This window comes from Streptomyces sp. NPDC007875 (genome assembly GCF_042868035.1).
GTDB lineage: Bacteria > Actinomycetota > Actinomycetes > Streptomycetales > Streptomycetaceae > Streptomyces > Streptomyces antimycoticus.
This window is the reverse complement of the sequence record NZ_JBIADZ010000001.1, coordinates 285,622-391,784: the sequence shown is the minus strand read 5'-3', so window position 1 is coordinate 391,784 and position 106,163 is coordinate 285,622. Positions and strand designations below refer to the sequence as shown.

Below are 106,163 nucleotides of genomic sequence, written 5' to 3'. Positions count from 1 at the left end.
TCGCGTGCCGGTGGGGTTGGGTTGCCCGGGCTGCGTCCCGGCCTTGTGCGGGGGCTCCGCCCCCGGGCCCTCGCTGGTCAACGGCCGGAGGGGCTGGGTTTCCTCGCGTGCCGGTGGGGTTGGGTTGCCCGGGCTGCGTCCCGGCCTTGTGCGGGGGCTCCGCCCCCGGGCCCTCGCTGGTCAACGGCCGGAGGGGCTGGATTTCCTCACGTGCCGGAGGGGTTGGATTTTCCCACGTGCCGGAGGGGTTGGATTTTCCCACGTGCCGGAGAGGTTGGATTGTCCAGGCGCCGGAGGAGCTGGGTTGTCTCAGGCGCCGGAGGGGCTGGGGCCCCGCCCCGGGGGCCGTAGCCCCCCCCGGGAGTTGGGGCTTTGGGGCTCCGGCTCGGGTGTGGCGCGCGGTTGTTCAGGTGCGGGTGGGGCGGCGTTCACTTGCTGTGGGGCGGGGTCGGAACTCGGGTCGTCTGCCCCAGACATGCGCGTGCCCCGCGCCGCTCGTGGCGGCGCGGGGCATCGTACGCTCCGTTGGGACCGAGGGTCACCGGGACTGCTGGGCCGGGACGCCGCGGGTGGCCGCCTCGTCCTCGCCCGGAGCACCGGCCGCGGCCACGGCCGCACCGGTCAGCGTGGCCAGCATCTCGCGGACGTTGGTCAGCTGGGCGTTGATGCTGTCGCGGCGGTTGGTGAGGGCCGCGAGCTCGCGCTCGGATTCGCTGCGGATCCGGTCGGCCTTGGCGTTGGCGTCGGCCACGATGTCCTCGGCCTGGCGCTGCGCGGTCTCCACCGTCTGGCGGGCGCGGCGCTCGGCGTCGGTGCGCAGCTTCTCGGCCTCGAGGCGCAGCTGCTCGGCGCGGTGCTCGATCTCCGCGAGCCGCTTCTCGGCCTTGGCCTGACGCGAGGCCAGGTCGCGCTCGGACTGCTCGCGGCGCTTGGCGAGGTTGGTCTCGAAGTCGGCGGCGGCCTGCGCGGCCTTGGCGCGGGTCTCCTCGAAGAGGGAGTCCGCCTCCTCGCGCTTGGACTGGGCGTCCTTCTGCGCCTCCTGGCGCAGCGTGGTCGCCTCGCCCTTCGCCTTCTCGACGATCCGCGCGCCCTCGTCCTCGGCCTTCGCCTTGCGCTCGGCGGCGAACGACTCGGCGTCGTTGCGGACCTGCTGGGCGGCCGACTCGGCCAGCTCACGGTGCTGTTCGGCGGCGCGCCGAGCCTCCTCGCGCAGATCCTTCGCCTCTTCCTCGGCGAGACGGAGGATCTTCTCGACCCGGGCGCCGAGCCCCGCGTAGGACGGCTCCGAATCGTTGATCTGGGCCTGAGCGTTCTGCGTCTCGAGGTGCAGCTCCTCGATGCGCTTTTCCAGAGAGGTGATACGGGCCAGTGCACTGTCACGGTCGGCGACGAGCTTGGAAATGCGGTCGTCCACCTGACCGCGGTCGTACCCACGCCGCACGAGCTCGAAGCCGAAGGGGGAGGAAGTGTCGCTCATGGGGTTCCTGTCGAAAGAGACCGGTGAGGTGATAGAGGGAATCCTAGGGGTCCGAGCGGCGTGTCATCGAGTCAACGTCTGTTTGATCTGCAGAATGTCCAGCCTTTTGAGTGGCAGTAAGACGGAGACCTCGTCACTCGTCGGGATGATACGGACATGCCGTGATGGACGCAGACTGACGCGAGAGTTACGCGAAATTGACGCGGACGGGCACAGCCGACCCTCGTCCCCCGCATACGGTTACCCCTCCGACCGCTTTCCACTCCTCGTCGCACCCGCGCCCGCCGCTGTCTTGACTCCGTTGTTCTCCTTGCCGCCCGCGCCACCCGACGCGGGGGTCTCGAAGGATTCCAACGCCTCTAGCACGTCCTGGACACGGGAGATCTCCGCGTTGATGTCCTCGCGGCGTCGCTTGAGCAACTCGAGCTCGCGCTTGCCCTCGTCCACGATCTGCTGCGCCTCGTCCGTGGCCTGGTTCCGGAGCCGCTCCGCCTCCCGCTCGGCCTCGGTCTTCTTCTGCTCGGCCTCCTTGAGCAGACCCTCGGCCTTCTTCACCGCCGCGATCCGCACCCGGCTCGCTTCGCTCTCCGCCTCCGCGACCAGCGACTTGGCCTTCTCCTCTGCCTTCATCAGCTGCGCGGTGGCCGCCGCGACCAGCTTGTCGACCCGCTCGCCGGTGGCCTTCATCTGCTCCGCGGACTCCCGGCGGGCCCGCTCGTGCAACTCCTCGACCTCGGCCTCGGTACGGGTGCGCAACTCCTCGGCGCGCTCCCGGATGGCCGTGGCGTCGCCCCGGGCCTCGCCGAGCATGGTGTCGGAGTCCGTACGGGCCTTCTCCACCATGGCGTTGGCCTCGGTCGTGGACTCGGAGATCAGCCGGTCCGCCTCCTGGCGGGCCATGCCCACCATGGTGTCCGCCTGCTCCTCGGCCGCGGTCGCCGTGCGCAGCGCGGCCTCCTGCGCCTCGGAGATGAGCCGCTCGGCCTCCGCCGAGGACTCGGTGACCAGCCGGTCGGCCTGCTCGGCGGCGTCGGAACGCCGCTTGTTGGCGTCCTCGCGCGCCCTGTCGACCAGCCGGTCCGCCTCGGCCTGCGCCTCGTTGCGGATCCGCTCCGCCTCGGCCGCCGCCTCGGTCTCGATCCGCTCGGCCTCGGCGCGGGTGCGCGCCGCGTGCTGCTGCGCCGAACCCACGGTCTCCGCGGCCTCGCTGCGCAGCCGCTCCGCCTCGCCGCTGGCCTCCGCGTGCAGCCGCTCGGCCTCGTTGCGGGCCTCGGCGACCAGCCGGTCGGCCTGCTCGGCCGCCTCCGAGCGGATGTTGTTGGCGTCGCCGCGGGCCTGGGCCCGGGTGCGGGCCGCGTCCTGCTCCGCCGTCGCCCGTGCGTCGGACGCCTCCGTACGCAGCGCCTGCGCCCGCGTGGTGGCCTCCGAGACCAGCCGCTGTGCTTCCTCCGTCGCGCCGCCGACCAGCGTATCGGCCTGCTCGGCCGCCTCGGCACGGGTCTTGTGGGCCGAGCGGCGCGCCTCGTCGAGCGTTTCGTTGGCCTCCGCGCGCAGCCGCTCGGCCTCGTGGGTGGCCTCGGTGACCAGCCGGTCCGCCTGCTCAGCGGCCTCGGCGCGGCGCCTGCCGGCCTCCTCGCGGGCCTGCTCGGTCAGCCGCTCCGACTCGGCGATCGCCTCGGCGACCGTGCGCTCCGCGAGCGACTTGGCGGCCTCGGACTCCTCCTGGGCCTCCTGCCGCACCCGCGCGGCGTCCTGCGAGGCGCGCTCCCGCTCCGCCTGGGCGTCCGCGCGGACCCGGTCGGCCTCGCCCTGCGCCTCGCCGCGCATCCGCTCCGCGGCGTGCTCCGCGGCCGTACGCAGCGCCGTGATGTCCTGCTCGGCCTGCTCGTGCAGCCCGGCGACCGAGTCCCGCACCTGCTGCGCGGTCTGCTCGGCGGCGGCCACCAGATCGGCCGAGCGCCGCTCGGCCTCCTCGACCAGCCGCTGCGCCTCGGTCTGCGCCTCGGAGACCCGGTTCCGGGCGGCGGCCAGCAGCTCCTCGCTCTGCTCCCGCGCTGCCGTCCGCTCGGCCTGCGCCTCCTCGCGGGCGTCGGCGAGCAGCTCCTCGGCCTCGCGGCGGCGGCGGGCCGCCTCCTCCTGGGCGGCGGCCAGGGCCTCCGCGGCCTCGGCGCCGATCCGCTCGGCGGCGCTCGCCGCCTCCGCGCGCACCCGGTCGGCCGTCTCCTGGGCCTCGGAGCGCAGCCGCTCGGCCTCCGCGGCGGCCTCGCCGCGCAGTCGTACGGCCACCGACTCGCCCTCGGCGCGTGCGTTGGACGCGTCCGCGGCGGCCTCGTCACGCAGCCGTACGGCCTCGTCCTCCGCCTGCTGGCGCAGCGCGTTCAGCCGTTCGGCGGACTCGGTGCGCTGCCGCTCGATCTCCTCGGCGGTCTCCTTGCGCAGCCGCTCCGCCTCGGTGCGGGCGTCCCGCAGCGCCTCGTCGGCGGAGGAGAGCCGCTGCTCGGCCTCCTGGTGCAGCCGGTTCAGCTCGCCCTCGGCCTCGGAGCGGCGGTCCTCGGCGGCCCGCTCGGCCTCCGCGCGCAGCTCCTCGGCCGCGGTGGACGCCTCCGACTTGACCCGTTCGGCCTGCTCCTCGGCCGAGGTCACCAGCTCCTCGGCCTCGCCGCGGGCGCGCTTCAGCAGCTCATCGGCCTGCCGGCGCAGCGCGTTGGCCCGCTCGATGGCCTCGGTGCGCACCCGCTCGCTCTCGGCGGTGGCACCCGAGCGGGTCTCCTCCGCGTCGGCCTTCGCCTTGGTCAGCAGGTCCTCGGCGGTGCTGGCCGCCTCCTCGATCTGCTGGACCGCCTCCCGGCGCGCCTCCGTGCGGATCCGCTCGCCCTCGGCGACCGCCTCCGACCGGAGCTGCTCGGCCTCGCCGCGCAGCCGGCGGGCCTCCTCCTGCAGCTCGACGGTCTTGGCGCGGTACTCCTTGGTGTCGTCCTTCGCCGTGCCCTTGAGCTGCTCGGCCGTGTCGTGCGCCTCGGCCCGCAGCCGGTCCGCCTCTTCCTCGGCCTCGCCCCGGATCCGCTCGGCCTCGTCGGTGGCCGCCTTGGTGGTGGCCTGCGCCTGCTCCGAGGCGCGGGTCAGCACCTCCTCGGCACTCCGGGCCGCCTTGGCGAGCTGGGCCGCCGAGTCCTCGGCCGCCCTGGCCCGGGCGTCGTCGCCCGCCTCGGCGACCATCCGCTCGGCCTCGGCGCGGGCGTCGTCCCGCAGCTGCTCGGCCTCGGCCCGCAGCCGCTCGGCCTCCTTGGTGGCCTCGCCGACCAGCCGGGCGACCTCCGCCTTGGCGGTACGGGTGCGCTGCTCGTTGTCCGACTCGGCGGCCGTGAGCCGCTTGGCCGCCGCGTCCTTGGCCTCGGCGACGACCTTCTCGGCCTCGCTGCGCGCCTCGCGCAGCGCCTGCTCGGCCTCCTGCATCCGCTGCTCGGCGGCGCGGGTCTGCTCGGCCGCGTGACGACGGGCCTGATCCGCCTCGGTGGCGGTGGTGGTGCGCAGCTGCTCCGCGTGGTCGGTGGCCTCCTGGGCCTGGGCGCCCGCGTTGGTCAGCAGCCGCTCGGCGTCGGCGCGGGCCCGGCGCAAAATCGCCTCGGCCTCGGCACGGCTGGCCTCCGCCTCGGAGCCCAGCCGCTGACGGGCCTGTTCGGTCATGCGCTGCGCTTCGGCGCGCGCCTCGGCCAGGGCCTGCTCGGCCTCGGTCCGGGACTCGTCCATGAGCCGGCGGGCCTGCGCCTCGGTACGGGCCCGCAGCTGCTCGGCCCAGGCCACGTTCTCGTTGACATGCGACTCGACGGTGGCGCGGCGCTCGGCCAGCTCCTGGTCCAGCCGCTGGCGCCGGGCCACGGCCTCGGCGTGCAGCTCGGCCTCGAGCCGGGCCTGCCGCTCGGCCTGCTCCTGGAGCAGCCGCTGGGTCTGCGCCCGGGTTTCGCGCAGCTCACGCTCGGCGTTGGCGCGCAACTGGTCCGCCTGGAGCTGGGCGTCCCGCAGCAACTGCTCTGCCTGGTAGCCGACGTTGGCGCCGTCATAGGCGGGGCGGGCCGCCAGGTTACGGCGCGCCTCATGCAGCTTGGCGCGCAGCACCTCGACTTGGTAGCCGAGGTCGTCGGCGTGCTGGACGGCCTTCTCACGCTCGGTCTTCAGCCGCTCCATCTCGGCCTCGAACTTGGAGAGCTGATCGTCAGGCTCGTAGCGGTCGTAGCCCCGCACTGCGCGGTCCCATCCGTCCCCTGGTCGCGTTGGCGGCCGGCTCCGTCACCCTCGTGGTCCCCCGTGGTCCCTTGCGGTGCCCAGGGGTTCCTCGACGGTTCCCTTGCGGTACCGACCAGGCGAAGTGCGTGCCGGGTCGGACCGGAGCTGGCCCTTCCGAAGAAATGGTGTCAGATCATCGGCGAAGCCCGGGCCGGACCCCGATCCCTTTCCGATTCCGTACCCCGGCCGATGCTGCACTCTACCGGCCGGGGAAGGGGTAGGTCAGTGGTCCGCTTCAGTGATCCTCTTCGCCCTTGTGGGCGGCGGGGCCCGCGGCGGTGACGAGCTCGGTCAGCACACCGTGACAGTCCTTGGGGTGGAGGAAGGTGATCCGGGAATCCATCGAGCCACGGCGGGGCTGTTCGTAAAGAACCCGGACGCCCTTGTCGCGGATGGCCTCGGAGTCGGTGTCGACGTCGGCGGTGCCGAAGGCGATGTGGTGGACGCCCTCCCCGTTCTTGGCCATCCACTTGCCGACCGCGGAGTCCTCCCGGATCGGCTCGAGAAGCTGCAGGTACGAGGCCCCGCCGTCGGAGGTCTCATTGATCTTGAGCATGGCCTCGCGGACGCCCTGCTCCTCGTTGATCTCGGAGTGGAACACCTCGAAGCCGTACGTGGCACGGTAGAACTCAACGGTCTTGTCGAGGTCGAAGCAGGCGATCCCGATGTGGTCGATTCTCGTCAACATGGGAACAGTGCACCGCCGCACAGCCGGTTACGCAACGTGCGCGCGATCACACCGATGCGCCGGTGACCGCGCGGGTACTCGTCAGTACATTGACGATAACCCTCGTTAACTTCCTTCTCCTCGTGAAGGGGACGCACCAATGACTCGTACGACCTCTGTGATGGTGGCGGGCGCCCGGACGCCCATGGGACGGCTGCTCGGCGGCCTGCGCTCGTTCTCCGGCGCGGACCTGGGCGGAATCGCGATCAAGGCCGCGCTGGAGCGGGCCGGGGTCGGCGCCGAGCAGGTGCAGTACGTGATCATGGGGCAGGTGCTCCAGGCGGGCGCCGGGCAGATTCCGGCCCGGCAGGCGGCGGTCAAGGCCGGCATCCCGATGAGCGTGCCCGCCCTCACGATCAACAAGGTCTGCCTCTCCGGGCTGGACGCCATCGCCCTGGCCGACCAGCTCATTCGCGCGGGCGAGTTCGACATCGTGGTCGCGGGCGGGCAGGAGTCCATGACCAACGCCCCCCATCTGCTGCCCAAGTCCCGTGAGGGCTACAAGTACGGCGCGATCGAGATGCTCGACGCGATGGCGCACGACGGGCTGACCGACGCCTTCGAGTCCATCGCCATGGGCGAGTCCACCGAGAAGCACAACACCCGGCTGGGCATCCAGCGCCCCGAACAGGACGAGTTCGCCGCCCAGTCCCACCAGCGGGCCGCGGCCGCGCAGAAGAACGGCCTCTTCGACGCCGAGATCACCCCCGTGGAGATCCCGCAGCGCAAGGGCGAGCCGGTGGTCTTCGACAAGGACGAGGGCATCCGCGGCGAGACCACGACCGAGCTGCTGGGCAGGCTGCGGCCCGCGTTCGCCAAGGACGGGACGATCACGGCGGGCACGTCGTCGCAGATCTCGGACGGGGCCGCCGCGGTCGTCGTGATGAGCAAGGCCAAGGCCGAGGAGCTGGGGCTGGAGTGGATCGCCGAGATCGGCGCCCACGGAAATGTGGCGGGACCCGACAACTCCCTCCAGTCGCAGCCGTCCAACGCGATCGCGCACGCCCTGGGCAAGGAGGGGCTGACGGTGGACGATCTCGATCTCATCGAGATCAACGAGGCGTTCGCCGCGGTCGCCGTGCAGTCCATGAAGGATCTAGGTGTTTCCCCCGAAAGGGTGAATGTGAATGGGGGCGCGATTGCCCTCGGCCACCCCATCGGGATGTCCGGTGCGCGGATCGCGCTGCATCTTGCGCTGGAGCTGCGGCGGCGTGGGGGCGGGACCGGAGCGGCGGCGCTGTGCGGTGGGGGTGGGCAGGGGGATGCGCTGATCCTGCGGGTGCCGGCGGGGGAGTAGGCGGTTGCCCCTGGGTTCCGGTTTCGGTTGCGGGGCGTCGGTTTCCGTTGTGATGTAGCGATGAAGCGGTAAGGAGTACGGCACCCATGGCTGATGTGCCCACGCTGGTGGAGCAGGCGCGGCAGGGGCGGCCGCGTGCGGTCGCCCGGCTCATCTCGCTGGTCGAGGGCGCCTCGCCGCAGCTGCGCGAGGTGATGGCCGCGCTCGCTCCGCTGGCCGGGGGCGCGTATGTGGTCGGGGTGACCGGCTCGCCCGGCGTCGGCAAGTCCACCTCGACCTCCGCGCTCGTCTCCGCCTACCGGCGGATCGGCAAGCGGGTGGGCGTCCTCGCCGTCGACCCCTCCTCGCCGTTCTCCGGCGGGGCGCTGCTGGGTGACCGCGTACGGATGTCGGAACACGCCTCCGACCCCGGCGTCTACATCCGCTCCATGGCCACGCGCGGTCACCTCGGCGGGCTCGCCTGGGCGGCCCCGCAGGCGATCCGGGTGCTGGACGCGGCCGGGTGCGATGTGGTGCTGGTGGAGACGGTGGGCGTCGGTCAGTCCGAGGTCGAGATCGCCGCCCAGGCCGACACCAGCGTGCTGCTGCTCGCGCCGGGGATGGGGGACGGGATCCAGGCGGCCAAGGCCGGGATCCTGGAGATCGGCGATGTGTACGTGGTCAACAAGGCCGACCGGGAAGGGGCCGATGCCACGGCCCGCGAGCTCAACCACATGCTGGGCCTGGGGGAGGGGCGGGCGCCGGGGGACTGGCGGCCGCCGATCGTGAAGACCGTGGCGGCGCGCGGCGAGGGGATCGATGAGGTCGTCGAGGCGCTGGAGAAGCACCGTGCGTGGATGGAGGAGCACGGGGTGCTCGCGGAGCGCCGGATGCGGCGGGCGGCGGGCGAGGTCGAGACGATCGCGGTGACGGCGCTGCGGGAGCGGATCGGCGATCTGCACGGGGATCGGCGGCTGGGGGCGCTCGCGGAGCGGGTCGTGGCCGGTGAGCTGGATCCGTATACGGCGGCGGATGAGCTGGTGGCGGGGGTCACGGAGCGGGGGTGACGGGTGCGCCCGGGCGCTCCGTTTGGGTGCGCTGAGGTGCGTTTCGGGTGCGCCCGGGGTGCGGGTGCGGGTGCGCCCGGGGTGCGTTGTGGGTGTGGGTGTGGGTGTGGGTGCGGTGCGGGGCCTTGGGGGCGGGGCCCTGGACCGTATATTTACGGCGCCATTGACCGGGGGCGTGGGGTTGGTCGGGGATGGGCGCCACAAATACACGTAAGCGTCCAGGTCCCCACCCCTGCGACCCCGCCCCCTCCCGTTTCGTCGGCGGCTCTCCCTAGTCGTCGTCGGACGGGGCCTGGGTGACCTTGCCGGACTGGGCGTTCACGTTCAGGTCACGCTCCTTGTGGTTCTTGACGGTCTCGACCTCCCACACCGGGGTGCGGTCGCTGTCGAACTCCACGGAGGTCACCGTGCCCCTGGACGCGGCCTTCCGGGCCGCCTCGGTGGCCGAGACGTCGGCGTTCCGCAGGGCCTTGGCCTCGGCGGCGTCCTCGGCGTCGGTGTCCCTGTCGATGTGCTGGTTCAGGACCTTGCCGTTCGACGCGTCCATCGTGACCTCGTGCCACTTGCCGTCCTTGCCGAGGATCTCCGCGTCCCAGGTGGTCCGGGCGCCGTGGTCCCGGTCGAGGGAGTCCAGCGTGCCCGGGACGGCCTTGAGCGCGGCGTTGGCCGCCTCGGTCAGCGACATGCCGGTGGACTGGGCTGCGGGGGACGCGGACCGGGCCGCCGGGGACGAGGACTGGGTGCCCGCCACGGCGACCGCCGTGCCGCCCGTGAGCAGGGCGGCCGCGGTGACGGATGCGATGACGACGTTGCGCTTCATGAAGGTTCCTCCCCGGGTCGTGTTCGGACGTCAACCACCATCGGGGAGTGATGCTGAAGCTGAGCTGAAGCCACCTGAAGTGATCTTCAGGTTCGCTTTGGGAGGCTGGTCGTATGCGTTTGCTGATCGTGGAGGACGAGCGGCGGCTGGCCCTGTCGCTGGCCAAGGGGTTGCAGGCCGAGGGGTTCGCCGTGGATGTCGTCCACGACGGGCGCGAGGGGCTGCACCGTGCGCGGGAGGGCGATTACGACCTGATCGTTCTCGACATCATGCTGCCGGGGATGAACGGCTACCACGTGTGCGGGGCGCTGCGGGCGGCCGGGAGCGATGTGCCGATCCTGATGCTCACCGCCAAGGACGGCGAGTACGACGAGGCCGAAGGGCTGGACACCGGTGCCGACGACTATCTGACCAAGCCGTTCTCGTATGTGGTGCTGGTGGCCCGGGTGCGGGCGCTGTTGCGGCGGCGGGGGGCCGGGGCCTCGCCGGTGGTGCGGGTCGGGGAGCTGTCGGTGGACCGGGGTGCGCGCAGGGTGGAGCGGGGTAATGGCGAGATCGCGCTGACCGCCAAGGAGTTCTCCGTACTGGAGCAGCTGGCGCTGCGGCCGGGGGACGTGGTCTCCAAGGCCGAGATCCTGGAGCACGTCTGGGACTTCGCGTACGACGGCGACCCCAATATCGTCGAGGTGTACATCAGCGCCCTGCGCCGGAAGCTGGGCGCCGGGCTGATCGAGACCGTGCGGGGAGCGGGGTATCGGCTCCGTGGGTAAGGTCTTCGGTTCCGTACGGGCGCGGGCGGCGCTGGGTGCGACCGTGGTGGTCGCGGTGGCGCTGGTGGCCGCGGGGCTCGCGGTGCTCGGGGTGTTGCAGAGCAATCTGGCGGACCGGGCCGAGGTCGATGCCGGGGCGACCGCCCGGGCGGTCGCCTCGAAGGTCGCCGGTGGGGTGGCGTACCGGGATCTGGACCTCGGGGACGAGACCCCGGTGCAGATCGTGGACGAGGACCACCGGGTCCGCGCGGTCAGTGACGATCTCCAGGCCGTGACGGGCACCGGCAGTTCCTCGGTGCGGCCGGTTCCGGCGCCCGGGGAGGATGATGACGACGACGGCGCGGGGGAGGTCTCCTCGACCCCGGAGTACAGCGCCGGTACGGCCCGGATCGACGGCGAGACCGCGGAGTACCGCTGGGCGGCGCTGGAGGTCACCGACGCCCGCGGTGAGGACGTCACGGTCTACGCGGGCGCCCCGCTGGCCACCGAACAGGGCGCGGTGGGCACCGTGCGGGAGGCGATGCTGATCGGGCTGCCACTGCTGCTGGTGGTCGTGGCCGGGGTGACCTGGCTGGTGACCCGGCGGGCGCTGCGGCCCGTGGAGGGCATCCGGCAGGAGATGGCCGCCATCACGGCGAGTACGGATCTGTCCCGGCGGGTGCCCGTGCCGGGGTCGCACGACGAGGTGGCGCGGCTGGCCCGGACCACCAACGAGACGCTCACGGCGCTGGAGGCGTCGGTCGAGCGGCAGCGGGCCTTCGTGGCGGACGCCTCCCATGAGCTGCGCTCCCCGGTGGCCTCGCTCCGCACCCAGCTGGAGGTGGGCGCCGCCCATCCGGAGCTGCTGGACCTGGACGGCGCGGTGGAGGACGTGGTGCGGCTGCAGCGGCTGGCGGCCGATCTGCTGCTGCTGGCCCGGCTGGACGCGGGGGAGCGGCCCGCCCACGCGCCGGTGGCGCTGGACGCCATGACGCGCGAGGAGCTGGCCCAGCGGCTGGGGGACCGGGTGCCGGTGCGTACGGAGGCGGCGCCGGTGGCGGTGCCGGGCTCGCGTGGGCAGCTGGCCCGCGTGCTGGGCAATCTGGTCGACAACGCGCAGCGGCACGCCCGGGGCGGGGTGCGGGTGGCGGTGCGCGAGGAGGGCCGGTGGGCGGTGCTGGAGGTCGCGGACGACGGCGAGGGGGTGCCCGAGGGCGAGCGGGAGCGGATCTTCGAGCGGTTCGTACGGCTCGACGACGCCCGCAGCCGCGACGATGGCGGGGCCGGGCTCGGCCTCGCCATCGCGCGGGACGTGGCGGTGCGCCACGGCGGCACCCTGGCCGTCCGGGCGGCACCCGAGGGCGGTGCCCTGTTCGAGCTGCGGCTGCCTACGGGCTCCTAGACCCGGCCCCGCTGGGCGCGCAGATGCTCGGCGACGGGCACCAGCGATCCGTACAGCGCCTTGAGGTCCTCCGGCGCGAGCAGATCGATGAAGTGGTTGCGCACGGACGCCACATGGTGGGGTGCGACCTTGCGCATGGTTTCCCAGCCGTGCTCGGTCAGCACGGCGTACAGCCCCCGTCGGTCGGACTCGCAGTTCTCGCGGCGGACCAGGCCGGCGTTCTCCATCCGGGTGATCTGATGGGACAGCCGGCTCTTGGACTGCAGGGTCGCGGACGCGAGATCGCTCATCCGCATCCGGCGGTCCTCCGACTCCGAGAGGTTGACCAGGATCTCGTAGTCGTTCATGGTCAGGCCGAACGGCTGGAGGTCTTTTTCGAGCTGGTAGGTCAGCAGCCGGCTGACATCCAGGTGGGTGCGCCACGCGCGCTGTTCCTCATCGCTGAGCCAGCGCGTGCCGTTCTCGGTCTCCATGGGATGTATTCTACCTATAGAAGTTGAATTCCGAACCAATGGATGTATCGGGCTAGAGGTCACCTGTTCGACGTTACACTCCGCACGCTCGCGCTCACGAACCGGTACCCCCTGTCTCGCCGACCGATATCTCGGCGACGACCTGCTCCGTGGACTGCAGCAGTACGGTCCCCGCGCCCACGAACTCGAATTGGTGCTCCTCGCCCGAGGCGCCCCCGATCCCCGTGCGCGACCTGATGGCCCCGAGGAAGCCGCGCAGATACTGGTGGTCGTAGTGGTGGCATGGTGTCGGGCAGTCCGCCCAGCCCACCAGCGCCTGCGGATCCACCCGGATCGGCGGCTCCATGAAGACCACGGGCCCATTGGAGGCGGCCACGAACTTCCCGGTGCCGATGAGGGTGAGAAAGCCCGGGACGATGGACTGCTTCAGGGACAGCGACGGCTGGAAGGCCAGCAGATTGCCGGACCGGATGGAGAGGTTGCCGTCGTCCAGGTCATAGGAGTTGACGTCGAAGGCGCGGTCGGCGAGCACCATCTTTCCCTGGCCCTCGGCCACCACCCAGTCCGCCGCGTGCAGCGGGGAGTGGAAGCTGTACGCGATGAGGTGGTCGAGGTGGCCGAGCCCGACGCCATGGAAGTCGATCTGCCCGTAGTAGGCGACCATCTTCCCCTTCTGCAGGAACCACTGGCCGTTCAGGTCCACGCTGAAGGCGTACGGATTGATGTTGTCGTCGACGGGCAGCGTCCAGGCGTCGTGGATGACGGGGCCGTTCACAGCTTTTCCTCCGATGCCTGGACATAGACCATGCCGGTGCCGGACAGTTCCAGTTGGAACGCCTCCCCCGAGCCGCGGCCCACCATTTCGCGCCAGCCGATCGCCGTCGAGAGCTTATTGCGAACATCACCCCGGTGGGCGACATAGGCTTGCGGATCGACATGCACCGGACGTCCCGGGCCGATCGGCAGTTCCAGGACCCCGCCGTGCGCCATGACCGCCGCGGAGCCGTGCCCCTCCAGGGTGGTGGTGAACAGGCCCTGTCCGGTGACCTGGCCGCGCACCATGCCCATCACCCCGCCCTGGGAACCCAGGAACATCGTGCCCTGGCGCAGCGAGCCGTCGAAGGCCAGCAGCCGGTCCGACTCCACATAGAGGGTGTCGCCGACCAGGTCGATCACCTGGACGTGGTGGCCGCCGTGCCCGAACATCACCGTGCCCTGGCCCTCGACGGTCATCAGCGGGGTGTCCTCGTCGGCGACCCGCCGCCCGATCATCCCCCGCACCCCGCGCTGCCCGCCGGTGATGCTGGGGGTGAACCGCACGTCCCCGCGGTAGGCGAGCATCGCGCCGCGCTGGCTGAACAGGGTCTGCCCGGGGAGCACCTGGGCCTCGACCATGCGTGAGGTGAGCAAGGTGAACGGCATCATGAGCCCCTTTTGTTCGCCCCGCCGCGCCGGCGGCTGATGTCACTGTCGCCCGCGCGACCCAGAGGTGCGGGTTTCGTCGCCATCTGCGGCCCGGCGGCCGCGTGTGCTCCCCCAGCTACCGCTGGGAGGTGCCCCCTGCTCACACCTCACCCCCGATCGTGTTGCGCTCGCTGGGCTGGACGTAGACGAGCCCGTCGCCCTCGAAGCGGATCTGGAAGGACTCCCCGCCGCTCTCGCCTATCAGCGCCCGGAAGTTCACCCCCGCCTGGAAGTGCTGTTTGAGACCGCCGGTGTGGGCGAGGTACGCGCCCGGGTCGACCTGCAGCGGGGTCTGCGGGGTGACGCGCAGCACGATCGCCGTGCCGGCCGAGACGAGCGCGGCCTGGCCGGTGCCCTCGACGGTCGTGGTGAACAGGCCGTTGCCCTGCGCGGAGCCGCGCAGCCCGGTGAAGGAGGCGCCGGTGCGCAGCGCGGAGTCCGTGCACAGCAGATTGCTGGACTCCACGTAGAGCTTCTCGCCGTGCAGCGACACCAGGTTGATCTCGCTCGCCCGGTCGGCGAAGTAGCACGTGCCGTGCCCCTTCACTTCCATGACCGCCATCTGCTCTCCGGTGAGCCGCCGGGTCACCATCCCGCGCAGCCCCTCTCCGCCGCCGGTCTTCTTCTTGAAGGTCATCTCCCCCTCGTAGGCGACCATCGCGCCGTTCTTGGCCTTCACGGAGTCGCCGGTCAGGTCGACCGCGAGCACCCTGCTTCCCTGGAGCCGAAACTGAGCCACGGAGCCGACGGTAGCGGGCTCTGACGTCGGCGGACAGGGAGCGCCGGGGGCTGGGGGTGCCCCCCGGGCCGTGATCGCCCGCGAAGCTGCGACAATGGGCGCAGGCTTGTGCATTGATTCACAAGCCGGTCTGTGTTCTGCCGTACCCCTCTTCACACGAAGGTGCTCTCGTGGACTTCAAGACCGCCACCGCGCTGCGCCGGCTCCGCCTGGTCTCCGCGCCCGAGGCCGTGTCGTTCCTGCTGCTGCTCATCTGCTCGGTGCTCAAGCGCACCTCGGACTTCAACGCGGTGCCGGTGATGGGCATGGTGCACGGCGTGCTCTTCATCCTCTACGTGGTCTTCTGGGCGGACGCCTGGAACCGCACCAAGTGGAAGTGGCAGACCGCGGCCCTGTACTTCGTCCTCTCCGTCCTGCCCACCGGCGGCTTCTTCGCCGAGCGCAAGCTCAAGCGGGAGACCGAGGCCGGTGTGATCGCGGCCCGCGCCCGTAAGGAGGGCGTGGTCAACGCATGATCGTCGCCTTTTCGGTGACGCCGCTGGGCGTCGGCGAGGACGTGGGGGAGTACGTCGCCGATGCGGTGCGGGTGGTCCGCGAGTCGGGGCTGCCGAACCGTACGGACGCGATGTTCACCTCGATCGAGGGCGAGTGGGACGAGGTCATGGACGTCGTCAAGCGCGCCGTCGCCGTGGTGGAGGCGCGGGCGCCCCGGGTCTCGGTGGTTCTCAAGGCCGATATCCGCCCGGGCGTCACGGACGGTCTGACCTCCAAGGTCGAGACGGTCGAGCGTCATCTGTCCGACTGACCACCCCGGGGCCCCTCAGCCCCCGCCCACCAGGGCCATGCCCAGCGGCGTGCGTTCGTACAGCACCTGATGGCCCTGGCGCCGTGAGCTGAGCAGTCCGGCGGTGCGCAACACCGCGAGATGCGCCGAGACCGACGAGGGCGCGAGGCCGAGACGGGCGGCCAGGGCCGTGGTGGAGGCGGGTTCCTCCAGAGCGGCGAGGACCGCGGCGCGGCCCGCGCCCAGGAGGCGTACGAGCGCGTCCCTCCCCTCCGCGTCCGGCTCCCGCCACAGCCCGCCGACCCCGCGCGCCGGATAGATCACCGTGGGCTGCCACGGCGGGGCGAAGCCGCTCACCACATCCGGCCAGACGAAGACGCTGGGCATCAGCAGCACCCCCCGGCCGTTGAGGTCCTGCGTCCGGGTGGGGATCGCGGAGGTACGGATGGTGAGCGTGCCGTCGGTCCAGTGCAGCGCGGGCCGCAGATCGGCGAACAGCCGCTCCAGGCCGCCGTCGGCCAACTGCCGAGAGCGATAGCCGATATCGGCCTCCAGCAGGGCCCGCAGCCGGGGCCAGTCCGGTGCGACCAGGGCCCGCCAGGCCCGTTCGGTCACCTCGGCCAGCCGCTGGACCGCCCGCGCCGGATCGGCCAGCATCGCCCGGCCCCGCGGGGACTCGGCGGCCCCCGGGGTGCACGCCAGGGACAGGACCAGCTCCCGGTGGGCGGCGGCCGGGTCCGTGGCCCGCATCCGCGCCAGCTCGTCCTCGAACGGCGCGTACGGCACCTCCGGCGGCGGGCCCAGGAAGTCCGGGGTGTAGCCGCCCCGCCCGGGCATCAGCAGCCACAGCTCCGACAGATCGAGCCCGGTCACCGCCTCCCGCACCCGCCGCAGCCAGGGCAGGTGGTAGCCGTGCCGCTCGGTCCGGCGCAGCGTGCGCACCGCCTCGTGCGTCTGGCACAGGGGTGAGATGGCGAACCGGCAGCGCAGCAGATCGTCGGCTCCGAACTGCATATGCAGTGGCATGGCGTCGCCCCCCGATCGCGAAGATTCGGCTCAGGCCGAAACACTAGAGCCCGCCCCGCCCGTACGGGCACGCTTCCGGCATGGCAACGCCCTCCGGGCCCGGTACCACGGGCCCTCTCGAGTCGCGCCCCGACGCGCAGGCCTCCCGACCCGAGCTCGCGCCCGGTGACGACCAGGGGCCGCCGCGGGGTCCGGGGGGCGTTGGCTACGGCGCCGTGTTCGCGGTCCGGGAGTTCCGGGCCGTCTTCGCCGCGCACCTGGTCTCCATGCTCGGCGAGGTGGTCGGCCAGATTGCGCTGTCCGTACTGGTCTTTCGGCTCACCGGATCGCCACTGCTCAGCGCCCTGACGTTCGCCACCTCGATGCTGCCGTATGTGATCGGCGGTGCCCTGCTGTCCTCCGTCGCCGACCGCTTCCCGGCCCGCCGGGTGCTGGTGGTCTGCGATCTGGTGCACGCCGGATGTGTGGCCGCCATGGTGGTGCCGGGGATGCCGGTGGCCGCGCTGCTCGCGCTGCGCTGTGTGCCCGCCGCGATCTCGCCGGTGTTCAGCGGGACCCGGTCGGCGACGCTCGGCGACATCCTCGGCGAGGGCGACGCCTTCGTCCTGGGCCGCTCGGTCATCCGGATCACCGCCCAGACCGCGCAGCTCGCCGGGTTCGGGGTCGGCGGGCTGCTGCTGGCCGCCGTCTCGCCGCGGGCCGCGCTGGCGCTCACGGCGGCGGCGCTCGTCGGCTCGGCGCTGGTGCTCCGCTTCGGCACCCGCCGCCGCCCGGCGCGGCAGGTGGCCGGTGCCGGGGCGCTGCTCGGGGACTCGCTGAGCGGGATGCGGCGGCTGTTCGCGGACCGCCGGATCCGGGCGCTGATGCTGCTGTCGTGGGTGCCGCCGATGTTCGTGGTGATGCCGGAGGTTCTGCTGACGCCGTACTCCGATGGGCTGGGGCTCGGCTCGGTCGGGCTCGGGCTGCTGATGTGCGGGATGCCGGTCGGCGCGATCGCCAGTGAGGCGCTGGTGGGCTCGCTGCTGGGACCACACGCCCGGGCCCGGCTGACGCTGCCGGTCGGCGTCCTGGCGATGCTGCCCGCCCTGGGGTACGCCGTCCGTCCGTCGTTCGGCTGGGCGCTGGCCCTGCAGATGCTGACCGGCTGCGGTATCGCCTACAGCCTCGGCCTCGACCAGTGGTTTCTCGCCGCCGTACGGGACGAGCTGCGCGGCCGGGCGATGACGGTGCTGACGGCCGGGCTGATGACCGCGCAGGGTCTTGGCATGGCGGTCTCCGGCGCGGTCGCCGAGTTCGTACCGGTCCATGTGGTCGCCGCGACGGCGGGTGGCTGCGGGGCGCTGTGCTCGCTGCTGGTGGCGCTGGAGGTGCGGCGCACCGTCCCCGGGCCCGCCCGGCCCGAAGTGTGAGATAGGGCTGACCACGATATGACCGGCCGGTAGGGTCGGTGGTGTGCCGAAGCCGCTCAGCCTGTCGTTCGACCCCATCGCCCGTGCCGATGAGCTCTGGAAGCAGCGGTGGGGGTCCGTGCCCTCCATGGGCGCGATCACCTCGATCATGCGTGCCCACCAGATTCTGCTCAGCCAGGTCGACGCGGTCGTCAGACCCTATGGACTGACCTTCGCCCGCTATGAGGCGCTGGTGCTGCTCACCTTCTCCAGATCCGGTGAGCTGCCGATGTCCAAGATCGGCGAGCGGTTGATGGTCCACCCGACCTCGGTCACCAATACGGTGGATCGCCTGGTCAAATCGGGTCTGGTCGACAAGCGGCCGAACCCCAACGACGGCCGCGGCACCCTGGCCTCGATCACCGACCGGGGCCGTGAGGTGGTCGAATCGGCCACCCGCGATCTGATGGCGATGGAATTCGGGCTCGGGGTCTACGACGCCGAGGACTGCGGCAAGATCTTCGAGATGCTGCGCCCGCTGAGGGTCGCCGCGGAGGACTTCGAGGACGGCTGACGAAGACCCGGGGGCGGCGAAGATCGCCCCGGAACGGGCGGTTACGCTCAGGGCATGAAACGCAGCGTGCTGACCCGCTACCGGGTCATGGCTTACGTCACCGCAGTGATGCTGCTCGTGCTCTGCACCTGCATGGTGTTCAAGTACGGCTTCGACACGGGCGAGGACCTCACGCTCGTGGTCTCCCAGGTCCACGGCGTGCTCTACATCATCTACCTGGTCTTCGCCTTCGACCTCGGCTCCAAGGCCAAGTGGCCGTTCGGCAAGCTGCTGTGGGTCCTGGTCGCGGGCACCATCCCGACGGCCGCGTTCTTCGTCGAGCGCAAGGTCACCCGCGAGGTGGAGCCGCTGGTCAGCGGCGCCGAGCCCGCGCCCGCGCAGGTCTGACCGGCGGTTTGCAGCCCTTGCGCGCGTCCCGTCCGGGGTCGGACGGGGCGCGCGGCCGGGGAGTGGAACGTCCCCGTTCGGCCCAGTGCGGCGGGTCTCGCGTCGACAATTAATAGGACGTCCTAGTACTTTTGAAGCATGGACGCCGAAGGCATTGAGGCGGGCCGCCGACGGTGGCAGGCCCGGTACGACGCGGCACACAAGCGCGACGCCGACTTCACGACCTTGTCGGGTGACCCCGTCGAGCCGGTCTACGGACCCGCCCCGGGCGACACCGTGGAGGGGTTCGAGCGGATCGGCTGGCCCGGCGAGTTCCCGTACACCCGTGGCCTCTACGCCACCGGCTACCGGGGCCGGGCCTGGACCATCCGCCAGTTCGCGGGGTTCGGCAATGCCGAGCAGACCAATGAGCGCTACAAGATGATCCTCAAGGCGGGCGGCGGCGGGCTCTCGGTCGCCTTCGACATGCCGACCCTGATGGGCCGCGACTCCGACGATCCGCACGCGCTCGGCGAGGTCGGCCACTGCGGCGTCGCCATCGACTCCGCCGCCGACATGGAGATCCTCTTCAAGGACATCCCGCTCGGCGATGTCACCACTTCGATGACCATCAGCGGTCCGGCCGTCCCCGTCTTCTGTATGTACCTGGTCGCCGCCGAGCGCCAGGGCGTGGACGTCTCGCGGCTCAACGGCACCCTCCAGACGGACATCTTCAAGGAGTACATCGCGCAGAAGGAGTGGCTCTTCCCGCCCGAGCCGCATCTGAAGCTGATCGGCGACCTGATGGAGTACTGCTCCGAGGGCATCCCGGCGTACAAGCCGCTGTCGGTCTCCGGGTACCACATCCGCGAGGCCGGGGCGACGGCCGCGCAGGAGCTGGCGTACACCCTCGCCGACGGCTTCGGGTATGTGGAGCTCGGTCTCTCCCGCGGGCTGGACGTCGACACCTTCGCGCCCGGGCTGTCCTTCTTCTTCGACGCGCATGTCGACTTCTTCGAGGAGATCGCCAAGTTCCGCGCCGCCCGCCGGATCTGGGCCCGCTGGATGCGCGATGTCTACGGGGCGAGAACCGAGAAGGCGCAGTGGCTGCGGTTCCACACCCAGACCGCCGGGGTCTCGCTCACCGCCCAGCAGCCGTACAACAACGTGGTGCGGACGGCCGTGGAGGCCCTCGCCGCGGTCCTCGGCGGCACCAACTCGCTGCACACCAACGCCCTGGACGAGACCCTGGCGCTGCCCAGCGAGCAGGCCGCCGAGATCGCCCTGCGCACCCAGCAGGTGCTGATGGAGGAGACCGGGGTCCTCAATGTGGCCGATCCGCTGGGCGGTTCCTGGTACATCGAGGCGCTGACCGACCGGATCGAGGCCGACGCCGAGAAGATCTTCGAGCAGATCAAGGAGCGCGGCCGCCGCACGGTGCCGGACGGACAGCAGCCCGAATGGCCGATCACCGCCGGCATTCTCCAGGGCATCGAGGACGGCTGGTTCACCGGCGAGATCGCCGAATCCGCCTTCCGCTACCAGCGGTCCCTGGAGAAGGGGGACAAGAAGGTCGTCGGCGTCAACTGCCACGAGGGCTCGGTCACCGGCGATCTGGAGATCCTGCGGGTCAGCCACGAGGTCGAGCGCGAGCAGGTGCGGGTGCTGGGTGCCCGTAAGGCCGGCCGGGACGAGGCCGAGATCGCCGAGGGGCTGGGGGCGCTGGTCGCCGCCGCCCGCGAGGGCTCCAACATGATCGAGCCGATGCTGAAGGCGGTGCGGGCCGAAGCGAGCCTCGGCGAGATCTGCGACGCCCTCCGCGACGAGTGGGGGGTCTACACGGAGCCGGCCGGCTTCTGAACCCCGCCCGGGGCGGGGCCGGCCGCGGCGCCGCCGGAATCCGCCCCGGTCAGTCCGTACAGCAGCAGATCCGTGAATTCCCGCGCCCACTGCGGGTCCACCGGTTCCGCGCTGATCATCAGCCGGTGGAGCACCGCCCCGGCGACCGTGTCGAAGATCAGATCCGCGTTGCGGGCCGCCGCCTCCGGGTCCTCCTCGCGCGGCAGCTCACCGCGGAGCCGGGCGCGCTCCCGGCCGACCATGACCAGCCGCTTCTGCCGGTCCACGATCGCCGAGCGCACCCGGCACCGCAGCGCCTTGTCGTGCATGGCCTCCGCGATGACGGCCATCAGCGCGGTGCCCGTCTCGGGCCGCTCCAGCAGCGCCCCCAGCCGGATCACCACGGCCTCCACATCGGCGTGCAGACTGCCGCGGTCGGTCGCTTCCAGGTGCTCGTCGAAGACCGCCGCGATGGCGTCCACCACCAGCTCGCACTTGCTCGCCCAGCGGCGGTAGAGGGTCGTCTTGGCGACACCGGCCCGGGCCGCCACATCGCCCAGCGTCAGCTTCGCCCAGCCCAGTTCCACCAGGGCGGCACGGGTGGCGCCCAGGATGGCTCGGTCGGCCTCGGCGCTGCGCGGGCGCCCGGTGCGGTGTGCGGACGGGCTCATGCGCGGCACCCTACCCGCCAGTACCGCACACCGTCCCGGGTGAGTTACGCTACGGCTCGTAGCGTAAGGGTGTGCCACGGCCGGGCCATCGGCCGATGCGCTTTTCCCTTCACCGCGGGAAGAGGGGAGGATAGGACCATGCAGCCACGGAACATGTCCATGAGTGGAGTGGTCGACCTCGCCGCGGTGAAGGCGGCCGGAGAAGCGAAGCAGAAGGCGGAGAAGGCGCGGGCCCAGGCGGCCCGCTCCGGGGGCGCCGCAGCGCCCGCCCGTCTGATCTTCAATGTCGACGAAGCGGGTTTTCAGCAGGACGTCCTGCAGCGCTCCACCGAAGTGCCGGTCGTCATCGACTTCTGGGCCGAGTGGTGCGAGCCGTGCAAGCAGCTCGGCCCCATCCTGGAGCGGCTGGCCACGGAGTACGCCGGGCAGTTCGTCCTCGCGAAGATCGACGTCGACGCCAACCAGATGCTCTTCCAGCAGTTCGGCGTCCAGGGCATCCCCGCGGTCTTCGCGGTGATCGCGGGCCAGCCGGTGCCGCTCTTCCAGGGGGCCGCGCCCGAGGCGCAGATCCGCCAGGTGCTGGACCAGCTGATCCAGGCGGCGGAGCAGCAGTTCGGCATCGTGGGTACACCTGTTGAACCCGGCGCCCAGGACGAGGGTGCCGAGGAGGCCGCCCCGGAGGTCCCCGAGTCGCCGCAGGAGACCGCGCTCGGCGCGGCCCATCAGGCGCTGGACGCCGGGGATCTGGGCGGTGCGGTGCGGGCGTACCAGAGCGTGCTCGCCGACGACCCCGCCAACGGCGAGGCCAAGCTGGGCCTGGCCCAGGCCCAGCTGCTGGAGCGCGTTCAGGGCGTGGACGCCACGCAGGCGCGAAAGGCGGCCGCGGAGAGCCCCGCGGATGCCAAGGCCCAGATCACGGCGGCCGACCTGGATCTGGTGGGCGGTCATGTGGAAGACGCCTTCGGGCGGTTGGTGGACACGGTGCGTCGTACGGCGGGGGACGATCGGGACGCGGCCCGCGTTCATCTCCTCAGTCTGTTCGAGGTGATCGGCGGTGAGGACCCCCGAGTGGTGGCGGCGCGCAGCGCGTTGGCGCGCGTGCTGTTCTGACCTCGGGCTCCTCAAACAACACAGCGGCCGCTCTTTACCAAAACTTGGTAAACGCGGTCGCTGTTACTGCCAGTAAATGCGAGCCCGGACTTTGTCCGGTCTTGGAGTAAATCTCCCTCTCTTTCCGGTCACAGTCCGGCAACCCTGCGTGCCCGATCTCGACCGTCCTGCCGCAGTTCGGTTATCCGTCCGTTACTCGCTAGTAACGAACCCCTTGTGCCTGGGCCGGGAATGGACCACGATCGGCCAAGCTCGGTCCATCCCCCCGTAGCTCGGCATCCGGTCGGCGCGTCGGTGTGGTTGGGTCCCCACCGGGCAGGCCGGCGGCAGTGGCGTCGGCCGTGGACAGGGGGGTCTCTGCCCAAAAGGCAGGGCCTGTCCAGGAGGTTGCGCGAGATTGCGTGGCCAGTGGTTGTCGCTCGGGGGTGATCGCCGGTGTTGCGGGTGCGGTGTGCGCCTGTGAGACGTGGGCGCTCTCCTTCCCGAGGACGTAGCACTTCTCCCATCCCAGGTCCGGGGCCCAGCCCCGGCCGGAGATGTACGTCCGAGAAGGAGGAAAGTCATGGAGTCCGTGGCTCGTGGCGGCACCAGATGGAAGCGGTTCGCCGTTGTCATGGTGCCGAGCGTTGCTGCCACGGCCGCGATCGGCGTCGCCCTGTCCCAGGGTGCGCTCGCGGCCTCGTTCAACGTGTCCGGTCAGCAGTTCAAGGTCTCGGTCGACCGGCTCGACGGCACCGGGTTCGCGCAGTACGGCGCACTTGACACCCAGCACGGGGGCAAGAAGATCCCCGTCGCGGTGTCGGCGTTCAAGAGCGCGAAGCTCAAGGGCCTGTGCCAGTCCGTCGTGATCCCGGTTCCCGTCTTCGGCGATGTGTCGCTGAAGCTGACGGCAGGCAACGGCAGCAAGCAGGTCGAGGCCAAGAACCTCTTCATCGATCTCGATCAGCTCAACGCGGACGCCACGTTCCGTGGGATCGACATCGGTGTGGCGGCGGGTGACGCCCACAAGGGTCCCGGTATCAACAAGGGCGATGCGGCCGATCCCGGTTCGTTCGGCCAGCAGTCCGATTCGGCGACGCTGGTCGGTGTGAAGCAGACCGCCTGGGCGACCAGTGCGGGCACGTTCAAGCTCTCCGGCCTTTCGATGAAGGTCAGCAAGGGCAAGAACGAGTGCTTCTGATCCGTTGAGCTGAGGGTGAGGGGCCGCGGCGCTGCCCCTCACCCGGGCATCGACCAGCAGCGCGTATGCGCCACGCTAGTACTGCTGTAGAACAACCGCGATCACACCGATCGCCAGCCCCAGGGAGCTGTTTTCGATGAGTGCCGAGTCGCCGGGGGCGAGTGACCGTATCAGCCGCCTGCGGGAGTCCTTCAGGGCGTGGCGCTGGCAGCGCCCGTTCTGGGCGGGGCTGTTGAGCCTGCTGGCGGGGGTGCCGATCATGTACTTCCCGTACAACGACGTCAACGCGGGCGGATTCACCATCAACATGTCCACCACCGCCGGATCGGCCTCGCTGATCATCGGGGTGCTGTTGGTGGTCCTGGGCCTGACCATGTGGTTCCAGCCCATGGTGCGCGTGTTCGCCGGAGTCGCCACGATCCTGCTCGGCCTGGTGTCGATCCCCGTTTCGAACTTCGGCGGCTTCCTGATGGGATTCCTGCTCGCGCTGTTCGGCGGCGGCATGAGCATCTCCTGGGCACCGGGTGAGACTCCCTCCGCGCAGCCGGCCGAGGGGCCGGGAGCGGCGCCGCAGGACGACGGGAACGGTGACAACGTGCCGGAACCGGCCGGGGCCGGGTCCGCACCGGACCAGGAAGCCAGGAATGGGAGGCACCGTGCGGGGTGAAGACCGACCCGAGCAGCCGGAGGGAGTGAGCCCGCGCCGGGTCAGAACGGGCCCGCGGCACGCGGCACCGAAGAAGTCGGTACTCACCCGCCTTCAGGTGCCCGCCGGCAAGGCCATAGCGCTGGCCGCCATGCCGACGGCCGTGCTGATGGGCATGGGGCTCACTCCGCAGCTCGCCTCGGCCAACCCTCGGCCCGAGGACCGTTACAAGGCCGGGCCGTGTGTGTCCCAGCCGGACGAGGCGGACAAGGACTCCAAGGGCGGCAAGGACGCCTCGGACTCGCAGAGCGAGGACAAGGACGCCAAGGACGGCAAGGGCGCCGAGGACTCGAAGGGTTCGGCCGAGAAGGGCTCCCAGGACGGCTCCAAGGGCTCTGAGGAGTCCTCGGACGGCAAGGCGGGCTCGGACGACGACAGGGCCACCTCCACGCCGTCTCCGTCCCGTTCCTCCTCCGCGCCGTCCTCCGGTGCCGGGGACGAGGAGCCGTCGGCCTCGCCGAGCCCGTCGCAGTCCAAGAACCCCCTGGACCCGCTGGGTCTCGGGGACGCGCTCCACGACATCCTGACGCCCGAGGAGAAGGCCAAGGAGTCGGCCGAGCCGAGCGCTTCGCCGAGCCCCTCGTCGAGCGAGGAGCCCAGCTCGTCGCCGTCTCCGTCCCCGTCGAAGTCCAAGAGCTCCGACAAGCTCACCGATCCGGTCAAGGACACGGTGGACAAGGTGGGCAAGGGCGTCAAGGACACCGTGGACGGGGTGGGGAAGACCGTCGAGGACGCCAAGGACAAGGCGGACAAGGCACTTCCGAAGCCCTCCTCGTCCGCCTCGAAGGACGCGAACGGCAAGGAGGCGTTCCCCTGCCCCGAGTTCGACGCCGACGCGTACGAGAACGCCGAGACCGAGCCGACCTCGAGCCTGCTGCCCGAGGACCCCTGGACCCTCAAGAGCACCCTGCTGAGCCTGCACGGCCTGGACTACAAGGGCATCGTGGAGGTCAAGACGCAGGGCGGCCAGATCAAGAAGGTCCTGAAGTTCACCGCCTCGGGTGTGGACATCAAGGATCTGCACCAGCTGGTGGTGGGCCCGGCCGGGAGCACGACCCATGTGCAGGCGCGCGAAGGGTCCACCTCGACCATTCGCGACGGCACGGTGACCATGTACACCGAGGAGCTGAAGGGGAACCTGCTGGGGCTCATCCCGATCACCTTCAGCCCCAAGAGCCCGCCGCCGGTCAACATCCCCGAGGTGTTCTTCACCGATGTCACGGTCACGCAGGCCGGCCAGTTCGGCGGCACGCTGACCGTACCGGGTATGCATCTGTTCAAGACCGGGGAGTGACCCGGCGAGATCACCGACCCGTCCGGGAGCCGCACACTCCTCCTCCGGGAGGGAAACGACCGTGGGCACCGCCTCCACTCGGAGGCGGTGCCCACGGGCGCGTTCGGCGCGTTACTGGCTCGCGCCGCCCAGGTGGTGCACCCGGACCATGTTGGTGGTGCCGGGGACACCGGGAGGCGAGCCGGCGGTGATGATCATGGTGTCGCCCTCGGTGTAGCGGCCCAGCTTCAGCAGTTCGGCGTCCACCAGGTCGACCATCGCGTCGGTGTGCTCGACATAGGGCACCACGAAGGACTCCACGCCCCAGCTCAGGGTGAGCTGGTTGCGGGTGGCCACATCGGTGGTGAAGGCCAGGATGGGCTGCTGGGCGCGGTAGCGGGAGAGCCGGCGGGCGGTGTCGCCGGACTGGGTGAAGGCCACCAGCGACTTGGCGCCCAGGAAGTCGGCGATCTCGGCGGCCGCGCGGGCCACCGAACCGCCCTGGGTACGCGGCTTCTTGCCGGGCACCAGCGGCTGCAGACCGCGCGAGAGCAGCTCCTGCTCGGCGGCCTGGACGATCCGGGACATCGTCTTGACCGTCTCGATCGGGTACGAGCCGACCGAGGACTCGGCGGAGAGCATCACCGCGTCGGTGCCGTCCAGGATCGCGTTGGCGACGTCGGACGCCTCGGCGCGGGTCGGCCGGGAGTTGGTGATCATCGACTCCATCATCTGGGTCGCGACGATCACCGGCTTGGCGTTGCGGCGGCAGAGCTCGATCAGCCGCTTCTGCACCATCGGGACCTTCTCCAGCGGATACTCCACCGCGAGGTCACCACGGGCCACCATGACGCCGTCGAAGGCCGCGACGACCTCGGTCATGTTGGCGACCGCCTGCGGCTTCTCCACCTTGGCGATCACCGGCACCCGGCGGCCCACCTCGTCCATGACGCGGTGGACGTCCCGGACGTCGGACGCGTCCCGGACGAAGGACAGGGCGACCATGTCGCACCCCATCCGCAGGGCGAACTTCAGGTCCTCGACGTCCTTCTCGGACAGCGCGGGCACATTGACCGCCGCACCCGGCAGGTTGATCCCCTTGTGGTCGGAGATCACCCCGCCCTCGATGACGATGGTCCGGACCCGGGAGCCCTCGACCGCGGTGACCCGCAGCTCGACGTTGCCGTCGTTGATCAGGACCTGGTCGCCCTTGGACACATCGCCCGGCAGCCCCTTGTAGGTGGTGCCGCAGATGGTGCGGTCGCCCTCCACGTCCTCGGTGGTGATGATGAACTCATCCCCGCGGACCAGCTCCACCGGGCCGTCCTTGAAGGTCTCCAGACGGATCTTGGGGCCCTGGAGGTCGGCGAGGACGCCGACCGCGTGCCCGGTCTCCTCGGATGCCTTGCGGACGCGGTGGTACCGCTCCTCATGCTCCGGGTGGGTTCCGTGGCTCATGTTGAACCGGGCCACGTTCATCCCGGCCTCGATGAGGGACTTCAGCTGGTCGTAGGAGTCGACAGCGGGGCCCAGAGTGCAGACGATTTTGGAACGGCGCATGAGGCAGATCCTATCGGTTTGTTTCGAAGCGGAATTTTTCAGTCTTGGGCACAGCGGAGCCGGTACCGGAGGCTAGGCGCTGACCAGGTCGAACGTCTGGCTGGCGATCTCCCGCTCCTCATCGGTGGGCACCACGGCCACCGCGACCCGGCTGGACTCCGTGGAGATCAGCCGCGCCGTGGCGGAGCGCAGCGCGTTGCGGACGCCGTCCACCTCGATGCCGAACGCGGTGAGGCCGCGCATCGCCGCCTCCCGTACCGCCGCGGAGTTCTCCCCCACACCGGCGGTGAACGCGATGGCGTCCACCCGCCCGAGTACCGCGGTGTACGCGCCCACATACTTCCGCAGTCGGTGGATGTAGATGTCGAAGGCGAGCTGCGCGGCCTGATCGCCCTCGCCCATCCGGCGGCCGATCTCGCGCATGTCGTTGTCCCCGCACAGGCCGGCCAGCCCACTGCGCTTGTTGAGCAGGGTGTCGATCTCATCGGTCGACATACCGCCCACCCGGGACAGATGGAAGATCGCCGCCGGGTCGATGTCCCCCGAGCGGGTACCCATCACCAGGCCCTCCAACGGGGTCAGCCCCATCGAGGTCTCCACGCAGACGCCGCCGCGCACCGCCGAGGCGCTGGCCCCGTTGCCCAGGTGCAGCACGATCGTGTTGACCTCCGCGGGGTCCTTGCTCAGCAGCGCGGCGGTGGCCCGGGAGACATACGCGTGCGAGGTGCCGTGGAAGCCGTAGCGCCGCACCCCCCAGCGGTCGGCGGTCTCCACGTCGATCGCGTAGCGCGCCGCCGCCTCCGGGATGGTCGAGTGGAACGCCGTGTCGAAGACCGCGACCTGCGGCAGGTCCGGGCGCAGCGCGCGGGCCACCTTGATCCCGGTGACGTTGGCCGGGTTGTGCAGCGGGGCCAGCGGGATCAGCTTCTCGATCTCCTCGACCACCTCATCGGTGATCAGCGTCGGCTCGGTGAACCGGGTGCCGCCGTGCACCACCCGGTGGCCGACCGCCGCCAGCTCGGGCGAGTCGAGGCCCAGGCCCTGGGCGGCCAGTTCGTCGGCGACCTGCTTGAGGGCCGCCGCGTGGTCGGCGACGGGGCCCTCACCGATCCGCTCCACGATGCCGGAGGCGGGCCGGGCCCCGTCGGCCATGTCCAGTAGCTGGTACTTCACGGACGAGGAGCCGGAGTTGAGGACGAGGACTCGGGAGCCGTTCACGCGGACTGCGCCTTCTGTGCGGGGGACGCCGGGGAGGCCGGCGACGCCGGGGACGCCGGGGACTGGGCCTGGATGGCGGTGATCGAGACGGTGTTGACGATGTCCTGGACGAGTGCCCCGCGGGACAGGTCGTTCACCGGCTTGCGCAGACCCTGCAGCACCGGACCGACCGCGACGGCGCCCGCCGAGCGCTGCACGGCCTTGTAGGTGTTGTTGCCGGTGTTCAGGTCCGGGAAGATCAGCACGGTGGCGTTGCCCGCCACCTCGGAGTCGGGCAGCTTGGTCGCCGCGACCGCGGCGTCCACCGCGGCGTCGTACTGGATCGGGCCCTCGACCAGCAGATCGGGGCGGCGCTCGCGGACCAGCTCGGTCGCCTTGCGGACCTTGTCCACATCCGCGCCGGAGCCCGAGGTGCCGGTGGAGTACGACAGCATCGCGATCCTCGGCTCCACCCCGAACCGGGCGGCCGTCGTCGCCGACTGGATGGCGATGTCCGCGAGCTGCTCGGCGTCCGGGTCGGGGTTGACCGCGCAGTCGCCGTAGACCAGCACCCGGTCGGCCAGGCACATGAAGAAGACCGAGGAGACGATCTCGGCGCCCGGGGCGGTCTTGATGATCTCGAAGGCGGGCCGGATGGTGGCGGCGGTGGAGTGCACCGCGCCCGAGACCATGCCGTCGGCCAGGCCCTCCTGGACCATCAGCGTGCCGAAGTAGGAGACATCGGCCACCACGTCGTACGCCAGCTCGTAGGAGACGCCCTTGTGGGCGCGCAGCTTCGCGTACCCCTCGGCGAAGCGCTCCCGAAGCGGGGAGGTCTGCGGATCGACGATCTGCGCCTCGGCGAGCTGGATGCCGAGCTCGGCGGCGCGCTTGCGGATCGCGTCCTCCTCACCCAGCAGTGTGAGATCGCACACATCGCGGCGGAGCAGTACGTCGGCGGCGCGCAGCACCCGCTCCTCCGCGCCCTCGGGCAGCACCACCCGCCGGCGACGGGACCGGGACCGCTCGATCAGCTCGCGCTCGAACATCATCGGGGTGACCCGGGCCGAGCGGCCCACCGAGATGCGCTCGGTCAGCGCGGCGGTGTCCACATGCCGCTCGAAGAGGCCGAGCGCGGTCTCCGCCTTGCGCGGCGCGCTCGCCGTGAGCTTGCCCTCGATGGCGAACAGCTCGGCCGCCGTCGGGAAGGAGCCGCCCGCCACCGACACCACCGGGGTCCCCGGGGCCAGCCGCGAGGCCAGCGCCAGGATGTCCGGGCCCGGCCGCTCGTCCAGGGTGAGCAGCACCCCGGCGATCGGCGGGGCGCCGGCGCTGTGCGCGGCGAGCGCGCCCACGATCAGATCCGCGCGGTCCCCGGGCGTCACCACCAGACAGCCCTCGGTCAGCGCGGGCAGGAAGCTCGGCAGCATCGCGCCGCCGAAGACGAAGTCCCGCACATCCCGGGAGAGCCCGGTCTGATCGCCGAGCAGCACCTCCGCGCCCAGGGTGCGGACGATCTGGGAGACGGTGGGCGCCGACAGCGACTCGTCCTCGGGCAGCACATAGCTGGGGACCGGCAGCTTGGCGGCCAGCCGCTCGGCGATGGCCTCGCGGTCCCCGGGCACCACCCGGTTGACGACCACCGCGACCACGTCGCAGCCCTGCGCCTCGTAGGCGCGGTAGGCGTTGTGGGCCTCGGCGCCGGCCGACTCGGCGGTCTGCTGCTGCCCGCCGACGACCGTGATCACCGAGGCGCCGAACTCATTGGCGAGCCGTGCGTTCAGCCCCAGCTCGTCGGGGAGGCTGGTGGCCGCGTAGTCGCTGCCCAGCACCAGAACGTGGTCATACGCGTCGGCGACCTCGTGGAAGCGGCCGACCAGCTGCGAGACCAGCTCGTCGGCGCCCCGCTCGGCCTGGAGCGTGGCCGCCTCGTGATACGTCATGCCGAAGACCGACTCCGGCGACTGGCTGAGCCGGTAGCGCGCCCGCAGCAGGTCGAAGAGGCGATCGGGGTCGTCGTGCACCAGGGGGCGGAAGACGCCGACCCGGTCGACATGACGGGTCAGGAGCTCCATCACCCCCAGCTCCACGACCTGGCGTCCGTCGCCACGCTCGACTCCGGTCACGTACACGCTGCGTGTCACGCGCACTCTCCGTTCCTCTGGCGTTCTTGGGTGTTTTCCGTTTGTGCGCCCATGGGACACAAATTGGCCACATTGAACGGCCCGGTCCTCTTGACAATACCTGCGACCGTGATTAAGGCGCTGGCCGCTGGGGGGATACAGCACTACCCCGCCCATGAAACAATCGGACTGGCTCACATCTACCCGTAGGGAGCAGGAGACACAGCACGATGCGCATCGGAGTTCTCACCGCAGGCGGCGACTGCCCCGGCCTCAACGCTGTGATCCGGTCGGTGGTGCACCGCGCGGTCGCCGGCCACGGAGACGAGGTGATCGGGTTCGAGGACGGCTTCAAGGGCCTCCTCGACGGCCGTCACCGCAAGCTGGACCTCGACGCCGTCAGCGGCATCCTCACCCGCGGCGGCACCATCCTCGGCTCCTCCCGGCTGGAGCGCGCCCGGCTGCGCGAGGCGTGCGAGACCTCGAAGGACCACGCGCGTGACTACGGGATAGACGTGCTGATCCCGATCGGCGGCGAGGGCACCCTCACCGCCGCGCGGATGCTCTCCGACGCCGGGCTGCCGATCGTCGGCGTCCCGAAGACGATCGACAACGACATCTCCTCCACCGACCGCACCTTCGGCTTCGACACCGCCGTCGGCGTCGCCACCGAGGCCATGGACCGGCTGAAGACCACCGCCGAATCGCATCAGCGGGTCATGGTCGTCGAGGTCATGGGGCGCCACGCGGGCTGGATCGCGCTGGAGTCCGGGATGGCCGGCGGCGCCCACGGCATCTGCCTGCCGGAGCGGCCCTTCGAGGTCGACGGGCTGGTGAAGATGGTCGAGGAGCGGTTCGCCCGCGGCAAGAAGTTCGCGGTCATCTGCGTCGCCGAGGGCGCGCACCCGGCCGAGGGCTCCATGGAGTACCAGAAGGGCGAGATCGACCAGTACGGCCATGAGCGGTTCACCGGTATCGGCAACCGCCTCGCGGCCGAGCTGGAGCGGCGCCTGGGCAAGGAGGCCCGCCCGGTCATCCTGGGCCATGTGCAGCGCGGCGGCACGCCCACCGCGTACGACCGCGTGCTGGCCACCCGCTTCGGCTGGCACGCCGTCGAGGCGGCGCACCGCGGCGACTTCGGCATGATGACCGCGCTGCGCGGCACGGACATCACGATGGTGCCGATCGCCAACGCGGTCACCGAGCTCAAGACCGTTCCGGTCGACCGGATGGACGAGGCCGAGTCGGTCTTCTGATCCGTCACGCGCCTGCTCGCCTCTGCTGGTTGGGGGCGCTCTCCCGATGGGTGGGCGGTCACTTCCGCTCGTTCGGGCGCTCGGTCCCAGCTCGTTGGGTCTCTCCCGCCTCTCGCCGCCTCTCGCGTCGGCCGCAGCGGTCTTGATCATCCCCCCGTGGAAGATCAACGCCGCTGCGGCCGTGCGCCGTTGGCGAGGTTCACTCTTGAACGAACCGCCGGAGTGAACAAGGCTGTCCCTTGTCCGGGACCTGTCCCGGAGCAGTCCCGGACAGGGCCGGGACACAGGGGGCGGGACACAGGGGGCGGGGGAGAGAACCACAGATGGCCGATGCCGACAGGGCTCCCGATCCACAGGGGGCACAGAACGCCCGCGAGTTCATCGCCGCGCTGCAGGCACTCAAGGACTGGTCCCGGCTGACCTACCGGGAGTTGGCCGCACGGGCCGACGCGGTCGGGGACATACTGCCGCGCAGCACCATCGCCAATATGCTCGGGCGCGCCACGCTGCCCCGCGAGGAGCTGGTCGCGGCCTTCGTACGGGCCTGTGGCGTGGGGCCCGCGGAGCTCACCGTCTGGCTGGCCGTCCGCAAGGACCTCGCGACGCGCGCCGCCGAACCGGGGGCGGGTTCCCTCGCGGAGGCCGCGACGGACGCCACCCCGGCCGAGCCACTTGAGCAGGGTTCGCCCGCGTCGCCGACCGCGCCCTCCTCCTCCCGTACGCCCGAGGAGGGTACCCGGCGCTCCCGTAAGCCGATGCTGAGTGCCGCGCTCGCGCTGACGGTCGCCGTGGCAGCGACGGCGGCCGTGCTCGCCTGGCGGGCGCACGACGACGGGGGCGGCGAGGGCGACGGACCGGACAAGAAGGGCGGGTCCGCGGCGGTCTCCTCGGACGATCCGGCGCCCGCGCCCGGGAAGTACCGGATCCGGGCCGTCCACTCGTCGCTGTGTCTGTCCGAACGCCCCCAGGGGGACAAGATCGCCTGGGTCTATCAGGCGCCGTGCGAGGACGTCTTCCCCTCGTTCTCGCTCCAGCGCCTGGACGACGGGCTGTGGCGGATCGCCACCCTCCACCCCGAGCACGGCCTGGGCTGCTCCGGAATCATGGGCCAGAGCAAGGCCGAGGGCGCCTGGCTGGGCGACGACTACTGCGAGACCCGGGGAGCGGGCGAGGAGTTCCGGCTGGAGGCCGTCGACCGGCCCGCCGAGGGGTTCCGGCTGCGGCCCGCGCACACCGGCCAGTGCCTGGGGCTGCCCGACGGCACGCCCCGGCGCTGGGCCCATGTGGTCCAACTGCCGTGCCGGTCCGGCGCCCCGGGACAGGTCTTCCGCTTCGACCCGGCGGGCTCGGGGGCGAAGAAGGAGCCTTCGGGGGCGAAGAGGGAACCCTCCGGCGCGAAGGGATAGCCGCGAGTCCTCCGGCGCGAAGGGATAGCCGCGCCGCCGCCGCGCTCCCGCTCCTCTGATACTGTCCCCGCCTGATCAAGGGGGAACTGGTCAGGGGATGTAAGGAGTTTGGGGCGGGATGCGTGGTTTATGGGGCCGTGTGTGGCAGCGCCGCACGCCCCTCGTCGTACTGATGGCGGTGGTGGGGATCGCGGGAACCGTCCTCGCGACCCGGGACAGCGGCGGCGGCCATCTCGCCGCCAACCAGGCCCAGTTGAGGAAGGCGTGCGACGGCACCCTGCCGTACGGGGACCTCGAACGGCTGGTGCGTGACGAGCGGCCGGGCAAGCTCAGAGAGCACGGCACGATGCTCGCCCCCGGCCAGGAGAGCCGTTCGTTGCTGGACTGCTCGCTGTCGTGGGGAGACGGCTACGGGGTCACGGTTCATGCCGAGGCGCTGGTGTCCGATGTCCCCCAGGCCGTCGAGACCCGGGACCTCCTGGAACCGGCCGGTGGCCACGGCACCTTCGTGGCGCCGGGCACCACCGGCCAGTACGGGAAGCGGGGAGCCTGGCTGGTGACCGACTGCCTGGGCGGGCTCCGCGGCCGGGTCCGGCCCACGACCGACCTGTATGTGACGGCCCGGGTGGCGGACGGGACCAACGGGTCCGACGAGGCCGATGGGTCCGACGACGCAGACGGGCCCGACGAGACCGACGAGTCGACGTCGGGGAACGGCAAGCCGGACCGCGCCACCGCGCTCCTCGGCTTCCGTACCGCCGTACAGGTCGCCAACGTCCTCACCAAGGCCCAGCACTGCGGCTCCGGACCGCTCGCGATGCCGAAAACCGTGGTGGACACGGACGAGACCCATGGCGCGCCCGGCCGGGCGTTGCGCAAATGCGAGTGGATCGACGGCTCCTCGCTCCCCGGCATCGCCTCCGGCTCCTGGACCACCCTCGGCGATCTGCAGGAGTCCACCGGGCTGAGCGCCTGCGCCGGGGAGTGGGACGCGGAGAAGAACGCCGGCGAGCGCCCGCGCCCGAAGGAGTGGCAGGTCACCGAGGTCGATGCGGCCAGCTGGTCGGGGGTCCTCGGCCGGTCCGCCTACGACTCCTACGAACGCGAGGGCCATGTGCCCGGGTGGGGAGCGCAGGAGGGCGAGAGCCCCTCAGAAGCCGGTTCCGAGGCGGACTCCGAGGCGGACTCCGAGGCGGACGCCGATCGTGGTGTGCGCCAGGAGGACCGCGTCTCCTCCTACGCCGGACGCCCCCAACTCGCCCTGTGGGCCCAGTCGGTGTGCGGCGGCCGCAGCACCTACCACCGGGTCGCCGTCCTCCCCGAGATCCAGCTCGGGGACGGCGAGACCGCCGTCATCAGCGGCAAGGACCGCACCAGGCTCTCCACCACCGCCCGTACGGTCCTGGACCGCTATCTCGACGCCGAGGACGGCTGGCCCGCGTCGGCGGACTGCCGTGACACCAAGGTGCTCGGGGAGGTGGAGCAGTGGCACTGACCCGACCCACACTCACCCGGCGCCGGGTCCGGGCCCTGGCGGTCGTCGCGGTGGCGCTGGCCGCCCTCGCCGGAGCGATCGTCTGGTTCGCGGGCAGCGAGGACCGGGCGCTGGACGGGGCCTGCGACGGGGTGCTTCCGGTCGGCGAGGTCCGCACGGTGCTCGGCGAGGACGCCACGCTGGACGTCACGAACCGCACCGAGGGCTCCTTTGGCAACGCAGCCTCAAAGAGCGACAAGAGCGACAAGAGCGACAAGAGCAACGCCAGGCGGGCCAACTCCCTCTCCGTCCGCTGCCGGATCGCCGCCAAGGGCACCGGCCACATCGCCGTCTCCATCGCGGGCTCGCCCCGCCCCCGCGCCGAGTACGGATACGGCGAGCTCTACGCCGCCGTACCCGCGAGCCGCACGCTTCCCGTCCCCCTCGGCAACGGCTGGTCCGGCCTGTTCGCCACCGACACCGCACGGCTGGGCGACGCCGAGGACGGCACGGCCACCACCGCCGTACTGCTCGACTGCGCCCGGCGCGGCGACAGCCTGCTGATCACCGTCGAGACCGCGCTGCGCGGCGCCACCACCACCCTCGACGACCCCGCCGTCCGCCCCGACTTCGTCCGCACCGCCACCGCGACCGCCGAGGCGGCCAACGACCACTGGGGCTGCGACGCGCCCTTGGGCAAGCCGGTCCGCACCGTGGGCCTGCCGGTGAACGAGGACGAGTACGAGCCGCTGCTCGGCGCCGAGGGCACCTGCGCGGCCGTCCCCACCGCCTCGCGCTCCGCCGTCTCCACCGCCCGCGAGACGGCCCGCGACCGCGCACCGCGCGAGAGCTGCGTCCTCGGCACGCGGGACGGCTCACCGCTCTACCGTCTCGAGGCGTACTACGGCCCGTACGCGGAGGACGCCCGCTCCCAGTACACCCGGGACTACGACTACGAGAACGTGACCCCCGCCGAGAAGCCCGCCGGACGGCTCGGCCAGAGCGCCTACTGGGCCGGTGCCACCTGCCCGCGCGGCGCCGAGTCCGCCCTCTACCTCATCCGCGCCGCCGACGCCGACGGCGAAACCCGCCGCCGCCCCGACCTCGCCTACGAACGCGCCGCCCTGGCGGCGTTCGCCGCCGCCTCGGCCGAACACCACGGCTGCGCCGCGCCGACCCTGCCGGGCGGCTGAGGCCGGTCAGGCAGGCGGGAGGGGCGGCGGGACGTCGTGGAGGTTCCGCAGCTCCTCCTGGGCCTTCTCCCGCTGTGTGGCGTCGCAGAGTTCGTCGGTGGCGATGACTTCCAGGAGCGTCCGGGCCCGTTCGTGATGGGCCCGGCCGATCCCGCCGATCCGGGCGGCCGCCTTGACGCGGTACTCCGCCGGGCATGACTCGTCGGAGGCAATGGCCACCAAGGCGTCCACCACGGACTCCAGTGCTCCGGGGTCGACGTTGGCGAGGTCGTCCGCCGCGGCGAGCCGGGTCCTGGTGTGGGCGGCGTCGGTGATGACCGCCAGGAGGTCGCGCACGACCTGAGCGCGTTCCCGGGTCCCGCCCAGTTCGGCCAGGGTCCTGGCGAACCAGCCACGTCCGAAGGACCGTTCACCGGCCGTGGCCAGCCGGGTGCGCAGAATCCGGGCCGCCGCTTCCCGTTGGCCGGGGTCGATGTCCACCGCGGTCGTCAACGTCCATCGCACTTGGAGCCCGTCCAGTTCCGACGCCGCGTGGCGCAGCAGCGTGTCGACGACGCGGGACCGCGTGTGGGGCGCCAGCCGGACGAGGGAGTGCGCGACGTCCCGGCGTGTGTGAGGACTGAGGAACGGGGACTCCAGCACCCGCGTGAGAAGCGCTTCGGCCTCCTCGGCCCGCTCCGGCCCGAGCAGGGCCAAGGCCATGGCCAGTGTCGTGCATTCCACCAGCGATGTGTCCGGTGCGGTGATCCGGCCCAGCACCATCTCGAAGGCCCGCATCCGGTGGCCGTCGCTGAGCTTGCCGAGGTGGCCGGCGGCCGTCGCCCGGCAGTAGGGGGTCACCCCCGGGGCGCTGAGCGCCGCCTCCAGCACGGTGACCACATGGTCGGTGTTCTGCGGGTCCATGTCGCTCAGGTTCGAGGCCGCTTGGACTCGGTCGTCCCAGTCGTGGGCGGGGTCCGTCGCGATGGCGGTCAGCAGTGCCAGACAGCGATCCCTGGTGCGAGGCGCGAGCTCGGCGGACTTCACGACCGCGAGGATCTTGTACCCCACGCGGCAGTGCGGGGACTCGGCCAGCCGGTACAGCTCGTCGGCCACCTCGGCCCGGTGGGCGGCGTCGAGGTCGGCGAGCCGCTCCGCCGCGTCCATGCGGTCGTCCACGTCGAGACGGGAGTTGCGCACCAGGTCCCACAGCACGCCCACGGCCGGCTCGGCCCGGTCCAGAGCGATTTGTGCCAGTGTCTGGGCCGCCATGGCCCGCTGGCGGGCCTCGGCCCGGCGCGAGGTCATCACGTCCTCGAGGTGCTCGATGGACCGGGGCCTGCGGTCGGGGTCCAGTACGGCGATGACCCGTAGGAGATCGATCCGTTCGGATACGGAGGTGGCCGGGTCCTCGGCCGACGCCTCGAGTGCGGAGAGCGCCTCGGGGCACGAGGTGGGGGAGAGCTTGGCCAGGGACTCCCCGAGCGCCACGCGCTGATGGGCCGAGACACCGGGGGCCCACATGAGTTCATTCAGGCATTCCTGAGCCTGCGTCGGACGGTCACCCGCCAGGCTTCCCAGGGCTTCCGCCGCTGAACGGCGTTCGGAGAGGTCGATCCGGTCGTCACGGATCATCGTCAGCAGTGACTCGGCCGCACGGTCATGCGACGGGTGTCGGGTCCTGGCGACCGCGGTGGCCGCGCGCACCCGGTCCAGGTCCGGGAGGTGCGGGTCGTCGATGACCGTCCACAGGTACTCCACCGCCCTCTCCGCCATGGGCCCGCTGCGCTCGCTGAGCAGTTGGGCCGCGACGACGCGTCCGGTGGTGGCGGCCGCGTCGTCCCCCATGACCTGGGCGAGCGTCGTAGAGACCTCGGCGTCGCCCAGGAGCGCGGTCGTGGTGAGCAGGTCGTCCTGTTCGTCCGCCGGCCGGACCAGCATCCGCCGGAGCATCGCGCAGAACGTCGTGAGCACCGGCCCGCTGGCCCGCGCCCCGCGCAGCAGCAACTCACCGACCAACGCCTGATGGTGGTCCGTCCGCTGCTGGAGCCAGGGGAGCAGGGCGCTGTCCGGGTGGTTGTGCGTATGCCGGACCAGGACGAGCCGGGCGACCTCCTCCTGGCCCGTTCCGTTGAAGACGTGCCGGAGCCAGGTCCGCCAGACCTCCGCCTCCGGGTCGAACGCCCCCGGCAGCTCCGCCTCGTGGACCTCCGCCGCCAGGTGCTCGGCGAACGACAGGTGCCAGAACCGGACGTTGTCCCCGTCCCGGGTGACCAGACCGGTGTACTCCGCGAGGGCGAACAAGGTCCGGTGCCATCGCGGAGTGACCGGAATGGCCACGTCCAGTTCCTTGGCGAGCTGCCCCATCCACGTCTCGGCGTGGCCCCGCAGGTCTGTCTCGCCCTGGGACGCCGCTATGGCGAGCCGCTTGCCCAGCTCGGATCGGCGCAGTCGGATCTCGTCCACCAGCCGACCGCTGTTGGGCAGGTCCTCCAGGAGGGTCCGCAGACCCTCCTTCACCCGCTTGCCACGCCCCTCCGCCAGATGCGTCAGGAACTGCTCGTACAGGTCGAAGCGCTGCTTGGGCAGCGGGGTGTTCGGAGATTTCTCGAAGACGATCGCGGCGATGGTGGCGAGCAGCGGCACCTTGGCCACGTCCAGCAGGTGGCCCTCGCGGAGCTGGGCCAGGAACCGCTCCGCCTGCCCGCGGACCGGGGCGTCGTGGAACCACCCCGCCGCGAAGCGCTCCAGGCCGTCCGCGGTGAACGGCTCCAGCGTGTAGTGCGCCATGCCCGCGCGGATCAGCTTGTCGCGGTCGGCCGGGGTCGGCGGGCGACTGGTGAGGATCAGCCGGAACGGCAGGTCGCGCGGCGGGCCCAGAATGCCGTCCACCCAGTCCACGAGCCGGTCCCGGGCACTGATATCGGAGACCTCGTCGAGTGCGTCGATGAGGATCACCCACCGCCCGCCCGGGGCGGGCCGGTCCGGGAGCCGGTCCAGCCCGGTGGGGAGCATGCCCTTCTCGACCGAGGCGGCGATTGCCTCCTGCCAGGGCTGGTGGCTGAGCGCGTGCGGGGCGAGGCGCTTGGCCGTGACGCGGATCGGCACCGTGTTCTCCGGCAGGTCCCGGGGCAGCTGGCCGATGAGCGACGACTTGCCCATGCCGGGGCCGCCGGTGATCAGCAGATGCTCCGGCGACTCCAGGACGGACTTCAGGGACTGGGACACCCGGCGGTCCTGCTTGCCCTCCAGGGCCGGGGCACCGGCCTCGGCCCGGCGCTCCTCGCGCTCCCGCGACCGGGACCATTCACCGGGCCGGGACGGCTCCGGCATGCCGCCGCCGTGGTGCTCGGCGTCCAGGCCCTGGGCGGTCATCTGCTGGCGTACGTAGACCTCGGTGAAGCGGGGGCGGCGGAACCCTTCCAGAAGGTCCTCGTACGGGAAGCTGGCCGCCTCCTTCTTCTGGGCCTCGATCAGGCGGTCCAGGTCGTGCCGGCTCAGCCGCCCGGCGGAGGCGGTGTCCCCGCCCGTGGCGGGGGAGGCCGGGGGCAGCTCCGGGACCCAGGCCCGGTTGCGCACCAGGGCCACCCGGTCGGCCTGGTCGGTGGCCAGTTTGTGCGGCTTGGCCAGACCCTTGTGGGCGGCGGCCCGCCGGATGCCCTGGTAGAGGTCCTCGACGGTGAGCAGCTCCGGCCCGCCCGTCACACCCCCCTCGACCAGCGCCAGCAGCTCACCGGTGAAGTCGGTCAGCTCCGCGCCCTCCCGGGAGTACGACAGGGCGTTGGCCCCGGAGGAGGCGAGGACGTACGCGCCCTCGATCTCGGCCTCGTCCTTCAGATCGGTGGGTCCCATGGCGACCGCGGCCTGGCCGCTGTAGCAGCAGTCGAGCACGACCACCTTGCGCCGGGCCCGCCGCGGCTGCTGAACCTTCTCGCGGACGCCCTTGTAGCGCAGGGCCCAGTGCAGCCGGGCCTCCTGGTCGGCGGCCGGGAGCGCCAGACAGAGCCGGTCCGAAGCGTCCGTGGCCTGCGTGTCGATCAGCCCGTGCCCGGCGTAGTAGACGAAGAGGGTGTCGCTCGCCTCGTCGGCCGCCTGCCCGAGCGCGTCGATCACCTCTTGGCCGTAGCGGGGTTGGAGGATCTTCCAGCAGTGCTCCTTGGGAAGCCCCCACAGCTCCGGGTCGGTCAGCGCGTCGTACAGCCGGTTGATGTTGTTCTCGACGGGGGCCAGGTCGTCAAGGTGGTCGAAGGCATGGACGCCGATCAGCACCGCCCGTGAGGTGGCCGGGTCCGGCAGCCGCACGGCCTCAGCCCTCCGCACCCGAGTCGGGGGTGTTCAGGGCCTCCAGCAGCCGGCGCACCGCCTCCGGGTCGTCGGTGTGCACGGTGACCGTCGTCCCGTTCGCGTGGGCGTTCAGCGGAGGTGCGGACGGGTGGGTCCTACGCCATGCGGCCAGGGCCAGGGCGAGGTTGGCCAGCGCGGTGGCGTGCGTGAGCACGACGTTCACCACGTCCCAGGCGCCGCCCATGGCGCCTTCCTCCCGTGGGGCCTCCCGCAACTCGACCTCGGTCGTCCGCTCCAGCGCTTCGTCCTTGTAGAGCCACTGGTACAGCGACAGCAGCGCCTCGCTCTCGCCCTCGGCGTCCTGCTTCTCGATGCGGAACTCCACCTGCGCCCCCTCGCCCGTCCAACTCCCCTGCCACCACAGGCCGTAGCAGCGGATTTTCTCACGGATCCGTCATCCCTTGACGGCGCCGCCCAGGGCGAAGCCGCCGCCCAGGCGGCGGGAGATCAGGACGTAGAGCAGCAGCACGGGCGTCGAGTAGAGGATCGAGAAGGCGGCCAGCTGGCCGTAGACGACCTGGCCGTAGTTGCCGAAGAAGGTGAAGATCGAGACGGACGCGGGGAGTTGCTCGGGGGAGAGCAGCAGCATGAAGGGGACGAAGAAGTTGCCCCACATCATGATGAAGCTGTAGATCATCACCACCGTTATGCCCGGGCCCATCAGCGGCAGGATGACCCGGGTCAGGCTCTGCAGCCAGGAGGCGCCGTCGGTCCAGGCGGCCTCTTCCAGGATCACCGGCACGCCGTCCATGAAGTTCTTCATCAGCCAGACGGCGAAGGGGAGTTGGGAGGCGGCGAGGAAGAGCGCCGTGCCGGACATGGTGTCGATGAGGTCCACCTGGACGAAGAGTCCGTAGACCGGAACCATGATCGCGGTGATCGGCAGACAGGTGGTGAAGAGCACCGTCAGCAGATACGGGCGCACCACGCGGGAGCGGAAGCGGGAGAGGGGATAGGCGGCCAGCGCCGCGCAGGCGACGGTCAGGATGGTGGCGCCGCCGCACAGGAGCAGGCTGTTGAGCATCGGCGTGAAGGTGATCTCGTCCGTCCACACCGCCGAGAAGTTGTCCAGCGTGGGCGAGCCGGGCGCCGAGACCCGCAGGGTGGCGTCGCTGTCGATGGAGGCCAGGACCAGCCAGGCGAGCGGGAGCAGAAACGCGGCCGCGATGAGCAGCAGCGCGGCGTCGGCGGCCAGTCGGCGGCGTCGGCTCGGGGACCAGCGGGGGCGCGGGCGGGACGTGGCGGAGCCGGGCCATGGGCGGGCGGGGCGGGCGGAGAGCGTGGACAACCTCGGACCTCCTCGCGCGCTTGCGAGCGCAGTCGATCAGCGTGCCGTCCATGAAACCGGTTGCCGCTCGCGTTGGGGAAGACGCGTGCGCGGTTCGCTCGCCTTACGGCCTCGCCTTACGGCCTCGCCTTACGGCCTCGCCTTACGGCCTCGCCTTACGGCGTGGGCCTACGGCCTCGGCGGGGCGATGTCCACCGGCTGGTCGTTCCGCAGCTGGTCGAAGAGGCGCCTCGCCTGCGTCACGTTCCACTGCACGGCGCTGCCCTTGGAGGTCCGGAGGTTGGTGTTGGACACCGGGACGTTGAGCTGCCTGCCGTTGCCCGAGGTGACGCCCTTCATCGCCTCGAACAGCGACATCAGGTTCCGCAGGCCCATGTCCTTGTCGACGATGAGCGTGTCCAGCCCCGCGCGTACGGTCGGGAAGGCCGCGAACGGGTTGGCCAGGACGCCCGGTGTGGCGGCCTTGTCGGCGAGAGCGGCCAGGAACTTCTGCTGGTTCTGGGTGCGGCCCAGATCGCCCTTGGCCTCCTGCTTGCGCTGGCGGACGAAGGCGAGGGCCTTGGCGCCGTCGAGGGTGTGGCAGCCCTTCTGCAGATCCAGGCCGGATTTGGGGTCCTTGATGTCGCGGTCCACGCACATCCGTACGCCGCCGACCGCGTCCACGACATCCACGAACCCGGAGAAGCCGATCTCCGCGTAGTGGTCGATGCGCAGCCCCGTGTTGCGTTCGATGGTCGAGACGAGGAGATCGGGGCCGCCCATCGAGTACGCCGCGTTCAGCTTGTTCCGGGACGGGGCGAAGGTCTTGCCGGTGTCGGGGCGGAGGAACCCCGGGATGGTCACCCAGGAGTCGCGCGGCAGGCTCATCATCGTGGTGCCGTTGGAACCGGTGTGCAGCACCATCATCGAGTCGGTGCGGCGGCCCTCGGCCGAGCCGGTGCGCAGGTTCTTCCTGGCCTGCTCGGAGAGGCCCTCCCGGCTGTCGGAGCCCACGATGAGGTAGTTGGTGCCCTTGCCGGGCGGTGGGCGGTCCGGTGACTTGCCGAGGTCGACCTCGCGGTTGAGCTGGGTGTCGGCCCAGACGTAGGCGCCGCCGGAGGCGAGGAGCAGCGCGGAGACGGTCACGATGGCCAGCCGGGTGATCCGGCGGCGCCGGCTGAGCGGCTCCTTGGGGGCGCGGCGCCGGACGGTGGGGGTGGGGGAGGGGGAGGGGGTGGGGTCGGGTTCGGGTGTGGGGGTGAGTGCGGGGGTGGCCAGGGTCTCCTCGCCCCTGCGGTACGGGGCGGGTTTGGTGGGGACGCCCGGGGTTCCCTGTGCGGGCATGCCCTGGGTCCCCTGCACGGGGGTCCCCTGCACGGGGATGCTCTGCGTCTCCGCCGTGGAGATGTCCCAAGCGCGCCCCGACGGCCGGTTCGCGGCGGCCCACCCGTCCAACCGATCGCTCATGGGCGCAGTCTGCCCAGGGGCCGGAGGGGCCCGCCGCCGCTTCATAGAGCTATGACAACTTCGGTGCGGCGTTGAACGCGGGGGTGGTCCCCATCCGTCAGGTCGTCGATGCCGTCACTTCGATGCCGTCACTTCGATGCCGTCACTTCGATGCCGTCACTTCCATGCCGTCACGTCGATGCCGTCACTTCGATGTCAGGCTCCGGTACGCGGGCGCCTCGCCGAGTGCCTGGGCGGCCGTCCCCGAGCGCTGGATGCGGTGCCACCGCAGCCGCGTCCCGAGCAGGAGGGCGACCACGGACTGGATGACCACCAGATACATCAACTGCCGGTAGACGAAGAGCTGGAACGGCAGTGACCACAGCGCCCGCATCCGCTCACCGTCCAGCCGCAGCGCGTATCCGGCGCAGACCATCTGGATCGCGAGATAGCCGAACCACACCCCGGCCGCCTGCCCCGGGTCCAGGAAGAGCGCACCGTACAGGGCGAAGAGGTCGATCACGGGCGCCAGCAGCGGCAGCAGCACCTGGAAGAGCGTGAGATAGCTGAGCCCCCGGCGGCCGAACCGCCCCACCGAGCCCAGGGAGACCACCGCGCGGCGGTGCTTCCACATGGCCTGGAGGGTGCCGTACCCCCAGCGGTACCGCTGGCGCCACAGCTGGCGCAGGGAGGTGGGGACCTCGGTCCAGGCGACGGCGGTCTCCTCGTACACCACCCGCCAGCCCGCCCGCCACAGGGCCATCGTGAGGTCGGTGTCCTCGGCGAGAGTGTCCTCGCTGACCCCGCCGACGCCCATCAGCGCGTCCCGCCGGAAGGCCCCGATGGCGCCGGGCACGGTCGGCATGCACTCCAGCACCTCGAACATCCGCCGGTCGAGGTTGAACCCGAAGACGTACTCCAGGTGCTGCCACCGGCCCAGCAGGCTGCGCCGGTTGCCGACCTTGGTGTTGCCGCTGACGGCGCCGATGGCCGGGTGGGCGAGGGGCTGGATGAGCTGGTGGACGGCGTCCGGTTCGAAGACGGTGTCGGCGTCGACCATCACCACGATGTCGTGCCGGGTGTGGGCCAGCCCGGTGTTGAGGGCGGCGGCCTTGCCCGCGTTGGGCTGGCGGACCACCAGCACCCGGGGGTCGTTGACGCTCGCGGCGATATCGGCCGTACGGTCCGTCGACCCGTCGTCGATCACGACGATCTGGAGGCGCTGATGGGTGGAGGCGAGCAGCGACCGGATGGTGGCCTCGATGCCCGCCTCCTCGTTGTACGCGGGGATGAGCACCGTCACCGGCTCGTTCACCTCGCGCAGCCAGGGCGCGCCGGGCCGGAAGCGGGTGAGCCGCCGGACATGGGTGCGGGCGAACAGCACGAGCATCAGCAGCCGCAGCACCCCCAGCGCCCCCGCGATCCCCAGCACCCAGGTCATGGTGGACACGAAGCCGCGGCCGATGGCCGCGACCCAGATCAGCGCCTTGCCCTCCCAGCGTTCGAGGCCGGAGACCGGGACGTCGACCGGGGGCACGCCGAGCCCGCCGGTCACCGTGGTGAACTTCTTCGCCCGCGGGTCCTTCAGCAGCTTCTCGGTCTCCTGATACGCGGTGTCCGTCTGGCTGAACTGCCGGACCACCCCCTGCGCGGGCTTCCTGGCCGACCGGTCGGCGGCCACCAGCGCGTAGCCCTCCTCGGCGACCCGCCGCGCCGCCTGCCACTCGTCGCCGCACAGCGTGTCCACATCGGTGGTCAGCGGCAGCCGCAGCAGCCTCGGCTGGACCCCCACGGAGCCCGCCAGCGCCGACTCGGTGAGGGACAGCTCCATCCGGGAGCGGCTGGAGGAGGCGGTGCCCATGTCGGCGCCGGTGTAGGTGTTCGACCCGATCTCATGGCCCTCGGCGCGGATCCGGCGTACGAGGTCGGGGTACTGCGCCGCCTTGGCGCCGGAGACGAAGAACGTGGCCCGCGCGTCGTACCGGCGCAGCAGGTCCAGCAGGCGGGGGGTCTGGACGGGGTCGGGCCCGCCGTCGTAGGTGAGCGCGACCGTTCCGGCGGGCATGCCCACGGTCCGCACCTGATCGCCGTTGATCTGCACCACCGGCCCACCGTCGGCCAGCGCCTGCGGCACCGGGCTGGTGCAGGGCCGCCGCGCCTTCGCCGCGTCGACCTCATGAGTGGTCCAGCCCTGGAACATCAGCAGGCCGAACATGACGGGGAGGACGAGGAGCAGAAGCAGCCAGTGCGCGCGCGGGTCACGGGACCGCTTGTGCCGCCCTCCTCGGGACACGTGGCTGGATTCCTGGCGTTTTTTCGACCGGTTGCCCTCAAACATGGTTGGTCGCACGGTAGTTGCGGGGCCCGGAGCGGGTCCGGTGATGCAGCGCGAATGGATAAGAATTCCCGGGTCGCCACCCGCCGCGCGGCCGGATCACGTAGTGCACACGAGGAAGCGGTCACCTCCGCGAGGCGGCTCTGCTTGACTGACGCCCATGACCTCTGCCGATGCGTCCGTCTTCGAGACCACCAGGCCCGCGTCCGCCGACTACCTCGTCCGGTTCGCCGCGAGCGACGCCGGACGCGACTACAAGGGGCGGATGCTGGACGCGCTCGATCTCCGGGCCGGGCTGGCCGTCCTCGACGCGGGCTGCGGCCCCGGCGCCGATCTCCCTGCCCTCGCGGAGGCGGTCGCCCCGGGCGGTACGGTCATCGGGGTCGACCGCGACCAGGAGATGCTGGACGCGGCGGCGGCGCGCACCGCCGTGCATCCGGGCGTCGAGCTGCGGCGGGGCGATGTCCACGCCCTGCCCCTGGACGACGCGGCGGTGGACCGCGCCCTCACCGACCGGGTGCTGCAGCATGTGGACGACCCGGCGCGGGTCCTGGCCGAGTTCCACCGGGTCCTGCGGCCTGGCGGGCGGCTGGTGATGGGCGAGCCCGACTGGGACACCCTCGCCGTCGACCACCCCCACCCGGCGCTCTCCCGCGCCTATACCCGCCACGTCACCGAGCAGGTGATCCGCAACGCCGCCATCGGCCGCCAGCTCGCCCGTCTCGCCACCGACGCCGGGTTCCGCGTGCCGGAGGTCATTCCGGTCACCCAGGTCTTCCGCGATGTCCGCGCGGCGGACCGGGTCTTCGGGTTCGAGCGCACCACCCGCCGTGCCGTCGAGGCCGGTTACCTCAGCGAGTACCAGGCGGCCGTCTGGCTGCACCACCTCGCCCACCGCCCGTTCTTTGCCTCGGCGACGCTGTACGTGGTGGTGGCGGAGGCGTAAGCCGGTCGTGCCGCAGCCTCAGGCGGACCTGAACCAGGTGGCCAGCGCCTCGTGCAGACCGTCGCTCGTCGTGCCCTGCCAGGCGATGTAGCAGTCGGGCCGGAGGAGTAGGGCGGTGTCGAGGTCGGGGGCGGGCACGGTGTCGACGTGCGCCGCCCAGGGGCCCGGGTCGAGGGTGGCGGTGGGGTCCAGGAGGAGGGGGCGGGCGGTGCGGGTCAGGTCGCGCAGGCCCGGCAGGTCCGGGGCCCAGTGGCCGACGAGCGGTCCGGTCGCCGGGCCCATGTCGTAGGTGATGTCCGCGCCGGAGAGCAGCCCGGCGATGTGCTGCCGGGTCGTGGGCTGGTCGAGCAGTTCGCCGAAGAGTTCGCGCAGCGCCGTCACATCGCCGCCCGGCCGGATCAGCAGCGACTGCGCCTGGGTGTGCATGGCGACCCGCCGCGCCGCCGGGTGCCGTTCCGACTCGTACGTGTCCAGCAGCCCTTCCGCCGCGTGGCCGCGCAGTTCCGCGGCCAGCTTCCACCCGAGGTTCACCGCGTCCTGGAGGCCCAGGTTGAGCCCCGGGCCGCCGATCGCCGAGTGCACATGTGCGGCGTCGCCGAGCAGCAGGACACGGCGATCGCGGTACCGCTCGGCGATCCGGGTGTTGCCGCCGAACAGCCGCCGCATCAGGTGTGGTCCCGGTCCGGTCGGCGGGTCGAGGGCTACGTCCGTGCCGAGCACCCGGCGGGCGCTGGCCCGCAGTTCGTCCAGCGATGCCTCGCCCTCGGCCGGCTGCCCCCATTCCACGGTGGTCAGCTTCGGGTCACCGTCCCTGGAGGGCGCCCAGGCGATCAGCCCGTGCTCGGTCCGCAGATGCTGGAACGGTGGGACGGCGCCGAAACCGGGCACGGTCAGGCTGCCATCCGGGCCGATCAGGTCTGCGGGCACGCTCACATGTCCGGTGCGCGACACCGAGTCGTCGCTCGTCACGCCGGGGAAGTCGATGCCGGTGAGCTTGCGGACCGTGCTGCGCCCGCCGTCCGCGCCGACCAGGAACTCCGCCTCGATCGGCTCCCGCCCGCGCAGCTCGACCGTCACCGACTTCTCGCTCTGCGTCAGCCCGATGACCTCGTGGCCGCGCCGGATGTCGACACCCAGCTCCGCCGCGCGCTCGGTGAGCATCCGCTCGATCCGGAGCTGTGGCACCAGCAGCGTGTACAGCGGGTTGTCCGGCAGATCGCTCAGGTCGAGCGGGAACGCGCCGAACGTGAAATGAGGAGCCGGCCTGGGGGTGGTGCCGGGCGTGGCCAGCCGCTCGTACAGCCCGCGTCGGTCGAGCATGCGGATGACCTGGCCCACGAGGCCGTTCGCACGCTGTGTGTCGGTTGGTTCGGTGAGGCGTTCCAGGATGACCGGGCGCACACCGGCCAGGGCGAGTTCGCAGGCGAGCATCAGGCCGTTCGGCCCCGCGCCTGCGATGACGACCTCGATCATGAATTCCCCTTCAGGGCAGATGAGTTGGAGGGTTTTACAGGGTGGACAGCCCCGCCGCGAACCGGGCGAGAGCGTCCGTGAGCAGGTGGCGCACCGGCACGGGTGGATCGGTGCGGAGATGGTGGGCGATGGCGGTGTGTACGGCGGCCACCACCGCGGAGGCCACGAGGTGCGGGTACAGGTCCTGATCGAGGTCGCCGCCGGTGCGTTCGGCGATCGCGGCGGCGATCTCGGTCTCGGCGATGGCCCCGGCCCGCAGCATCTCGCCGCGCAGGGCCGGTTCGGCGACCATCACGCGCACGCCCGCCGTCCACTGCGCCGCGTCGGTGGCCGGGGGATGGCTCATCGACTCCGCGTCCGCCGCGAACTGCAGCATTACGGAGTCGGTGATCGCGTCCCACAGCGGCTCATCCGGCCGTTCGCGCAGCGCCTCCGCGATGCGCTGGAAGCGGTCGAGGTGGCGGAAGGCGATCGCCTCGGCCTTGCTCGAGAAGTAGTTGTTGAACGTGCGCGGCGAGACACCGGCCGCCTCGGCGATGTCCTCCACCTTGACCTTGTCGAACCCGCGCTCCACGGTCAGCCGGATCGCGGCCCAGCTCAGTGCCGCGTGCGTCTGGGCCTTCTTACGCTCTCGCAGTCCCATGCGATGAGAGTAGCAATTTTTGCGTGCCCCGCAAATCTGCGGGGCCCGCATTTTTTTGGGCTAGGGGTCGGCTTGAGCCGGCGAGCTGGTCAGGTCCAGCTCGGCCCAGATCTCCTTGCCCACGGTCCGCTCCCGCACGCCCCAACGTGCGGCGAGGGCGTGGACGATGAGCAGGCCACGGCCGTGCTTGTCACGGGGCGACGGATGGCGGGGCCGGGGGAGTCGCTCGCCCCGGGGGTCGGATACGGCGATGCGTAAGCGGGTTTTGGTGAGGGTGAGCTGGACCCGGAAGAGCCGCCCGGGGATGCGGGCGTGCCGTACGGCGTTAGTGGCCAGCTCGGACACGATGAGCGCGGCGTCGTCGGCGAGCGCGGGATGGCCCCACTCGGCGACGAGTCGCGTGGCGTGCTGGCGGGCCCTGGTCACGCTTATCGGTGTCGGGACGTAGTCGACGCGGCCCTCGTCGATGACGGGGTCGCTGGGGTCCGGGATCCGGGGGTCTTGGGGCGCGAATGCCATCGCGTACCTCCAGTGGGCAGGGCAGGGCGGAGCGCGTCCGCCAACTGACGTCCCTGTGCGAGCGGTTCATTACGGACCGTAGCCCTGCGGGCGTGATCGGTTCAACTCCACTGAGGAAAATTCAACCGATCTCGCTTGCGGGGTGTTTCGCTACGCTCCAGACTGACGTCACATCACGGAGGAGAGGTGCGCGGTGACAGAGGGTCAGTCCACCCAAGGGAACAGCACATCAAGCGTCTTGGGGAGGAGGCTGGGCGCCGAGCTGATGAACCTCCGGACCAGAGCGGGCCTGACGCAGACGCACGCGGCGAAGGCGCTCAGCGCTTCGACGGGCAAGGTCGCCAAGATGGAGGGCGGGTGGGTTCCCGTCCGGGACCCGGACATCCGCGCCCTGTGCACGTTGTACGGCGCCGACGACCCTGCGACGGTGGGCGCGCTGCTGGAGCTGGCGCGCATCGACCGCGAACGCCGCAAGGCGAAGGGCTGGTGGAACGAGGCCGCGTTCACCGGCACGATGAAGGAGTACGTGCCGCTGGAGAATGCTGCCACCGCGATCAAGGCGTGGCAGGTTTCTTTCATCCCGGGCCTGCTCCAGACCGTTGGCTACGCACGATCAGTGCGCCGAGTGACCGTGCCAGAAGAGCATCCGGACCGCGTGGAGGAGTTCGCCGCGTCCAGAGCCGCGCGGCAGGGCAGACTTTCAGGCGAGTCGCCACTCTCCCTCTGGGCCGTCATTCCGGAGGCAGCGCTACGCATTCCCGGGGCCGAACCCGAGGTGGCGCGTGAGCAGTTGTCGACCCTCCTCGACTGGGGCGAGCGGCCGAACGTCACCATCCAGGTACTCCCGTTCAGCGCTGGACTTGTGGCGGGGCTCACGGGCTCCTTCAACGTCCTCTCGTTCGCCGAGCCCGGGGCCATGGACGTGGTCTACATGGAGCTGCCGCTATCCGAAATGTGGGTGGAGGGTGGCGATGGCGCCGCGCAGCACGCAAAACTGTTCGATGAGACTGCGAAGATTGCGCTCTCCGAAGCCGAGTCCCGCACCTTCATCGGGGCGCTGATCAAGAAACTGTGAGCTCATGACGACCTTCGTTTTCCGCAAGTCGAGCTACAGCAATGGAACGCAGGAGTGCGTCGAGGTGGCCACGAACGTGCCCGGCACCGTGGCGATACGCGACTCCAAGGACCCGGAGGGTCGAATACTCAGGTTCACCCCCGCCGCGTGGAACACCTTCGCGGCGGCGGTGCGGCGGGGGCCGGAGGAAAAAAGTTCGGCGTCGGTGTAACGGATCCGGGGTCCATCGAGCCCGTACCGGTCGTGTGCCGCGTCATCAGGATGTGGCCGTCCGATCGCGAGGCGATGTGATGATCGATCCCTTGTTCCTTCCGGTGCTCGGTGCGGGCTGGTCCGTGCTGGTCCGCCTGGGCGCTGCCGCCGCCGAGGTGTGGGTGTTGCGCGGGCGGGCCCGGCTGACCGCGGCGGCCGCCAGGGCGCCGGAAGGGCTTGAGCTGGGAGGGCGCGGGCGGGACGGCGCGACGTGGTACGTGCGGACGGCGCAGAGGGAGGGCGGCGGGCGTGCGCGATGAAGCTGCGGGCGGTCGCCCCAGGAGCGGTGGCCTGACGGTGGCCGAGCTGGACCGTGACAACGGGCGATTCTGGAAGGTGGAGCTTCACGCCTACGCCAAGCGTCAACTGCGACAACACGACGTCCTGTCGGGCCGGTTGGACGCCGACGATGTGGTCCAGTCCACCTGGCTGGAGCTGCACACCGCGAAGGCGGGGATCCGGCGGGCCGATCGGTACGCGTACAGGGTCGCTCGGAATGCGATCCGCCGGGCCGCCCGGGAGGGCCGTCGGGACCCCTCGACGGCTCTGGTTTCCGACGACGAGACCGCGCCCGTCGAGACGTACGTGGCCGCGCGTGAGCAGGAGTGGAACTCCCCCGTCGAGTACCGCGTGTTGCAACAGGAGACGGCGAGCGAGATCGCCGCGGCCAAGGGGCGGCTGACCCCTTTGCAGCGTGGCGCGGTCGAGGGAACGGTGGAGCATGGTCTTCACCTGGGACAAGGTCGGCCTGGAGGCAACGAGACGCTGAGTGAGGATGGCTTGACGGCGGCGGTGCGGCCGGGTTCACAGCCCCCGCCGCCTGGGCGGACTTCCGGGATGCCCTCGCCCAGGGGCGCACCGCGGTGTGACCCGCGCACCGCGGTGAGCCCCTACGCCCCGAACCGCGCGATCGCATCAAGGACCGCGCCCCGCATCGTGGGGCTGCCCGTGTGTCCCGAGTCGTCGATCACCTTCAGCTCCGCGTCCGGCCAGGCTTTGGACAGCTCCCACGCGCTCTTGAGCGGACTGCCCAGGTCGAGTCGCCCGTGGATCAGCACTGCGGGGATGCCGGCCAGCCGATGTGCGTCATGGAGGAGTTGTCCGTCCTCGAGCCACGCGTCATGGGCGAAGTAGTGCGCGCAGATCCGGACGAAGGCCATCAGCGCGTCGTCGGTCTTGTCGCTGTAGTAGCCGGGACTGCCAAGTGCCTCGTGGGCGATGACGGCATCCTCCCAAGCGCACCAGTCCCGCGCGGCCTTGACCCTGACCGCCTCGTCCGGACTGTTCAACAGCCGGTCGTAGGCCGCGACGAGGTTGCCGCCCCGGTCCGCCTCCGGCAGCGCGTCGCGGAACGTCTCCCAGGGGCCGGGCAACAGGCGTCCGACGCCGTGGTACAGCCAGTCGATCTCGTCCGGCCGGGTCATGGTGACGCCTGAGATGACGATCTCGGAGACCCGCTCGGGGTAGCGCTCGGCGTAGGCGAGGATCAGCGTTGAGCCCCAGGAGCCGCCGTAGAGGAGCCAGCGCTCGATGCCCAAGTGCTCGCGCAGCCGCTCCATGTCGGCTATGAGGTGGTCGGTGGTGTTGTGATCGAGGCTGACGGACGGGTCGGAGGCGTGAGGCAGGCTCTCACCGCAGCCACGCTGATCGAACAGGACGATCCGGAAGACCTCGGGATCGAACATCGTGCGCCCGCCGCGACGCCCTCCGCTGCCGGGGCCGCCGTGTACGCACAGGGCCGCCTTCCCCTGGGGATTCCCGCTGGTCTCCCAGTAGATCCGGTTTCCGTCACCGACCTCGAGGAGGCCGTGCGCATACGGTTCGACGGGCGGGAACGGCCGAGCCATGGAGGTCTCCTCCTGAAGGCGTGAAGAACAACCTCGCGAGGCTAGCCGACGGCTGGGATGGCGTCTCCTGATTTGTCCTCAGCTCGTGTGGCCCTGTCGGTCGGCTACATGTTCAGTAGGGCCTTGAAGCGCGCCGCGCCGTGGTGGGTCAGCCAGTCCCCGAAGGTGAGCAAGCCGGGGTGGAGAGCGCGTAGGGGCTCGATGTCGACCAGGGTGTAGATGCCGTCGTTGAGGGACTGGATGCCGCGGGCCGCCTCCTCGCTCCGGGCGCGTACGGCGTCGAGGGGGATGTGGACGTACGGGACCTCCTGGCCCGTGGCACGGCTGATGGCGGCGGCGGTCTCCGGCGGGGTGAGGGTGTCGCCCGCCAGGTCGAAGGTGCGGGAGCGGAAGCGGTGGGGGTCGTCGAAGGCGAGGGCGGCGAAGGCCGCGATGTCGGCCAGCGCGATGAACTGCTGGCGGGTGTCCGGGTTGTACGGGGTGGCCAGGGCGCCGCCCCGCAGACCCCATACAGGGTGGAGGAGGTTCTCCATGAAGGACGTGGGGCGCAGGACGGTCGCGGGCATGCCGATCGCGCCGATGTGCTCCTCGATGCGCCGCTTGCTCTCCAGCGTCGACAGCCCGCTGTCACCGTCGGCGCCGAACGCGGACGCGTAGACGAGGAGTTGAGCCCCGGCTGCCAGCGCGGTGTCCGCCAGGTTCCTGCCCCGCCGTACCTCGTCGTCCGGTCCGTATTCCGCGGGCAGGCCCGGCATGCCGGGGGTGGGCTGGACGCTGAACACACCGTGGGCTCCGCGGGCCGCCGCGTCGAGCGAGGCGCGGTCGTCCAGGTCGCCCGCGGCCAATTCGGCGCCGGACGAGGCGAGGGCGACTGCCGCGGGGCTGGTGGTGTCCCGGGTGAGCGCGCGTACGTGCCAGCCGTCCGCGAGCAGTCGCCTCGCGGTGGCGCCGCCCTGCTGACCGGTCGCGCCGGTCACCAGGATGATGCGTTTCGACGTCATGGGGGTCATAGGGGAAGGCCGAAATCGGTCGGTGCGAGATGTGCGGTGACCCGCTGCCCGGCGACCGCACCAGCCGCGCGGGCCGGCCCGCGCGGTTCTGCGGGGCGGCATGCAGACAGAAGGCCCACCGGCGGCGCACGCGCGCGAGCGGCTGACCGTCTGCCCGTGACCGAACGGACGCGGAGGCGGCTGGGTGACGTACGTCATGGGAACGTGGCCGTCCCCGCGGACAGTTGAGGGTGTGACCACAGGCAGGGACATCAGCCCGGCGTCGGGCATAGGACCGTCGACCAGCGCCACGGCGGCGGTGTGCGCCCTGCTGGTCGCGGCGGTGCTGACGGGGGCCGCGCTCGCGGCCCCCGGATCCGGCCTCGGCGTGCGGACGGAGGGGATCGCCACCGGGGACCCTGCCGGGTCCATCGCCCCGGCGGGCTTCAGACCTCCTCGCGCATCAGCCGCAGGTACACCACCGAGAACAGGGCTCCCACCAGCAGCAACAGCAGCGCCACCGCCGTGCCGTAGCCGATCAGGGACTTGTTGAACGCCTGGTCGTACATGAAGACCGGGAGGGTCTGGCTGCGGTTTCCCGGGCCGCCCCGGGTCATCGCCCAGATGAGGCCGAACACCGAGAGCGTCTGCAAGGTGTTCAGCATCAGGTTGGTGCCGATGGAACGGCGGATCATGGGCAGGGTGATGTGCCAGAAGCGGCCGAGCCCGCCGGCGCCGTCGACCTCCGCCGCCTCGGTGATCTCCTTGGGGATCTCGGACAGGGCGGCGGAGTAGACGAGCATCGAGAAGGCCGTGCCGCGCCAGACGTTGGCGAAGGACACGGCGAGGATGGGCAGGGTGTAGAGCCAGTTCTGGGACGGCAGGCCCAGCCAGTCCAGCAGCGCGTTGAGCGTGCCCTCGCGGCGGAAGAACGCGTACAGCAGGAAGCCCGCCACGATCTCGGGGACGACCCAGGCCGCGATGACGATCGCGCCGGTCAGTGTCCGCACCGGCCGGGAGGCGCGCTGCATCAGGGCGGCGAGGGCCAGGCCCAGGGTGTTCTGGCCGACGACGGAGGAGAGCAGGGTGAAGACGAGGGTGAGGACGACGGCGTTGCGGAAGTCGTCGTCCCCGAAGGCGCGCTGGAAGTTGTCCAGCCCCACGAAGTCCGTGGAGGACGCGCCCGTGAGCTGCATATTGGTGAAGGCGATATAGACGCAGTACGCGATGGGGCCACCGAGGAAGAGCAGCAGCATGACGGTGGCGGGGGCGAGCGGAAGCCAGCGCAGGGGGCGGCCGCGACGGGGGCCCGGCCGGGCCGGGGTGTCTGTCGGGGCCGCCGCCACTTTGGTCGCGGTTGCCATCGGGGGCGGCCCTCAGCCCTGGCCGCTCGCCGCCACCGTGGCGCCGTCGGCGATGGATTTGAGCTGGTCGTCGTAGGACTTCGCGGCCTTCTCCGGTGAGGAGCCGCCGGCCGTCGCCGCCTCCATGGCCTCGCCGATCGCCGTGGACACCTGGGGATAGACGGGGGTGGTGGGGCGGTAGTGGGTGTACTTCACCAGGCCCGTGAAGAAGGTGATCCCGGGCATGGAGGAGGTGTACTTCGGGTCCTGCGCGACGTCCTTGCGGACCGCGATCTGGGCGTCGACGATGTCCCAGGTGACCGCGTTGTCCTTGGTCTGGAGCTGCTGGATGAACTTCCAGGCCAGATCGGGGTTCTTGGACTTCGCGGTGATCGCCCACGTCCAGCCGCCGGACATGCTGACCTGGCCGGGCGCCTGCCCGTTCTGGGTGGGCATCGGGGCCTGGCCGAGGGTCTTGGACCACTCGGGCCACGGCTTGCCGCCGGTCTTCAGCCAGTTCTGGCCCAGCCAGGAGCCGTCGAGGGCGATGGCCAGCTTGCCCTCGGGGAGCCATTCGCTGTAGACGGTCGTGCCGACGTTGGGATCGAGGGCGTCGGAGATGTCCGGACCGAGCTTCTCGGAGTAGACGGTCCGGAGGAAGCCCAGGGCATCCTGGAAGCCCTTGCCACCGGTGACCCACTTCTTGGCACCGGGGTCGTAGAGCGGGTTTCCGCCCGCCTCGCCCGTGCCGTACAGCAGCATCTCGAAGCTCTGCATCACGGAGGTCTCGCCCGGGGCCTTGCCGGTGTAGGTGTTGAGCGGGGTGACGCCGGGGACCTTCTGCTTGATCGTGCGCGCCGCCTTGAGGATGTCGTCCCAATTCTTGGGCGACCAGTCGGCCGGCAGCCCGGCCTTGGCAAAGATCTTCTTGTTGAACCAGAGGCCACGAGTGTCGGTGCCGTCGGGGACGCCGTATGTCTTGCCGTCCTCGGCCTTGGCCGCCGCCTTCGCGGTGTCGACGAACTGGTCCCAGGTCTTCCACTTGGCCAGATAGGCGTCGAGGGGGCGCAGATAGCCCGCCTTGATGTCCGAGTTGATCCGGAAGGTGTCCTCGTAGACCAGGTCGGGGGCGGTCTTGGGGGACCGCATCATCTGCTGGACCTTGGTGGCGTAGTCGTTGTCCTGCGCCTGGATCGGGACCAGCTTGACCTTCTTGCCGGGGTTGGCCTTCTCGAACTGCTTCTTCACCTCGGCCAGATGGTTGTCCTTGAAGCGGATCTTGTTGTCGGTGGAGCGGTTGTAGACGACCTTGACGGTGTCCGGGTCGCTGCCCGAACCGCCACCGCAGGATGTGAGTCCTGCGGTGGCGGCGAGGGTGGCGGCGAGGATCAGGGGGGCGGTGGGGCGCACGGGCACGACCTCCTTGCTGGCCTCTGTGGGCTGCGCGCTGACCGTAAGGTCGGCTTCAACGGAAGGTCAATCCCCGTGACCTGGATCGTCACTTGATCGAACGCCGCCGCGGGTGTATGCCCCGGGCGTACGGGGGCGTGGCCCAGCCGGTGGCAGCCGGTGTCAGCCGTTGTAACCCGCGAGCACCTTGGTGAAGTCGTACGTGCCCTGGTCGATCCCGCTGCAGGCGTCGCCGTCGGTGCCGGAACCGCACTTGCGGTCGCGGTTGAGCGACCAGAAGCTGACGCGGGCCAGGTGGTGGCTCTTGGCGTAGGACACCATGTCCTTGAAGTTGTTCAGGGATATGGTCTCGCCCGCGACGTCGGTCTTGCCGTTCATCGAGGAGAAGCCGACCTTGCGGTAGGCGGCGTCGGAGGAGAGGCCGTACGCACTCGCCACGGTGTTCTTCAGGCCGTCCACCGCCGACTTGGTGGCCGCCGCCATGTCGATGGAGCCCTGGCCGAAGTCGAACGGCATGACCGCCCAGCCGTCCACGTCGAGCCCGGCGGTGGCACCGCGCTTGACCAGGTCCTTTCCATTGGCGTCGGGGCCGGATGTGGTGGTGCCGAAGGTGACGTACACCTTGATGCCGCTGTTCTTCTGCTTGACCGTCTTGAGCGCGTCGACCACGCGCTGACGGACCGTCGCGTTCTCGAACTCGCTCGCTTCGATGTCGATGTCGATCGACTTGAGCTGGTAGGCGTCGATGACCTTCTGGTACGCGCCGGCGAGTGCGGAGGCGGAGGAGCACTTCTCGCCCAGCTTGTTACCGCTCCAGCCGCCGAAGGAGACGGTGACATCGCCGCCCGCCGAGCGGATGGAGTTGATCGTCGACTGGTCGTTGCCGCCGGTGAGCGCGCGGGAGCCGTCCCACTTGGGGTTGCAGCCGCCATCGGAGAGCATGAACGCCATCGTGAACTGCTGGGTGCCGGTCGCCGACATGACGTCCGTGGCCTTGGGCGGGGAACCCCAACCCAGATAGAGGTAGGGGCCGTTGAGCCCGCTGGGCGCGGCTGCGGTGTGCTGCGGCGCCGCCTGGGCGGTGGCCGCCGTGGTGACGCCCGCGGCGAGCATGCCGACAGCGGCGGCGAGGGCGAGTCTGCGGTGATGCCGGGAACGAGGCATGGCTGACGGAGCCTCCTGGGTGGGGGGTGGGAGGGAAGTCGAGCGAGGCTGAACCTAGCGAGGCGGCATGGCCGCGACAAGATGTCGGATAGGAAACTTTCCTATCGGGGCGAGGTCCGGCTGCGCAGCACTTCCCGGCACCCAGGTCTGGGCGGTGCCGGGCCTAGCCGGTGATGATGCGATTCCAGAAGTGGTGGGTGAGGCCGCTGGCCGAGGTCGCCGACTCGACGGTGAAACGGTCCTGGACTTCGGCCTGCCCGTCCCACACCGAGACCCCGGCGCCGAGGGTGATGGGCACGGTGACCAGGTGCATGAAGTCGATGAGGTCGGCCGTCAGGAACTGCCGGACGGTGGAGGGGCCGCCGCCGATGCGCACGTCCCGGCCGCCGGCGAGGTCCCGGGCGTAGGCGAGTGCGTCCTCGGGTGTGGCGTCGAGGAAGTGGAAGCTCGTCCCGTTGTCGAAGTGGATGGGGTCACGTCGATGGTGGGTGAGCACCACCACGGGCGTACGGAAGGGGGGTTCGTCGCCCCACCAGCCTCGCCAGTCGTCGTCGGTCCACTCGCCGGTCTGCGGACCGAACTTGCCCCGGCCCATGATCTCGACCCCGATGCCCTGCCCCCAGGTGCTGGTGAGGGCGCGATCGAGGGTGATCGGTTCATTCATGACGTCCACTCCGTGGATGAACCGCCCGTCGAAGCGCGCGAACAGTCTCTCGGCGTCCCCGATGGGTTGGTCGAGCGTGATCGTCTCGCCCGCGCTGTAGCCGTCGAGGGAGACGAAGAAGTTGTGCACTCGGACCCTGGCCATGCGGTCCACCTCCGGTGAGTGATTGCGAACTGCAACTGGTTGAGAGAACTCTACGATGGAGGGGTTGCGAGTTGCAATCAGTGGCAATCGGTTGTCATCAGTCGGGAGGTGCGTGCGCGATGCGTGAGGAGCCGCGTTCGGGTTGTGCGATCAACGCCGCGGTGGAGGTCCTGGGGGACCCGTGGACGCTGATCGTGCTGCGTGACGTGATCTTCGGCGGACGTCGTCACTTCCGCGATCTGCTGACCCGGAACGACGAGGGCATCGCGTCCAACATCCTCGCCAGCCGCCTGCGCAAGCTCGTCGAGGGAGGGCTGCTCAGCCGCGACGATGCCACGCGTGGCCAGAAAGCGACCTACACCCTCACCGAAGCCGGCATCCAGACGCTCCCGGTGATGGTCGCCCTCGGCGCGTGGGGTTTGCGGCACCGACCCACAACCCCGGAGCTCGCGGTGCGTGCCCGCATCCTCGCGGAAGGTTCCCCGCACCTCGTGGATGAGCTCATGGACGAACTGCGCGAGATCCACCTCGGCGTCACTCGCGAAAGCCCGAAGAGCCCCACGGCTTCGGAGCGGTTGCAGCAAGCGTACGAAGCCGCGATGGCAGCTGGAGACGGCCGTACTCAGTGCTCGCTCAGTGCTCGCTGAGCCAGCGGTACAGCAGCTCGGGGCGGCCGATCTGCCCGTAGTGCGGAGCGCGGGCGGCGCGTCCCGCCTCCACGAGGTGTTCCAGATAGCGGCGGGCGGTGATCCGGGAGATGCCCACGGTCTCGGCCGTGGCCGCGGCCGAGACTCCCTCCTCCGCGCCGCGCAGCGCCTCGGTGACCGCGTGCAGGGTCGCCTGGGTCAGCCCCTTCGGCATCGCGGCGGGCTGCGGCGCCCGCAGCGCGGCCAGCGCGCGGTCCACCTCGTCCTGCCCGCTGGCCTCACCCGCGGTCGCCCGGAACTCGGCGTACCGGAGGAGGCGGTCCCGGAGGGTGGAGAAGGTGAACGGTTTCAGCACGTACTGCACGACCCCGAGGGAGACCCCGTCGCGGACCATCGCCAGGTCCCGGGCCGAGGTGACCGCGATCACATCCGCCCCGTTCCCGGCCGCGCGCAGCGCCCGTACGAGCTGGAGGCCGTGCCCGTCGGGGAGGTAGAGGTCCAGCAGCAGCAGATCGGCGGGCGTCCGCTCCAGCAGCCGCTGGGTGTCCCCGCCGCTCCGCGCGGTCCCGACGACGGCGAAGCCGGGGACGCGGTCGACGTACATCCGGTGCGCGTCCGCCGCGACGGGGTCGTCTTCGACGACGAGAACCCGGATCGGCGCCGGATCCCCCGGTTTCGCCTGCGGCGGGCTCATGGACGGATTCCTCTCGGATGCGGTGCGGTGCGGTGCGGTGCGGTGCGGTGCGGTGCGGGGTGCGGTGCGGTGCGCGGCGCGGTGCGGTGTGCGCGGAAGGCTTAGGGCTCCAATTTACGGAGGGTAACCGCGGGTGGCCAGATCTCTACGGTGACGATTCCCCTACCGCCCGTGCCACGGGCCTTCGGCACCCCGATTTCCCGCCCGCGGGCGGCTGGATGTGGCCCCTGGCCGCGGGTGGGGTGGCGGGCGGCGAGGCGCTCGCGGCCGAGCCGTGCACCGGCCCTCCGGCGGGCGTCGACGCGCCGTGGCGGGATGTGGCGGCGGTTCGCGCGAGAGGGCCGGCCGGCCGCTCCCGGCGCCGGGCTGGGAGGTACGCCGTGCGGCGTTTGGGCCGGGCGGGCCCGTCCGGCCGGGGCTCTGACCGCCCCACGTCCCGCCCGCACGCGGCTGGACAAGGCCGCCCGGCAGCCAGGTGGCAGGGGGCGCCCCGCCGGGGGAGCCGCGCCCCCTGCCCCGGCGGCGCGCCGATGCTGGGCGGGGGCATCCCGGCGGGTGCCGTACGCCGTGCTGCCATGCCGGGATTGGGCGGGTGGCCATCCGGCTGGGCTCGCCCCGAGGGAGCCGCGGCTCCGTCCCGGTGGCGCGCCCAGGCTGGGCGGGCTTCGGCGGGGCGGCGCGCCGTGCTCGCATGCGGTGGTTGGGCCGGGTGGCCGTTCGGGCGGGGCTGCTCCGTGCACTGCCTGGGGCGCCTCGGCCCCGGGCGCGGGCCGGTCGGCCCGTGGGTTGCGTGGAGCCGTGTCACGGTGTGGCGGCCGGGGTTGCCAAGGGGAGGCGGATGGTGAATTCGGCGCCGCCGTCCGGGGCGGCCGACACCTCCACCGTGCCCGCGTTGCGGCGGGCGGCCTGGCGGACCAGGGCCAGGCCCAGGCCGCGGCCCGGGGACTTCGTGCTCCAGCCGCGGCGGAAGACCTCCTCGGCCGCCGCCGGGTCGAGCCCCGCGCCGGTGTCCGCGACGCTCAGCGTCAGCTCGCCCGCGTCCGCGCGGGCGGTGACCGTGACGCGGGCGCTGCGGGGCGCCCCGCCGTGGCCGACGCCCTCCGCGGCCGCGTCCGTGGCGTTGTCGATGAGGTTGCCGAGGATGGTCACCAGGTCGCGGGCGGGCAGGCCGGGCGGGAGGACGCCGTCGTCGATGCGGCTGTCGGGGGCGAGGACGAGCTCGACGCCGCGTTCGTTGGCCTGCGCCGCCTTGCCCAGCAGCAGCGCGGCCAGCACCGGTTCGGCGACCGCGCCCACCACCTGGTCGGTCAGCGCCTGGGCCAGCTCCAGCTCGGCGGTGGCGAAGTCGACCGCCTCGTCCTCCCGGCCCAGCTCGATCAGTGAGACGACGGCATGCAGCCGATTCGCGGCCTCATGGGCCTGGGAGCGCAGCGCCTCCGCGAAGCCGCGCACCGAGTCCAGCTCGCCGGAGAGCGCCTGGAGCTCGGTGTGGTCGCGCAGGGTGACGACCGTGCCGCGCTGTTCGCCGCTGCTCACCGGGGAGGTGTTGAGGACCACGACCCGTTCCGCGGTCAGATGCAGTTCGTCCACGCGCGGCTCGGTGGCCAGCAGGGCGCCGGTCAGCGCGGGCGGCAGGCCCAGGTCGGAGACGCAGCGGCCGACGGAGTCCTCGGGCAGGCCGAGCAGCTCCCGCCCACCGTCGTTGATCAGCGCGATCCGCCGCTGGCCGTCGAGCATCAGCAGCCCCTCGCGCACGGCGTGCAGCGCGGCCTGGTGGTAGTCGTGCATGCGACTCAGCTCGTCCGCGTTCATGCCGTGCGTATGGCGGCGCAGCCGGGCGTTGATGACATACGCGCACAGGCCGCCGATCGCGAGCGCGGCGGCCGCCACACCGAGCAGCGCGAGCAGCTGGCGGCGTACCTGGGCGCTGATGGTGTCCACGGTGATGCCCGCGCTGACCAGCGCGGTGATCCGGCCGCCGGCGCGGTCGTCGCGGACCGGGGCGACCACGCGCACGGAGGAGCCGAGCGTGCCCGTATACGTCTCGTCGAAGATCCGGCCGCGCAGCGCGGGCTTGATATGGCCGAGGTAGGTGGCGCCGATCTGGCGCGGATCGGGGTGCGCCCAGCGCACACCGTGGGTATCCATGATCGTGACGAAGGTGACGCCGGTGTCCCGGCGGACCTTCTCCGCATACGGCTGGAGCCGGGCGGTGGGGTCCTTGGACCGTGCGGCCTCGGCGACCGACGGGGAGTCGGCGACGGCCACCGCGGCGGCCGTCGCCCGCTGCCGCGCGGCCACCACCGCCTGCTCGCGGTCGGTGACGTAGGCGAAGACGGCGCATCCGGCCACCAGGGCGGCGACCAGCACGACCTGCATCGCGAACAGCTGGCCCGCCAGGCTCCGCGGGTGGGGGATGCGCATGGCCATCAGTCTGCACACGCATCTTTGTATGAACGAAATGAACGGAAGGGTGACCCCCATCACAGCGTGGGGCATAGTCGCCGGGACCGTTCAAGGCGGTGTGCGAGCCGCACACAGTACAGCGCCGGGACAGTTGGACGGCAGATCAGAAGGAGGCAGCACCGTGGCTGCGGACACCATGCCGCCCGCATCGGGACGTACGGAACCGGACGGGACGAAGCCGAAGAAAGAAAGGATTCACTACCTCTACCTCGCCGTCATCGGCGCGGTGGCGCTCGGCATCCTCGTGGGCTTCGCGGCCCCCGATACGGCGGTGGAGCTCAAGCCGATCGGCGAGGGCTTCGTCAACCTGATCAAGATGCTGATCTCGCCGATCATCTTCTGCACGATCGTGCTCGGGGTCGGATCGGTGCGCAAGGCCGCGAAGGTCGGCGCGGTCGGCGGTCTCGCGCTCGGCTACTTCATGGTGATGTCGACCGTGGCCCTCGCCATCGGCCTGGTCGTCGGCAACTTCCTCGAGCCGGGCAGCGGCCTGCACATGAGCCATGACGCGGCCCAGGCCGGGCAGAGCCAGGCCGAGGGCGCCTCCGAGTCGACGGCGGACTTCCTGCTCGGGATCATCCCGAAGACGCTGGTCTCCGCCTTCACCACCGGCGAGGTGCTGCAGACGCTGTTCGTGGCGCTGCTCGCGGGCTTCGCACTCCAGGCAATGGGCAAGGCGGGCGAGCCGGTGCTGCGCGGCATAGGCCACATACAGCAGCTCGTCTTCAAGCTGCTGTCGATGGTCATGTGGGCCGCTCCGATCGGCGCCTTCGGCGCGATCGCCGCCGTGGTCGGCGAGACGGGTCTGGACGCGCTCAAGGCGCTCGCGGTCATCATGATCGGCTTCTATGTGACCTGCGCGCTGTTCGTCTTCCTCGTCCTCGGGACGATCCTGCGTCTGGTCGCGGGCGTGAACATCTTCCTGCTGCTGAAGTACCTGGCGCGGGAGTTCCTGCTGATCCTGTCGACGTCGTCCTCCGAGTCGGCGCTGCCACTGCTCATCGCGAAGATGGAGCACGCGGGCGTCAGCAAGCCGGTGGCCGGTATCACCGTCCCCACCGGGTACTCCTTCAACCTGGACGGCACCGCCATCTACCTCACGATGGCCTCGCTGTTCATCGCCGAGGCCATGGGCGACCCGCTCTCCATAGGCCAGCAGATATCCCTCCTCGTCTTCATGATCGTCGCGTCGAAGGGCGCCGCCGGTGTGACCGGCGCGGGCATGGCGACGCTGGCGGGCGGTCTGCAGTCGCACCGGCCCGAACTGGTCGACGGCGTCGGCCTCATCGTCGGCATCGACCGCTTCATGAGCGAGGCCCGCGCCCTCACCAACTTCGCGGGCAACGCGGTGGCGACCGTCCTGGTCGGCACCTGGACCAAGGAGATCGACAAGGAGCGGATGAACGAGGTCCTGGGCGGACGGCTGCCGTTCGACGCCGAGGGCTTCGCGCGCCACGGCGGCGGCCACGGCCCGGCCGCCGACGACTCCGACGGGGCCGAGGGCAAGTCCCTCCCCGAGCGGCGTGACGGTGACACGGCGAAGGAGCACGTGCCCGCCTGACACCTTGCGCGCGCCGCGGCCCTGCCCTCCTGAATCGGGGCAGGGCCGCGGGCGTTTCACGGGCGCGTACGTTGCCCGCACACGGCGAATGGCGCCCCGCGTCTTCCCCCCGTTGGAAGACGCGAGACGCCGCCATTGGCTACGCCGCCACTGCTCTTCGGCGGTCTTGTCGGCGCCGAAGGCGCCCTATCGCTCGCCGTCCGGCGCGCGGCGCAGCTGTTCCGGGAGAGCCGTCCATTCGGGGCCCTCGTGCAGAGGTTTGACCCAGGCGATGTTGCCGCCGGTGTCGACGTAGGCGACGCGGCCCATGGCCTCGCGTTCGAGGTCGTAGACGAGCTCGCCGATCCGAGGTGTGCTTCGTGTTCCTTCAGCCGTGGTCATGAGCCGCCTCCTCGGCACCTCACTGCCATGCTGTCCCCCGTTCATTGGTGGATGAGGGCCCCGGACCGGACACTTCCGGTCCGGTCGCCGCCGCCGCGGTGACCGGGTGAGCTTCTGGTGCCCATGGGGCCCTCGATGACCGTAGGGTGCTACGAGCCGCTGATATCCCGCTGATGCCTCGCTGACCCGAACCCGTGGGTAGGCTTCCACATGGTCACAGTGAAATCTCTGGTACCAACGGGGGCAGTGTGTGGATGGGACCGAGTTTCGCCTGTTGGGACCGGTCGGAATATGGCAGGGCGAGCGTCTCCTGGGGCCGACCGCCGCGCAGCAGCGGTCTGTTCTGGCGATGCTGCTGATGGCCTCCGGCCGCGTGGTGTCCGTCGACAGGCTGGTGTTGGCAGTATGGGGCGAGGACCCGCCGGGGTCCGCGCGAAACGCCGTACAGGTGCAGATTTCCAAGCTGCGGCGGATCCTTTCCGGCTTGCCCGGGGCCGAGTTGACGACATCGGCGAAGGGCTACTCCCTGACCGTCGCGCGTGAGCAGGTCGATCTGCACCGGTTCCGCGATCTGGTGCGGGCCGCGCGGGAGGCCCCCAAGGACAGCGGGGCCGCCGGGTCGGCCGCCGGGTTCGCCGACGGCGCCGAGGACCGGGCCGGGGAACTGCTGCGCGCCGCGCTGCACCTATGGCGCGGGCCCGCGCTGGCGGATGTCGCGGGCGGCTGGCTTCCCGACACCCTGGGCGCCGGGCTGGAGGAGGAGCGGCGTACGGCGGTCGAGGAGCTCGCCGCGATCGATCTGCGCTCCGGACGGCACCACGAGGCCGCCACGGAACTGTCCGCCCTGGTGGCCGAACACCCGTTGCGGGAGCGCTCGGTGGCGCTGCTGATGGAGGCGCTACGGCGCGGCGGCAGGCGGGCCGACGCCCTCGCGCTGTTCCGCTCCACCCGCCGGAGGTATGTGGAGGAGCTGGGTATCGAGCCCGGCGACGAGTTGCAGCGGCTGCACCGGCAGGCGCTCGAGGACAGCCGGGATGGCCGTGACGGCCGGTCGGGGGATCCGTCCGGGCCGTCCGGGAGCGCTCCCGCGGCGGCGCCGTCCGACGCGGCGCCCGCCCCGCCCCCCGCCGTGGAAGGCGTCCCGGCCGCCGACGAGGCGTCCGAGCCCGTTGCCGGGCCCGTCACCCGGCCCGGCGACGAGCCCGCCGTCACACCCGCCTCCGCCGCCGGTCCGCCCACCGCCGCACCCGCCACCGCCCCGGAGCGGATCTCCGTCGTCGCAGCCGTACCGCAGCAACTCCCCTCGGACGTCGCCCACTTCACCGGCCGTGAGCGCGAACTGGCCGGACTGGACGCCCTGCTGCGCGCGGGCTCGGGCGAGGGCGGCGGACGGGCGCCAACGGCGGCGATGATCACCGTGATCGCGGGCAGCGGCGGCCTCGGCAAGACGACCCTCGCGGTGCACTGGGCCCACCGCGTCCGCGACCGGTTCCCCGACGGTCAGCTCTATCTGAACCTGCGCGGTTTCGGCCCCACCGACTCGGCCATGACCGTCGCCGAGGCCGTACGGGGCCTCCTGGACGCCTTCCAGGTGCCCGCCCACCGGATCCCCGCGACCGTCGAGGCGCAGACCGCCCTGTACCGGAGCCTGGTGGCCGACCGCCGGATGCTGATCCTGCTCGACAATGCCCGTGACGCCGAGCAGGTGCGGCCCCTGCTGCCCGGTTCCCCCGGCTGTCTGGTGGTGCTGACCAGCCGTAACGAGCTCACCAGCCTGGTCGTCGCCGAGCAGGCCCAGCCGCTGCCGCTGGATCTGCTCGACCGCGCCGAGGCGCGCGAGCTGCTGATCAGCCGGGTGGGCGCCGAGCGGGTGGCCGCCGAACCCGATGCCGTGGCGGAGGTGATCACGGTGTGCGCCGGGCTGCCGCTCGCGCTCGCCATCGTGGCCGCCCGCGCCGCCGCCCACCCCCGCTTCGGCCTGGAGGCGCTCGCCGGGGAGCTGCGCGACGCCCGCGGCAGCCTCGACGCGTTCGAGGGCGGGGACGCCACCACCGATGTCCGGGCCGTCTTCTCCTGGTCGTACCACACCCTGGGCCCCGACGCCGCCCGGCTGTTCCGGCTGCTGGGCGTCCACCCGGGCCCCGACATCGCGGCCCCGGCCGCCGCCAGCCTGGTGGGGGTCCCGGTCCCGCAGGCCCGCCGGCTGCTGATCCAGCTCACCCGGGCGCATCTGATCACCGAGCGCGCCCCCGGCCAGTACGGCTTCCACGATCTGCTGCGCGCCTACGCCGTGGAGCTCACCCGGGCGTACGACGGGCAGGACGAGCGCCACACCGCGCAGCACCGGCTGCTCGACCACTATCTGCACACCGCAGTGGCCGCCGGAGCGGCGTTCACCCCGCACCGGGAGCCGATCAGGGTCGAGCCGGTCCGGCCCGGGGTCAGCGTCGGGGAGTTCACGGGGCACGCACAGGCACTGCTCTGGTTCGGCCTCACCTATCCGGCGCTGATCGCGGCGCTGCAGCAGGCCGCCGAGACCGGATTCGAGACCCACGCCTGGCAACTGGCCTGGTCACTGATGGAGTTCCTGGACCAGCGCGGCCACTGGCACGATCAGCGCACCGTCCACCGGACCGCCCTGGGCTCGGCCCACCGCATCCGCGACCTCACCGGCCAGGCCCACGCCTGCTACGGCCTGGGTCTCGCCGATCTGCGGATGGGACGCTACGACCGGGCCCGCGGCCATCTGGTGCGCGCCCTGAACCTGCACCGCGAGACCGGCAACGCCGTCGGCCAGGCCCTGGCCCATGGCGCGCTCAACTTCGCCGGCGAGCGGGAGGGCCGCCATGACGAGGGGCTGCACCACGCGCTGCGCGCCCTGAAGCTGTACCGGGCGGCGGGCCACCGCAGCGGCGAGGCGTACGCCATGAACAACGTCGGCTGGGCCTACGCCATGCTGGGCGACTTCCAGCAGACCCTCGTCCACTGCGAGAAGGCGCTGACCATGATGCGGGACGCGGGGGACAGGCGTGGGGAGTCCGCGGCCTGGGACAGCCTCGGCTACGCGTATCAGCACGTCGGCGACCACCAGCAGGCCATCAGCTGCTACCGGCACGCCGTGGAGCTGCGGCGCGGCCGGGGTGAGCGGGTGCGGGAGGCCGAGTCCCTGCACCGGCTCGGCAGCGCACAGCTCGCCGCCGGGGACCGGGCCGGGGCCCGCCACAGCTGGCAGCGGGCCCTGACCCGTTTCGACGCCCTCGGCCACCCCGACGCCCAGCGGCTCCGGGACGGGCTCACCCGGCTGGGCGGGACCGACGGCTGACGGGACGTGGGGATCGGGCGGGGCGGCTCAGGCGGCGTGCGGCTCAGGCGGGCCGCAGCCAGATCGTGGCCAGCGGCGGCAGCACCGGCAGGATGCTCGCGGGCCGCCCGTGCCACCCCGTGGGTTCGGCCTTCAGCGGCTCGGCGTTGGCCACGCCGCTGCCGCCGTACCGCCCGTCGTCGGTGTTCAGCACCTCGCGCCACACCGGCACCGCCTCCGGCGACCCGATGCGGTACTCATGGCGGACCACCGGGGAGAAGTTGCTGATGGCCAGTAGCGGGGAGCCGTCGGCGTCGAAGCGGAGGAAGGCGAAGACATTGTCCTCGCGGGCATCGCCCTCGATCCAGGAGAAGCCCTCGGGGTCGGTGTCCCGCTGCCACAGCGCGGGCGTGGCCGCGTACACCTGGTTGAGGTCGCGGACCAGATCGCGGACGCCCCGGTGGTCGGGCTCGGCGGAGTACGACGGGTCCAGCAGCCACCAGTCGGGCCCGTGCGCCTCCGACCACTCGGCGCCCTGGGCGAACTCCTGTCCCATGAACAGCAGTTGCTTGCCCGGATGGGCCCACATGAAGCCGAGGTACGCGCGGTGGTTGGCGCGCTGCTGCCACCAGTCGCCGGGCATCTTCGACACCAGGGCCCGTTTGCCGTGCACCACCTCGTCGTGCGAGATCGGCAGCACATAGTTCTCGCTGTACGCGTACACCATCGAAAAGGTCATCTCATGGTGGTGGTAGGCGCGGTGCACCGGCTCATGCGCGAGATAGGCCAGCGAGTCGTGCATCCACCCCATGTTCCACTTCAGCCCGAAGCCGAGGCCGCCGAAGCCGCTGGGGCCCACATGGTGGGTGGCGCGGGTGACCCCGTCCCAGGCGGTCGACTCCTCGGCGATGGTGATCACACCCGGGCAGCGGCGGTAGACGGTCGCGTTCATCTCCTGCAGGAAGGCGACCGCGTCCAGGTTCTCCCGGCCGCCGTGCGCGTTGGGCGTCCACTGGCCGGGCTCGCGGGAATAATCGAGGTAGAGCATGGAGGCGACGGCGTCCACCCGCAGACCGTCGATATGGAACTCCTCGCACCAGTAGACGGCGTTGGCCACCAGGAAGTTGCGCACCTCCGTGCGCCCGTAGTCGAACTCCAGCGTGCCCCAGTCGGGATGCGCGGCCCGCAGCGGATCCGCGGGCTCGTACAGCGGACGGCCGTCGAACTCGGCCAGCGCCCAGGCGTCCTTGGGGAAATGCGCCGGCACCCAGTCCACGAGCACCCCGATGCCCGCCTGGTGCAACGCGTCCACCAGGTACTTGAAGTCGTCGGGGGTGCCGAGCCGGGCCGTGGGGGCATAGAAACCGGTGACCTGATAGCCCCAGGAGCCGCCGAAGGGGTGCTCGGCCACCGGCATCAGCTCGACATGGGTGAAGCCGAGGTCCTTGACGTATGCCGGGAGCTGCTGCGCGAGCTGCCGGTAGGTCAGCCCCGGCCGCCAGGACGGCAGATGCACCTCGTAGACGGAGAACGGCAGCTCATGGACGCGCCCGCCCTCCCGGCGCGCCAGCCACGCCTCATCCCCCCAGCGGTGGTGCGAGGCGTGGACGACGGAGGCGGTGGCGGGCGGGCATTCGGTGCGCCGCGCCATCGGGTCGGCGCGCAGGGAGTGGCCGCCGTCGGGCCGGGTGATCTCGAACTTGTAGAGCGCGCCCTCGCCGACACCGGGCAGGAACAGCTCCCATACGCCGCTGCCGCCGAGCGAGCGCATCGGCAGCGCGGTGCCGTCCCAGTAGGTGAAGTCGCCGGTCAGCCGCACCCCGAGGGCATTGGGCGCCCATACGGTGAAGCGGGTGCCGGACACGCCCTGGTGGGTCAGCGGATGCGCGCCGAGCGCCCGCCACAGCTCCTCGTGCCGGCCCTCGCCGATGAGGTGCAGATCGAGTTCGCCGAGGGTGGGCAGGAAGCGGTACGGGTCGTGCAGCTCCAGTTCGGCGTCCTCGTACGTCACCAGCAGCCGGTAGTCCGGGATCTCCCGCAGCGGCAGCACCCCGGAGAACAGCCCGTCCCCCTCGGCCCGCAGCCGGGCGCGCAGCCCGGCGGCCGCGACGGTCACCGAGCGGGCGTACGGGCGCAGGCAGCGGAAGAGCACACCGCCGCGCACGGGGTGGGCGCCCAGCAGGTCGTGCGGTGCGTGATGTGCCCCGGTCAGCAGCCGCCGCCGTTCCTGGGCCCCGAGCGCGGGCGCGGGCCGCACCCCGTGCTCGTCGTACACCTCGTCAGCCTGCCCGCCACCCCCGGCCACGGGCCGCCCGGCGACGCGCGACGGCTCGGCCGCGCCGTCGGACTCCGTGTGCCGCGCCTGGTCCGCGCGCGGCGCGCGGGGCACGGGCGCGGCACCGTAGGACACCCGCGTCTCGCGGCCGGGGTGGCCGCGGTCGGCGGGCAGGGCCTCCTGCCGGTTCGCCGTCGTGGCGGCCGAGTCGGGGGATTCCCCGTGGGGCGCGGGCTTGATGCCCGCCGACTCGGCGGACGCGGGGTCCTCACGGGGGGACGAGGCCCGCCCCGGGGCGTCCTCGGGGGCCGGGCGCCGGTCGGAGCGTGGCTGCCCGGCTGCCGAGGTCGCCTCTCGGGGTCCGGCTGCAGGGGCGGTCTTCTGTGCCGGAGCGGGGTGCGCCTCCGAGGCGACCGGGCCGGGGGAGGCGGTTGGCGCCGGGCGGCTCAGGCTCCGGTCCGGCTCCGGCTTGTGGCGCGCCGGGGTCTCGGAGCCCGGGCGCTCGGGCCGCGGACGGGGGCCGGTGCGGCCGGGGAGGAACGTCGGGGGGACTCCCGGGACCGCCGGACCGGTCGTGGCGCCGGTGGCGGCGGGTGGGTGGCCCGGTCCCTCGTCGGACGGGTGCTGGCCGGACGGCGGTCGTGCGGTCACGGGGTGGTCCTCCCGGAGGTGTCGGGCGTCGGACGGTCGGAAGCGGGGATGCGGACGGGGACCGTGGGGCGGCGGTCCGTGGGAGCCGGGGCCCGGGGCCGTCCCTGGCCCCATGGGTCAGGCGCGGGCGGTGGCGAGGCGGCGGATCGCGGTCATCGGGACGGACAGCCAGTCCGGGCGGTGCCGCGCCTCGTAGAGCACCTCGTAGACGGCCTTGTCGGTCTCATGGGCGCGCAGCAGCTCCGGCTCGGCGCGCGGATCGGTGCCGGACGCCTCCGCATAGCCCGCGCAGTACGCGGCGCGGGTGCGGCCGGCCCACTCCTGCGGGCGCTCATGGCGTCCCACGGCCGCCGCGTAGTCGAAGGACCGCAGCATGCCCGCGATATCGCGCACCGGCGGCTGCGGGCGGCGCCGCTCGGCCAGCGGACGGGACGGCTCGCCCTCGAAGTCGATCAGCGACCACCGCCCACCTCCTCCGCCTCCTCCGCCGCCGTCCCCGGTCAGCAGCGCCTGCCCCAGATGCAGATCGCCGTGGATGCGCTGGGCCGCCCAGGTGCGGCCCGCGCGCCCCAGCGCGGCCAGGTCCTCGTACGCGCCGTGCAGCTCGGCGCGGTACGGCTGGAGGGCGGGCACCGCGGCGGCGGCCGAGTCGAGCCGTTCGCTCATGGCGGCGGCGAGATGCTCGATCTGCGGGCGGCGCAGCACGGAGGTGGGCAGGGCGCGGGCCATCGCCAGATGGACCTCGGCGGTCGCGTGCCCCAGCGCGCGGGCGGCGTCGGCGAAGTCGTCCCCGGCGGCCAGGGCGTCGAGCGCGAGCTGCCAGCCGTCCCGGGAGCCGGTCAGGAAGGGCTGCAGCACCCCGAGGGTGACGGGCTCCGGCGGTGGCCCGGCGCCCTCGGACGGCGGCTCGGCCTCGAACCAGGCGGCGGGGGCGGGCACCCGGGTGCAGCCGGTGTGGGCGAGCGCGAGGGGGAGTTCGAGGTCGGGGTTGGTGCCGGGGCTGACCCGGCGGAAGAGTTTGAGAATAAACGTATCGCCATAGATCACCGAGGAGTTGGACTGCTCGGCGGTCATCACCCGGGGCGGCAGCGCGGAGGGGATCGCGCTGGACGGCTCCCGTACGAAGCGCAGCGGGCCGAGCCGCCCGGGCATCCGCAGCCGCTCCAGCAGCAGCGTGGTGAGCCGGGGGTCGAACAGCGCCTCGTACACCGTCTGCCCGTCCAGCGGCCCGCCGCTGGGCCGGCCGATCAGCGCGGGGGCGAGCGGCGGCGGAAGGGTGGGGCGCGCCCCGAGCAGGAGCTGGTAGCAGTCGCTGGCCGCCGCCCCACGCCGGTGGCCGCAGCCGAAGCCGTGCCGGTGGCCGGGCGGCTCCGGCTGCTGGGCGCGGATGAGCAGATGGAGCAGCCCGGGCATACCGCCGCCCGTCCGCGACGGCAGCAGCTCGGCCGCGGAGACCAGCGCGAAGCCGGTGACGGGACGGCCCTTGCCCGCGAACCAGCGCTGGCGGGGCAGCCACTCGGCGAGCAGCGGCGCGAGCGAGGCGAGCAGCCCGGACGGGCCCGCGGCCGTGGCGGTGCGGGTGACGGACGTCGGGGGCTGGTCCCGCGGTACGGCGGGCGGCGGGTGTTGTGCCCCCCGGGAGAGCGGAGCTTCCGGCATGGCGTCGCGTCCTTTCCCCGGGCACACGACAGATCAGGGCAAAGTGTCCCGGATTGCGGCATTGACTGTGCGACGGTGCGGGACGTGTCGGGCGAGGATCGTCCGTACGGCGAGGCTCGGTGTACGCGATCGGGTCCGCCGGTGGCGCATGTGAGTACAGAGTGCCCATGACGGGGGGTCGAAAACGCCCGTACGCGCCCGAGATGGACGCGTACGGACGAGCGAGGGCCGGAGCGAGGGCCGCGCCTGGCCGAAACCGGGTGGCCCGGTCTCCGCCTCGGCTCAGTCGGTCCAGTGCCCCATCGCTTCGTTGCGCCGCAGCCGGAACCAGTAGAAGCCGTGGCCGGCCATGGTCAGCAGATACGGCAGCTCTCCGATGGCCGGGAAGCGGACCCCGCCGATCAGCTCGACCGGATGGCGGCCGGCGAAGGACTGCAGATCCAGCTCGGTGGGCTGGGCGAAGCGCGAGAAGTTGTTCACGCACAGCACCAGGTCGTCCTCGCCGTCCCGGGTGGAGGGGGCCTCGCGCAGGAAGGCGAGGACGGCCGGATTGGAGGACGGCAGCTCGGTGAAGGAGCCGAGCCCGAAGGCGGGGTTCTGCTTCCGGATCTCGATCATCCGGCGGGTCCAGTGCAGCAGCGAGGACGGGCTGCTCATGGCCGCCTCGACATTGGTGACCTGATAGCCGTAGACCGGGTCCATGATGGTCGGCAGGAACAGCCGCCCCGGATCGCAGGAGGAGAAGCCCGCGTTGCGGTCGGGGGTCCACTGCATGGGGGTGCGCACGGCGTCGCGGTCGCCGAGCCAGATGTTGTCGCCCATGCCGATCTCGTCGCCGTAGTAGAGGATCGGCGAGCCGGGCAGGGACAGCAGCAGCGCGGTGAACAGCTCGATCTGGTTGCGGTCGTTGTCCAGCAGGGGGGCCAGTCGTCTGCGGATGCCGATGTTGGCCCGCATTCTGGGGTCCTTGGCGTACTCCGCGTACATGTAGTCGCGCTCTTCGTCGGTGACCATCTCCAGCGTCAGCTCGTCGTGGTTGCGCAGGAAGATGCCCCACTGGCAGCCGGAGGGGATGGCCGGGGTCTTGGCGAGGATCTCCGAGACCGGATAGCGGGACTCGCGCCGCACCGCCATGAAGATGCGCGGCATCACCGGGAAGTGGAAGGCCATATGGCATTCGTCGCCGCCCGCCGTGAAGTCGCCGAAGTAGTCGACGACGTCCTCCGGCCACTGATTGGCCTCGGCCAGCAGCACGGTGTCGGGGTAGTGGGCGTCGATCTCGGCCCGGACGCGCTTGAGCAGCTCATGAGTGCGCGGGAGGTTCTCGCAGTTCGTGCCCTCCTCGGCATACAGATACGGGACGGCGTCGAGCCGGAATCCGTCGATGCCCAGGTCCAGCCAGAAGCGCAGGGCGGCCAGTACCTCCTCCTGGACGGCCGGGTTCTCGAAGTTGAGGTCCGGCTGGTGCGAGAAGAAGCGGTGCCAGTAGTACTGCTTGCGTACCGGATCAAAGGTCCAGTTGGACGCCTCGGTGTCGACGAAGATGATCCGCGCGTCCTGGTACTGCTTGTCGTCGTCGGCCCATACGTAGTACTCGCCGTACGGTCCGTCCGGGTCGCTGCGGGACTCCTGGAACCACGGATGCTGGTCGCTCGTGTGGTTCATGACAAAGTCGATGATCACGCGCATCCCGCGCTGATGCGCGGCGTCGACGAACTCCACGAAGTCCGCGAGGTCCCCGAACTCCGGCAGCACGGCGGTGTAGTCCGAGACGTCATAGCCGCCGTCGCGCAGCGGCGAGGCGAAGAACGGCGGCAGCCACAGGCAGTCCACGCCCAGCCACTGCAGATAGTCCAGCTTGGCCGTCAGGCCCTTGAGGTCGCCGACGCCGTCCCCGTTGCTGTCCTGGAAGGAGCGGACCAGGACCTCGTAGAAGACGGCGCGCTTGAACCAGTCGGGATCACGGTCCTTCGCGGGCGTGTCCTCGAATGTGTCCGGTACGGGCTCGTTGACGATCATGTTGTGGGTGACCCTCCGATCGGTGAGGACGGTCGCAGGGACAGCACATGTGCCGGAGCCACCTCACGCCCCGGCTCCAGGCGCACGTAGTTGTCCCTGCCCCAGTGATAGGTCTCGCCGGTGAGCTCGTCGCGCACCGGGACGGACTCATGCCACTCGAGGCCGAGTTCCGGCATGTTCAACGAGACCGTCGCCTCCTGGGTGTGGTGAGGGTCCAGGTTGACGACCGTGAGCACGCACGAGTCGCCCGCGCGCTTGGAGTAGACGATGACGGAATCGTTGTCGGCGTGGTGGAATCTGAGGTTGCGCAGCCGCCGCAGGGCGGGATGGCGGCGGCGCAGCCGGTTCAGCCGGGCGAGCAGCGGGGTGATCGTTCTGCCCTCGCGCTCGGCCGCCGCCCAGTCGCGCGGCCGCAGCTGGTACTTCTCCGAGTCCAGGTACTCCTCGCTCCCCGCGCGCACCGGGGTGTTCTCGCACAGTTCGTAGCCCGCGTAGACGCCCCAGGTGGGGGAGAGGGTGGCGGCGAGCACGGCCCGCGCCTCGAAGGCGGGGCGGCCGCCCTCCTGGAGGTGGGCGTGGAGGATGTCGGGGGTGTTGACGAAGAAGTTGGGCCGCATCCAGGCGGCCGCGTCCCCGGCCAGCTCGGTGAGGTAGTCGGTCAGCTCCTGTTTGGTGTTCCGCCAGGTGAAGTAGGTGTACGACTGGTGGAAGCCGACCGCGCCGAGGGTGTTCATCATCGCCGGGCGGGTGAACGCCTCGGCGAGGAAGAGGACATCGGGATGGGTGCGGTGGATGTCGCCGAGCACCTTCTCCCAGAAGACCACCGGTTTGGTGTGCGGATTGTCCACCCGGAAGATCCGTACCCCGTGCTCCATCCAGAAGCGCAGCACCCGCTCGGTCTCCCGGACCAGGCCGTGGAAGTCCCGGTCGAAGGCGATCGGATAGATGTCCTGGTACTTCTTGGGCGGGTTCTCGGCGTACGCGACGGTGCCGTCGGCGCGCTGGTGGAACCACTCGGGGTGCTCGGTGACCCACGGGTGGTCCGGGGAGCACTGGAGCGCGAAGTCCAGCGCGACCTCCATGCGCAGCTCCCGGGCGCGCGCCACGAAGTGGTCGAAGTCCTCCAGGGTGCCGAGGTCCGGGTGGATCGCGTCATGGCCGCCGTCGGCCGAGCCGATGGCCCAGGGGGAGCCCACGTCGAAGGGGCCGGCGGAGAGCGTGTTGTTGGGGCCCTTGCGGAAGGCGGTACCGATGGGGTGGATCGGCGGCAGATAGACGACGTCGAAGCCCGCGGCGGCCAGGGCGGGCAGCCGCTCGGCGGCGGTGCGCAGGGTGCCGCTGACCGGCCGCCGCCCCTCGGTCACCCGGGCCCCCTCCGAGCGTGGGAAGAGCTCGTACCAGGAGCCGAACAGCGCACGCTCCCGGTCCACCTGCAGCGGCATCGGGCGCGAGGAGGTGACCAACTCCCGCAGCGGGTGGCGATCGAGGGCCTCGGTCACATCGGGCGCGAGCGCGGCGGCGAGCCGGTCGGCGACCGGGCGGCGCTCGTCGCGCAGCCCGTCGACGGCCGCCAGGACCGCTTCCCGGCCGTCGTTCTTGGGCACTCCGGTGGCGGCCCGCTCATGCAGCCGGGCCCCCTCCTCCAGGGCCAGATCGGTGTCGATCCCGGCCGGGATCTTGATCCGGGCGTGGTGCCGCCAGGTGGCGATCGGATCGCTCCATGCCTCGACCGTGTACGTCCAGCGGCCGGGCGCGCCGGGGGTGACCTCGGCGCCCCAGCGGTCGGTGCCGGGGGCGAGTTCGCGCATCGGGGTCCAGGGGCCCGAGCGCCCGGACGGATCGCGGAGGACCACATTGGCGTTGACCGCGTCATGGCCCTCCCGGAACACGGTGGCGCTGACCTCGAAGGTCTCGTCCACCACCGCCTTGGCTGGGCGGCGGCCGCAGTCGATCAGCGGGCGGATATCCAGAATGGGAATGCGACCGATCATAGGATCACCTGACGGCGTTGCGGATGGAGACGCTAGGGCGGCTTTTGTCCTTTGTATCGGTTTTGCCGCCGGGCGATGGGTTGCGGGCATGACAGCTCCTGTCCGCGTTCACTCTGGTGGGCGGATGGGGTCGGCCATGGGGGGCGCGCGTGGAAAGCCTTCCCCTGTGGAACGGGGAGGCAATCCGGGTTCCCGTGAACTACCGGTCCGTAACGCCGGGTGTATGAATCGGCCCCGCCCGTGGGCGGGGCCGTCCACGCGATGCGTTCTGTCGCTACGTCAGTTGGCCACCCGCAGCAGACGGTTCGGCGAGCCCGCACCCGCGCCGCGCACCCGGCCCCTGCTCGCCCCGGCTATCAGCGCCGCGCCGACCTGGGCCGGAGTGGCGAAGCGGTGGCCGGCCAGATACAGCGCGGCGGCGCCCGCGACATGCGGGGCGGCCATCGAGGTGCCCGACAGCGTCCTGGTCGCCGTATCGCTCGCGTTCGACGCCGAGACGATCCGGTCTCCGGGCGCGAACAGGTCAACTCCGGGGCCCCAGTTGGAGAAGCCCGAGCGCCGGTCGGCGCGGTCGGTCGAGCCGACCGTGAGCGCCCGCGCCACCCGGCCCGGGGAGAAGGAGGCGGCGGGCCGGTCCTGATTGCCCGCCGCCACGGTGAAGACCAGACCGGCGGCGATCCCCGTCCGCACCGCCGCGTCCCATTCGGGGAGCGGGGTGGCCGCCGCCGAGCCCAGGCTCAGATTGACCACCGCGGGCCGCCTGGCGTGTCGCAGCACCCAGTCCATACCGGCCAGCACCTGGGCGATGGTGCCCTCGCCGCGGTCGTCCAGCACCCGTACGGCCACGATCGCGGCCTTCTTCGCCACGCCGTAGCGGGTACCCGCCGCCGTGGCGGCCACATGGGTGCCATGGCCGTTGCCGTCCTCGGCCACCGGATCGTCGTCCACGAAGTCCCAGCCGGAGCGGGCCCGGCCGCCGAAGTCCTCATGGGAGGCGCGGACCCCGGAGTCGATGACATAGATCGTGGTCCCGCGCCCGCCGCCGCCGGGCGCGGTGTACGCCCCGTCCAGCGGCCGGTCCGGCTGGTCGATCCGGTCCAGGCCCCACGGCGGCCGCGCCTGGCGGCGGGGCGGGGCCGGCAGCCGCAACCGATTCCACCGCAGGGACACCCGCTCGTCCCGGGTCACCGAGGCGATGCGCCGATCGGCCGCCAGCCGCCCGGCCTGCGCCGCGTTCGCCCGCACCGCATAGCCGTTGAGCGCGGAGCCGTAGACCCGGCGCACCCGCGCCCCGTACCGCTCGACCAGCGCCCGGCCCGCCCCGGACGCCGCCGCGGGCACTCCCGCGCCCCGCTTCAGGGCGACGATATAGCCTTGGGTCCCCACCCCGCCCGTGGCCTGGACCCCCTGCGCGGGAACGGTCTGGGTGGGCGACAGGGCCACCAGGACCACCGCGACGACGGCGGCCGGCGCCCCCACCCTGCGCCGACGGCCCGCAGATGCGCATGCCATGGAGCGATCCCCTCCCCAACTCGACGCCGCGGAGATCCGTCAGAAGGACCCTAGCCTCGCGTGAGAGGAAAGATCCCGACAAGGGCGCATCAGGGGGCGTAAAACGTGACGGCCTCCCGCGCCAGCAGCCGCAGCGCCGCCTCCGACGGCGAACCCGGCTCCGCCCCGTACATCAGCAGGCCCTGGCCCCCCGAGTCCGGCAGCCGGGTCATCTCGAAGTCCAGCTCCAGCGACCCCACCAGGGGGTGGTGGAAGGACTTGGTGCCGAACGCGCACCGGCGCACCGGATGGCGCGACCACAGCGCCGCGAACTCCGCGCTCTTCATGGTCAGTTCGCCGATCAGCTCGGCGAGCCGCCGGTCGTCGGGGTGCGCCCCCGCCGCCACCCGCAGCGAGGAGACCGCCCGCCGCGCCTCGCCCTGCCAGTCCGGATACAGCTCACGGGTATGCGGATCGAGGAACAGCATCCGTTGGGTGTTGGGCCGGGTGGCGGGGTGCTCGGGCGCGTCGGCGGGCAGATGCCCGGCGATCAGCGCGTGCCCCAGCGGATTCCACGCCAGGACGTCGAAGCGGCGGTCGAGGACCACGGCCGGCACGCCGTCCATCGCGGTGATCAGCCGCCGGGTCGCCGGGCGCGCGGAACAGGCGGGTGGCGCGGGAGGGCGCGCGGCGCGCGGCGGACGGGCCAGGTTGCTCAAGTGCGCCCGCTCGTCCGGGCTCAGCCGCAGCGCGCGGGCGATGGCGTCCAGCACCCCGTCCGAGGCGCCGGTGGACTGGCCCTGTTCCAGCCGGGTGTAGTACGCCACGCTCACCCCGGCCAGCTGCGCCAGCTCCTCGCGGCGCAGCCCCGGGACCCGGCGCCGGGTCCCGTACGCGACCAGGCCGACGTCCTCGGGGTGCAGCCCGGCGCGGCGGGTGCGCAGAAAACTTCCCAGCTCGGCAGGTGCGTCCATACCGACCAGTGTCCGGCACGGGCACGCGCCGTGCCTGTCCCTGTGAGGGTCAGGCACGGCGCGCGGCGGTCGGTGCTGTCCGTGCTGTCCGTGCTTGGTGTGCTGTCTGTGCTGTTCGTCCTATCCGGCGATCACCGGTAGGTGATGTCGGAGGAGCTGTACTTGCAGTAGGTGCCGTCGGGGCCGCTGCCGTTCTTGCTCGGCTCGTCGCCCGTGTTGTTCCCGATGTACTTCTGGCACGGGACGATCTTCTTGCTGCTGTCCCCGACGATGGTGATGCCGCGCAGGGTCAGCGAGTCGCCGTAGTTGGTGTTGATCCCGCCGATGACCTTGCCCGGGGCGGTGATCTCGGTGTTGCTCACATTGATGGTGCGCTTGTACTGCGACGAGCAGTTGCCGCAGGACCGGACGAAGGTGGAGAAGTCCTGGCCGGCGAAGTTCGAGATGTTGAGCGTGCCGCCGCCGTTGAACTGGAAGATCTTGTCCGCGGCCTTGCGGGCGCCGCCACCGATCACGTTGAACGTCTTGCCGGTGCCGCGGAAGGTGGCGGCGTCCTCGCCGACGTCCTCCCACCAGACGTTCTGCAGGGTGCAGCTGCCCTCGCAGTGGACGCCGTCGGCGGCCGGGGCGCCGATGATGACGTTCTTCAGGGTGGCGCCGTCCTTCAGCTCGAACAGCGGGCCCTGGTCCTCCTCCTGGCCGTCGCCGCCGAGGTCGCCGGAGCCGTAGTAGCGCTTCATGCCGCCGTCGGTGGTCCCGCTGACGCTGATGGTCTTGGAGACCGCCTGCGGGGTGCCGCTGGGTGTGGGCCAGGTGGCGGCCGACGCCGTGGGCAGGGTCAGACCGGTGGTGATCGCGCCCGCGGTGAGGGCGACGGCGCCGAGGACGCCGGCTATCGCGCGGTGCCTGGTGCGTTGTTCAGCCATGTCGGATCTCCTTGTGCGAGGGGGTGATGGAGGTGTTTCAGGGGGTGGTGATGGTCGGGCGCGGCGGGGTCGCCATCTTGTTGCCGAGGAAGAAGCTGGGGTGCGGGGGCTGGTTGTAGGCCGTGTTCTGCCAGGCCAGCGCCTCGCGGTACTGCCGGTCGTGCAGCAGCGTGGTGATCTTCCGGTCGGTCTCGTACGGCGTGGAGTAGATCCGCAGCGCCTTGTTGTCGCTGGTCGGCCAGACCACCTCCTCGCGCCAGTCGCCGAGGATGTCCCCGGACAGCGACGGGGTGGCCTTGGTGCCGTTGTTGGAGTGCACCCCGGAGCCGGTGAGCAGCCGGGTGTCACCGGAGGTGCCGTACTTGTCGATATGCGTGCCGTCCAGCAGCTCGCGCACCGGATCGCCGTCCCACCAGGCCAGGAAGTTGATCGAGGAGGGCTTGCGGCCCTTGGCCCCGCCGCCCTCGTCGCGGATCTGGTCGTCCCGCGCGGACCACATCTCGGCGCCGTCGTTGCCCGCCCAGATGTCGTCGGCCGCGCCGCGCCCGTTGTCGCCGCCCGACGCGGTCGACCACAGCACCTGGCCGGTGTGGGCGTCGGCGAAGTACGAGCCCGGCTTCGAGGAGTCCTCGTCCACCTTGAAGTACTCCAGGCCCGGCCGAGCGGGGTCGAGGTCGCCGAGGTGGGCGGCGTCGCCGTGGCCGTTCTTGTTGGTCCACAGCCCCGAGCCGTTGTCGTCCACGGCCATCGAGCCGTAGACGATCTCGTCCCTGCCGTCGCCGTCCACGTCCCCGGTCGCCAGCGCGTGGTTGCCCTGGCCGTCGTAACCCTTGCCGGTGTTGGTGGAGCTGTTGGTGTCGAATGTCCACTGACGGGTGAGCTGCCCTCCGCTGAACCTCCAGGCGGAGATGACCGTGCGGGTGTAGTAGCCGCGCGCCTCGATCAGCGAGGGGGTGGAGCCGTTGAGATACGCCGTCCCGGCCAGGAAGCGGTCCACGCGGTTGCCGTAGTCATCGCCCCACGAGGAGACGGTGCCGCGCGGCGGGACGTAGTCCACCGTGCTCATCGCGGCGCCCGTGCGCCCGTTGAACATCGTCAGATATTCGGGCCCGCTGAGCACATAGCCGCTGGAGTTGCGGTAGTCGGCGGAGGCGCTGCCGATGGTCTTGCCGGTGCCGTCGACCGTGCCGTCCGCGGTCTTCATCGCGACCTCGGCCTGGCCGTCGCCGTCGTAGTCGTACACCTGGAACTGGGTGTAGTGGGCGCCGGAGCGGATGTTGCGGCCCAGGTCGATCCGCCACAGCCGCTGCCCCTGCAGGGTGTAGCCGTCCACGACGGTGTTGCCGGTGACGCCCGACTGCGAGTTGTCCTTGGCGTTGGTCGGCTGCCACTTGAGGACGAAGTCCAGATCGCCGTCGCCGTCGAGGTCGCCCACCGAGGCGTCGTTGGCCTCGTAGGTGTAGCCGGAGCCGCCCGCCGGCGGTGAGATCGGCACATCGTAGTACCCCGGGCGGAACTGCATCGCGCTCGGCGAGGCGGGCTGCTCGACCCCGCCCACGATGGCCCGCACGGTGTAGTCCGCGCTGTTGGGGGCGTCCTTGTGGAGGTAGTTGGCCGTGGTGATGGGGGAGGAGTTGACCTTGACGGCGCCCCGGTAGAGGTTGAACGTCACATCGTTCGGGTCGGTGGCCAGCCAGCGCCAGCTGACCAGGTTGTCATTGCCGGTGTGCACGCTCACCAGCCCCCGGTCCAGCCTCTCCAGCTGGGCCGCGGCCTTGGTTCCGACCTCTGGCGCCCCTTTGGTCCCGGCGGCCCCCGAGACGCCCGTCAGGGTGGTGACGGTCAGCGCGCCCGCCACGCAGGCGGCGGCGAGCATCCGGCCGCGGGTCAGCGCCGTTCGCATCGGGGATCTGGGCGGATGGGCGGGGGGTGGAGTGTGCGAACTGTCCCGAGAGCGCACGCGGTCCTCCAAGGCATGCGGGGAAGGTGTGCCCCCTAGTCGCCCCCTTGGCCGGAAAGGTTGCCGCCTTCGGGCCCACTTCTCGGGAGCGGGGCGAAACAGCCGAAACAGGGACTCGTCGGCCGCTACCGTCGAGGGGTGAAGGCCATTCGTCGATTCAGCGTGCGCCCCGTGCTTCCGGAGCCCCTTCGACCGCTCCACCGGCTGGCGCGCAATCTGCGCTGGTCCTGGCATCCCGAGACCCGCGAGCTCTTCGAGTCCGTGGACCCCGAGGGATGGCGGGAGTCGGGCGGAGACCCGGTGCGGCTGCTGGGCGCCGTACCCGTCTCCCGGCTCGCGGACCTCGCCGAGGACCGCTCCTTCCTGCGGCGTCTTACGGCGGCCGCGGACGATCTGCACGACTATCTGACCGGTCCGCGCTGGTACCAGGGGCGGGTCGCCGCGGAGGACGGCGCGGGGCCGGGGCCCGGCGCGTCCGCGGCGTCTGAGGCATCCGTACCTTCCGTGTCCTCAGGCGCGCCCGTACCTTCCGTACCCCCAGGCGCATCCACACCCTCCGGACTGCCCGCCGCGATCGCCTACTTCTCGCCGGAGTTCGGGATCACCGCGGCCCTGCCCCAGTACTCCGGCGGCCTGGGCATCCTCGCCGGTGACCACCTCAAGGCCGCCAGCGACCTCGGCGTGCCCCTGATGGGCGTCGGACTGCTCTACCGCCACGGCTACTTCCGGCAGTCGCTCTCCCGCGAGGGCTGGCAGCAGGAGCACTATCCGGTCCTGGACCCCAACGAGCTGCCGCTCACCCAGCTGAGCGAGGCGGACGGCCGGCCCGTCCGGATCCCGCTCACCCTGCCCGGCGGCCGCCCGCTCCACGCCCGCGTCTGGCACGCCCAGGTGGGCAGGGTGCCGCTGCTGCTGCTCGACTCCGACGTGGAGGAGAACGGCCACGGTGAGCGCGATGTCACCGACCGGCTCTACGGCGGCGGCAGCGAGCACCGGCTGCTGCAGGAGATGCTGCTGGGCATCGGCGGCGTCCGCGCCGTGCGCGCGTACTGCAGGCTCACCGGCCACCCCGGCCCCGAGGTGTTCCACACCAACGAGGGTCATGCCGGATTCCAGGGCCTGGAGCGCATCCGCGAACTGATGGCCGGCGGGGCCGACTTCGGCACCGCCCATGAGGCGGTGCGGGCCGGGACCGTCTTCACCACCCACACCCCCGTGCCCGCCGGTATCGACCGCTTCGACCGCGAGCTGGTCGCCCGCCATTTCGGCGACGACGCCGAGCTGCCGGGAATCGAGGCCGAGCGGGTCCTCGCGCTCGGCATGGAGACCTACCCCGGCGGTGAGCCCAACCTCTTCAACATGGCGGTGATGGGGCTGCGCCTGGCCCAGCGCGCCAATGGGGTGTCCACCCTGCACGGCCGCGTCAGCCGGGAGATGTTCGCCGGGCTCTGGCCCGGTTTCGACCCCGAGGAGGTGCCCATCACCTCCATCACCAACGGGGTGCACGCACCCACCTGGACGGCCCCCGAGGTCACCCGGCTCGGCGCCCGGCAGTTCGGCCACCTGCCCGACGCCGAGCTGTGGGAGCTGCGCCGCACCCTGCGCAAGCGGCTGGTCGCCGAGGTCCGGCAGCGGCTGTATGACTCCTGGCGGCAGCGCGGCGCGAGCACCGCCGAGCTCGGCTGGATCGACGGGGTGCTCGACCCCGACGTCCTCACCATCGGCTTCGCCCGCCGCGTCCCCTCCTACAAGCGGCTCACCCTGATGCTGCGCGACCCGGACCGGCTGATGAAGCTGCTGCTCCACCCCGAGCGGCCGGTCCAGATCGTCGTCGCGGGCAAGGCCCATCCGGCCGACGACGGCGGCAAGCGCCTGGTCCAGGAACTCGTCCGTTTCGCCGACGACCCCCGGGTGCGCCACCGCCTAGTCTTCCTGCCCGACTACGGCATGGGCATGGCCCAGCAGCTCTACCCCGGCTGCGACGTCTGGCTCAACAACCCGCTGCGCCCGCTGGAGGCATGCGGCACCAGCGGCATGAAGGCCGCCCTGAACGGCTGTCTCAACCTCTCCGTCCTCGACGGCTGGTGGGACGAGTGGTACGACCCGGACTTCGGCTGGGCCATCCCCACCGCCGACGGCGACGCCATCGACGAGACCCGCCGCGACGACCTGGAGGCCGCCGCCCTCTACGACTTGCTGGAACGGCGGATCGCCCCGCGCTTCTACGACCGCGGCCCGGACGGCCTCCCCGGTCGCTGGATCGACATGGTCCGCCGCACCCTCACCACTCTCGGCCCCAAGGTGCTCGCGGGCCGCATGGTGCGCGAATACGTCGAGCGGCTCTACGCCCCGGCCGCCCGCTCCCACCGCGCGCTGGACCCCGTGGCGGCCGCCGAACTGGCCACCTGGAAGTCCCGGATCCGCGACGCCTGGCCGGGCGTCGCCGTCGACCACGTCGAGGCCCAGCTCATCCCACCCGCCCCCGGCGGCGCCGCCGAACTCGGCTCGACACTCTCCCTACGGGTCCGGGTGCGCCTCGCCGGACTGGCCCCGGCGGACGTGGAGGTCCAGGCGGTGGCGGGCCGCGTGGACGACACCGACCGCATCACCGACGCCACCCACGTCCCCCTCAAACCCACCACGGGCCCCGACGCCGAAGGCCGCCGCCTCTACGAAGGCCCCCTCGCCCTCGACCGCACCGGCCCCTTTGGCTACACGGTGCGCATCCTCCCCACCCACCACCTCCTGGCCTCCGCCCCCGAGTTGGGCCTCACCGCGCTGCCCTGCGATGCCATGACCGAGGCGGCGGGAGTCCTGATGCGCTGAGCCTTCGGCGGCTACACTGACCTCGGACCGTCCGGCACGGGGGAAAGTGCCACCCCTTGCCCGACGTCTCGGGGTGCACGAAAAAAGCCGGCCGCCGCCGTTATGCGGTGGCCGGAATTGCCGACGGTCCCGGAGAGCGGTGCTCTCCGTCTGTTCGTATTGAGATCTTGGACGTCGGCAGGACCTCAGCTGACCACCGCAGGAGGTGGTCGGGCTGAGCTGCCTGCCGGGCCATCGGTTCGACCACCCGATCGAAGGGTTGAGAACTGGTGGACTGGGACACCGTCACCCTGCTCGTCCTCGCGGCCTTCGGCCTCGCCGGACTGATACTGACCCTGTCAGCAGAGCTCCTGTCCAAGATCCCGGCCGTCATCGAGGCATGGCGCCGGGTCCGGGCCACATGGCGCGGGGGCGACGACTAGGCGCCCGGAGATTCCCTGTCCTGCCGGTGCCACCACCTGAGCTCAGGTCCTCGTCCGAGTTGTCCGGTTGGGTGCTGTCCGTCGCCCAACGCGCCTTATAGGCTCTAGTTTTGGCTGTCCGCCCATTTCAGGAGGTGCCGTGCGAGAGCAGAAGATGTACTGCTATACGTGTGGAACTGACGAGCTGCACCGTCGTCTCACTGCCGAGGAGAAAGCCTGGCTGAAGAACCGGACCGGCCGAAAGACGGTCGAGGAGTTCTTCATGTGCAAGGCGCCGGACTGCCGCAATCTGCGCACCGGTTTCCAAAAGCGCCCCTTCGACCCGGTCATCCGCCTGCCTTTGCCCGACTGACCTTTCATGAGGCAGTCGGCGCCGCCGGTCGGCCGTTCCGGCCGTGGTTGACCTTGTCGTAGCGGCAGGGTTTCTACTGGCGCCATGCGTATCGGAGAGGGCGGCGAGGCCGTCATGGGCCTGCGGGCCGCGCGGATGGCGGTGGGGGCGGTGCTGCCCGCCGAGGCGGCCGTCGCGGTGTGTGTGGTGGCAGGCGTACGCATACCCGGAGCGGTTCTCATAGGGGCCGAGGCGCTGGTGGTGACCGTGCTCGCGCTGGAGGCCGTCGTTCTGTGGCGGCTGTATGCCGTCCGGCGACGGGCCGGGGCCGGGCGACGGGACGCCGTGCGAGGCGCGCTGCGCACTCTGGTCCCGGTGGTCGCGCGCAGGCTCATCGCGCACGAGATCCGGGCCCTGTACAGCCTCGGGCTGTGGGTGCTGCGCCGCCGCCACCAGGTCCCCGAGGGGGCGCTGGCCGCCGCGTACACCGGGCCCCAGACGGCCATGATGTACGGGCTGCTCTTCGTCTCCGTCGTCGAAACGGTCGGGTTGGCGCTGGTGATCCCCTGGCCGGTCGTGCACGCGGTCCTGCTCGTCGTCGATGTGTACGGGGTGGTGCTGATCCTCGCCCTGCACGCGTCGTGCGTGGTCCGGCCGCACGTCGTGGGGTCCGACGGCTCGCTGCGCGTACGGTACGGCGCGCTGTTCGACCTGCGGGTCCCGGCCGCCACCATCGCCACCGCCCGCGTCGACCGGCGCTACCCCGACGGGCGGCCGGTGCGGGTGAGCGCGGACGGAGTGCTCGACCTCGCGGTGGGCAGCCAGACCACGGTGACGGTGGAGCTGACGGAACCGGTGGAGTTCGTGCGACCGCTCGGCGGTCCGGGCTTCGCCCGTACGCTGCGGTTTCACGCGGACGACCCGCGGGAGGCGGTCGCCGCCCTCATGCGGGTTGGAACCTCCGCCCAGGGCCACGGCGGCGGTCGTTGAACGCGGGACGAACATTGTATGAGAGGTGGGCCACATCGGCCCCATAAGCGTTCTTGGAGCGTACATTCGCCCCCCTGAAGCCATGGCATGCACGGGGGGACATCGTGAAGTGGCTGGAACAGTTGACGGCGCCCGAGAATCTGCTGGCGCTTCTCGGCGTGATCGTCACGCTCGGGGGGCTCTCGTACGAGCGGCTGATTCCGGGGCGGAAGCGTATCGGCTATCGCGTGCAGATGGACACGTTGATAGACGACAGCACCCTGGACGGGCCGGTTCATCAGCGGCTGCGGATGCTGGAGAACACCCCGGATCTGGCCGGGGCCTCACTCGTCCTGCTGCGCATCGAGAACGACGGATTCCGCAGCCTTGACGCCGACGACTACATCACCGCACCGGCGACGAACCACCGCGGGCTCACCGCGACCTTTCCCAATCGGATCGTGCGGGACGTGGCGGTCACCGAGCCCAGCCATCCGGATCTGCTGCGCCACCTTCCGCAGCACGGGACCCCTGAGAACCCCGGGCTGGTCTGTGAGGGCAATGAGATCTCCCTGCCCCGGGTGCCGCTGAACAAGGGGGATCACTTCAAGCTGCTGGTGCTGCTGACGGGCGCGGGGACCGACAAGCCGCCGCATGTGGGCGGGCGGATCAAAGAGGGCAGGATCCGCAACAATGAGAAATTCCGGCGGCCCAGCAATCGGATGCTCGGGCTGATCGGCAGTCTGCTGGCCTTGCTGATTCTTCAGCCGTTCGGCACACAGCTGTTGCGGGACGATCCGCTGCCGCGCGGATGTGCCGAGGGGAATCTGACGATCGTCGGCTCGACCGCGTTCAAGCCGGTGACACAGGAGGTGGGCGCGGCGTATCAGGGTGACTGCCGTGGTGCCCAGGTCACCGTGGAGGCGCAGGGCAGTGGGCGCGGTACGAAGACGCTGATCGATGCCGGGGAGGCGGCGAAGGGCGGATTCCCGGCGTATCTGGCCTTCTCCGATGGCCCGGACGGAGACGGGAACCCCCAGCTCAAGGAGCATTTGGTGGCGCTGTCCGTCTTCAGCGTGGTGGTGAACAAGGACATCCGGGTATCGGATCTCTCCCTCGAGGATCTCCGCGGGCTCTACTCCGGTCGGATCACCAACTGGAATCAGCTGCCCGACGGCCCTGATCTGCCGGTGCGGCTGGTGAGCCGGGACGCGAAATCCGGAACGCGCGGCGTGTTCGAGAACCGGGTACTGGGCGGCAATGAGATCTCCCGGACGTCCGACAACTGCCGGACTCCGAAATTCGCCAGGGACCACGTCATCCGCTGTGAACTCGACAGCACGGGGGAGGTGTTGAAGAAGGTGGCGAGCTCACCCGGCGCGATCGGATACGCCGAGTTGCACTCAGCCGAGGAGAGCGCCCGCGAGGGGGCTCTCCATCTGGTGGCACTGGAGGGACGCAAGCCTTCCATCGACGCGGTGCGGGAGCGGACCTACTCCTTCTGGGAGCCGGAGTACGCCTACACCTACACCGCGCCGCCCCCGAACTCCCTGACCTCGAAATTCCTCGACTATCTGGCGGGCGACACCGGGCGGAACCTCGTCGAGAAGCACGGTCATCTGCCCTGCTCCGCGGCGGAGAACCAGCGGGCCTGTCAGCTGGCGGTCGGCAGGCGGTAGGGGGCGCCGGCCGGGTGCTACCGGTCGGGGCCACTCGAGGGGTGCCACCGGTCGGCCGGGCGGGCATGGAGCCGCCCGACCGGCCGACCGGCGGGGGTTACTTCACGTTGACGCCGCCCCAGGCGTTGTCGACCGCCTTGTACTCGGCGCTGCTCGCGCCGTACAGGGCCTTCGCGGCCTTGAGGGTCGCGGTGCGGGCCTTGGCGTAGTTGGTGGTCGAGGTCATGTACGAGGACAGGGCCTTGTACCAGATCTTCTCGGCCTTGGCCCGGCCGATGCCCTTGACGGTGCGGCCGTCCTTGGTCGGGCTGTTGTAGGTCACCCCGCCGATGACCTTACGGCCGCTGCCCTCGGCCAGCAGGTAGAAGAAGTGGTTGGCGATACCGGAGGTGAAGTGCGGGTCGTCGTTGCCCACACCGCTCTTCCAGTAGTCGTAGGACAGACCGTCCTTGCTGGGCTTGTCCATGTAGCGCAGCGGGGTGCCGTCGCCGTTGATGTCGATCTTCTCGCCGATGAGGTAGTCACCGGGGTCCTTGGCGTTCTTGGCGTAGAACTCCACGGCGGTGCCGAAGATGTCGGAGGTGGCCTCGTTGAGCCCGCCGGACTCACCGCTGTACTCCAGGTTGGCGGTGGCCGAGGTGAGCCCGTGGCTCATCTCGTGGCCCGCGACGTCGAGTGAGGTGAGGGGCTTCTTGTTGCCCGCGCCGTCGCCGTAGGTCATGCAGAAGCAGTCGTCGTCCCAGAAGGCGTTCTCGTACGCGTCGCCGTAGTGGACGCGGGAGTACGCGGCCTTGCCGTTGCCCTTGATGCCGTTACGGCCGAGGACCTTCTTGTAGTAGTCCCAGGTCATGGCGGCGCCGTAGTGGACGTCCACAGCGGCGGTCTGCGCGATGGTTGGCTTGCCGTTGCCCCAGACGTTGTCGGCGTCGTAGAACGCCGACCCCTTCTTGGTGTCTTCCCACGCGTGCTTGAGGTTGTACGTCATATGGCCGCCGCGCGCGGCGTCCTTCAGCAGCCACTGGCTGCCGCTCCGGACGCTGCCGACGGTGACCTTGCCGTTGTGCTGGCCGGTGCCGGTGCCGTTCTCGACGGCCTGGAACTCGTACAGCTTCTTGCCGCTGTCGGCGTCGGTGATGACGTGCAGCTTGCTGGGCGTACCGTCCTTCTGGACCCCGCTGACGACCGTCTCGTAGGCGAGCGTGGGCTTGCCGGTGGCGGCCCAGATCACCTTGCGCGGTGCGGCCTGTGCGCCGGTCTCCTTGTCGCCCGCGGCCTGCGCGGCGCTCAGTGCGGACCGCTGGGCGCCGGAGGGGGCGATGGCGGCGCTGGTGTCGGTGACCTTGATGTCGGCGTCGGTCGCCTTGTCGACACCCTGGGAGGCGCCGCTCGCGGACTCATGGGCGATCAGATCGCCGCCGAGGACGGGCAGTCCCGCGTAGGTGCGCTCGTAGCGGGTGTGGGTGGTGCCGTCGGCGTCCTTGACGACGTCCTTGACGACCAGCTTCTCCTTGGCCCCGAGCCCCAGCGACTTCGCGGTGGAGACCGCGGTCGCCCCCGCCTCGCGCAGCAGCTCGGCGCGGGCGGAGGGGGAGAGCGAGACGGTGGAGGCGTCGGCCCGGGAGGCGGAGGGGGCCGAAGGGGCCGAGGGGGCGGCCGCGTTCGCGGAGCCGGCGGTGGCGCCGGCGGCGAGCAGGGAGGCGGCCAGGGTCGCCGCTCCGGCGGCGAGGGCGGTACGTGAACGTCTGAGACGTGATATGCCGGATATCGCTGATGTCGAACGTGAATCCACGCGTATCTCCAGTTGTGATGGGGAGTTGGGCGAAGGTTCCGCCCAACGCGACAAAGATGCCGCTTTGCCGTGGATAAAAACATACCGGTGCCCGGGGCCTGAAGCCCCGGGCACCGGCAAGTGTCGTGCGTCCAACTGGGATGGGCTTACTTGACGTTGACCCCGGCCCAGGCGGCGTCCACGCCCTTGTACTCGGCGCTGTCGGCGCCGAAGAGGTCCGTGGCGGCCTTCAGCGTGGCCTCACGGGCGGCGTGGTAGTCGGTGTTGGAGGTCATGTACGTGGTCAGGGCCTTGTACCAGACCTTCTCGGCCTTGTCCCGCCCGATGCCCTCGACCTTGGAGCCGTCGGAGGTGGGGCTGTCGTACTTCACACCGTTGATCTCCTTCGCGCCGCTGCCCTCGGACAGCAGGTAGAAGAAGTGGTTGGCGACACCGGAGGAGTAGTGCACATCCGTGTCGCCCACGCCGTCGGACCACTCGTCCGCGGACTGCCCGTCCTTGCTGGGCTTGTCCATGTAGCGCAGCGGCGTGCCGTCGCCGTTGATGTCGATCGCCTCGCCGATGAGGTAGTCACCGACGTCGGTGCTGTTCTTGACGTTGAACTCCACCGAGGTGCCGAAGATGTCGGAGGTGGCCTCGTTGAGGCCGCCCGACTCGCCGCTGTACTCCAGGCCCGCGGTCTTGGAGGTGACGCCGTGGCTCATTTCGTGGCCCGCCACGTCGAGCGCGGTCAGCGGAGCCTTGTTGCCCTCGCCGTCGCCGTAGGTCATGCAGAAGCAGCTGTCGTCCCAGAAGGCGTTGACGTAGCTGTCGCCGTAGTGCACGCGGGAGTAGGCGCCCTTGCCGTCGCCCGCGATGCCGTCGCGGCCGTGCACGTTCTTGTAGTAGTCCCAGGTGGCGGCGGCGCCGTAGTGGGCGTCGACGGCGGCGGTCTGGGGGTCGTCCGGCTTGCCGGTGCCCCAGTTGTCGTCGTCGTCGGTGAACGCCTTGCCCTCGCCCTCCTCGCCGTTCTCCAGGTTGGTGGTCTTGTGGCCGCCGCGGTCGGCGTCGGTCAGGGTGTAACCGCTGCCTTCCTTGCTGGTGCCGAGCTCGACCGAGCCGCTGTACTCGCTCTCGCCCTTGCCGGTCTCGATGCCCTGGTACTCGTAGAGCTTCTTGCCGGTGGCGGCGTCGGTGATGACGTGCAGCTGGTTCGGGGTGCCGTCCTTCTGCACCCCGCCGACGACGGTCTCGTAGGCGAGCACGGGCTTGCCGGTGGCGGCCCAGATCACCTTGCGCGGAGCCTGGTCGGCCGCCGCCTGGGTGGTGTCGTCGGCCTTGGCCAGCTTGACGGCGGCCTTGGCCGCGGTGCTCGGGGCGATCCCGGCCGCGGTGGAGGCGACCTTGACGGTGGCCTTGGTGGCCTTGGTGACGCTCTTGACGTCACCGCCCTTGGCCTGGTGGACGATCAGGTCGCCGCCCAGGACGGGCAGACCGTCGTAGGTGCGGTCGTAGCGGGTGTGGATGGTGCCGTCGGCGTCCTTGATGACGTCCTTGACGACCAGCTTCTCCTTGGCGCCGAGGCCGAGCGACGAGGCGGTGTCCGCCTTGGTCGCGTTGGCCTCACGGAGCAGCTCGGCGCGGGCCGAGGCGGTGAGCGCCGTGGGCTGGCCTCCGGACTTGGCCGGGGCGGCACCCGCGGTGCCGGTGGTCATTCCCGAGGCGAGCAGGGCCGCCGCGGCGACCACGGTACCGGCCGCGATCACCGAACGCCGCTTGCCGGCACCGGATATGGGCATGCTGAAGGTCTTGCGCACGCGATCTCCTCGTTGCTGTGGGGGGTCAGCGCCGGGCTGCGGGGAAGTGCGGCCCGGTGCTGAACAAGAGGTACTGATGCGTAATGCGTTGGGCAGACTGTCACACAAGTCCGCGACATGTCACGGGTTTCACGACAGGTCGAAGGGAAAATGTTCGTTGAATGCTGATCAACCTTCGGATTCCGGACAGCTCGGCGTCAAGAGTCGGCGGCTACCGAGGCGAAGGGCCAGGACCCGGGCCAGGATCCGGTCAGGGCATGAAGCCGGGACCAGATCAGGGCGTGAAGAGGCGCCGCCAGGGGGAGTCGGGTCGACCCCTGGCGGCGCCTGTCCTGAGTGAGCCTCACGGCTCGGTCAGAAGGTCAGCTTCCAGCTGTTGATGTAGCCGGTGTCCTGCGCGTACATGTCCTGGACCCGCAGCTTCCAGGTGCCGACCGCGGTCTCCGAGGACGCGTTCACGGTGTACGTGGTCCGCACGTCGTCCGCCGAGTCGAAGAGGCTGGCGCTCTTGAGCGGGTAGGCCGTACCGTCCGGGGCGATCAGGTCGATCACCAGGTCGCCGCGGTAGCTGTGCACGATGTCCACGCCCACCTGGAGATTGGTCGGCGCGTTGCCGGCCCGGCTCACCGCGATCGGCGAGGTGATCGGCTCACCCGCGTCCGGGATGGCGATGTCCGCGGTGTTCTCGAAGACATTGCCGCCACTGGTGTTCACGGTCCAGGTGAAGGACGCCGTGCCGGTCTTGCCGGCCGAGTCGGTCACCGTGACCGTCACCTGGCTCGACCCGACGGTGGTCGGGGTCCCGGAGATCAGGCCGGTCGAGGAGTTGATCGACAGGCCCGCGGGCAGCCCATCGGCCGCGTAGCCGAGCGCGCCCGGGTTGGAGCTGGTCGCGGTGATCTGCAGGCTGGTGGCCTGGTTGACGATGCTGGTCTGGGCGCCGGGCGGGGTGACGGTGACGCCGTCGGCGATCCGGGTGCCGACGTTGACCCCGGCCCAGGCGTTGGCCACCGCGTTGTACTGCGCGCTGCCCTGGCCGAAGAGCTCGCCCGCCGCCCACAGCGTGGCGTCACGGGCGCCCGCGTAGTTGGTGTTGGAGGTCATCCGCTGGCTCAGCGCCTTGAACCAGATCTTCTCCGCGTTGCCCCGTCCGATGCCGGTGACCGGGAGGTTGTCGTAGGTCGGGCTGTCGTAGCTGACGCCGTTGATGACCTTGGCGCCGCTGCCCTCGGAGAGCAGGTAGAAGAAGTGGTTGGCGATGCCGGACGAGTAGTGGACGTCCACATTGCCGACACCGGAGTACCAGCTGTCCTTGGAGGCCCCGTCCTTGCTGGGCTTGTCCATGTAGCGCAGCGGGGTGCCGTTGCCATTGATGTCGATCTTCTCGCCGACGAGGTAGTCCCCGGGGTCGCTCGCGTTGTTCGCGTAGAACTCGACGGCGGCGGCGAAGATGTCGGAGGTGCCTTCGTTGAGCCCGCCGGACTCACCGCTGTAGGTGAGGTTGGCGGTGGCCGCGGTGACCCCGTGGCTCATCTCATGGGCGGCGACATCGATGGAGGTCAGCGGCTTGGCGTTGCCCGAGCCGTCGCCGTAGGTCATGCAGAAGCAGGCGTCCTGCCAGAAGGCGTTCACATAGCCGCTGCTGTAGTGGACCCGGGAGTACGCCCCGACGCCGTCGCCCCTGATGCCGGTGCGGCCGTGGACGTTCTTGTAGTAGTCCCAGGTCTCTGCGGCGCCGTAGTGCGCGTCCACACCGGCGGTCGCGGCGTCGGAGGTGTTGCCGCTGCCCCAGACGTCGTCGGCGTCGGTGAAGAGCGTGCCGGTGCCCGAGGTGCCGCGGTTGAGGTTGTACGTCTTGTGGTTGCCGCGGCCGGAGTCGGTGAGGTTGTACGAGCCCGCGCTGCCCGAGGTGCCGAGGGTCACCTGGCCGCTGTACTGGCTGTTCCCGGTGCCCTTCTTGACACCCTGGAACTCGAACAGCTTCGTGCCGGTGGCCGCGTCGGTGATGACATGCAGCTCGTTCGGGGCGCCGTCCTCCTGGAGGCCGCCGACGACCGTCTCATAGGCGAGGGCCGGGGTGCCCTTGGCGGCCCAGATCACCTTGCGGGGCGCCCGCTCGGCCTCGGTCTTCCGCGAACCCTGCGCGTTCGCCGCCTTCACGGCGGCCTTCTCGGCGGTGGCGGGCGCGACTGCGGCGGTGGTGGTCGGCACGCTGAGCCGGGCCTTGGTCGCCTTGGCGACCGTCAGCTGCGCACCGCTCTTCGCCCGGTCGACGATCAGATCGCCGCCGAGGACGGGCAGTCCGGCGTAGGTGCGCTCGTAGCGGGTGTGGGTGGTGCCGTCGGCGTCCTTGATGACGTCCTTGACGACCAGCTTCTCCTTGGCCCCGAGCCCGAGGCCCTTGGCGGCCTCGCCCTTGGCGGCGTCGGCCTTCCGGATCAGCTCGGCGCGCTGGGCGGGGGAGAGCTTGACGGGGAGGGCGCCGGGGTCGGGGGCGCCGGATATGGTGCGGGCGGCGGGGCGGTCGGCGGCGCCGTCCTGACGAGCGGCGGCGGTGCCGCTCTGGAAGCCGACGCCGATCATCGCCGCCGCGACGACCAGCGCGCCGGTCGCGACGGCTCGCTGGCCCGGGGCGCGACCGGATCTGCGGGTGCCGGGTCTGAGGTGCCGTTGGGGGAGGGATCTCACGCTGACTCCTTCTGCGCTGGCCGCGCGGTGGCACGGCCGGGACGACCGGGCGGCTGGGTCGCCGTCCGGGCAGGGCAGGGCAGAGCGGGTGCAGGTGTGGGGTTGGCCTTTGGCGCCACAGGCTGTGGAGATGCGGCGTCTCGGCCGAGGGAAGAGTGGCACCACTGGACTCGACCTGTCAGGATCGCGACAAGAACTTGTCCGGAAAGCGTCCGTTGACAGCTATGCCGTGTTCGTATGACGGTGATTTACGGTCAAATTCGGCAATGCCCGATGTCGGTGGCGTTCCGTAGCATCGCCCCCATGTCCGACCCCGTGAACCCGATCGACGAACCCCCGCATTCGCTGACCGAGCCTCACCACATGCTCGGCGCCTATCTCGACTACTTCCGCTCCGTGGTGCCCAACAAGCTCGATGGCCTCTCGGAGCACGAGCTGCGCACCAGCCGACTGCCGTCCGGCTGGACCCCGTTGGAGCTGCTCCACCATCTGACCCATGTCGAACGGCGCTGGCTGCGCTGGGGATTCCTGGGGGAGGCGGTGGACGAGCCGTGGGGCGACCGCGGCCCCGGCGACCGATGGCGGGTCCCCGAGGGCATGCCGTCCGCCGAGGTGCGGGCGCGGTACGAGGAGCAGTGCGCCTGGTCGCGGGCGACCGTCGCGGGCGTACCGCTGGAGCGGCGGGCGGCCACCGGCGGGCGGTTCGCCACCGAGGCCGAGGCCCCCACGCTCGGCTGGATCCTCTTCCACCTGCTCCAGGAGTACGCCCGCCACGCCGGACAGCTCGATGTCGTAAGGGAGTTGGCCGACGGCTCGGTCGGTGAGTGAGACGCCCGGCCCCGCGGTCAGGACGAGTGCACGGCGGAGTCGAAGCGCGGCTCCTCCCGCAGCAGCGCGCTCAGATCGGCGCCGGGGCGCAGCTCCGCCGGGTCCTCGCCCCTGCGGAAGAGGATCGCCCCGGCGTCGATGCCGCCCAGCGTCAGCCGGTCCGCGTCCCGGCGCAGCCAGGTGCCCTCGCGCAGCCCGACCACGGGGACGTCGTTCTCCTCCAGGAACTGCTCGAGCCGCAGGGCCCGGCTCTCGCCCATATGGGCGGTGTCCGGCTCGGCGTCGAGGTAGTGCGGGTTGATCTGGAACGGCAGCAGCCCCAGCGCCTCGAAGGTGGGCGGCTGGACGATGGGCATGTCGTTGGAGGTGCGCAGGGTCGGGCAGGCCATGTTGGTGCCCGCGCTGGAGCCCATGTAGACCGCGCCCGCGGCCACCCGTTCCCGTATCGCCCGGATCAGATCGCGTTCGTGCAACGCCTTGAGCAGCCGGAAGCTGTTGCCACCGCCGACGAACACCGCCTGCGCCCCGCGCACCAGCTCGGCCGGGTCGTCGGCGGTGTGCGCACCGGTGACCTCCACGCCCAGCGGCTCCAGGGCCGTGGCCACCTTGGCGGTGTATCCGTCGTGGTCGGCCAGCGCGTACGGGACGAAGACGAGCCGGCGCACGCCGTCCAGCGCCGAGGCGATCTCCTCGAGCGCGTGGTCCAGATAGCCGCGGCCGGGCGCGGCGGAGTTCGACAGCAGCAGCAACTGCATGAGGGGGCCTTTCTGGCGGAACGGTGGAACGGCGGAACAGAGGGCTGGAGTGGTGAGGGAGAGTGGGGGGATTTGGGGGGGATTGTCGGGAACGGCGGAGTGCCGCGCGGATTGGCGCCGCTCAGTGCCGCTAGCGGCGTGGGGCGCGCCGCGGCCGGGTCGGCGTCAGCAGCCTGCCCAGATCGGCGGCGCCCTGCAGCAGCGGCGCGATCAGCTGCTCCCGGCGGGGGCGCAGCACCTCGGGGGCGGCGGCCAGAGTCAGGGTGCCCACCGGACGTCTGCCCACCAGAACCGGCGCCGCCAGCGCCGCGCTGTCCGGATCGTACTCGCCCTCGGAGTAGGCGTAGCCGTCGCGCCGCACCTGGGAGAAGCGCTCCTCGAGCCGCACCGGATCGGTCGGCGTGTGCTCGCTGAAGCGCGCCATCGGGCGGCCGTACAGCAGCACGGCCCGGTCACCGGGCGGGAGCATACCGAAGTAGGCGCGGGAGGTGGCGCCGGCGTGCGCCGGGTACAGCTCGCCCGCCAGCACGTAGTAGCGCAGCGGGCCGGTGGCCCCGTCCACCGCCGCGACGCAGCGCATGTGCACCCCGTCCGGGACCGCGAACAGCGTGTTCACCCCGACCGCCTCGGCCAGGGCCTCCAGGATCGGCCGGGCCAGGCTGGCCATGCCGCCGCCCCGCTCCCACACCCAGGACAGATGCCATACCGCCGGGCCCAGCCGATAGCGGCGTGAGCGCTTGTCGGAGATCAGGAAGCCCCGGTAGGCCAGCGCGGCCAGCAGCCGCTGGGCCACCGACTTGTCCAGCCCGAACTCCTCGGCGATCTCGGTGACGCCCCACTCCGGGCGCTCGCGGTCGAAGGCGAGCAGCACGTTCAGCACGCGGTCCGCGGTCTGGAGGGGCGGGGCGCCGGTTACGGGCTTCTGTTCAGGCATGACGAAAGAGTAAACATTCTCGGATATCGAGAAAACATTGCGCACAGCGCGACGCCGGGCGGACCCTGGCGGAGCCGACGGCCGGGCGGATCCCCGGCCAGGCCGGTGCCCGGTGGCAGTGCCCGCCCCGCGCGCCGCTTTCCCCCACTCGTCCGGTCGGGCCATCGGCGTCCTCGACCGCATGACCGATCGCCTCACCGAGGCAGTGCCGATCGACTCACCGAAGGCGTCGCCGACGGCCTTACCGATCACATCGCCGACGGTGTCCCTGACCGCATCTTCGACCGCATCACCAACCGCATCACCAACCGCATCACCCCGCCGTGAGAGGCCAGCCGTGCTCAAACACGTCCTTGACATCATCGAACTCCTCGACCGTCCGCAGACCAGCGGCGCCCTCCTCGCCGACCATCTGCGCGCGGTCCAGGCCGCGGCCGGAGCGGACCCGCAGACGGCGCCCCAGGTCGAGGTGCGCACCGTCGAGGGCGACAAGGGCAGCACGGACTTCGTCTCCGTCACCGTCCCCGGCCGCCGCGGCAAGCTGGGCGGCGGCGACGCCCCCACTCTGGGCATCCTCGGCCGGCTCGGCGGAGTCGGGGCCCGCCCGGAGCGGATCGGGCTGGTCTCGGACGCCGACGGGGCGGTGGCGGCGCTGTCCGCCGCGGCCAAGCTGCTGGACATGCACGCCCGCGGCGACGTCCTGGACGGCGATGTCACGCTCTCCACCCATGTCTCCGGCTGGGCTCCCACCCAGCCGCACGACCCCGTGCCCTTCATGGACTCCCCGGTGGACACCCTGGTGTGCAACCGCGAGGAGATCTCGCCCGCGATGGACGCGGTCGTCTCCATCGACACCACCAAGGGCAACCGGTTGCTCAACCACCGCGGCGTCGCCCTGTCGCCGACGGTCTGCCAGGGCTGGATCCTGCGGGTCAGCGAGGATCTGGTGGCCGTCCTGGAGAGCGTGACCGGCGAGTCGGCGCGCATCCTGCCGATCACCACGCAGGACATCACCCCGTACGGCAATGGAGTGCACCACCTCAACTCCATCCTCCAGCCCGCCGTCGCCACCACCGCCCCCGTCGTCGGCCTCGCGATCACGGCGGGCTCGGCGGTGGCCGGATGCGCCACCGGCGCCAGCCACGAGACCGACATCGCGGTCGCGGCCCGGTTCGCGGTCGAGACCGCGAAGGAGTTCGGACGCGGCGTCGCCCGCTTCCTGGACCCCGAGGAGTTCGCGCGCCTGGTCGAGCTGTACGGACCCATGACCCACCTCCAGGCCCTCACCCCGGCGGGGTGACCGACCCGTCCCCAGCGGACGGGTGACCGACCCGTCCCCACCGGACCCCGCAGGAGTCCCCATGAACCCGAACCCCCAGGCCGGCGCCGACATCGCGGCCGCGGACGCCCCACCGCGGTCGCATCCCAGAGCCTTCGAGCCGGTCACCCTCGTCCTCACCATCGTGCTGTCGGTCCTCGGCGCCCTGATCGGCATCGTGCTGATCACCTCGCTCGGGGTGTCGCCCAACACGGCCGTGATCGGTGCCCTGGTGGCGATGCTCATCGGCCGTATCCCGGTCGGTGTGCTGACCCGGATGCGCTCCAAGCACCGGCAGAACCTGGTGCAGTCGGCGATCTCCGGCTCCACCTTCGCCGCGGCCAACTCCCTGCTCACCCCGATCGCGGTGCCGTTCGCCCTGGGGCGTAACGACCTGGTGTGGCCCATGCTCGGCGGGGCCGTCATCGGCCTGGCCGTCGACAGCTGGGTGCTGTACCGGGTGTTCGACTCCAAGCTGCTGCCCGCCACCGGCTCGTGGCCGGCCGGGATCGCGGCGGCCGAGACGATCAAGGCCGGGGACACCGGCGGGCGCAAGGCCGCGATCCTGGGCGCGGGCGCGGTGATCGGCTTCGTCGGCGCGCTGTTCAAGCTGCCGACCAGTGCCGCGGGTGTGGGGTTCCTGGGCAATATCTGGGCGCTCGCCATGTTCGGGGTCGGGCTGACCGTGGGGCAGTACGCCCCCGAGTTCGGGTTCGACCTGGGCGCGCGCCATGTGCCGCACGGGCTGATGATCGGCGCGGGGCTCGTTGCCCTGGCGCAGGCGCTGCTGCTGATGCGGACGCGGAAGGGCGGGGCGAAGGGGGCCGCCGAGAGTCCGGCCGCCGACGGCTCGGCCGTCGACGGTCCGGACGCCGACGGCGGCCTTACGGTCCAGGCCCCCCAGCTGCGCAGGGGACTGCTGGAGGGCATGGGCCTCTTCGTCTGCGGCGCGATCGTGGTCGCGATCGCGGGCGGTGTGGTGGGCGGGCTCTCCCTGCCCGCCCTGGTCGGCTGGGTGCTGCTGGCCGGTGTCGCCGCCATCGTCCACCAGCTGATCGTGGGGCTGGCGGCGATGCACTCCGGCTGGTTCCCGGCCTTCGCCGTCACCCTGATCTTCTTGATCATCGGTCTGGTGCTGCACATCCCGACCGTGCCGCTCGCCCTGTTGGTCGGCTACACGGCCTCCACCGGCCCCGCCTTCGCCGACCTCGGCTACGACTTCAAGGCGGGCTGGCTGCTGCGCCGGGACGCCGCGCCCTGGCGGCCCTTCGAGATCGAGGGGCGGCGCCAGCAGTACCTCGCCCAGCTCGTCGGCTTCGGTGTCGCGCTGGTCGTCGTCGCCGTCGCCTGGAAGACCTTCTTCTCCGAGGGCAAGGTGCCGCCGGTCGCCGAGGTCTACGTCACCACCATCAAGACCGGCCTCGAACCGGGCACCATGACCACCATGCTGCTGTGGGCGATACCCGGCGCGCTCGTCCAGCTCCTCGGCGGACCCTCCCGGCAGATGGGCGTCCTGCTGGCCACCGGACTTCTGGTGGCCACGCCCCAGGCCGGATGGATGGTCCTCGGTGCTCTGGTCGTCCGCCAGCTCTACACCCTGTGGCGGCGGCGCGGGATCAGCGACGCGGAGGCGCGCAAGGAGTCCGACGAGCAGGCCGAGAACGACCTGTCGCTGGTCGGCGCCGGACTCGTGGCCGGAAGCTCCCTCAACGACGTAGGCCAGCTCACCAAGGCCCTGTGAGGAGGGCCCTGAGGAAAGCCGTGTGGGGAAGGCCCCGCAAGAAAGGACGTGCACGCTGTGGACGACATGGACACCACGGAGACCAGGGAGACCGTGGGCCCCGAACACCCGGCGGGCGCCCCGGCCCTCGGCCTCGTCACCATCGGCCAGGCCCCGCGCGCCGACCTCCGCCCGGACGCCGAACCGCTGCTGCCCGGGGTGCGCCTGGTCGAGCACGGCGCGCTCGACGCCGAACGGTTCGACGGTGACGCCGAGGCGGCGACCCGCCGACTGCTGGCCCCCGAGGAGGGCGAGGCACCGCTGGTCTCCCGGCTGCGCGACGGTCGTTCGGTACTGCTCGGGCACGGGGCGATCGTCCCGCGCATCACGGACGCGGTCGCCCGCGCGGAGCGGGACGGCGCCGCCGCGACCCTGCTGCTGTGCACCGGCCGCTTCCCCGCGGTGCGGGCCCGGCGGCCCCTGCTGTTCGCCGAACCGCTGGTGCAGCAGGCCGTCGCCGCGACCGTGGGCACCGACCCCGTGGGCATCGTCTGCCCGCACCCCGACCAGGCCGAGGATGTCTCCCGCCGCTGGGCGGAACTGCTGCCGGGCCGGGTCCAGGCCGCGACCGCCGATCCGTACGGCCCCGCCGAGCGCGTCCTGGACGACATCGCCGCCGCCGCGCGCACCCTCGCGGACCGCGGCAGCTCCTGGCTCGTCCTGGACTGCATCGGCTACACGGAACAGATGCGCACCGCCGCCGTGCGGGCCGCGGGCCGCCCCGTGCTGCTGGCCCGCGCCATCGCCGTCCGCATGGCGGCAGAGGTGGTGGCGGCCTCAGCGTGAAGCCCGCCCACCACCGCCGCACACCCGGCCAAACGCCGCCGCCCCCCCCGTAACGCCTCGGGGCACCGGCGGCCCGTAAGGCTTCGGCGCACCCTGCCGCCCCCGTAACGCCGCGGCGTACACCCGCTCCGTATGGCTTCCGCGTACCCGCCCGCCCCGTAAGCCCCCACGTCCCTGCCCGCACCTGCCGCCCCGTAACGCCTCGGGGCACCGGTTGCCCGGTAAGGCTTCCGCGTACTCAGCCGCCCCGTATCGCCGCGGCGCGCCCACCCGCCCCCTAAAGCCTCCGCGTACCCGCCCACCCCGTAACGCTTCCGCACACCCACCCGCACCCTCCGCCCGCCGCGCAGCGCCCCACCCACCGGAGGCCACCGTGTCCATGCCCTCGCCCGTACCCGTGCCCGTACCCGTGCCCGCGTCCGCATCCGCCGCCTCCGCCCGGCCCGTCGGGGTGATCCGCGTCCTCACCAGCGAGGACCCTGCCGCCGTCGCCACCCACGGCACGGCCATCGAGGAGCGCTACGGCCTGCCGACCGTCTCGCGGTGCATCCCCGGCCAGCCCCATGGCATCCATGACGACGACTCCGAGGCCCGTGCCGAGCCCAAGATCGTGGATCTCGCCCGGGAGTTGGCCGATGCCGGGGCGCGGACGCTGATCATCAGCTGTGCCGCCGATCCGGCGCTCCAGAAGACCCGCCAGGCCGTCGGCATCCCCGTCATCGGCGCGGGCTCGGCGGCCGCCGCCGTCGCGCTGGGCCTCGGCCGCCGGGTCGGGGTGCTGGGCATCCGGGACGAGGCACCGCCCGCCGTGCGCGCGGTGCTCGGCGACCACTTCACCGCCTCCGCCCGCCCCCATGGCGTCCACCGCACCACCGACCTGCTCGCCCCGGAGGGGCCCGCGGCGGTGCTGGAGGCCGCGGCCGGGCTCGTCGCGTCGGGCGCGGACACCCTGCTCCTCGCCTGCACCGGCCTCAACACCATCGGAATCCGCCCGCTGCTGGAGGAGCGGCTGGGCGTCCCGGTCGTGGACCCGGTGCTCGCCGCCGGACTGCTCGCCTCGTACGCGTACGGCGGCTGAACCTGAACAGCCGTAAGGCTTCCGCCCGGCGGCTGAGCGCCCGTAAGTAAGGATCCCTCGCCGGGCCGGACTTCGCCGGGCCCCGACCCGTGTAGGTTCCGCGATTTCATTGGCACTGGTTCCTGCAGAAACGCCGGAATCCGAGCGTGATGAGCACTGCCGGCGTTGGCTGATCATGAGCAGAACTCCTGTGGGGTCTCCTCAGCGGTCACTGCGAGTGCGTGCTGCCGGCAAAGCATCCGCAGAGGACCTGGCCAGAGGTGCGCTCGTGACTTCGCGCGGACTGGGGCGGTGCGCGGTCGGACAGGTTCGACCGGTGTCAGTCGCCGTCGAGGATGAAATCGGCTACGGCGGCAGCGACGGCTTCGGGCTGCTCATCGGGGATGAAGTGTCCAGCGTCGGGCACGACGACTCCGGTGATGTCGTCGGCCCATGGGCTGATGGAGGCCGCCATGTCCGGGATGGAGCCGTGACTGCTGGAGATTCCGAGGATGGGCACAGTCAGGTGCTGCCGCTTGAGCGCCTCGTGGTTCTTGCGCGCCGACTCGGCGGCGTCCCGGTAGTAGGCGAGGGAAGCGCGGAGGCCACCGTCGACGGCGACGGCCGCTGCGTAGTGGTCGAGCTCGGCGTCCTCGAATGTGTCGGGAGAGAGGGCCTTCACTTTCAGGAACCAGCCGACGTAGTCCCGTTCGCGGCCGGCAAGCAGCGTCTCGGGCAGGTCGGGCACAAGGTGGAACGCGAAATGCCAGGTTTTCCACGCCCGATCCGGGTCGGTGGGAATCGCTTCGGGGAGGGTGATGCCGGGAATTCCGGCGTCGAGCAAAGCGACCCCGCGCAGTTGGCTCTCGAATCGGAGTGCGAGAGAGAAAGCGACCCAGGCGCCGATGTCGTGGGCGACCAGCCAGTAAGTCGACACTCCGAGAGCCTTCACGGCGGCGTGGACGGTCGCGGCGACCGTGTGCGTGTCGTAGCCGCGCTCCGGACGCTCGGAGTGGCCCTGACCCGGCAGGTCGATCGCGATGACGTGGAACCGGCCGGCGAGGCTGGGCATGACCTTTCGCCATGCCCACCAGGTTTGCGGGAATCCGGCGAGCAGGACAATGGCCGGGCCGGTCGGCCGGCCGCCTTCGACGGCATGAAGGCGGACGCCGTCGGCGTCAACCCAGCAGTGAGTGAATCCCGCCAGGTCGTGCAAGGGCAGATCGGGGACAGGGTTACTTTCGCGGACGTGCCGAGCGCTGGTCGCAGGGTCAGTCACGGGGATCCTCCGTCGGTGTTGGGTGTCCTGGTTCGGGGCTTCGCCCCAGGGCTGGGCCCACGAGCGCAGTGCAGCCGCCGGGAGCGGCCGGCGTGCTGCACGACGTCCGGGGCCCGACGGCCTGATCGGTGAGGCCCAGTAGCAGGACAGGGACGACGAGCCCGGGCTGGACGAACAATGTCGCGCTGTAGGGGACGCCCCGGCCATGACCATGCTTGGACGCTAGCACATCTTGAATCGATCGGTTCAAGATAGAGTGGTGCGGCGCGACACGGAACATCGACACACCGGCAAGGAAGTGCCACGTGGCAGGCAAGAAGCAATTCGACATGGACACGGCACTTGACGCCGCGATGATCCAGTTCTGGCGCGCGGGCTACGCCGACACCTCAGTGGACGATCTGTCCCGGGCAACCGGCCTGAACCGCAGCTCCATCTACTCCTCGCTCGGCGACAAGGACACGCTCTTCCTGCGCTGCTTGGATCGCTATGCCGCGCGCTACGGCGACAAGTACGACGCCGCCCTGTCGTGTGCAGCATCGGAGCCTCATACAGCCGTTCGTGCGTTCTTCGACGTCACCCTCGCGCGCATCGCCGATCCCGAACTGCCGGACGGATGCCTGGTCGCCCAATCGGCCATGGCAATTCCGATGCTGAGCCAGAGCGTCGCGGCTCGCGCGAAGGAGGCACTGGGCTGCCAGCGCTTGCGTCTACGCGCCGCACTGAAGGCAGGCCGATTGACCGACCAGGACGCCGACACCTTCGCTGAACACGTGGCCGCCGTGAACCAGTCTCTCGCCGTCATGAGCAGAGCTGGGGCGAGCCAGGCGCAGCTCCTGGCCATCGTGGGGGTAACCGTCGACGCGCTCTCACAGGCGTCGCGCACGCGCAAGTAGCGCTGCGGACCGGCTCCGTCGTGGACTCGACGAACCTCTGTCCTGGCCGCGATCCGGCGTGCGTACGTCAACGCTTCCAGGCCGGCCGGCCCGTTCAATGATGCGTCCGCACTGTGGACGGAGCGAAAACCGCCACGGTGCAGACCACGTGAAGTCCGCCACCCGCATCTCACAGAAGGTGACTTCACGCACCGAGGCATCGTCTTACCGGATGTCATGGCCAACTCGTGCCTCCTGCTGGAAGAGGCTGGACTCTTGATCGCCATGAGGGGGACCGTGGTCACTGAGTGTGGCCAGTGACCGTAGACCCGTGAAATTGCTCATCCATTGCCCATTTCACGTGTCTGTTGTCCATCGAAGCGCGGAACCTACAACCCGGCTCGTCACACCAGGCTGTCCCGCCACGCCTGATGCAGTGCCGCGAACCGGCCCTCGCCCGCGATCAGGCGGTCCGGTGGGCCGTCCTCGACGATCCGGCCGTCGGCCATGACCAGCACCCGGTCGGCCGTCTCGACGGTCGACAGCCGGTGGGCGATGACGACCGCCGTACGGCCGCGCAGCACCGTGTCCATGGCGCGCTGCACCGCCCGCTCGCCCGGGATGTCGAGGGAGGAGGTGGCCTCGTCGAGGATGAGGACCGACGGGTCGGCGAGCAGTGCGCGGGCGAACGCGACCAGTTGGCGCTGGCCGGCGGAGATCCGGCCGCCGCGCTTGCGCACATCCGTGTCGTAGCCGTCGGGCAGCGTGGCGATGAAGTCATGCGCGCCGATCGCCTTGGCCGCCTGCTCGATCTCGGCGCGGGTGGCGTCGGGGCGGCCGATGGCGATGTTGTCGGCGACCGTGCCGGAGAACAGGAACGCCTCCTGCGTCACCATGACCACACCGCGCCGCAGTTCGGGCATGGCCAGATCGCGCAGATCCACCCCGTCGAGCAGCACCCGGCCGTCGCTGGGGTCGTAGAAGCGGGCCAGCAGCTTGGCGAGGGTGGACTTGCCCGCGCCGGTCGCCCCGACCACCGCGAGGGTCTGCCCGGCGGGCAGCGTGAGGTCGAAGCGGGGCAGCACCTCGCCGCCGGTGCGATAGGCGAAGCGCACCCCGTCGAAGACCACCTCCCGGCCGGGGGTCTTCGTCGGGCGCGGCGGCAGCGGCTTGGGGTCGGTGGGCTCGGGGACGGAGGGGCGCTGGGCCAGCAGGCCCGCGATCTTCTCCAGCGAGGCGGCCGCCGACTGGTAGGAGTTGAGGAACATCCCCAGGCGGTCGATCGGGTCGTACAGCCTGCGCAGATACAGCGCGGCCGCGGCGAGCACCCCGAGCGCGAGCGAACCGGAGGCCACCCGGTAGGCGCCCCAGAGCACGATGGCGGCCACCGCCGCGTTGGCGACCAGCCGGGAGCTGACCACATAGCGGGCCATCTCCAGGATCGCGTCCCCGTTGGCGCGCTCATGGCGGTGGTTCAGCTCGCGGAAGCGCGTGTCGTTGGCGCGCTCGCGGCGGAACGCCTGCACGGGACGGATGCCGTTCATGGTCTCGGTGAACGTCACGATCACCGCCGCGATCGCCGTCGACCGCTTGCGGTACACCCGCATGGAGCGCCGCTGGAAGGAGCGGATCAGCAGATACAGCGGCCAGAAGGACAGCACGGCCGCCCCGCCCAGCCCCCAGTCGAGATACAGCAGCGTGATGGAGATGTAGACGACCGACAAGGCGACCCCGAGCAGCTCCTCCAGGCCCTCGCTGAGCAACTCGCGCAGCGACTCGACATCGGTCGTGGCACGGGAGATCAGCCGGCCGGAGGTGTAGCGCTCGTGGAAGTCCACGCTCAGCGCCTGGGCATGGCGGAAGATCCGGCCGCGCAGATCCAGCAGCACGTCCTGGCTGATCCGGGCGGAGAAGCGGATGAACGCGTACTGCAGCGTCCCGGAGGCGAGCGCACAGCCCAGATAGACCGCGCCGACGGCGATCAGCGGGCCGTGGGCGCCGTCGCGGAGGGCGGGCACGGCATGGTCGATGGCGTACGCGACGAGCAGCGGACCCGCCTGGACGGCGGCCTGCTGGAGCAGCAGCAGGACGGCCGCCAGCCAGACCCGCCGCCGGCGCGGCGAGAGCAGCGAACGCAGCAGAGCCAGCGACGCGCCCTTGGGCACCGGCAGGACATCGCGGTCGAACGGGTCGGACGACAGCGCCCGGCCCTCGTCCCCGTCCTCGCCCCAGCCCCCGTCGTCCGTGCTCTCCCGCTCCTCCTCGACCGTCGTCATGGGCTGCTCTCCCCCTCCTCGCGTTCCTGCCCGGACATCAGCGACCGGTACTCCACGCTCTCCCGCAGCAGCCGCTGATGGGTGCCGACGGCGGTGATCCGGCCCTCCGACAGCAGCGCGACCCGGTCGGCGAGCAGCACGGTGGACGGTCGGTGCGCGACGACCAGCGCGGTCGTGGCCGCCAGCACCTGCCGCAGCGCCGCCTCCACCAGCGCCTCGGTGTGCACATCGAGGGCGGACAGCGGATCGTCGAGCACCAGGAACCGCGGGCCGCCCACGACGGCCCGCGCCAGCGCGAGCCGCTGCCGCTGACCGCCGGACAGGCTGAGCCCCTGCTCGCCGACCTCGGTGTCGGTGCCCTCCGGCAGCGCGTGCACGAAATCGGCCTGCGCCACCTTCAGGGCCCGCAGCAGCTCCTCCCGGCCCGCGTCGGTTGCGCCCATGAGGACGTTCTCACCGGCGGTGGCGGAGAACAGGGTGGGCTCCTCGAACGCGACGGCCACCAGGGCGCGCAGCTCCTCCCGGGGGAGGGCGGTGATGTCCCGGCCGTCGAGGGTGATCCGCCCGCGCGTGATCTCCTGGAGCCGGGGGACGAGAGCGGTAAGGGTGGTCTTTCCGGAGCCGGTCGCCCCGACCAGTGCCATGGTCTCGCCGGGCCGGATGTGGAGATCGACCCCGCGCAGCACGGGCGGCTCCTCCGGCGGCGCGTCCGCGTAGGCGAACTCCACCCCCTCGAACCGGAGCCCGCCCTCGTGGTCCTGGCTGCCCACCCCGCGTCGGCCGTCCTCGCCGCGCCCCAGAGACCCCGCGGGCCGGGGCCGGTCGGCCGCGTCGGCCGGCTCCGCGTCCATGACGTCGAAATAGCGGTCGGTGGCCGTCGCCGCGTCCTGGCTCATCGCGAGGAGGAAGCCCAGGGACTCCACGGGCCAGCGCAGCGTCAGGGCGGTGGAGAGGAAGGCGACCAGCGTGCCCGCCGACAGATCCCCGTCCGCGACCTGCATCGTGCCGAGCACCAGCGCCGCGCCGATCGCCAGCTCCGGCAGGGTCATGATCAGCGCCCAGAGCGTGGCCAGCAGCCGCGCCTTGTGGAGCTCGGTGGAGCGGACCTGCTCGGACAGGGCGCGGAAGGCGCGGGCCTGGCTGCGGTGGCGGCCGAAGCCCTTGACGATCCGGACGCCCAGCACGCCCTCCTCGACGACCGTCGTCAGATCGCCGGTCTGGTCCTGCACGGTGCGGGCCACCGTCGCGTACCGCGTCTCGAACAGCGAGCAGAGGATCACCAGCGGCACCGCCGGGACCACCAGGACCAGGCCCAGCGTCCACTCCTGCGACAGCAAG

General features: G+C 71.3%; 82 protein-coding genes (1 of these 82 running past the window's edge). 36 read left to right on the top strand and 46 right to left on the bottom strand.

The window, feature by feature from the left end:
- Positions 1-538: 538 nt before the first annotated feature.
- The 3 genes from ACFYOY_RS01645 to mce all read right to left on the bottom strand — a co-directional run bounded on the left by ACFYOY_RS01645 (position 539) and on the right by mce (position 6,446).
- On the bottom strand, positions 539-1,477 hold the full coding sequence (locus ACFYOY_RS01645; RefSeq protein WP_078643689.1) for a cellulose-binding protein: 939 nt from the start codon (positions 1,475-1,477) through the stop codon (positions 539-541).
- 240 nt (positions 1,478-1,717) lie between these two features.
- On the bottom strand, positions 1,718-5,716 hold the full coding sequence (gene scy / locus ACFYOY_RS01640; protein WP_388584138.1) for a polarized growth protein Scy: 3,999 nt from the start codon (positions 5,714-5,716) through the stop codon (positions 1,718-1,720).
- Positions 5,717-5,993: 277 nt separating this feature from the next.
- Positions 5,994-6,446 (bottom strand): methylmalonyl-CoA epimerase, encoded by a 453-nt coding sequence (gene mce / locus ACFYOY_RS01635; RefSeq protein ID WP_208517562.1) that lies wholly within the window; start codon positions 6,444-6,446, stop codon positions 5,994-5,996.
- 157 nt (positions 6,447-6,603) lie between these two features.
- Here mce and ACFYOY_RS01630 point away from each other — a divergent pair, with 157 nt between their 5' ends.
- Entirely contained in the window at positions 6,604-7,782 is a 1,179-nt protein-coding gene (locus ACFYOY_RS01630) for an acetyl-CoA C-acetyltransferase (RefSeq protein WP_059147652.1), read from the top strand.
- Positions 7,783-7,868: 86 nt separating this feature from the next.
- Entirely contained in the window at positions 7,869-8,828 is a 960-nt protein-coding gene (meaB, locus tag ACFYOY_RS01625) for a methylmalonyl Co-A mutase-associated GTPase MeaB (protein WP_388584135.1), read from the top strand.
- A gap of 271 nt (positions 8,829-9,099) precedes the next feature.
- On the opposite strand, the gene ACFYOY_RS01620 is transcribed toward meaB, so the two are convergent.
- The gene (locus ACFYOY_RS01620) at positions 9,100-9,648 is read right to left on the bottom strand and encodes a PepSY domain-containing protein (RefSeq protein WP_388584132.1); all 549 of its coding nucleotides are present in this window, start codon (positions 9,646-9,648) and stop codon (positions 9,100-9,102) included.
- Between the two features lie 113 nt (positions 9,649-9,761).
- On the opposite strand from ACFYOY_RS01620, the gene ACFYOY_RS01615 reads away from it, so the two are divergent.
- Positions 9,762-10,418: a response regulator transcription factor gene (locus tag ACFYOY_RS01615; RefSeq protein WP_351880292.1), complete on the top strand. Its 657-nt coding sequence runs from the start codon at positions 9,762-9,764 to the stop codon at positions 10,416-10,418.
- A complete protein-coding gene (locus ACFYOY_RS01610; protein WP_388584129.1) occupies positions 10,411-11,799 on the top strand; it encodes a sensor histidine kinase in 1,389 nt (462 codons plus the stop codon). Before ACFYOY_RS01615 ends, ACFYOY_RS01610 begins: the two co-directional genes overlap by 8 nt.
- Here ACFYOY_RS01610 and ACFYOY_RS01605 read toward each other — a convergent pair.
- From ACFYOY_RS01605 to ACFYOY_RS01590, 4 genes are all read right to left on the bottom strand, one after another.
- Entirely contained in the window at positions 11,796-12,272 is a 477-nt protein-coding gene (locus ACFYOY_RS01605; protein WP_014054954.1) for a MarR family winged helix-turn-helix transcriptional regulator, read from the bottom strand. The genes ACFYOY_RS01610 and ACFYOY_RS01605 overlap by 4 nt on opposite strands.
- 94 nt (positions 12,273-12,366) lie before the next feature.
- Entirely contained in the window at positions 12,367-13,047 is a 681-nt protein-coding gene (locus ACFYOY_RS01600; RefSeq protein WP_014054955.1) for an AIM24 family protein, read from the bottom strand.
- Positions 13,044-13,694: an AIM24 family protein gene (locus ACFYOY_RS01595; RefSeq protein WP_351880299.1), complete on the bottom strand. Its 651-nt coding sequence runs from the start codon at positions 13,692-13,694 to the stop codon at positions 13,044-13,046. The genes ACFYOY_RS01600 and ACFYOY_RS01595 overlap by 4 nt, the downstream gene beginning before the upstream one ends.
- Positions 13,695-13,836: 142 nt before the next feature.
- Positions 13,837-14,475, bottom strand: coding sequence for an AIM24 family protein (locus ACFYOY_RS01590; protein WP_351880302.1), 639 nt, complete (start codon positions 14,473-14,475; stop codon positions 13,837-13,839).
- Between the two features lie 170 nt (positions 14,476-14,645).
- Between ACFYOY_RS01590 and ACFYOY_RS01585 the strand changes: the two genes are divergently transcribed.
- Together ACFYOY_RS01585 and ACFYOY_RS01580 are read left to right on the top strand one after the other, a co-directional pair.
- Positions 14,646-14,990, top strand: a complete 345-nt coding sequence (locus ACFYOY_RS01585; protein WP_078643714.1) for a DUF3817 domain-containing protein — start codon at positions 14,646-14,648, stop codon at positions 14,988-14,990.
- Positions 14,987-15,280 (top strand): MTH1187 family thiamine-binding protein, encoded by a 294-nt coding sequence (locus ACFYOY_RS01580; RefSeq protein WP_020868372.1) that lies wholly within the window; start codon positions 14,987-14,989, stop codon positions 15,278-15,280. Before ACFYOY_RS01585 ends, ACFYOY_RS01580 begins: the two co-directional genes overlap by 4 nt.
- A 15-nt stretch (positions 15,281-15,295) precedes the next feature.
- On the opposite strand, the gene ACFYOY_RS01575 is transcribed toward ACFYOY_RS01580, so the two are convergent.
- Entirely contained in the window at positions 15,296-16,285 is a 990-nt protein-coding gene (locus ACFYOY_RS01575) for a DUF5937 family protein (protein ID WP_351880305.1), read from the bottom strand.
- Between the two features lie 80 nt (positions 16,286-16,365).
- Here ACFYOY_RS01575 and ACFYOY_RS01570 point away from each other — a divergent pair, with 80 nt between their 5' ends.
- The 4 genes from ACFYOY_RS01570 (at position 16,366) to ACFYOY_RS01555 (ending at position 20,473) form a co-directional block, all read left to right on the top strand.
- The gene (locus ACFYOY_RS01570) at positions 16,366-17,694 is read left to right on the top strand and encodes an MFS transporter (RefSeq protein WP_388584124.1); all 1,329 of its coding nucleotides are present in this window, start codon (positions 16,366-16,368) and stop codon (positions 17,692-17,694) included.
- Positions 17,695-17,737: 43 nt separating this feature from the next.
- Positions 17,738-18,247 (top strand): MarR family transcriptional regulator, encoded by a 510-nt coding sequence (locus ACFYOY_RS01565; protein WP_351880311.1) that lies wholly within the window; start codon positions 17,738-17,740, stop codon positions 18,245-18,247.
- Between the two features lie 54 nt (positions 18,248-18,301).
- Positions 18,302-18,634, top strand: a complete 333-nt coding sequence (locus ACFYOY_RS01560; protein WP_351880314.1) for a DUF3817 domain-containing protein — start codon at positions 18,302-18,304, stop codon at positions 18,632-18,634.
- A gap of 138 nt (positions 18,635-18,772) precedes the next feature.
- Positions 18,773-20,473 carry a methylmalonyl-CoA mutase family protein gene (locus ACFYOY_RS01555; protein ID WP_351880317.1) on the top strand — a complete coding sequence of 567 codons (1,701 nt, stop codon included), beginning with the start codon at positions 18,773-18,775 and terminating at the stop codon, positions 20,471-20,473.
- Here ACFYOY_RS01555 and ACFYOY_RS01550 read toward each other — a convergent pair.
- Positions 20,449-21,123, bottom strand: a complete 675-nt coding sequence (locus tag ACFYOY_RS01550) for a TetR/AcrR family transcriptional regulator (RefSeq protein WP_351880319.1) — start codon at positions 21,121-21,123, stop codon at positions 20,449-20,451. The genes ACFYOY_RS01555 and ACFYOY_RS01550 overlap by 25 nt on opposite strands.
- Positions 21,124-21,261: 138 nt before the next feature.
- Between ACFYOY_RS01550 and ACFYOY_RS01545 the strand changes: the two genes are divergently transcribed.
- From ACFYOY_RS01545 to ACFYOY_RS01530, 4 genes are all read left to right on the top strand, one after another.
- Entirely contained in the window at positions 21,262-22,233 is a 972-nt protein-coding gene (locus ACFYOY_RS01545; protein ID WP_351880322.1) for a tetratricopeptide repeat protein, read from the top strand.
- 562 nt (positions 22,234-22,795) lie between these two features.
- Positions 22,796-23,413 (top strand): DUF6230 family protein, encoded by a 618-nt coding sequence (locus tag ACFYOY_RS01540; protein ID WP_059147638.1) that lies wholly within the window; start codon positions 22,796-22,798, stop codon positions 23,411-23,413.
- A 136-nt stretch (positions 23,414-23,549) separates the two neighbouring features.
- Positions 23,550-24,080: a DUF6114 domain-containing protein gene (locus ACFYOY_RS01535; RefSeq protein WP_351880325.1), complete on the top strand. Its 531-nt coding sequence runs from the start codon at positions 23,550-23,552 to the stop codon at positions 24,078-24,080.
- A complete protein-coding gene (locus ACFYOY_RS01530) occupies positions 24,058-25,413 on the top strand; it encodes a hydrogenase expression protein HypF (protein ID WP_351880328.1) in 1,356 nt (451 codons plus the stop codon). Before ACFYOY_RS01535 ends, ACFYOY_RS01530 begins: the two co-directional genes overlap by 23 nt.
- Before the next feature lie 111 nt (positions 25,414-25,524).
- Here the strand turns inward: ACFYOY_RS01530 and pyk are convergent, their stop codons facing one another.
- The 3 genes from pyk to pta all read right to left on the bottom strand — a co-directional run bounded on the left by pyk (position 25,525) and on the right by pta (position 30,293).
- A complete protein-coding gene (gene pyk, locus ACFYOY_RS01525; protein ID WP_351880331.1) occupies positions 25,525-26,952 on the bottom strand; it encodes a pyruvate kinase in 1,428 nt (475 codons plus the stop codon).
- 72 nt (positions 26,953-27,024) lie between these two features.
- Positions 27,025-28,170: an acetate kinase gene (locus ACFYOY_RS01520; protein ID WP_351880333.1), complete on the bottom strand. Its 1,146-nt coding sequence runs from the start codon at positions 28,168-28,170 to the stop codon at positions 27,025-27,027.
- Complete coding sequence (gene pta, locus ACFYOY_RS01515) at positions 28,167-30,293, bottom strand: phosphate acetyltransferase (RefSeq protein WP_351880336.1); 2,127 nt, start codon at positions 30,291-30,293, stop codon at positions 28,167-28,169. The genes ACFYOY_RS01520 and pta overlap by 4 nt, the downstream gene beginning before the upstream one ends.
- 209 nt (positions 30,294-30,502) lie before the next feature.
- On the opposite strand from pta, the gene ACFYOY_RS01510 reads away from it, so the two are divergent.
- The 4 genes from ACFYOY_RS01510 to ACFYOY_RS01495 all read left to right on the top strand — a co-directional run bounded on the left by ACFYOY_RS01510 (position 30,503) and on the right by ACFYOY_RS01495 (position 35,601).
- Positions 30,503-31,528: a 6-phosphofructokinase gene (locus ACFYOY_RS01510; protein ID WP_351880339.1), complete on the top strand. Its 1,026-nt coding sequence runs from the start codon at positions 30,503-30,505 to the stop codon at positions 31,526-31,528.
- 323 nt (positions 31,529-31,851) lie between these two features.
- Positions 31,852-32,934: a helix-turn-helix domain-containing protein gene (locus ACFYOY_RS01505; RefSeq protein WP_351880342.1), complete on the top strand. Its 1,083-nt coding sequence runs from the start codon at positions 31,852-31,854 to the stop codon at positions 32,932-32,934.
- 118 nt (positions 32,935-33,052) lie between these two features.
- On the top strand, positions 33,053-34,429 hold the full coding sequence (locus ACFYOY_RS01500) for a hypothetical protein (RefSeq protein ID WP_351880345.1): 1,377 nt from the start codon (positions 33,053-33,055) through the stop codon (positions 34,427-34,429).
- Positions 34,420-35,601 (top strand): hypothetical protein, encoded by a 1,182-nt coding sequence (locus ACFYOY_RS01495; protein ID WP_388584114.1) that lies wholly within the window; start codon positions 34,420-34,422, stop codon positions 35,599-35,601. Before ACFYOY_RS01500 ends, ACFYOY_RS01495 begins: the two co-directional genes overlap by 10 nt.
- A gap of 6 nt (positions 35,602-35,607) precedes the next feature.
- Here the strand turns inward: ACFYOY_RS01495 and ACFYOY_RS01490 are convergent, their stop codons facing one another.
- The 5 genes from ACFYOY_RS01490 to ACFYOY_RS01470 form a co-directional block, all read right to left on the bottom strand.
- Positions 35,608-39,882, bottom strand: a complete 4,275-nt coding sequence (locus ACFYOY_RS01490; protein ID WP_351880350.1) for a caspase family protein — start codon at positions 39,880-39,882, stop codon at positions 35,608-35,610.
- A gap of 4 nt (positions 39,883-39,886) precedes the next feature.
- On the bottom strand, positions 39,887-40,249 hold the full coding sequence (locus ACFYOY_RS01485; protein WP_351880353.1) for a hypothetical protein: 363 nt from the start codon (positions 40,247-40,249) through the stop codon (positions 39,887-39,889).
- Between the two features lie 69 nt (positions 40,250-40,318).
- A complete protein-coding gene (locus tag ACFYOY_RS01480; RefSeq protein ID WP_388584109.1) occupies positions 40,319-41,212 on the bottom strand; it encodes a carbohydrate ABC transporter permease in 894 nt (297 codons plus the stop codon).
- 168 nt (positions 41,213-41,380) lie between these two features.
- Positions 41,381-42,658 carry an LCP family protein gene (locus tag ACFYOY_RS01475; protein ID WP_351880356.1) on the bottom strand — a complete coding sequence of 426 codons (1,278 nt, stop codon included), beginning with the start codon at positions 42,656-42,658 and terminating at the stop codon, positions 41,381-41,383.
- Positions 42,659-42,842: 184 nt separating this feature from the next.
- Positions 42,843-44,975 (bottom strand): bifunctional polysaccharide deacetylase/glycosyltransferase family 2 protein, encoded by a 2,133-nt coding sequence (locus ACFYOY_RS01470; RefSeq protein ID WP_351880359.1) that lies wholly within the window; start codon positions 44,973-44,975, stop codon positions 42,843-42,845.
- Between the two features lie 157 nt (positions 44,976-45,132).
- Here ACFYOY_RS01470 and ACFYOY_RS01465 point away from each other — a divergent pair, with 157 nt between their 5' ends.
- Complete coding sequence (locus ACFYOY_RS01465; protein ID WP_351880362.1) at positions 45,133-45,918, top strand: methyltransferase domain-containing protein; 786 nt, start codon at positions 45,133-45,135, stop codon at positions 45,916-45,918.
- Between the two features lie 18 nt (positions 45,919-45,936).
- Here ACFYOY_RS01465 and ACFYOY_RS01460 read toward each other — a convergent pair whose 3' ends face one another.
- The 3 genes from ACFYOY_RS01460 to ACFYOY_RS01450 are packed head-to-tail and all read right to left on the bottom strand — an operon-like array spanning position 45,937 to position 48,553.
- Positions 45,937-47,391: an FAD-dependent monooxygenase gene (locus ACFYOY_RS01460; RefSeq protein WP_388584104.1), complete on the bottom strand. Its 1,455-nt coding sequence runs from the start codon at positions 47,389-47,391 to the stop codon at positions 45,937-45,939.
- Between the two features lie 34 nt (positions 47,392-47,425).
- Positions 47,426-48,034 (bottom strand): TetR family transcriptional regulator, encoded by a 609-nt coding sequence (locus ACFYOY_RS01455; RefSeq protein WP_351880368.1) that lies wholly within the window; start codon positions 48,032-48,034, stop codon positions 47,426-47,428.
- Positions 48,035-48,094: 60 nt separating this feature from the next.
- On the bottom strand, positions 48,095-48,553 hold the full coding sequence (locus tag ACFYOY_RS01450; RefSeq protein WP_388584101.1) for an ATP-binding protein: 459 nt from the start codon (positions 48,551-48,553) through the stop codon (positions 48,095-48,097).
- 193 nt (positions 48,554-48,746) lie between these two features.
- Between ACFYOY_RS01450 and ACFYOY_RS01445 the strand changes: the two genes are divergently transcribed.
- The 3 genes from ACFYOY_RS01445 (at position 48,747) to ACFYOY_RS01435 (ending at position 50,140) form a co-directional block, all read left to right on the top strand.
- The gene (locus ACFYOY_RS01445; RefSeq protein ID WP_351880374.1) at positions 48,747-49,628 is read left to right on the top strand and encodes a helix-turn-helix transcriptional regulator; all 882 of its coding nucleotides are present in this window, start codon (positions 48,747-48,749) and stop codon (positions 49,626-49,628) included.
- 4 nt (positions 49,629-49,632) lie between these two features.
- On the top strand, positions 49,633-49,839 hold the full coding sequence (locus tag ACFYOY_RS01440; RefSeq protein ID WP_388584098.1) for a DUF397 domain-containing protein: 207 nt from the start codon (positions 49,633-49,635) through the stop codon (positions 49,837-49,839).
- A gap of 79 nt (positions 49,840-49,918) precedes the next feature.
- Positions 49,919-50,140 carry a hypothetical protein gene (locus ACFYOY_RS01435; protein ID WP_351880380.1) on the top strand — a complete coding sequence of 74 codons (222 nt, stop codon included), beginning with the start codon at positions 49,919-49,921 and terminating at the stop codon, positions 50,138-50,140.
- 630 nt (positions 50,141-50,770) lie between these two features.
- On the opposite strand, the gene pip is transcribed toward ACFYOY_RS01435, so the two are convergent.
- The 6 genes from pip to ACFYOY_RS01405 all read right to left on the bottom strand — a co-directional run bounded on the left by pip (position 50,771) and on the right by ACFYOY_RS01405 (position 57,441).
- On the bottom strand, positions 50,771-51,727 hold the full coding sequence (gene pip / locus ACFYOY_RS01430) for a prolyl aminopeptidase (RefSeq protein WP_388584095.1): 957 nt from the start codon (positions 51,725-51,727) through the stop codon (positions 50,771-50,773).
- Positions 51,728-51,831: 104 nt separating this feature from the next.
- Positions 51,832-52,728 (bottom strand): NmrA/HSCARG family protein, encoded by an 897-nt coding sequence (locus ACFYOY_RS01425; protein WP_351880386.1) that lies wholly within the window; start codon positions 52,726-52,728, stop codon positions 51,832-51,834.
- A gap of 434 nt (positions 52,729-53,162) precedes the next feature.
- Positions 53,163-54,080 carry a sugar ABC transporter permease gene (locus tag ACFYOY_RS01420; protein ID WP_351880389.1) on the bottom strand — a complete coding sequence of 306 codons (918 nt, stop codon included), beginning with the start codon at positions 54,078-54,080 and terminating at the stop codon, positions 53,163-53,165.
- 12 nt (positions 54,081-54,092) lie between these two features.
- Positions 54,093-55,469, bottom strand: a complete 1,377-nt coding sequence (locus tag ACFYOY_RS01415; RefSeq protein ID WP_351880392.1) for an extracellular solute-binding protein — start codon at positions 55,467-55,469, stop codon at positions 54,093-54,095.
- A 162-nt stretch (positions 55,470-55,631) separates the two neighbouring features.
- The gene (locus ACFYOY_RS01410) at positions 55,632-56,633 is read right to left on the bottom strand and encodes a chitinase (protein ID WP_351880395.1); all 1,002 of its coding nucleotides are present in this window, start codon (positions 56,631-56,633) and stop codon (positions 55,632-55,634) included.
- 163 nt (positions 56,634-56,796) lie between these two features.
- Positions 56,797-57,441 (bottom strand): dihydrofolate reductase family protein, encoded by a 645-nt coding sequence (locus ACFYOY_RS01405; protein ID WP_388584090.1) that lies wholly within the window; start codon positions 57,439-57,441, stop codon positions 56,797-56,799.
- Between the two features lie 119 nt (positions 57,442-57,560).
- On the opposite strand from ACFYOY_RS01405, the gene ACFYOY_RS01400 reads away from it, so the two are divergent.
- Positions 57,561-58,088 carry a helix-turn-helix domain-containing protein gene (locus ACFYOY_RS01400; protein WP_351880400.1) on the top strand — a complete coding sequence of 176 codons (528 nt, stop codon included), beginning with the start codon at positions 57,561-57,563 and terminating at the stop codon, positions 58,086-58,088.
- On the opposite strand, the gene ACFYOY_RS01395 is transcribed toward ACFYOY_RS01400, so the two are convergent.
- Entirely contained in the window at positions 58,075-58,782 is a 708-nt protein-coding gene (locus ACFYOY_RS01395; RefSeq protein WP_388584087.1) for a response regulator, read from the bottom strand. The two genes, ACFYOY_RS01400 and ACFYOY_RS01395, sit on opposite strands and share 14 nt — an antisense overlap.
- An 801-nt stretch (positions 58,783-59,583) precedes the next feature.
- Positions 59,584-61,206 carry a sensor histidine kinase gene (locus ACFYOY_RS01390; protein WP_351880406.1) on the bottom strand — a complete coding sequence of 541 codons (1,623 nt, stop codon included), beginning with the start codon at positions 61,204-61,206 and terminating at the stop codon, positions 59,584-59,586.
- Positions 61,207-61,384: 178 nt separating this feature from the next.
- Here ACFYOY_RS01390 and ACFYOY_RS01385 point away from each other — a divergent pair, with 178 nt between their 5' ends.
- Positions 61,385-62,809 (top strand): cation:dicarboxylate symporter family transporter, encoded by a 1,425-nt coding sequence (locus tag ACFYOY_RS01385; RefSeq protein ID WP_351881001.1) that lies wholly within the window; start codon positions 61,385-61,387, stop codon positions 62,807-62,809.
- A 186-nt stretch (positions 62,810-62,995) separates the two neighbouring features.
- Here the strand turns inward: ACFYOY_RS01385 and ACFYOY_RS01380 are convergent, their stop codons facing one another.
- Positions 62,996-63,190 carry a hypothetical protein gene (locus ACFYOY_RS01380; protein WP_059148544.1) on the bottom strand — a complete coding sequence of 65 codons (195 nt, stop codon included), beginning with the start codon at positions 63,188-63,190 and terminating at the stop codon, positions 62,996-62,998.
- A 250-nt stretch (positions 63,191-63,440) separates the two neighbouring features.
- On the opposite strand from ACFYOY_RS01380, the gene ACFYOY_RS01375 reads away from it, so the two are divergent.
- Positions 63,441-66,512: a BTAD domain-containing putative transcriptional regulator gene (locus ACFYOY_RS01375; protein ID WP_351880409.1), complete on the top strand. Its 3,072-nt coding sequence runs from the start codon at positions 63,441-63,443 to the stop codon at positions 66,510-66,512.
- A 43-nt stretch (positions 66,513-66,555) separates the two neighbouring features.
- Here the strand turns inward: ACFYOY_RS01375 and glgB are convergent, their stop codons facing one another.
- From glgB to ACFYOY_RS01335, 8 genes are all read right to left on the bottom strand, one after another.
- The gene (gene glgB, locus ACFYOY_RS01370) at positions 66,556-69,417 is read right to left on the bottom strand and encodes a 1,4-alpha-glucan branching enzyme (RefSeq protein ID WP_388584082.1); all 2,862 of its coding nucleotides are present in this window, start codon (positions 69,415-69,417) and stop codon (positions 66,556-66,558) included.
- A gap of 117 nt (positions 69,418-69,534) precedes the next feature.
- Positions 69,535-71,076, bottom strand: coding sequence for a phosphotransferase (locus ACFYOY_RS01365; protein WP_351880412.1), 1,542 nt, complete (start codon positions 71,074-71,076; stop codon positions 69,535-69,537).
- 282 nt (positions 71,077-71,358) lie between these two features.
- The gene (gene treS / locus ACFYOY_RS01360) at positions 71,359-73,095 is read right to left on the bottom strand and encodes a maltose alpha-D-glucosyltransferase (RefSeq protein WP_059148552.1); all 1,737 of its coding nucleotides are present in this window, start codon (positions 73,093-73,095) and stop codon (positions 71,359-71,361) included.
- A complete protein-coding gene (locus tag ACFYOY_RS01355; protein WP_388584077.1) occupies positions 73,092-75,086 on the bottom strand; it encodes an alpha-1,4-glucan--maltose-1-phosphate maltosyltransferase in 1,995 nt (664 codons plus the stop codon). Before ACFYOY_RS01355 ends, treS begins: the two co-directional genes overlap by 4 nt.
- A gap of 279 nt (positions 75,087-75,365) precedes the next feature.
- Positions 75,366-76,598 carry a S8 family peptidase gene (locus ACFYOY_RS01350; RefSeq protein ID WP_351880419.1) on the bottom strand — a complete coding sequence of 411 codons (1,233 nt, stop codon included), beginning with the start codon at positions 76,596-76,598 and terminating at the stop codon, positions 75,366-75,368.
- An 89-nt stretch (positions 76,599-76,687) separates the two neighbouring features.
- Positions 76,688-77,551, bottom strand: coding sequence for a helix-turn-helix transcriptional regulator (locus tag ACFYOY_RS01345; protein WP_351880422.1), 864 nt, complete (start codon positions 77,549-77,551; stop codon positions 76,688-76,690).
- 131 nt (positions 77,552-77,682) lie between these two features.
- The gene (locus ACFYOY_RS01340) at positions 77,683-78,477 is read right to left on the bottom strand and encodes a pectate lyase (protein ID WP_351880425.1); all 795 of its coding nucleotides are present in this window, start codon (positions 78,475-78,477) and stop codon (positions 77,683-77,685) included.
- Positions 78,478-78,514: 37 nt separating this feature from the next.
- Positions 78,515-80,380, bottom strand: a complete 1,866-nt coding sequence (locus tag ACFYOY_RS01335) for a rhamnogalacturonan lyase (protein ID WP_388584072.1) — start codon at positions 80,378-80,380, stop codon at positions 78,515-78,517.
- Positions 80,381-80,575: 195 nt separating this feature from the next.
- Here ACFYOY_RS01335 and glgP point away from each other — a divergent pair, with 195 nt between their 5' ends.
- The 5 genes from glgP to ACFYOY_RS01310 all read left to right on the top strand — a co-directional run bounded on the left by glgP (position 80,576) and on the right by ACFYOY_RS01310 (position 86,664).
- Entirely contained in the window at positions 80,576-83,263 is a 2,688-nt protein-coding gene (gene glgP / locus ACFYOY_RS01330) for an alpha-glucan family phosphorylase (protein WP_388584069.1), read from the top strand.
- Positions 83,264-83,532: 269 nt separating this feature from the next.
- Positions 83,533-83,685, top strand: coding sequence for a hypothetical protein (locus ACFYOY_RS01325; RefSeq protein ID WP_351880434.1), 153 nt, complete (start codon positions 83,533-83,535; stop codon positions 83,683-83,685).
- Between the two features lie 154 nt (positions 83,686-83,839).
- Positions 83,840-84,037 carry a hypothetical protein gene (locus tag ACFYOY_RS01320; protein ID WP_388584572.1) on the top strand — a complete coding sequence of 66 codons (198 nt, stop codon included), beginning with the start codon at positions 83,840-83,842 and terminating at the stop codon, positions 84,035-84,037.
- Positions 84,038-84,121: 84 nt separating this feature from the next.
- Positions 84,122-85,006, top strand: a complete 885-nt coding sequence (locus tag ACFYOY_RS01315; protein ID WP_388584066.1) for a hypothetical protein — start codon at positions 84,122-84,124, stop codon at positions 85,004-85,006.
- A 104-nt stretch (positions 85,007-85,110) separates the two neighbouring features.
- Entirely contained in the window at positions 85,111-86,664 is a 1,554-nt protein-coding gene (locus ACFYOY_RS01310) for a phosphate ABC transporter substrate-binding protein (RefSeq protein ID WP_388584063.1), read from the top strand.
- A 97-nt stretch (positions 86,665-86,761) separates the two neighbouring features.
- On the opposite strand, the gene ACFYOY_RS01305 is transcribed toward ACFYOY_RS01310, so the two are convergent.
- The 3 genes from ACFYOY_RS01305 to ACFYOY_RS01295 form a co-directional block, all read right to left on the bottom strand.
- Positions 86,762-88,453 (bottom strand): M4 family metallopeptidase, encoded by a 1,692-nt coding sequence (locus ACFYOY_RS01305; protein WP_351880444.1) that lies wholly within the window; start codon positions 88,451-88,453, stop codon positions 86,762-86,764.
- A 146-nt stretch (positions 88,454-88,599) separates the two neighbouring features.
- Positions 88,600-90,249, bottom strand: a complete 1,650-nt coding sequence (locus ACFYOY_RS01300) for a M4 family metallopeptidase (RefSeq protein WP_388584059.1) — start codon at positions 90,247-90,249, stop codon at positions 88,600-88,602.
- Positions 90,250-90,603: 354 nt separating this feature from the next.
- Entirely contained in the window at positions 90,604-92,832 is a 2,229-nt protein-coding gene (locus ACFYOY_RS01295; protein WP_388584569.1) for a M4 family metallopeptidase, read from the bottom strand.
- A gap of 408 nt (positions 92,833-93,240) precedes the next feature.
- Between ACFYOY_RS01295 and ACFYOY_RS01290 the strand changes: the two genes are divergently transcribed.
- On the top strand, positions 93,241-93,765 hold the full coding sequence (locus ACFYOY_RS01290; RefSeq protein WP_388584056.1) for a DinB family protein: 525 nt from the start codon (positions 93,241-93,243) through the stop codon (positions 93,763-93,765).
- 17 nt (positions 93,766-93,782) lie between these two features.
- On the opposite strand, the gene pepE is transcribed toward ACFYOY_RS01290, so the two are convergent.
- On the bottom strand, positions 93,783-94,520 hold the full coding sequence (pepE, locus tag ACFYOY_RS01285; protein WP_351880450.1) for a dipeptidase PepE: 738 nt from the start codon (positions 94,518-94,520) through the stop codon (positions 93,783-93,785).
- Positions 94,521-94,650: 130 nt separating this feature from the next.
- Complete coding sequence (locus ACFYOY_RS01280; protein WP_351880453.1) at positions 94,651-95,454, bottom strand: IclR family transcriptional regulator; 804 nt, start codon at positions 95,452-95,454, stop codon at positions 94,651-94,653.
- A 337-nt stretch (positions 95,455-95,791) separates the two neighbouring features.
- Here ACFYOY_RS01280 and ACFYOY_RS01275 point away from each other — a divergent pair, with 337 nt between their 5' ends.
- The 4 genes from ACFYOY_RS01275 (at position 95,792) to ACFYOY_RS01260 (ending at position 100,416) form a co-directional block, all read left to right on the top strand.
- Positions 95,792-96,754 carry a DUF1177 domain-containing protein gene (locus ACFYOY_RS01275; protein WP_125760103.1) on the top strand — a complete coding sequence of 321 codons (963 nt, stop codon included), beginning with the start codon at positions 95,792-95,794 and terminating at the stop codon, positions 96,752-96,754.
- Positions 96,755-96,815: 61 nt separating this feature from the next.
- The gene (locus ACFYOY_RS01270; RefSeq protein WP_388584051.1) at positions 96,816-98,513 is read left to right on the top strand and encodes an OPT family oligopeptide transporter; all 1,698 of its coding nucleotides are present in this window, start codon (positions 96,816-96,818) and stop codon (positions 98,511-98,513) included.
- 66 nt (positions 98,514-98,579) lie between these two features.
- Positions 98,580-99,338 (top strand): AroM family protein, encoded by a 759-nt coding sequence (locus tag ACFYOY_RS01265; protein ID WP_351881013.1) that lies wholly within the window; start codon positions 98,580-98,582, stop codon positions 99,336-99,338.
- 379 nt (positions 99,339-99,717) lie between these two features.
- Complete coding sequence (locus ACFYOY_RS01260) at positions 99,718-100,416, top strand: aspartate/glutamate racemase family protein (protein ID WP_388584565.1); 699 nt, start codon at positions 99,718-99,720, stop codon at positions 100,414-100,416.
- A gap of 319 nt (positions 100,417-100,735) precedes the next feature.
- Here the strand turns inward: ACFYOY_RS01260 and ACFYOY_RS01255 are convergent, their stop codons facing one another.
- Complete coding sequence (locus ACFYOY_RS01255) at positions 100,736-101,674, bottom strand: alpha/beta hydrolase (protein ID WP_351880462.1); 939 nt, start codon at positions 101,672-101,674, stop codon at positions 100,736-100,738.
- A gap of 305 nt (positions 101,675-101,979) precedes the next feature.
- On the opposite strand from ACFYOY_RS01255, the gene ACFYOY_RS01250 reads away from it, so the two are divergent.
- The gene (locus ACFYOY_RS01250) at positions 101,980-102,570 is read left to right on the top strand and encodes a TetR/AcrR family transcriptional regulator (protein WP_351880464.1); all 591 of its coding nucleotides are present in this window, start codon (positions 101,980-101,982) and stop codon (positions 102,568-102,570) included.
- A gap of 383 nt (positions 102,571-102,953) precedes the next feature.
- Here ACFYOY_RS01250 and ACFYOY_RS01245 read toward each other — a convergent pair whose 3' ends face one another.
- Together ACFYOY_RS01245 and ACFYOY_RS01240 are read right to left on the bottom strand one after the other, a co-directional pair.
- Positions 102,954-104,825 (bottom strand): ABC transporter ATP-binding protein, encoded by a 1,872-nt coding sequence (locus ACFYOY_RS01245; RefSeq protein WP_351880466.1) that lies wholly within the window; start codon positions 104,823-104,825, stop codon positions 102,954-102,956.
- Positions 104,822-106,163: the 3' portion of an ABC transporter ATP-binding protein gene (locus ACFYOY_RS01240; RefSeq protein WP_388584048.1), read on the bottom strand. Its footprint extends 512 nt past the window's final position; 1,342 of the gene's 1,854 nt are visible here — the last part of the coding sequence; its start codon lies off the right edge, out of view — the gene reads right to left on this strand; its stop codon occupies positions 104,822-104,824. Before ACFYOY_RS01240 ends, ACFYOY_RS01245 begins: the two co-directional genes overlap by 4 nt.

Bases quoted from the DNA above. Each gene is read 5' to 3' on its own strand.
- ACFYOY_RS01500 (WP_351880345.1), top strand. From the start codon at position 33,053: ATGCGTGGTTTATGGGGCCGTGTGTGGCAGCGCCGCACGCCCCTCGTC.
- ACFYOY_RS01555 (WP_351880317.1), top strand. From the start codon at position 18,773: ATGGACGCCGAAGGCATTGAGGCGGGCCGCCGACGGTGGCAGGCCCGG.
- ACFYOY_RS01265 (WP_351881013.1), top strand. From the start codon at position 98,580: ATGGACACCACGGAGACCAGGGAGACCGTGGGCCCCGAACACCCGGCG.
- ACFYOY_RS01315 (WP_388584066.1), top strand. From the start codon at position 84,122: ATGCGTATCGGAGAGGGCGGCGAGGCCGTCATGGGCCTGCGGGCCGCG.
- ACFYOY_RS01395 (WP_388584087.1), bottom strand. From the start codon at position 58,782: ATGAGCCCGCCGCAGGCGAAACCGGGGGATCCGGCGCCGATCCGGGTT.
- ACFYOY_RS01340 (WP_351880425.1), bottom strand. From the start codon at position 78,477: ATGGCTGAACAACGCACCAGGCACCGCGCGATAGCCGGCGTCCTCGGC.
- treS (WP_059148552.1), bottom strand. From the start codon at position 73,095: ATGATCGTCAACGAGCCCGTACCGGACACATTCGAGGACACGCCCGCG.
- ACFYOY_RS01535 (WP_351880325.1), top strand. From the start codon at position 23,550: ATGAGTGCCGAGTCGCCGGGGGCGAGTGACCGTATCAGCCGCCTGCGG.
- ACFYOY_RS01320 (WP_388584572.1), top strand. From the start codon at position 83,840: ATGTACTGCTATACGTGTGGAACTGACGAGCTGCACCGTCGTCTCACT.
- ACFYOY_RS01350 (WP_351880419.1), bottom strand. From the start codon at position 76,598: ATGGCATGCGCATCTGCGGGCCGTCGGCGCAGGGTGGGGGCGCCGGCC.
- ACFYOY_RS01505 (WP_351880342.1), top strand. From the start codon at position 31,852: ATGGCCGATGCCGACAGGGCTCCCGATCCACAGGGGGCACAGAACGCC.
- ACFYOY_RS01540 (WP_059147638.1), top strand. From the start codon at position 22,796: ATGGAGTCCGTGGCTCGTGGCGGCACCAGATGGAAGCGGTTCGCCGTT.
- pip (WP_388584095.1), bottom strand. From the start codon at position 51,727: ATGGCTCGGCCGTTCCCGCCCGTCGAACCGTATGCGCACGGCCTCCTC.
- ACFYOY_RS01260 (WP_388584565.1), top strand. From the start codon at position 99,718: ATGCCCTCGCCCGTACCCGTGCCCGTACCCGTGCCCGCGTCCGCATCC.
- ACFYOY_RS01580 (WP_020868372.1), top strand. From the start codon at position 14,987: ATGATCGTCGCCTTTTCGGTGACGCCGCTGGGCGTCGGCGAGGACGTG.
- ACFYOY_RS01290 (WP_388584056.1), top strand. From the start codon at position 93,241: ATGTCCGACCCCGTGAACCCGATCGACGAACCCCCGCATTCGCTGACC.
- ACFYOY_RS01345 (WP_351880422.1), bottom strand. From the start codon at position 77,551: ATGGACGCACCTGCCGAGCTGGGAAGTTTTCTGCGCACCCGCCGCGCC.
- ACFYOY_RS01355 (WP_388584077.1), bottom strand. From the start codon at position 75,086: ATGATCGGTCGCATTCCCATTCTGGATATCCGCCCGCTGATCGACTGC.
- ACFYOY_RS01380 (WP_059148544.1), bottom strand. From the start codon at position 63,190: ATGACCACGGCTGAAGGAACACGAAGCACACCTCGGATCGGCGAGCTC.
- ACFYOY_RS01405 (WP_388584090.1), bottom strand. From the start codon at position 57,441: ATGGCCAGGGTCCGAGTGCACAACTTCTTCGTCTCCCTCGACGGCTAC.
- meaB (WP_388584135.1), top strand. From the start codon at position 7,869: ATGGCTGATGTGCCCACGCTGGTGGAGCAGGCGCGGCAGGGGCGGCCG.
- ACFYOY_RS01365 (WP_351880412.1), bottom strand. From the start codon at position 71,076: ATGCCGGAAGCTCCGCTCTCCCGGGGGGCACAACACCCGCCGCCCGCC.
- ACFYOY_RS01335 (WP_388584072.1), bottom strand. From the start codon at position 80,380: ATGCGAACGGCGCTGACCCGCGGCCGGATGCTCGCCGCCGCCTGCGTG.
- ACFYOY_RS01280 (WP_351880453.1), bottom strand. From the start codon at position 95,454: ATGCCTGAACAGAAGCCCGTAACCGGCGCCCCGCCCCTCCAGACCGCG.
- ACFYOY_RS01440 (WP_388584098.1), top strand. From the start codon at position 49,633: ATGACGACCTTCGTTTTCCGCAAGTCGAGCTACAGCAATGGAACGCAG.
- ACFYOY_RS01475 (WP_351880356.1), bottom strand. From the start codon at position 42,658: ATGAGCGATCGGTTGGACGGGTGGGCCGCCGCGAACCGGCCGTCGGGG.
- ACFYOY_RS01530 (WP_351880328.1), top strand. From the start codon at position 24,058: ATGGGAGGCACCGTGCGGGGTGAAGACCGACCCGAGCAGCCGGAGGGA.
- ACFYOY_RS01385 (WP_351881001.1), top strand. From the start codon at position 61,385: ATGCCGCCCGCATCGGGACGTACGGAACCGGACGGGACGAAGCCGAAG.
- ACFYOY_RS01450 (WP_388584101.1), bottom strand. From the start codon at position 48,553: ATGGCATTCGCGCCCCAAGACCCCCGGATCCCGGACCCCAGCGACCCC.
- ACFYOY_RS01455 (WP_351880368.1), bottom strand. From the start codon at position 48,034: ATGGGACTGCGAGAGCGTAAGAAGGCCCAGACGCACGCGGCACTGAGC.
- ACFYOY_RS01550 (WP_351880319.1), bottom strand. From the start codon at position 21,123: ATGAGCCCGTCCGCACACCGCACCGGGCGCCCGCGCAGCGCCGAGGCC.
- ACFYOY_RS01470 (WP_351880359.1), bottom strand. From the start codon at position 44,975: ATGTTTGAGGGCAACCGGTCGAAAAAACGCCAGGAATCCAGCCACGTG.
- mce (WP_208517562.1), bottom strand. From the start codon at position 6,446: ATGTTGACGAGAATCGACCACATCGGGATCGCCTGCTTCGACCTCGAC.
- ACFYOY_RS01605 (WP_014054954.1), bottom strand. From the start codon at position 12,272: ATGGAGACCGAGAACGGCACGCGCTGGCTCAGCGATGAGGAACAGCGC.
- ACFYOY_RS01620 (WP_388584132.1), bottom strand. From the start codon at position 9,648: ATGAAGCGCAACGTCGTCATCGCATCCGTCACCGCGGCCGCCCTGCTC.
- ACFYOY_RS01420 (WP_351880389.1), bottom strand. From the start codon at position 54,080: ATGGCAACCGCGACCAAAGTGGCGGCGGCCCCGACAGACACCCCGGCC.
- ACFYOY_RS01545 (WP_351880322.1), top strand. From the start codon at position 21,262: ATGCAGCCACGGAACATGTCCATGAGTGGAGTGGTCGACCTCGCCGCG.
- ACFYOY_RS01400 (WP_351880400.1), top strand. From the start codon at position 57,561: ATGCGTGAGGAGCCGCGTTCGGGTTGTGCGATCAACGCCGCGGTGGAG.
- ACFYOY_RS01615 (WP_351880292.1), top strand. From the start codon at position 9,762: ATGCGTTTGCTGATCGTGGAGGACGAGCGGCGGCTGGCCCTGTCGCTG.
- ACFYOY_RS01460 (WP_388584104.1), bottom strand. From the start codon at position 47,391: ATGATCGAGGTCGTCATCGCAGGCGCGGGGCCGAACGGCCTGATGCTC.
- ACFYOY_RS01410 (WP_351880395.1), bottom strand. From the start codon at position 56,633: ATGCCTCGTTCCCGGCATCACCGCAGACTCGCCCTCGCCGCCGCTGTC.
- ACFYOY_RS01570 (WP_388584124.1), top strand. From the start codon at position 16,366: ATGGCAACGCCCTCCGGGCCCGGTACCACGGGCCCTCTCGAGTCGCGC.
- ACFYOY_RS01270 (WP_388584051.1), top strand. From the start codon at position 96,816: ATGAACCCGAACCCCCAGGCCGGCGCCGACATCGCGGCCGCGGACGCC.
- ACFYOY_RS01245 (WP_351880466.1), bottom strand. From the start codon at position 104,825: ATGACGACGGTCGAGGAGGAGCGGGAGAGCACGGACGACGGGGGCTGG.
- ACFYOY_RS01595 (WP_351880299.1), bottom strand. From the start codon at position 13,694: ATGCCGTTCACCTTGCTCACCTCACGCATGGTCGAGGCCCAGGTGCTC.
- ACFYOY_RS01645 (WP_078643689.1), bottom strand. From the start codon at position 1,477: ATGAGCGACACTTCCTCCCCCTTCGGCTTCGAGCTCGTGCGGCGTGGG.
- ACFYOY_RS01295 (WP_388584569.1), bottom strand. From the start codon at position 92,832: ATGATCGGCGTCGGCTTCCAGAGCGGCACCGCCGCCGCTCGTCAGGAC.
- ACFYOY_RS01560 (WP_351880314.1), top strand. From the start codon at position 18,302: ATGAAACGCAGCGTGCTGACCCGCTACCGGGTCATGGCTTACGTCACC.
- ACFYOY_RS01390 (WP_351880406.1), bottom strand. From the start codon at position 61,206: ATGCGCATCCCCCACCCGCGGAGCCTGGCGGGCCAGCTGTTCGCGATG.
- ACFYOY_RS01435 (WP_351880380.1), top strand. From the start codon at position 49,919: ATGATCGATCCCTTGTTCCTTCCGGTGCTCGGTGCGGGCTGGTCCGTG.
- ACFYOY_RS01465 (WP_351880362.1), top strand. From the start codon at position 45,133: ATGACCTCTGCCGATGCGTCCGTCTTCGAGACCACCAGGCCCGCGTCC.
- ACFYOY_RS01575 (WP_351880305.1), bottom strand. From the start codon at position 16,285: ATGCCACTGCATATGCAGTTCGGAGCCGACGATCTGCTGCGCTGCCGG.
- pepE (WP_351880450.1), bottom strand. From the start codon at position 94,520: ATGCAGTTGCTGCTGCTGTCGAACTCCGCCGCGCCCGGCCGCGGCTAT.
- ACFYOY_RS01425 (WP_351880386.1), bottom strand. From the start codon at position 52,728: ATGACGTCGAAACGCATCATCCTGGTGACCGGCGCGACCGGTCAGCAG.
- ACFYOY_RS01510 (WP_351880339.1), top strand. From the start codon at position 30,503: ATGCGCATCGGAGTTCTCACCGCAGGCGGCGACTGCCCCGGCCTCAAC.
- pyk (WP_351880331.1), bottom strand. From the start codon at position 26,952: ATGCGCCGTTCCAAAATCGTCTGCACTCTGGGCCCCGCTGTCGACTCC.